At 46.1% G+C, this 88,793-nt stretch carries 71 protein-coding genes; 33 read left to right on the forward strand and 38 right to left on the reverse strand.

The window, feature by feature from the left end:
* On the forward strand, window positions 1–369 hold a 369-nt coding region (locus E5S67_RS32225; protein ID WP_339382954.1), incomplete at its 5' end, for a hypothetical protein.
* Between the two features lie 388 nt (window positions 370–757).
* Here E5S67_RS32225 and E5S67_RS03685 read toward each other — a convergent pair.
* The gene (locus tag E5S67_RS03685; protein WP_172185605.1) at window positions 758–1,243 is read right to left on the reverse strand and encodes an allophycocyanin subunit alpha-B; all 486 of its coding nucleotides are present in this window, start codon (window positions 1,241–1,243) and stop codon (window positions 758–760) included.
* Window positions 1,244–1,715: 472 nt separating this feature from the next.
* Here E5S67_RS03685 and rlmD point away from each other — a divergent pair, with 472 nt between their 5' ends.
* The 6 genes from rlmD to E5S67_RS03710 all read left to right on the forward strand — a co-directional run bounded on the left by rlmD (window position 1,716) and on the right by E5S67_RS03710 (window position 7,584).
* Window positions 1,716–3,128 carry a 23S rRNA (uracil(1939)-C(5))-methyltransferase RlmD gene (gene rlmD / locus E5S67_RS03690; RefSeq protein ID WP_339382955.1) on the forward strand — a complete coding sequence of 471 codons (1,413 nt, stop codon included), beginning with the start codon at window positions 1,716–1,718 and terminating at the stop codon, window positions 3,126–3,128.
* Window positions 3,129–3,268: 140 nt separating this feature from the next.
* Window positions 3,269–3,451, forward strand: a complete 183-nt coding sequence (locus E5S67_RS32230; RefSeq protein ID WP_339382959.1) for a GNAT family N-acetyltransferase — start codon at window positions 3,269–3,271, stop codon at window positions 3,449–3,451.
* A gap of 134 nt (window positions 3,452–3,585) precedes the next feature.
* Window positions 3,586–4,701 carry an SPFH domain-containing protein gene (locus E5S67_RS03695; RefSeq protein ID WP_172185734.1) on the forward strand — a complete coding sequence of 372 codons (1,116 nt, stop codon included), beginning with the start codon at window positions 3,586–3,588 and terminating at the stop codon, window positions 4,699–4,701.
* A gap of 414 nt (window positions 4,702–5,115) precedes the next feature.
* Complete coding sequence (locus tag E5S67_RS03700) at window positions 5,116–5,433, forward strand: YkvA family protein (protein WP_172185607.1); 318 nt, start codon at window positions 5,116–5,118, stop codon at window positions 5,431–5,433.
* Between the two features lie 143 nt (window positions 5,434–5,576).
* Window positions 5,577–6,617, forward strand: a complete 1,041-nt coding sequence (gene lpxD, locus E5S67_RS03705) for a UDP-3-O-(3-hydroxymyristoyl)glucosamine N-acyltransferase (protein ID WP_172185609.1) — start codon at window positions 5,577–5,579, stop codon at window positions 6,615–6,617.
* Window positions 6,618–6,726: 109 nt separating this feature from the next.
* Window positions 6,727–7,584 (forward strand): CPBP family glutamic-type intramembrane protease, encoded by an 858-nt coding sequence (locus E5S67_RS03710; RefSeq protein WP_172185611.1) that lies wholly within the window; start codon window positions 6,727–6,729, stop codon window positions 7,582–7,584.
* Between the two features lie 174 nt (window positions 7,585–7,758).
* Here the strand turns inward: E5S67_RS03710 and cbiE are convergent, their stop codons facing one another.
* The 3 genes from cbiE to E5S67_RS03725 all read right to left on the reverse strand — a co-directional run bounded on the left by cbiE (window position 7,759) and on the right by E5S67_RS03725 (window position 10,209).
* On the reverse strand, window positions 7,759–9,075 hold the full coding sequence (gene cbiE, locus E5S67_RS03715; protein WP_172185613.1) for a precorrin-6y C5,15-methyltransferase (decarboxylating) subunit CbiE: 1,317 nt from the start codon (window positions 9,073–9,075) through the stop codon (window positions 7,759–7,761).
* 254 nt (window positions 9,076–9,329) lie between these two features.
* Window positions 9,330–9,479, reverse strand: coding sequence for a hypothetical protein (locus E5S67_RS03720; protein ID WP_172185615.1), 150 nt, complete (start codon window positions 9,477–9,479; stop codon window positions 9,330–9,332).
* Window positions 9,469–10,209 carry a DUF1868 domain-containing protein gene (locus E5S67_RS03725; RefSeq protein ID WP_172185736.1) on the reverse strand — a complete coding sequence of 247 codons (741 nt, stop codon included), beginning with the start codon at window positions 10,207–10,209 and terminating at the stop codon, window positions 9,469–9,471. Before E5S67_RS03725 ends, E5S67_RS03720 begins: the two co-directional genes overlap by 11 nt.
* A 176-nt stretch (window positions 10,210–10,385) precedes the next feature.
* Between E5S67_RS03725 and holA the strand changes: the two genes are divergently transcribed.
* Together holA and E5S67_RS03735 are read left to right on the forward strand one after the other, a co-directional pair.
* The gene (holA, locus tag E5S67_RS03730) at window positions 10,386–11,363 is read left to right on the forward strand and encodes a DNA polymerase III subunit delta (RefSeq protein ID WP_172185617.1); all 978 of its coding nucleotides are present in this window, start codon (window positions 10,386–10,388) and stop codon (window positions 11,361–11,363) included.
* Window positions 11,364–11,591: 228 nt separating this feature from the next.
* Complete coding sequence (locus tag E5S67_RS03735) at window positions 11,592–12,629, forward strand: hypothetical protein (protein ID WP_172185619.1); 1,038 nt, start codon at window positions 11,592–11,594, stop codon at window positions 12,627–12,629.
* A gap of 359 nt (window positions 12,630–12,988) precedes the next feature.
* Here the strand turns inward: E5S67_RS03735 and E5S67_RS03740 are convergent, their stop codons facing one another.
* Window positions 12,989–14,023, reverse strand: a complete 1,035-nt coding sequence (locus tag E5S67_RS03740; RefSeq protein ID WP_172185621.1) for a histidine kinase — start codon at window positions 14,021–14,023, stop codon at window positions 12,989–12,991.
* A gap of 534 nt (window positions 14,024–14,557) precedes the next feature.
* Entirely contained in the window at window positions 14,558–15,964 is a 1,407-nt protein-coding gene (locus tag E5S67_RS03745; protein WP_172185623.1) for an S-layer homology domain-containing protein, read from the reverse strand.
* A gap of 65 nt (window positions 15,965–16,029) precedes the next feature.
* On the opposite strand from E5S67_RS03745, the gene E5S67_RS03750 reads away from it, so the two are divergent.
* The 4 genes from E5S67_RS03750 (at window position 16,030) to E5S67_RS03765 (ending at window position 21,692) form a co-directional block, all read left to right on the forward strand.
* Window positions 16,030–16,575, forward strand: a complete 546-nt coding sequence (locus E5S67_RS03750) for a hypothetical protein (RefSeq protein ID WP_172185625.1) — start codon at window positions 16,030–16,032, stop codon at window positions 16,573–16,575.
* A gap of 484 nt (window positions 16,576–17,059) precedes the next feature.
* On the forward strand, window positions 17,060–17,542 hold the full coding sequence (locus E5S67_RS03755; protein WP_172185627.1) for a BON domain-containing protein: 483 nt from the start codon (window positions 17,060–17,062) through the stop codon (window positions 17,540–17,542).
* 397 nt (window positions 17,543–17,939) lie between these two features.
* Complete coding sequence (locus E5S67_RS03760; protein ID WP_172185629.1) at window positions 17,940–19,148, forward strand: general stress protein; 1,209 nt, start codon at window positions 17,940–17,942, stop codon at window positions 19,146–19,148.
* Window positions 19,149–20,630: 1,482 nt separating this feature from the next.
* Window positions 20,631–21,692, forward strand: a complete 1,062-nt coding sequence (locus E5S67_RS03765) for a pentapeptide repeat-containing protein (RefSeq protein ID WP_172185631.1) — start codon at window positions 20,631–20,633, stop codon at window positions 21,690–21,692.
* A gap of 166 nt (window positions 21,693–21,858) precedes the next feature.
* Here E5S67_RS03765 and E5S67_RS03770 read toward each other — a convergent pair whose 3' ends face one another.
* Window positions 21,859–26,784 (reverse strand): ATP-binding protein, encoded by a 4,926-nt coding sequence (locus tag E5S67_RS03770; RefSeq protein WP_172185633.1) that lies wholly within the window; start codon window positions 26,782–26,784, stop codon window positions 21,859–21,861.
* Between the two features lie 534 nt (window positions 26,785–27,318).
* Between E5S67_RS03770 and speD the strand changes: the two genes are divergently transcribed.
* Complete coding sequence (speD, locus tag E5S67_RS03775; RefSeq protein WP_006633984.1) at window positions 27,319–27,741, forward strand: adenosylmethionine decarboxylase; 423 nt, start codon at window positions 27,319–27,321, stop codon at window positions 27,739–27,741.
* 84 nt (window positions 27,742–27,825) lie between these two features.
* Here speD and E5S67_RS03780 read toward each other — a convergent pair whose 3' ends face one another.
* Window positions 27,826–28,422 (reverse strand): hypothetical protein, encoded by a 597-nt coding sequence (locus E5S67_RS03780; RefSeq protein WP_172185637.1) that lies wholly within the window; start codon window positions 28,420–28,422, stop codon window positions 27,826–27,828.
* Window positions 28,423–28,567: 145 nt separating this feature from the next.
* Here E5S67_RS03780 and queF point away from each other — a divergent pair, with 145 nt between their 5' ends.
* The gene (queF, locus tag E5S67_RS03785) at window positions 28,568–28,987 is read left to right on the forward strand and encodes a preQ(1) synthase (protein WP_172185639.1); all 420 of its coding nucleotides are present in this window, start codon (window positions 28,568–28,570) and stop codon (window positions 28,985–28,987) included.
* 446 nt (window positions 28,988–29,433) lie between these two features.
* Here the strand turns inward: queF and E5S67_RS03790 are convergent, their stop codons facing one another.
* Window positions 29,434–30,846, reverse strand: coding sequence for a cytochrome c biogenesis protein (locus E5S67_RS03790; RefSeq protein ID WP_172185641.1), 1,413 nt, complete (start codon window positions 30,844–30,846; stop codon window positions 29,434–29,436).
* Here E5S67_RS03790 and E5S67_RS03795 point away from each other — a divergent pair.
* Window positions 30,840–31,043, forward strand: coding sequence for a hypothetical protein (locus tag E5S67_RS03795; RefSeq protein WP_172185643.1), 204 nt, complete (start codon window positions 30,840–30,842; stop codon window positions 31,041–31,043). The genes E5S67_RS03790 and E5S67_RS03795 overlap by 7 nt on opposite strands.
* 72 nt (window positions 31,044–31,115) lie before the next feature.
* On the opposite strand, the gene E5S67_RS03800 is transcribed toward E5S67_RS03795, so the two are convergent.
* Window positions 31,116–31,850, reverse strand: coding sequence for a cytochrome c biogenesis protein CcdA (locus E5S67_RS03800; protein WP_216670185.1), 735 nt, complete (start codon window positions 31,848–31,850; stop codon window positions 31,116–31,118).
* 488 nt (window positions 31,851–32,338) lie between these two features.
* On the reverse strand, window positions 32,339–33,055 hold the full coding sequence (locus tag E5S67_RS03805; RefSeq protein WP_172185647.1) for a pentapeptide repeat-containing protein: 717 nt from the start codon (window positions 33,053–33,055) through the stop codon (window positions 32,339–32,341).
* Window positions 33,056–33,645: 590 nt separating this feature from the next.
* Here E5S67_RS03805 and E5S67_RS03810 point away from each other — a divergent pair.
* Complete coding sequence (locus E5S67_RS03810) at window positions 33,646–34,359, forward strand: tetratricopeptide repeat protein (RefSeq protein WP_172185649.1); 714 nt, start codon at window positions 33,646–33,648, stop codon at window positions 34,357–34,359.
* Window positions 34,360–34,493: 134 nt separating this feature from the next.
* Here E5S67_RS03810 and E5S67_RS03815 read toward each other — a convergent pair whose 3' ends face one another.
* Window positions 34,494–35,831, reverse strand: a complete 1,338-nt coding sequence (locus E5S67_RS03815; RefSeq protein WP_172185651.1) for a peptidylprolyl isomerase — start codon at window positions 35,829–35,831, stop codon at window positions 34,494–34,496.
* Window positions 35,832–35,951: 120 nt separating this feature from the next.
* Here E5S67_RS03815 and E5S67_RS03820 point away from each other — a divergent pair, with 120 nt between their 5' ends.
* Window positions 35,952–36,503: a peroxiredoxin gene (locus tag E5S67_RS03820; RefSeq protein WP_172185653.1), complete on the forward strand. Its 552-nt coding sequence runs from the start codon at window positions 35,952–35,954 to the stop codon at window positions 36,501–36,503.
* 374 nt (window positions 36,504–36,877) lie between these two features.
* Here E5S67_RS03820 and E5S67_RS03825 read toward each other — a convergent pair whose 3' ends face one another.
* On the reverse strand, window positions 36,878–37,417 hold the full coding sequence (locus tag E5S67_RS03825) for a phosphate-starvation-inducible PsiE family protein (RefSeq protein ID WP_172185655.1): 540 nt from the start codon (window positions 37,415–37,417) through the stop codon (window positions 36,878–36,880).
* A gap of 489 nt (window positions 37,418–37,906) precedes the next feature.
* Here E5S67_RS03825 and E5S67_RS03830 point away from each other — a divergent pair, with 489 nt between their 5' ends.
* The 4 genes from E5S67_RS03830 (at window position 37,907) to E5S67_RS03845 (ending at window position 40,666) form a co-directional block, all read left to right on the forward strand.
* Window positions 37,907–38,509, forward strand: a complete 603-nt coding sequence (locus E5S67_RS03830) for a superoxide dismutase (RefSeq protein WP_172185657.1) — start codon at window positions 37,907–37,909, stop codon at window positions 38,507–38,509.
* 248 nt (window positions 38,510–38,757) lie between these two features.
* Window positions 38,758–39,051 (forward strand): ATP-dependent Clp protease adapter ClpS, encoded by a 294-nt coding sequence (gene clpS, locus E5S67_RS03835; RefSeq protein WP_172185659.1) that lies wholly within the window; start codon window positions 38,758–38,760, stop codon window positions 39,049–39,051.
* 136 nt (window positions 39,052–39,187) lie between these two features.
* Window positions 39,188–39,556 carry a hypothetical protein gene (locus E5S67_RS03840; protein WP_172185661.1) on the forward strand — a complete coding sequence of 123 codons (369 nt, stop codon included), beginning with the start codon at window positions 39,188–39,190 and terminating at the stop codon, window positions 39,554–39,556.
* A 204-nt stretch (window positions 39,557–39,760) separates the two neighbouring features.
* Window positions 39,761–40,666: an ATP-grasp domain-containing protein gene (locus E5S67_RS03845; RefSeq protein WP_172185663.1), complete on the forward strand. Its 906-nt coding sequence runs from the start codon at window positions 39,761–39,763 to the stop codon at window positions 40,664–40,666.
* 7 nt (window positions 40,667–40,673) lie between these two features.
* Here the strand turns inward: E5S67_RS03845 and E5S67_RS34355 are convergent, their stop codons facing one another.
* Both E5S67_RS34355 and E5S67_RS03855 read right to left on the reverse strand, forming a co-directional pair.
* A complete protein-coding gene (locus E5S67_RS34355; protein ID WP_339382958.1) occupies window positions 40,674–40,916 on the reverse strand; it encodes a cupredoxin domain-containing protein in 243 nt (80 codons plus the stop codon).
* A 298-nt stretch (window positions 40,917–41,214) separates the two neighbouring features.
* Complete coding sequence (locus E5S67_RS03855; protein ID WP_172185665.1) at window positions 41,215–42,333, reverse strand: tocopherol cyclase family protein; 1,119 nt, start codon at window positions 42,331–42,333, stop codon at window positions 41,215–41,217.
* A 206-nt stretch (window positions 42,334–42,539) separates the two neighbouring features.
* On the opposite strand from E5S67_RS03855, the gene E5S67_RS03860 reads away from it, so the two are divergent.
* On the forward strand, window positions 42,540–43,121 hold the full coding sequence (locus E5S67_RS03860) for an Npun_F5749 family FMN-dependent PPOX-type flavoprotein (RefSeq protein WP_172185667.1): 582 nt from the start codon (window positions 42,540–42,542) through the stop codon (window positions 43,119–43,121).
* A 98-nt stretch (window positions 43,122–43,219) separates the two neighbouring features.
* Here the strand turns inward: E5S67_RS03860 and cysE are convergent, their stop codons facing one another.
* Complete coding sequence (gene cysE / locus E5S67_RS03865; protein ID WP_172185669.1) at window positions 43,220–44,026, reverse strand: serine O-acetyltransferase; 807 nt, start codon at window positions 44,024–44,026, stop codon at window positions 43,220–43,222.
* Window positions 44,027–44,229: 203 nt separating this feature from the next.
* On the reverse strand, window positions 44,230–44,712 hold the full coding sequence (locus E5S67_RS03870) for a hypothetical protein (RefSeq protein WP_172185671.1): 483 nt from the start codon (window positions 44,710–44,712) through the stop codon (window positions 44,230–44,232).
* A 552-nt stretch (window positions 44,713–45,264) separates the two neighbouring features.
* Between E5S67_RS03870 and mrdA the strand changes: the two genes are divergently transcribed.
* Window positions 45,265–47,091, forward strand: a complete 1,827-nt coding sequence (gene mrdA / locus E5S67_RS03875) for a penicillin-binding protein 2 (RefSeq protein WP_172185673.1) — start codon at window positions 45,265–45,267, stop codon at window positions 47,089–47,091.
* Here the strand turns inward: mrdA and E5S67_RS33945 are convergent.
* Together E5S67_RS33945 and E5S67_RS03880 are read right to left on the reverse strand one after the other, a co-directional pair.
* Entirely contained in the window at window positions 47,081–47,209 is a 129-nt protein-coding gene (locus tag E5S67_RS33945) for a hypothetical protein (protein ID WP_281363518.1), read from the reverse strand. The two genes, mrdA and E5S67_RS33945, sit on opposite strands and share 11 nt — an antisense overlap.
* Window positions 47,210–47,271: 62 nt before the next feature.
* Window positions 47,272–49,026 (reverse strand): DUF3352 domain-containing protein, encoded by a 1,755-nt coding sequence (locus E5S67_RS03880; RefSeq protein ID WP_343045287.1) that lies wholly within the window; start codon window positions 49,024–49,026, stop codon window positions 47,272–47,274.
* A gap of 114 nt (window positions 49,027–49,140) precedes the next feature.
* Between E5S67_RS03880 and E5S67_RS03885 the strand changes: the two genes are divergently transcribed.
* Window positions 49,141–49,767, forward strand: coding sequence for a Uma2 family endonuclease (locus tag E5S67_RS03885; RefSeq protein ID WP_172185675.1), 627 nt, complete (start codon window positions 49,141–49,143; stop codon window positions 49,765–49,767).
* Window positions 49,768–49,934: 167 nt separating this feature from the next.
* Here the strand turns inward: E5S67_RS03885 and E5S67_RS03890 are convergent, their stop codons facing one another.
* Window positions 49,935–50,540 (reverse strand): pentapeptide repeat-containing protein, encoded by a 606-nt coding sequence (locus E5S67_RS03890; protein ID WP_172185677.1) that lies wholly within the window; start codon window positions 50,538–50,540, stop codon window positions 49,935–49,937.
* 142 nt (window positions 50,541–50,682) lie between these two features.
* Here E5S67_RS03890 and purL point away from each other — a divergent pair, with 142 nt between their 5' ends.
* The 4 genes from purL (at window position 50,683) to E5S67_RS03910 (ending at window position 59,224) form a co-directional block, all read left to right on the forward strand.
* Window positions 50,683–53,244 (forward strand): phosphoribosylformylglycinamidine synthase subunit PurL, encoded by a 2,562-nt coding sequence (gene purL, locus E5S67_RS03895; protein WP_172185679.1) that lies wholly within the window; start codon window positions 50,683–50,685, stop codon window positions 53,242–53,244.
* 211 nt (window positions 53,245–53,455) lie between these two features.
* Window positions 53,456–55,198 carry a bifunctional serine/threonine-protein kinase/formylglycine-generating enzyme family protein gene (locus E5S67_RS03900; protein ID WP_172185691.1) on the forward strand — a complete coding sequence of 581 codons (1,743 nt, stop codon included), beginning with the start codon at window positions 53,456–53,458 and terminating at the stop codon, window positions 55,196–55,198.
* A 739-nt stretch (window positions 55,199–55,937) separates the two neighbouring features.
* A complete protein-coding gene (gene purF, locus E5S67_RS03905) occupies window positions 55,938–57,404 on the forward strand; it encodes an amidophosphoribosyltransferase (protein WP_172185693.1) in 1,467 nt (488 codons plus the stop codon).
* A gap of 734 nt (window positions 57,405–58,138) precedes the next feature.
* Window positions 58,139–59,224 carry a DUF3474 domain-containing protein gene (locus tag E5S67_RS03910; RefSeq protein WP_172185695.1) on the forward strand — a complete coding sequence of 362 codons (1,086 nt, stop codon included), beginning with the start codon at window positions 58,139–58,141 and terminating at the stop codon, window positions 59,222–59,224.
* A gap of 123 nt (window positions 59,225–59,347) precedes the next feature.
* On the opposite strand, the gene E5S67_RS03915 is transcribed toward E5S67_RS03910, so the two are convergent.
* The 9 genes from E5S67_RS03915 to E5S67_RS03955 form a co-directional block, all read right to left on the reverse strand.
* Window positions 59,348–60,031 carry a cysteine hydrolase family protein gene (locus E5S67_RS03915; protein ID WP_172185697.1) on the reverse strand — a complete coding sequence of 228 codons (684 nt, stop codon included), beginning with the start codon at window positions 60,029–60,031 and terminating at the stop codon, window positions 59,348–59,350.
* Complete coding sequence (locus E5S67_RS03920; protein WP_172185699.1) at window positions 60,022–60,384, reverse strand: cupin domain-containing protein; 363 nt, start codon at window positions 60,382–60,384, stop codon at window positions 60,022–60,024. Before E5S67_RS03920 ends, E5S67_RS03915 begins: the two co-directional genes overlap by 10 nt.
* 112 nt (window positions 60,385–60,496) lie before the next feature.
* The gene (locus E5S67_RS03925) at window positions 60,497–62,104 is read right to left on the reverse strand and encodes an ABC transporter ATP-binding protein (RefSeq protein ID WP_172185701.1); all 1,608 of its coding nucleotides are present in this window, start codon (window positions 62,102–62,104) and stop codon (window positions 60,497–60,499) included.
* A 115-nt stretch (window positions 62,105–62,219) separates the two neighbouring features.
* Window positions 62,220–62,903, reverse strand: coding sequence for a biuret amidohydrolase (biuH, locus tag E5S67_RS03930; protein WP_172185703.1), 684 nt, complete (start codon window positions 62,901–62,903; stop codon window positions 62,220–62,222).
* Between the two features lie 29 nt (window positions 62,904–62,932).
* Window positions 62,933–63,859 carry an ABC transporter permease gene (locus E5S67_RS03935; protein WP_172185705.1) on the reverse strand — a complete coding sequence of 309 codons (927 nt, stop codon included), beginning with the start codon at window positions 63,857–63,859 and terminating at the stop codon, window positions 62,933–62,935.
* A 41-nt stretch (window positions 63,860–63,900) separates the two neighbouring features.
* Window positions 63,901–65,010 (reverse strand): ABC transporter permease, encoded by a 1,110-nt coding sequence (locus E5S67_RS03940; protein WP_246276617.1) that lies wholly within the window; start codon window positions 65,008–65,010, stop codon window positions 63,901–63,903.
* 192 nt (window positions 65,011–65,202) lie between these two features.
* On the reverse strand, window positions 65,203–66,384 hold the full coding sequence (locus E5S67_RS03945) for a BMP family ABC transporter substrate-binding protein (RefSeq protein ID WP_172185707.1): 1,182 nt from the start codon (window positions 66,382–66,384) through the stop codon (window positions 65,203–65,205).
* Between the two features lie 838 nt (window positions 66,385–67,222).
* The gene (locus E5S67_RS03950; RefSeq protein ID WP_172185709.1) at window positions 67,223–67,813 is read right to left on the reverse strand and encodes a hypothetical protein; all 591 of its coding nucleotides are present in this window, start codon (window positions 67,811–67,813) and stop codon (window positions 67,223–67,225) included.
* Window positions 67,814–68,050: 237 nt separating this feature from the next.
* Entirely contained in the window at window positions 68,051–68,440 is a 390-nt protein-coding gene (locus E5S67_RS03955; RefSeq protein ID WP_172185711.1) for a DUF1830 domain-containing protein, read from the reverse strand.
* A 376-nt stretch (window positions 68,441–68,816) separates the two neighbouring features.
* Between E5S67_RS03955 and E5S67_RS03960 the strand changes: the two genes are divergently transcribed.
* Both E5S67_RS03960 and E5S67_RS03965 read left to right on the forward strand, forming a co-directional pair.
* Window positions 68,817–70,397: a photosystem II high light acclimation radical SAM protein gene (locus E5S67_RS03960; RefSeq protein ID WP_172185714.1), complete on the forward strand. Its 1,581-nt coding sequence runs from the start codon at window positions 68,817–68,819 to the stop codon at window positions 70,395–70,397.
* 607 nt (window positions 70,398–71,004) lie between these two features.
* Window positions 71,005–71,475: a hypothetical protein gene (locus E5S67_RS03965; protein WP_172185716.1), complete on the forward strand. Its 471-nt coding sequence runs from the start codon at window positions 71,005–71,007 to the stop codon at window positions 71,473–71,475.
* 133 nt (window positions 71,476–71,608) lie between these two features.
* Here E5S67_RS03965 and E5S67_RS03970 read toward each other — a convergent pair whose 3' ends face one another.
* From E5S67_RS03970 to ntcA, 3 genes are all read right to left on the reverse strand, one after another.
* Window positions 71,609–72,004, reverse strand: coding sequence for a pre-16S rRNA-processing nuclease YqgF (locus E5S67_RS03970; protein ID WP_172185742.1), 396 nt, complete (start codon window positions 72,002–72,004; stop codon window positions 71,609–71,611).
* 295 nt (window positions 72,005–72,299) lie between these two features.
* Complete coding sequence (locus E5S67_RS03975) at window positions 72,300–73,991, reverse strand: DUF3084 domain-containing protein (protein WP_172185718.1); 1,692 nt, start codon at window positions 73,989–73,991, stop codon at window positions 72,300–72,302.
* A 77-nt stretch (window positions 73,992–74,068) separates the two neighbouring features.
* Window positions 74,069–74,734 carry a global nitrogen regulator NtcA gene (ntcA, locus tag E5S67_RS03980; protein ID WP_006634020.1) on the reverse strand — a complete coding sequence of 222 codons (666 nt, stop codon included), beginning with the start codon at window positions 74,732–74,734 and terminating at the stop codon, window positions 74,069–74,071.
* Between the two features lie 340 nt (window positions 74,735–75,074).
* On the opposite strand from ntcA, the gene fabI reads away from it, so the two are divergent.
* A complete protein-coding gene (fabI, locus tag E5S67_RS03985) occupies window positions 75,075–75,851 on the forward strand; it encodes an enoyl-ACP reductase FabI (RefSeq protein ID WP_172185720.1) in 777 nt (258 codons plus the stop codon).
* Window positions 75,852–76,058: 207 nt separating this feature from the next.
* Window positions 76,059–76,697 (forward strand): imidazoleglycerol-phosphate dehydratase HisB, encoded by a 639-nt coding sequence (hisB, locus tag E5S67_RS03990; RefSeq protein WP_172185744.1) that lies wholly within the window; start codon window positions 76,059–76,061, stop codon window positions 76,695–76,697.
* Window positions 76,698–76,777: 80 nt separating this feature from the next.
* Here the strand turns inward: hisB and E5S67_RS03995 are convergent, their stop codons facing one another.
* The 6 genes from E5S67_RS03995 to E5S67_RS04020 form a co-directional block, all read right to left on the reverse strand.
* Window positions 76,778–77,668 (reverse strand): flavodoxin, encoded by an 891-nt coding sequence (locus tag E5S67_RS03995; RefSeq protein ID WP_172185722.1) that lies wholly within the window; start codon window positions 77,666–77,668, stop codon window positions 76,778–76,780.
* Window positions 77,669–77,694: 26 nt separating this feature from the next.
* Window positions 77,695–78,870: a DNA (cytosine-5-)-methyltransferase gene (locus E5S67_RS04000; protein ID WP_172185724.1), complete on the reverse strand. Its 1,176-nt coding sequence runs from the start codon at window positions 78,868–78,870 to the stop codon at window positions 77,695–77,697.
* Between the two features lie 48 nt (window positions 78,871–78,918).
* On the reverse strand, window positions 78,919–79,209 hold the full coding sequence (locus E5S67_RS33115) for a TdeIII family type II restriction endonuclease (protein WP_246276618.1): 291 nt from the start codon (window positions 79,207–79,209) through the stop codon (window positions 78,919–78,921).
* Window positions 79,200–79,610, reverse strand: a complete 411-nt coding sequence (locus E5S67_RS33120; protein ID WP_172185726.1) for a TdeIII family type II restriction endonuclease — start codon at window positions 79,608–79,610, stop codon at window positions 79,200–79,202. The genes E5S67_RS33115 and E5S67_RS33120 overlap by 10 nt, the downstream gene beginning before the upstream one ends.
* 152 nt (window positions 79,611–79,762) lie before the next feature.
* On the reverse strand, window positions 79,763–81,262 hold the full coding sequence (locus E5S67_RS04015; protein WP_172185728.1) for a hybrid sensor histidine kinase/response regulator: 1,500 nt from the start codon (window positions 81,260–81,262) through the stop codon (window positions 79,763–79,765).
* A gap of 9 nt (window positions 81,263–81,271) precedes the next feature.
* Window positions 81,272–87,346: a hybrid sensor histidine kinase/response regulator gene (locus E5S67_RS04020; protein WP_172185730.1), complete on the reverse strand. Its 6,075-nt coding sequence runs from the start codon at window positions 87,344–87,346 to the stop codon at window positions 81,272–81,274.
* Window positions 87,347–88,793: the final 1,447 nt, after the last annotated feature.

Below are 88,793 nucleotides of genomic sequence, written 5' to 3' on the forward strand. Positions count from 1 at the left end.
ATTGACCACTGGTATCGTTTTTTAAAGCAACGCCTACATTGGACTGTACCAAAGCTGAGTACCCCTAAGCAATGTGAGCGCTGGAGTGATTTGATGCCTCTGATGACTTGGGAGTTGTGGTTAGCCCGTGATATTGTTGCGGATAACCCTTTACCTTGGCAAAAGTCATCAGACAAAATGACCCCTGGAAGGGTTGCCCAGGCGATGGGAAGCATTTTTGCAGTGATTGGTACTCCAGCCCAACCACCCAAACCTCGCGGAAAGTCTCCAGGCTGGAAGACCGATCAACCACGTAAACGTAGAATTCGCTACCCCATAGTTAAAAAAACTACAACCAAGCCCCGCAAAGAGCAATCAGAATCTCCTTAGTAGTGTAGATTTTCAGATCTGAAGTCTATTTATTTTCAACTCACCTTTGCTGAGTCTTTTCTTGCTGCCTAGTCTAAACTCCAGATCCAAACCTGCCCCACTCTTAGAGAACTCTCGCAGCTCAAAACATCCATTCACTACGACAGCCGGAAATTCCAAAAACAATGTCTCCCAAAAACCCTTGACTTTTTAAATCAAATGTGTATTGAAAGACAAGACGAACTCAACATTTGGGAAAGCTTAAACAGCATTGCTTCCTAGCAGAAATTAGGCAGATTTCCTTGCCCAAAACAGAAGCGAAACATTTGCGAGCAATTGCGAGATAAAATCACCCCAAAAATCACCCGCGAATGCTCCGCCACATCCGTGAAAGCAATCACGAAAGCAATTAAGACATTGCCTGAGCGATATAATCAAAATAAGGAGCTGCTTCCTTAGCATCATCCTGATTGAGCAAAGCCAAAGAAGCTTCCTTCAAACAGCGGATAGCTTCGACCATGCCCGGAACAGGAACGCCGAGAGAATTATACATTTCCCGAACGCCAATCAAACCGATGCTCTCGATCGGCTCCTTGTCACCCGCCAAGATACCGTAGGTAATCAGGCGCAAGTACCAGCCGTAGTCGCGCAAACACAAAGCCCGTTCGCGCTGGCCGTAAGCATTGCCCCCAGGAGAGATAAAATCAGGTCGTTTTTTCCAGAGTTTTTTACTAGCTTCTTCAACAATTTTCTTCTCACTGTCAGACAGCGCAGTAGCAATACGCACCCGCTGTTGTCCGGTTTTAAAGAAATCATTGATACTTTGGAGTTCGCCGGTACTGGGATAACGAAGTTCGTCGTCGGCTTGGAGAATTAATTGGCTAACTACGCTCATTGTTATTCAAATTTGAGGATAACATTAATAAACATTCCCATCAGTTGGCGACGGGATTCTTGGTTCGCAGACTTGCCTTGCTCCTAACATTTATCAATCCTAGAAGTAGAGGGTAAATCTCCCCAAGCGTTATGCTTGATGTTCAAGCCAGTTTCCTTGTGTTCCAGGGTACTGCGGGAAAAACTCAAAAATTGCGAGTGAGAGTTTGGATGTCGGCAGACACTTTGACTGTTTAACGAGTTTTTGCTACATCGCCCCAACAGCCTATCGCACCGACGGGATCGAGGCAACTCGCGACAAGCTCGACTCCCCGGTTGAAGCTTGGCTTTAGCAGCAAGACGTTCAGCAGCAGGAAGACAGCCTGCAATTGAGCTTGAGTGCGATGGCTTGCGCCCCGCTTCTTCGCTACGACTTATCTCAGGAAAGAGAGAGCGATATTGCATTACCATATTAAATCCTACCACGACTACTTGTGACCAAATCTAAATTCCCCACCCCAAACTCGACGAAATTGGCAAACCCTTGCCAGCAAGGTCAACTGATTGAGATAGAGATTACCGACTTGACAGACACCGGCGACGGAGTTGGTCGTTTTGGTGAGTTAGTAGTGTTTGTGCCCGATACCGTGACTGGCGATCGAGTCCTTGTTCGCCTCGTGCAAGTCAAATCCACCTATGCTACAGGCAAGCTGGACACACTTCTCGAAACCTCCGAACACCGCATCCGAGCTAACTGCATTGTCGCTGACAAGTGCGGTGGCTGTCAGTGGCAGCACGTAGACTATCAATATCAGCTTGCAGCCAAGCAAAATCAAATCATTCAAGCCTTAGAACGGATTGGCGGATTTAGCAATCCGCAAGTTGATGAAATTTTAACGGGAAAAATCGAGGGATTTCCCCAATTTTTGGGATACCGCAACAAAGCGACTTATCCCGTGGCAATATCTGCAACAGGTCAAGTCCAAGCAGGTTACTATCAAAAAAGCACTCACAAATTAGTCAATCTCAATCAGTGTCCGGTGCAAGACCCGCGCCTCAATCCTTTGTTAAAAGAAGTTAAAGAAGACATCCACTGGCGGGATTGGCCAGTCTACGACGAAAAGAAACATACAGGAGAATTGCGTCACTTGTCCTTGCGGATCGGACGGCGCACTGGCGAGATGCTGCTAACTTTAATAGTTCGCACTGGAGAGTTGCCGGGACTCGAAGAGCAAGCATCAGAGTGGCTGAAACAATATCCTCAACTGGTAGGTGTTTGTTTGAATATAAACCCCGCTCAAACTAATGTGATTTTTGGTGCGGAAACTCGCTGCATTGCGGGTCGTTCTTATCTGCGAGAAAGATTTGCTGGGATGAATTTTCAGCTAAGAGCCGATACTTTTTTCCAGGTAAATACAGAGGCTGCTGAAGCGTTGTTAGAGGTGATGGTAGGGGAATTGAATTTGCAGGGAGATGAGATTTTGGTTGACGCTTACTGTGGCATTGGTACTTTTACTTTACCCCTGGCAAAACAAGTAAAAATAGCCATAGGTTTAGAAGTGCAAGCGGCGGCGATAGAACAAGCCACATTAAATGGTGAGTTAAATGACGTGAGAAATGTCGAGTTTCAGGTGGGAACTGTAGAGAGTTTGCTGCCATCCTTGGGATTAACACCGGATATTGTGCTGCTAGATCCGCCGAGGAAAGGGTGCGATCGCGCGGTTTTGGAAGCTATCAAGGAAATCAAACCAAATCGCATTGTTTATGTTAGCTGCAAGCCTGCTACTTTGGCTCGCGACCTGAAGATTTTGTGCGAAAAGGGGGATTATAAGTTAGCGCGAGTGCAGCCGGCGGATTTCTTTCCTCAGACTTCTCATGTTGAGTGTGCGGCTTTTTTGGTCAGGTGAATGAAAGGGCGATCGAGCCACTAGACTTAGTGTATCAATTTTTGATTGATAGGGAAACCGCAGATGCAACGCAGATAATTTAAATATTTGTTGCGAATGTATGCAATTTAAGCCGAGTGAGTAAGTGAGTACAACTAGATATAAGCTGGAGGCGCGGGTTGGGCAACAGAAGCAGCGTTTGCTATCTTAAAATACCGTTTCAAACTATCGGGTTCGATCGCATTGTAGCGCTTTCTAAATCTGAAAATATTGCTTCGCCGCGCGTGATGGCAAAAGTGGGAATGCAGTACGAACAGAAGATCGATTGCTGGGGTGCAAACTAGATCCAGTCCGGCCTGAATCGCGGGGAGTCCAGAAGTATAGAATAGAGGTTGCGGAACCGGCACACCGCCCGATCGCTCGCCCCCAGCAATTTGTTACCCTAAAATTAGAATCTTCGCTCCCTCAACTCCCTCCCATGAACAACGCTTCTCCACTGATTCAAACCGTCACACCCGAACGCTGGGCCGGCTTTAGTATGGACTTTATAGGGGCGGGTTACACGGGTCTGTTGGTCAAAAACGGCCGCGTCGTGCGTACCCTAAAATCCGGCCGGCATTTCAGCTTCGCCCTTCCCCTGCTGGAACAATCTCAAATTGTCATAGTAGACACCAAACTCCGCAATTTGGAGGTGCAGTCGCACGGAGATTTTTTGTCTAAGGATCGATTTTTAATTGATGCTACTCTGACTGTTATTTATCAAGTTATAGATCCGAAACGAGTAGCTTTGGAATTGTCCGATCCTATAGCTGTTTTAGCAAGTGCAGTTAAGGATTGTATGGGATTAGCGATCGGGCAAATACCCCTACAACAGCTTATCAGTCAAGGACGGCTGTTGCTGCGCCAAAATTTGCTCGATCGCGTCCAAGATTTTTATACTCTAGGTTTTAACTTAGAAGACGTGCGAATTGGCGATGTCAGCTTTCCCGAAACCAACGGAGTTATTCGCCAAGTTGAGGGAATGAGTGCCCGACAGGAAGCAGAAAATGCCGCCGCCCTGCAAATGAGAATTGCCGAAGCCGGCCGACCCATTGTTCCTCAATCTCCCGTACAGCAGTTAAACTTAATTTCAGGTAATTCTCCTGCGAGTCTTCCAGCTTCAGACACAGCAGCAGGGTTCGATCGAGATTTACAACAACTGACAGAACAACTTGCTCAAAACAGTCTCCCTCCTGGGAGAAATCCTCCCCAACTTGCACCAACCGTACTCGCAAGCAGCGATCGCAAAACAACTGCATATTTAATCTACAAACTTTCTGGAGAAGCGATCGCCCTAACAGCCAATCCCTTTACAATTGGACGCGAACCAACCAACACATTAGTATTACAAGATCCGCAAAGTTCGCGCTACCACGCTCAAATCCGCCGCGCCACTGACGAACTTGGTAAACAGCGATACCAGCTTGTCGATAGCGGCAGTTCCAACGGCACTTTTGTGGGTGGGCAGAGGCTGGCTGCTAACGAGCCTTTTTGGCTGCCAAATGGCTGCGAAATTGCGATCGGCGACCAAAAATGGATTTTTCAAAATTCGTGAGTGAGAGATATGAAGATTTTTTTAAACAGCAGATAAATACAGATAAATCCCATCGGCGTTCATCTGTGTTTATCTGCTGACATCTGCGGTTAAAAAATCCCAATTTAAGTAACTTGCTTTAATCACGATCTACAAGTAATAGATGCCGAATCAACCGTCAACAATATGAATGTTTTTTTAAACCGCCGATCGACGCATATCAACACAGATTAATTCCATTGGCTTTCATCTGTCAGGTTTCTGTAGGGGCGTTGTCAAGAGTCCCCGCCCTTCCGACACAGCTTGACAAATCCCTCCGACCCAATTCCCTATACTCCCAGGTAGAAGTCTCTTCCCAATCTTAGGGGGGATATCTCCACAAGCATTTCGAGCGAGAATTTGTCAAGATTGAAAATATAAGTAGAGGACAACCCCATGAACTTTTCTATACAATCTGTTTACAACTGGTACCGCGACACCCTCCGCAACCCCAAATACCGCTGGTGGATTATTCTGGGAACCCTGGCATATCTGGTAAGCCCGATCGACATTGCCCCAGACTTTCTCCCCGTCGTCGGACAAATTGACGATGTGGCGATCGCAGTCTTGCTGATTTCCGAAGTGTCCCAAATGGCGATCGACTACTTTAAATCCCGCCAAACAGAGACAGCTTCAGCATCCGAAGCCACCGGTGCCAATTATTCTGAAGCCAAAGGCAGCACCGTTGACGTAGATGCAGTTTCTGTAAAATAATTGCCAAAAATAATCGAGCGCTACAACCCCGACTTCTTCAAGAAACCGGGGTTTTTGTTTTTTAAATGGCAACTGCTCAGATCGTGCTCTAAAGCTGGTAATTTTAACTATGGTCAATCTGTGTTAACAACAAATTTTTATAGATGAAGTTTAGTGAAATAGTACAAAAACTTAATTTAGCCACCAGTAGCAGCCTCACAGCGTCGGTTGCTACCGATCCAGAAATTACTGGCCCTGCCCCAGTTGATGAAGCTCGATCGGGCACAATCAGTTACATAGAAGGTGCTAAATTTGCCTCTCATACAGCCTCGACAAATGCTTCTGCTTTAATTTTGCCCTTAGATGAAAGCCTCCAAGCTCAATGTGACGATCGCAATATTGCTTGGATTGCCGCAGCAGATCCGCGATTGCTGTTTGCTGAAACGATCGCCATTTTTTATCAACCGTTTCGCCCAGCATCCGAAATTCATCCCTCAGCCGTCGTTCACCCCTCAGCAGAAATTGGTGAAAATGTCTATATCGGCCCCCACGCCGTTATTCAAGCAAAAGTCAAAATTGGCAGCAACGTTTGCATTCATCCAAATGTCGTAATTTACCCAGATGCGGAAATAGGCGCCGGCACAGTTTTGCACGCTAATTGTGTCATTCACGAACGTACTCGCATCGGGGCAGATTGCGTGATTCACAGCGGTGCGGCGATCGGCAGCGAAGGCTTTGGGTTCGTGCCGACAGGCACAGGATGGGTGAAAATGGAGCAGTCTGGCTGCACTGTATTAGAAGAGGGCGTTGAGGTTGGCTGCAACAGCACGATCGACAGGCCCGCTGTCGGAGAAACCCGCATCGGCCAGAATACAAAAATCGACAACTTAGTACACGTAGGTCATGGCTGTCAAGTAGGAAAAAATTGCGCGTTTGCCGCTCACGTTGGCATGGCTGGCGGAGTAAAAATTGGCAACAATGTAATTTTGGCAGGTCAAGTGGGAATTGCCAATCAAGCCAAAATCGGAGACGGGGCGATCGCCACTGCTAAAGCCGGAATTCACAGCGACGTGCCCGCAGGTGCGATCGTGACGGGCATTCCAGCAATTCCCCACAAACTATTTCTCAAAGCCACAGCAATCTACAACCGCTTGCCGGAAATGTACCAGTCTCTGAGGCAAATTCAGCGCAAGCTCGATCGATAATCAATTGGCAGTGGGCAGTAGTCAGTTGGCAGTTGGCGTCAGTAGTCCTTAGTTAACAGTTAACAGTTAACAGTCAACATTCAACAGTATTATAGTTGCAACCCATTAAATGTGGAATAGTATAACTAACCTGCGACTGCTGTCGCCGTCAATACCAGCTATTGTCAAAATAATCTTGTTTTTCTCAACTTGGATTGTTGTGTGGCTTCCCGCAGCGATTGTCCTCAAATGGCATCCGCCCCAACCCCTAGGAAACAAAAAACTACCTTTACTAGCTTCCCTCTACGTGATTGTCCCCTTCATTTTATGGGCGACAACTTGGATCGAAAACACGTCTTTTACTAACTGGGGTTGGGAATTGCAACCCGCAGTTTTGATGTCATTACTGCGGGGATTAGGATTAGGAATAATCAGCTTAGTAATTTTATTCGGTCTGCAATTAACCGCAGGCTGGATCGAGCTACGAAAAAGCGAAACTTCCACCGAAACAGTCGAAAAAAAAATTAATTTTTGGACTTTAATTTTTAACCCTGCTAGTCTGCTGACTCTGTTATTAGCACTGTGGATTAGCGCCACAGAAGAGTTAATCTTTCGCGGCTGCTTGCAAACAATCCTCCAGCAAGATTACTCAGTGCTAATCGCAGCAGCGATCGCCAGTTTCATTTTTGCGATCGCCCACCTAATTTGGGCCGCCAAAGAAACTCTACCGCAACTGCCCGGATTGTGGCTGATGGGGATGGTTTTAACATTAGCCCGCATCGCCGACAATGGCAGTTTAGGATTGGCGATCGGCATTCACGCAGCTTGGATTTGGGGTATAACTACCGTAGATACAGAAGGCGCAATTAAACCCACAGGCCGCGCACCGGAATGGATTACAGGAATAGCAGCAAAACCCCTAGCCGGTGTCGCCGGAATTTTGTTATTGCTAGCAACAGCAGCCGTACTGTTCTTAATTAAAAATTAAAACCTAATACACCAAACCCCTTTAAAATTACCTCTTCTCTTCCTCTCTTCCTCTCTTCCTCTGCGCCCTCTGCGGTAAAAAAAGATTAGATTCAATCAAGCGAGAACTAAAACCACAAAAAACACAGATAACACAGGCATTAATCTGCGTTAATCGGCGGTTAAAAATCAGACATTAATTCAAATGTCGATCGATCGTCACAATCGAAACCGGATTCAGCGCGTCAAAACGAGTTGAATTTCCCCCAGCCACAGAACGAGATAACTGCACTTGCAGAATTCGGTAACTCCAGTGCGGTTCCCGGCGCACCCGATCGCCCATCCAGCTCAAAACAGTAGCAATATCCTCAAAAGCATCCAAAGCCAGGACGATCGAGCCTCCAGGAAGCAGCCGCAGCGCGCAAACACCCAAAATTTTAGTCAACCCTCCGCCACTACCGCCAATAAAAATCCGGTGCGGAGGACGCAAGCGGTGCAAAATTTCCGGGGCAGTTCCATAAATCGAAAACACATTTTGGAGCCCAAAACGGCCGTAGTTGAACTCGATCGCAGAAGTACCAGAAACCGTTTGTTCGATCGCATACACCTCAGACTGCGGGAATAAACGAGCAATTTCGATCGACACAGAACCGTTACCAGCACCCACATCCCAGACAACTTGTCCCGGTTGCAAAGCCAATTGTGCCAAAACCAACACCCGCACTTCCCGTTCCACCGTCAAACCAGGCTTGTCGCCACAACCGATAAAAGCTGCATCCGGTATTCCCAACAAAGGCAACTTTTCCAAATCCAAAGGTTCCGTCCCCGCCGGGGACTCGCGCAGCATCACAACCACGCTCAGCGGTGCAAAAGACTCTCCCAGTAAAGCTGACAGAGAACGCAGGCCCACCCGCTCGTCAGCAGAACCCAAATTTTCGCAAACCCAAAACTCGTAGCGTGTAGGCAAATCTAGAGCTTTTACCCAATTTGCCAGGGCCGCCGGAGTATGAGTTTCGTCGGCGAGCACTGCAATTTTCTCGACACCGAGCTTGAGTTTGGCAGTCAGTTCCTCAAAATAACGTCCTTGAGAACCCACAAAATGAGCGTCTTGCCAAGGGATTTGCAAGCGATTAAAAGCCAACTGCACAGAACTGACGTGGGGGTGAAAAGTCAATTTTTCTGCCGGCAATTGGGCAATTAATAACTTTCCCCAGCCGTAGAACAGCGGGTCGCCGGCTACTAAAATTACAATGAGTTGAGACGAGGGGGTAGAGGGGGGCGAAAAAGTCCCTGGAGCTGGCTCTAAATTCGCATCAGTCGCCAACCAGCGCTTAATTTCTAGAATTGCCGCCGTCAAATCTTCCAACACCCAGATCTCGCAGGAATGGTGCGGGAAATAGCTCAAATGGCGATCGCTCCCTATTAGCAGAGCGGCCATTTCTACAACCTGCCGCGCCGATTCCCTCAGCCCAGCAGCTCCATCTAAACCTATACCAACAACGTGTACTGTCACTTTTTAAGCAAAAAGTAAAAAACCAGAATTACTGATTTTTCCTGGTTTTTCATAAATTTTTTCCTTGACTTTACTGTCAAACAAAAATAATTAAAGCATTTAATAGCAATACTTCGGACAGTTTGTGATTGCCAACCGTAGAATAAGGGTTTCAAGGCTCCCAGGCAAGTTCGCTACCAACGAAAAATCGAGGGTTTCAGCCTAAGAACTAAAAACAGTCCGGACTATTGTAATAGGCAATATCCTGACTATTGTCACAGGGGAGAGGGGGAGAGGGGGCGAGATAGTGGAAGATGGGGAGAGTGGGAGATGGGAAAAAATCTTCCTTCTTCCTTCTTCCTTCTTCCTTCTTCCCTCTTCCTTCTTCCTTCTTCCCTCTTCCTTCTTCCTTCGTTAAAACTCAAAAACAGGCCAGTCCGGTTGCCGGACATAGGTGGCCATGTCCTCAAACTTCCGCAGTTCCACTCGGTGTACGGACTGTTCTTGCGGCGTGTCCAGCCATTGCTCGTTTAACTCAGACAGCAAAGTGCACAAGCGAGCGCGGTCTAGGTTCGGCCCGGTGTCCCCAAAATAAGCCAGAGTAATGTGTGCCGTAAAATGATATTGCTGTTCGATTCCTAAAGCAATTAAATCGGGATTTTGATAGATCGATCGGCGCAACTCAAGAATTTGCTTGTAAGAGTTTTCGTCCGTCGGTGCCAAACAAACACCCACAGCTCTAGTCATCACCATCAACCCCAGCACTATCCAGCGAATGGGAGGGCCGCCCGCCAAGGGTTTGCAGGCGGCAAAACGATCGGCCATGCGCGAGCGCAGTTGCTCCTCAAATTCTGGATTTTGATCGGAGGCATCTCGAAAAGCGCTGCTCCAAATCAAATCGGCTACGGTTAAATGGAAGCTATCAGGAGGCAGTGCCACGAGCGCACCCTCCGCTATTTCCTGCAATAGCCGTTGTTGGATCGAGTGCAAATTACTATAAAGTGCAGCATTTTCTGCATCTTCCCCAGCAGGTGGCGTAATCACCGAATAACCCGGAAAAGGTACAGGATATCTGTGACCGGCTTCGTCGGGCTTAAACTTTGGAGATTCCTGAATGTGTTCCACCTGGGACTTGTAGGAGTCCAGCAGCGTCATTCGCGCCACCCGATTTACGTAAGCTTGATAAGTATCATCCAATCTTGATTTCCTCGCGGTGACAAACTCCCACACCAAATTTTATATTATGCTGCGGGCTTCCAACAGTCCAATTCAGGATATGTTTGACTTGCGGAACGTGCAACTCTGATTTTTTGGGCTACTGAGCGTTTTTCATGCAAATTTACCTGTTTTGGGGGGAAGACGACTTTGCGATCGCGCAAGCTGTGACAAGTTTGCGCCAAACTGTCCTCGACCCCAACTGGGCTAGTTTTAACTATGACAAAATTATTGCCGATCGAGCCGACGCTGTGGTCGAAGGGCTCGATCGAGCCTTGACGCCCGCCTTCGGTACCGGCAGCCGTTTTGTCTGGCTGGCAAATACGACTGTAACTCAGCAGTGCTCTCCAGAACTGTTAGCGCAATTTGAACGGACGCTGCCGGTGATTCCCCCTACCACCGTGTTGCTGCTGACATCCGTCAAAAAACCCGACAGCCGGCTCAAATCTACCAAGTTACTTGTCCAGTCCGCCCAAGTGCGGGAATTTTCGCCGATTCCGCCTTGGAATGACAAAGAATTAGCTCAGCGCGTGCGCCAAGTCGCCGGCGAAATGAACGTCAAATTGACCGCCACGGCGATCGAACTTTTGGCGCAATCCATTGGCAGCGATACCCGCCAGCTATACAGCGAACTGGAAAAATTGCTGCTGTTTGCGGGCAACCGCAGCCAACCTCTGAACCCGGAGGAAGTTGCCGCACTGGTGCACTGTCACGCCCAGAATACCTTCCAGCTAGCCGATGCGATTCGCGAGGGCAATACCTCCGCCGCTTTGGATTTATTGGCCGGCTTAACTGGCCGCAGCGAGCCTGGTTTGAGGATTGTGGCTGGCTTGACTGGTAAGTTTCGGATTTGGCTGTGGGTAAAGGCGATGATCCAAGCTGGCGATCGCGATGATAAAATTGCTCAAGCTCTAGACCTAGGCAATCCGAAACGAGTATACTATTTTCGTCAAGAAGTCAAGAACGCCAGCTTAGAAAAACTGCAAAAAAGTTTGCCTTTGCTGCTAGACTTAGAAGCTTCTTTAAAGCGGGGCCGGGAAGAAATCTCAACCCTGCAAACCAAAGTTATAGAACTTTCTAGCTTGTTTCGCTGATGCGCGACAGGGCACAGGATCGGCCCCTTACTGTAAATTTTTACAAAAATTTCGATAGCGGCTATGTGCTTGATACCGGCTCGCGGGCCCAAAGGTCAATAGATACTAGAAATACTCTCAGAATGCCAAAGTAGAAGTTAATGTGGTAAATAAATATTGTCCGCCGAATGCCGATCGGTTAATATTATTTGCCGGCTCTCCACCCCCCCCCAAAAAAGAGCGCTACCCATGACACAACAGAACCCGCGGGAACTGCTCAAGCAAGGCGATCCAAAAGCGATCGCATCTAGCATCAACCGTACACTCAAACCCAAAGGCATCAACGCCGATGTGACGCGGGACAACGGCTGCCTCCACATAATTCTGGAGGCAGACAAAGTACCGGATCAAATGGTATTGGTCGATTTCATCCGCACCGGCATGACGAAGCTGGGACTCGAATCAATTCACACTGTCAAGGTTTACGGGCGTCGAACAGGTGACGGATCGCCTGCCTGGGAAGATGAAATCGATCTGATGCCTGCGGAGCCAATGCCTTACGCCTTGGATAGTAGAATGCCTGACGACTCTGTAGGTTTAGATGATGTCGAGCCAGAAGGCGAAGACTATTATCAAGAAGGAGAATTCGATCGAGATGACGATGAGGAAGACGAAGACGTAGACGAAGATCAAGCCCCGCCTCCGAAAAAACAATTCCCCAAATGGGTAATACCTGTGGGTATCTTAGTACCTCTGGCGGTGATCGCAGGGCTTTTCTTTACTAAAACTTTCCCCTTCGGCGACTCGAACCCAGAACCGAACCCCCCCGAAGCTGCTTCCCCTTCCCCGAAACCCGCATCTCCGGCTTCTAAAGCCACCGCACCCTCTCCAGCCGCATCTGGGCGCGCCCCACAGGCAGCCACTCAGACCCCCGCAACCGCTCCCAATGCTGCTGCGCCCGCAAGCCCAGCTCCGACATCTCCACCACCCAAAGCTGCACCAGCATCTCCGGCGCCTAAGGCAGCCTCTCCGGCGCCAACAGCCGCCGCGCCTAAGCCTGACTCTTGGAGGGAAGCCGTTAACACAGCTCAGAAGGCAGCAATTTCGGCCCAGACGGCTCAGTCTCAAAATGAGTGGATCGCAGTAGCAAGCGAGTGGCAGCAAGCGGTTAAGCTCATGAGAGCCGTACCCTCAACCAGCCCGAACTATCAAAAGGCTCAGCAAAAAGCGGCAGAGTATCAGGCTAATCTGATTGTTGCCAACCGCAGGGCGGCAGCAGCGCCTTAAGAGTTTTGAGTTTTGAGTTTTGAGTTGAATACTGGATGTGCTAAAAGTCAAAAGTCAAAAGCCAAAAGTAAAAAATCTTGTTTTTACTGAAAGCTTTCTTACCTTTTGACTTTTTTCAATTTTCGTGACATATTCCTAAACCAACTGAGTACAGTATGGTTTAAGGTTCTCAGGAAGTCCTCAAGAGTCCATAGGATATTAGCTGTTAAATCAATTCTTTCTTGGTAGTTTACTTTGATACAATCATCCTTAAACTCTAAGATCGTTGCAGCATATTTTAGGGGAACTGGTATAACTCAAAAAACACAGCAACAACCCGGTTTATCAAAGCAACCGGGTTACTAAACACAGAGCTTGGGTTAAATCTGTTCTTCCTGTTGATTAAAACACTGAATTCCTTGATTTTCTTCGACGCGAGCAACAGCATCTTTGGGAATATTGAGGATGCCTGTAAATGGATCTTGACTTGATTTCAAAGCTTGTTCCTTGTTTTTGCGATCGGCAATTTCGCGCTGCAACTTGTCAATTGTCCGTTGAAAACGAGCGGCTTGTCTGAGCATTTCTTGTTCCGAAAAATCCAGCAAGTGAATCAAATTAGCAACTTGATATTCCAGTAATTGGTTTTCGGTAACATTGTTAATTGTAACAATGTTATTAGCATTATTTGAAGATTCAAAAATATTTTTTTCGTCAAAAACAGACAATGCTGTTTTGACACTAAGTGCCAAAGTTTTAAACATTTCAGCCGTGCTTTGGGGAATTTTAACTTTCAGGAACATCACTACCGCAAACAAACTTCCTGACGGCAGAAGTCCCCCAAATCCCAAGACAGACTTGACTTGGTAGGGGACAATTAAAGAATTTTGCTCAGGAATAAAGGGGCTGCCTTTTGCCTCTGATACGTGAAAAATATTTAATACTGCGGGTTCTAATTGCAGGAACCTTTCTCGCTCAATTCCGACGAATGTAGGAATGTCTAAACCAAACTGCCGGATTATTTCCGAAATCGCCGGCATTTGAGCCACTAATTTTGTGCTAACTAATGGAATAGCTGTATTTTCTGCTGCTGTGTGCCGAGAATTCCACTGCGGTTCTGTCCCTGCTGCTGCTAGCAGAGTCCAACATTTCATGTCAGCGGCGGGGGAATTGCCGTTCATTAAGCGGCGTGCGGATTGTTGCAATGAGTCTTCTAATTTCCCGTAGGGATGAGTTTTGAACAAACGCACTAAGGCACAGGTATTTTCTCCAGTTTGCGAATCGCAAAAATGTTGGTAAATATAGTTAACAATCTTCTGACTGCTGGCTTCCATACTAGCAGTATTTCTACCTAACTGGCGCAGGACTAAGCTGCATTTCGCCATGTCTTGCGGGGTAAATAGGGTAATATCGTACATTAAAAAACGCTCTCCCAGACCTCAAACACTCTTTTTCATTTATCGTTAAGTCCGCTACTGCATCCGGAATCCTACTGAGAGTTTTGAGCAAAGTGTTAGCGACAATATGGAGAAAATTTGTCCGCAAAATGCAGCGGTTTTGTGGAAAGATACAGAAATTAAGATTAAGGAAAAAAAATCTCTTCCTTAGGGTGGGTGACAAGAACGGAAAAGCCGATGTATAGTTTTTGAAAGGATTTTTTACCACAACTCGCCCATAGGAATTAAAGAAACGGGGTTTTTCACCGGATATGCCTCGCGTTTTACTGGGCATTTTCGTAGATAAAAGTCGGTTTCTAGGTAAGGCATATTCACAGAAACCCTAGAAACTCAAGCTGCAATTTTTGTGGCGGGCGATCGCCGATGTGTCAAAACTTGCTACAATTTCCTCAGTCTTGGACGTAAAAACCGGGTTTTGTTACATAGAAAAAACCCGGTTTATTGGTATTGGTAAGTAGATGCTTTGTTCAAAACTTTTAACCATTCCAAACAACTCTATTGAGCTGGTTGAGTTTTTGCTTCCAAAGCATCTTTAGCAGACAATCCCTGATCTTGAACCCCAAAATACCACAAACTAGCAGCAGCTTCGGCGCGAGTCACGGATTTCTTCGGCTGAAACAGAGTAGTAAAACCAAAAACGCGGCGAATATTCGCCAAATCTCCATTGTTAAAATCAGCTAAAACTGCCCGCGAAGCCTGGGAATCAATTTTAGAAGCATCTTGAAAACCCCACTTTTCTTTCACTCCCTCAATGTTAGCTGTGGGCAAAACTTGACGAGTATCTAAAGGTACTTTCCAGAGAATCATTGTTTCGCGAGTTAAAGGTGCATCCGGGCGAAATTTCACATCTTTAGTTTCTCCGGAAAGCGAACTCGGAATTACACCGGCTTCTGCTAAACCTTGAATTGCTGAAAAATCGGGGTCAGTTTTTGGTACGTCAGAAAATGCTGGTTCGCTAGAGTCTACTGCTAATCTAATTTGTTTTGCTTGACGGGTAGCATAAATCTGATTGTTAGCTGCTACTAACCAGCGGGCGTAGTCGCGGCGAGTGACAATTTTGTTGGGTTTGGGCAAAGTGCTGGCAGTTTCAAAATTAGCACTTTCTGTCGATCGCACTTTCAGCACTTCTAACTGAGTTAAATCTGCCACATACTGCCACAACTGTTGAGGAATTTGGTCGTCTTGTTGGCTAACTTTTGCTGATTTTGGCGAAGGGGATGGCGTTGGAGTAGTTCCCTCTGAATTAGATGGAGTTGGTGAAGGTGTTGGAGATGCACTAGACTCGGAATTATTAGGTTGAGGACTGGCAGCAATTTCTGATCCCTCTTTGCTGTAGTCGATCGCAAATTCTGTAGAACCCCCTACTTTCTCAGTCGGAAAAAGCGACACAGTTACCCGCAAATTATCTCGCGTTGCTACTAAAGAACCTTGTCCTTCGGCGGTTGGGCGGCTGACTATTTCCCAGTTGCCGCGCCCAAACTCAGTAGAGTAAAAGTTCTGAACGGAATTAACCGGATCTGTGCTTTCCCAGCGCAGCCGCACATTTTTTTGCGACGGATCGGTTTGCCCACCAACTTCGATTAACTCAGCATTAGGATAGAGTGGAATCTCTGTAGGGAAATCGGGAGGAAGTTTGGCGGTAGAGTTTGTCTCAACTGCTGTCGCTGGTGGCGGGGAAGAGAAAACCACTGGATTTTGTTGTAATTTGGGATCGGCGGCTAAAGATTCTTCGAGTGCCTTGCTGTTGGGGCTGTTTGCACAAGCTGTGACAGCAGCCAGCAGACACACGGCCAGCCAAGTATTTACAGCAGCGAGTATATTGGTTTTATTGGTTTTACTGGTTTTAGCTGGCGATCGCCCTTGAGAGTTGCCTCGCCGTTGAGTAAATATAATATTCAGCATAAATCCCCCCTTTGCGGATATATTTCTAGGCTAGCGCAGATCGGGCAAATATAATTTTTACCGAAATGAAATTGGTATATTTACTTCTAGTTACTGCTACATTACTTTTCTCCCCTGTCAAGTTTGCCCGTCCCGCTGCATCTCAACCAGCCCCGCTGCAGACAGCAATTCAGACGCCTGAGTGGCAGCCATTTTGTTCGGCGATGGGTCAGTTTGCGATCGATATGCCGGGAACTCCCAAAATTAATTCCGAAACTTTTTCAACTCAAGTTACCGCTCATACATACCGATCGATCTTAAAAAACAAAGAAACTTATTTACTTCAATACTTTGACCTAGATTTCCGGCAAAGCAACAATAATATTAAAATTACTTTAAATAACGCCGTTGATTTCTTTGTCGTGGGGGCGAATGCTAAATTGTTGCAAGTGCGAGATATTTCTCTAGGAGGCTATCCGGGAAAAGAGTTTGAGTTTCAGCCGCTTTCCCCCACTGAACCTGTAGGTGTAGGTCAAGTTTTTTTGGTGGAAACGCGCGTTTACGGGCTGGTAGCAACTACCCCAGAACCAGAAAATGCTCAAAAATTTCTCGACTCTTTTCGTTTGTTTTGAAGCAGGAAGTTCGGCAACGAGCAGTGTACGGGATTTAACGGATTTAACGGATTCAACGGATGGATATTGAAGGATGAAGTCAGAGGTTCGAGGTTCTGGGGAAAAATTAGTTGGCAGTAGCGATCGAATTTATTAATAAAGCTTACCCTTTGAAACTGGGTGTATAGGAAAATATTGGCTTTGGCAACGAAAAATGGAGCCATCTACCGGATTTCTGAGGAATAATGCCGTCAAAAGTAATTAAGTTAAATTTGACATAATACCTTATTTAGTTTTTTGTACTCTATCTAACGACATAGATAAATTTTACACCCGTGGAGCGATGTACATACTTCCTCAAGTTTATATATTTAATATAATGATTTTCAAATCGCAGCAAGCACAAACCAAGATGCTGTCTTGCTCGATCTGGCTCCCATCAGGCTCAACGAAGTCAGGGAAGTCAGGCTCATCGAAAGCTTACCCGGAGGGTATTAACATAATTATGAACAAACTAACACCAATTCTCCTCAGCGGCATCCTATTATTTGGAGCTGCTGCTTGCACCGAAGGGGCTAAAACTAGCGCTGATGCTCCTAATTCTCCCACAGAAAATACCACCACCCCGCCCCCAGCCGAGACAGTTCAAAAAACTCAGGGTGACGCCACTAGCGATATTCGCAAAAACCAAGCAAATTCTGATATCAGGGCCAGAGAACAGCGCAACAATGTGACTGGCGGCGATGCAACAAGAGCCGATGGCGACCTCCAAAGTGAAGTTCGCTCAAAGTTAGAAGTAAACATCACGAAAGGTACACTAACTGTTGATGCAAAAGACGGGGTTGTAACTGTAGGTGGCACAGTTCCCAATCAAACAGATTTAGCTAAAATTGAGCCACTAGCTAAAGAGATTAAGGGTGTCACACAGGTGAATGTGACGGCTGTTGTCGCCCCCGCTGCATCCGCATCGCCTAGCAGCAACCAATAGGTTAGAAGGAAAAAAAAACAGGGAAAGAAGGCAGAAAGAGGACGAAGAGGGAACAGGGAATAGAGAACAGGGAAAGTTGGGCATTTTAAGATTGCTTCCGCAGCGGAGCGCAACGCTTACGTGATTATCTAGGGGTAGCGGGCTTTTAAGTTAAAAAGTTTAAATTTTAAAAGTTACGCACTCAAAGCTCGCGCACTGCCTGCAATTTTCTATTCCCAATTTCAGCTTTCCCATTCCTGAGAATTAGTTAGAAACCAGCCAGAAGATAGAGAGCAAGGTTATTCCCAGCGACCGATGAAAAATGTTGGGAAAGTAGGACTAAATGTGATTGATGACAGCAAGCAGAGCATAAATTCTGTAGTTGTGAAAAAGTAGTATATTTTGCAGGAGAAAGAAAATGGCTTTAGGTCAACACAAGCGAGCTGTAGGAGCATTTTCTAATTACCGAGATACGGAACTAGCCCTGATGGAACTGCAAAGTAGCGGGTTTCCGATGAATAAAGTTTCGGTAGTTGGAAACAATCTTGATGGCAACGAAATAGCGGGCGCTAGCGCTGGTAAGGGTACTGACGAGAAAGTCGGTGGTGGCGCCAAAGCAGGGGCGACAGCGGGAGCCGTGACGGGCGGTTTGATTGGGTTACTCGGAAGCATTGGAGCCCTGGCGATTCCCGGAGTTGGCCCGGTGATGGCGGGTGGCGCGATCGCAACTCTGCTGGCAGATACTGTGGTCGGAGGTGCGATTGGCGCTGCTGCGGGCGGTTTGGTCGGCGGTTTGGTCGGTTTGGGAGTTCCTGAAGGAAAAGCTAAAGTTTATAGCGATCGCGTCTCGCGCGGAGAATACTTGGTATTCGTAGAAGGAACAGATGCCGAGCTTGCCACAGCCGAAGGAATTCTGAGCGTGCGGGGCATTCAGGATTGGGGCATTTACGATGTGCCGGCAGACACCGGTCACAGAGCTTCGGGCCGCCACAGGCGCGCGGTGGGCGTATTTTCAACCCGTCGCGAGACAGAACAAGCGCTGGCAGAACTTAGATCTGCGGGTTTTGACATGGATCGGGTTTCGGTCATCGCTAAAGATTCTGAGTCTAAAGGGGACATCGCAGGCATTGACGTGCAGGAAAGCGCGGACAACAAGGCGGATGAAGGGGCGACTAAGGGCGCACTCACAGGCGGCACTTTGGGCGGTTTGACAGGCTTGTTGGTAGGTCTGGGCCTAGTGGCAATTCCGGGAATCGGCCCGATTATGCTCGCAGGAGCCTCAGCTACGGCGATCGCCACTACACTCGCCGGTACGGCTTTGGGTGCGGCTGCAGGCAGCTTGATCGGAGCTTTAGTCGGTTTGGGAATTCCCGAAGAGGAAGCTAAAGTATACAACGATCGGGTAGCCAGGGGAGATTACTTGGTACTGCTTGACGGCAGCGAAGCAGAAGTCGCTAAAGCTGAAACCATTCTGAGTCGCGGAGGCATTCAGCAGTGGAACACCTACGACTATCCCAGCGTTGATAGTGCTCGGGCTGATTACGGCGCTGCTGGTACTCCGGGCGTTGATACTACGCCTAATATTTACGATCCCAATCAGGGCGTTACCCGCCACCCTCTGATTTAATACTTCAGACTTTGTTTGGGTATTGTTTCTACGAACTGCACGTTAATCGCACTCGCCCACTCGGATTGTCGAAAGTGATGCAACCAACACGGGCGAGCTAGGGGTTTTGTACTTCGTCAGTAAAATTCTCTCAAAAGTCGGCTTTTTCTCTGAAAGTCGGCTTTTGTTTTGGGAAAAAAAAAGCGACCTGTCACAATTTGAATTTTGATTAATGAGCCAGGCCGCAAACTGGGCTTTGTGCGGGCACAGCGATCGGCTCCCTTAACTTTTACACCTTAAATTCGCAGTGTTTTTTTAGTCTGTAACACTCACTACTGCTCGATTGCAAACCCCGCAGTATTATCAAATTTGATGACATAAATTACAGCAGATATTGCCCGGTTAGTCCAAGAGCGACTATCTTTAATTATGGGGCGGCTAATTTCCGCAACTTATACAGGTCAAGTAGCCAGTCCCGCGCGCCCAGAAAAGCCTGCGGTGGTCGGCAACTATTAGAATAATAATATTGTCGTCGCCTTCCCGCGAGACTTAGGCTGGTGATTGGTTGGCTGTAGCAGCCCAATTGCCGTTGGCAAGACCTGCTACAGGAATACAGTTTTTCTGGGAATCCCTCAGCGAAGCATTTGAGAAGCCCAGGAACAGCTTTTATGTCCGGGAGCGCGTCTGGTGTCGGGTGTTCTGTTAATTAGAACCGCAAGCGCTCATGGATCGAGTAAACATTAACAGCAAGCACAGCAGCACGGGATCGCAATGGCTCGCGGCGCATTTTTTCTCGAAATCTCAGGCTCAGCGCAGCGTGTTGCTTCCTTCGCCCATGAGCCGCTCAGAACTCAGAGGGAAACAGCCTTCCTGTTGGTTTTCACTGGCATCGAGCACAGTGGGGGGAGGTGAAACTAGCTGACCTGACCGGGATCTGCTTTCATGGGCGATCGAAGATAGAAGGCACTTATGTAGAAGGCTTTCGGGGTTGAAGCTCCGATATCTTGTTTCTTGATTGCACTAATAAATTCGATCGCCTCTAGCAGCAATTTTTTGGGTCAGAATGCCGCGCGGATGCCGCCAGCAATACCCCAAATATTCGATCGACTTTGACAAGCTCGATCGACAAATTCTCGGTATTTTGGTAAATGGTTAGCAGTTAATAGTTAGTGATTAGCAGTTAGTATAAATACAACTAACAATTAAAAACTAACACCAACCGCCAACTAATTACTAGCGAAATAAAACTTACAGGACTTACACGCGGCGATCGACTCGGTTTTTTCATCGCTTCCGCGCTGGCAAACCTCAGATTTTACCAGAACCCGGTTTCTTTTCGTAAGTTATAGCTAGGTTAGCAAGGTGATGCTAGGAATCAAGCAGTTGTGACAATTGTTACGCTCGGCAGTATTGGTTTAAAAAACTGACTGGCAAACACGATAGTACAAATTTTCAGACAACATAGAACATCGAGAAATTAAGGAAACTCACTCAACTTTTTTTATGAATTTCACTGAGATTTTAAGTGCCGATGAACTTTTAACTAGACATAGAAACGGGGAACGAGATTTTCGAGGGGCTAACCTCATTCAAGCTCATTTGAGTGAAGCTAATCTCAGTCGAACAAATTTGAGCAGCGTTAATTTGAAAGGTGCAAACTTAATTAGAAGCAAACTGATTGGAGCTAATTTAAACGGCGCCGACTTGAGCGGGGCTAATTTGTCTAAGGCGAAATTAATAGAAGCTAACCTCGGGAGTTCTAGTTTAACTGGAACTGTGGCGATCGGAGCCGATTTTAGCGGAGCAAATCTCAGCGGAGCAATATTGTCTCAGGCTGACTTGAGCAAAGCTGTGATGACGGGAGCGAGTTTAGTAGGAGCTTGTTTGCTAAGCGGCTCGAAACTAACTGAGGCTAATTTGAGCGGGGCGACGCTGAGCCGAGCAATTATGAGCGGGGTTGATTTAAGCAGAGCAAATCTGACTAGAGCGATTCTCAGCGAGGTAGATTTGAACGGGGCGAACATGAGCGGAGCAACTCTAATTCGGGCTTATCTCAATCGCGGAAATCTCAGCGGTGTCAATTTGGTTGGAGCTTCTTTGAGCGAAGCAAGTCTGCGGGAGGCTTCTATTTGCGCTGCTAATTTGAGCGGTGCTGACTTGAGCGGTGCTGACTTGCAATCCGCTAATTTAAATGGCTCAAATTTGAGCGGTGCCCACTTGCAGGGAGCTAATTTGAGTAAAGCTAATTTAAATGGTTTGATTCTGCACAATGCTGATTTGAGGGCTGCTAATTTAAACAAAGCTTCTTTGCGGGGAGCTAATTTGAGCGGTGCGAATTTGTCCGGTGCTAGCTTGCTGGAAGCGGATTTGCGGGGGGCGAATTTGAGTCACGCGAATTTGTCGGGAGCGGGTTTGCTGCTGAGTTCTCTGACAGGGGCAAATTTGACAGGAACTAATTTGTCGGAGGCTAATTTGATTGGGGCAAGCTTGAATGTTGATAATTTGAATGAAGCAGCTTTGGGCGGGGCGATTTTGCCGAATGGAGCTACTCACAGCCGGGATTGATAAGTTGATTAAGAGAAAATAGTTTTGAGTTTTAAGTTAAAGAATCTTTAATTCAAAACTCAAAACTTTTAACAATAAAGAATTCAGGATTCAAGAGCCATAATTCAGTTGTGGGGGACTGGTTTTAATAGATTGTCGGCGATCGACAATCTATTACAATTCGCAGTCAGCGATTCACTTTCCTTAGCAATGTCACGATTGCTTCGACTAACTCATTGGGTTCGACAGGTTTTGCAACATGACGTTGAAACCCAGCAGCAAGAGCTTGTTCCTGATTAAAGTCTCCAGCATAGGCAGTCAGGGCGATCGCCGGAATTTGCCCGCCCTGCTCTGGTGGTAGAGCTCTCACTTGGCGCACTAGCATATAGCCATCCATATCTGGCATTCCGATGTCGCACAGGAGGATATCGAAGGGTATGGTTGAGAGCAGTTGCAACGCCTCGCTCGCAGACCCAAGGGCAGTCACTTTGGCTCCCGCTTGTTCCGCTACAAACGCCACAAACTCCCGTGAATCGCGTTCATCATCCACAACCAACACTCGCAGATTTGCCAGGTCAAGATCGTCCGATCGAGCTTCAGCCCGGCCGGCAACTTCTTCAACCAGATTCGCGGTATGCAAGAGGGGAAGTTCAACGGTGAAGGTGGCTCCCTGTCCTTCACCGCTACTCTCAACCCAAATTTTGCCGCCGTGCAGTTCGACAATTTGACGCGCGATCGCCAGCCCCAATCCCAAACCCCCAAATTTACGAGTTATGGCTCCATCCTCTTGCCGAAAATGCTCAAATACATAAGGCAGAAACTCAGGATTGATGCCTTTTCCAGTATCGGTGACAAGAATCTGAGCATAACTTCCAGTTTGGGTTAACCTAACGCTAATTTGCCCGCCTTGAGGGGTGAATTTGACGGCATTGGATAAAAGATTCCAGACTACTTGCTGCAAACGCCCGGAATCGCCCATTACCATTCCGATGCCGGGTGAAAAGGTTGTTTGAATTTGCAGCGACTTGGCTTCGGCTGCTAGCCGAACGGTTTCCAACGCGGCCGAGATCACCATATTCAAATCAACGGACATCGCGTTCAACCTCAGTTTGCCGCTCAGAATGCGGGAGATGTCGAGCAGGTCATCAATCAGTTGTGACTGGAGTCGGGCGTTGCGTTCGATCGAGGCAAGGGCGCTAGCCGTTTTTGCAGCACCCAGTTTCCCCTGCTGTAACAGCTTCGACCAGCCGAGAATCGGATTGAGCGGCGATCGCAACTCGTGAGACAGCACCGCCAAAAACTCATCTTTGATGCGGTTGGCGGTTTCGGCGGCTTCTCGTGCGGTTTGCTCCTGTTGCAAAAGCTTCTCGCGTTCTGCTTCGGCTTGCTTGCGATCGGTGATGTCGCGCGTTACACCCGCTACCATTTCCACAGCACCCTCTGCATCGAAAATTGGCACAAAAATATACTCGTAAGCTCTTGTACCGAGGGCGCTGGTGTATGGCATTTCATCCTTAATCGGTTGGTGCGTCTGAATCACTTCTTGAATCTGATTTTGCAGTTTGAGAGCTAAATCCACTGGGTAATCTAATTCAAAAAAGTTTTTGCCAATGGCTTCAGCGAAGGATTTTTGCCACAGGTCGAGCAACGGCTTGTTGATATCAATGAACCGCCCGGACAAATCGAATGTATAAATAAAGTCCGGCACAGAAGACTTAAACGCGTTGAACTTTTGCAGTTGCCGTTCGAGTTCGGCGGACGTTTGGCGCAGGACTGCTTCGGCTTGAATTCGATCGGTGACATTCTTGAAATAAACGGTGATTCCATTTGCTGCAGGGTAGGTGCGGACTTCGTACCAACGATCGTGGTCGGGATAAAACGCCGTCAGTGACCCAGCCACCCGATCGCGCATGGCGCTCCAATAGATCGGCTCAAACTCGCTACCAATCAGTCCTGGGTATTCTTCCCATAAATTCTTGCCAATCAAATCACCCGGAATGCGATCGAGCAAGGTTCCGGCAAATTGATTGACGTAGGTGAACCGCCAGTTCTCATCCAGGGCAAAGAATGCTTCACCAATGCTCTCTAGAATATTCCGGCTCTGCTCCTCGGTTTCACGCAAGGCTTGTTGGGCCCGTTGGCGCTCGTTTTCGACGCGCACGCGATCGGTGATGTCAACGGCAGCGCCGTAAATCACTTGTTCTTCTGGGTAAGGCTGGGCATTCCAAATAAACCAGCGGTAGGAGCCATCTTTGTGCCGGTAACGGTTTTCAAACCTAAAGGTTTTGTTACCGGAGAACAGACTGTCGGCTTCTGCAATGGAGCTGCCCAGGTCGTCCGGGTGGACAAACTCAGTCCAGGGGCGGGATGTCATTTCGTCTGGTGTCCAGCCGAGGATTCGTTCAAAGGTCGGGCTGACCCAGTGGAAATAGCCGTTTATGCCCGCAATCACTTGCAAATCCGAACCGACGGCAAGAAACCGTTCCCGTTCCTGCTCAATTTTTTTGCGCTCGTTGATATCCCGAAAGAAAAGAGACAGCCCCGTCGGTGAAGGATAAACGCGAACATCAACCCACAAATCAAACGGAGCATAATATTCCTCAAAGTCCACCGCGATTTGCTGGCTGAGCGATCGGCGATACTGGAATTCAAACTGATTGCCGATCGTGCCTGGGAAGGCTACCCACATCGTTTTGCCCAGCATTGCTTCTAGGGGAGTTCGCGACACTCGTTGTGCTGCTTCGTTGGCATAAGTAATGCGAAAGTCGAGATCCAATGCCATAAACGCATCGGTTACGCGCCCCAGAATGGTTCGCTCTCGCACTGTTGCTTCCTGTCGCAGCCGTGCCAGCTTCAAACTTGCTTCTACCCTTGCCAGCAGTTCGCGCGCCGAGAACGGTTTAATCAGATAGTCGTCTGCTCCGGCTGCGAGTCCTTCAATACGCGCTTCTTCGCCCGCGCGGGCTGATAATAGAATGATGGGAATGTCTTGAGTTGCGGGATTAGAACGCAGCGATCGCAACAACTCAAACCCATCCATCCCCGGCATCATCACATCTGTCAATACCAAATCGGGTGGATTCTTCTCAATGGCAGTCAAAGCGGCAAGGCCATCGGCGACGGTTTGAACAATATAAGAACCGCTCAGGAGTCGCCGAATATAATCGCGCATATCAGCGTTATCATCGGCCAGGACAATTTTAGATTTTAGATTTTGGATTTTAGATTGAGCGGGTTGATTGACGAGTTCATAAGTGGATGGAGCGATGCTCCATTCTTCTAATCTCAAATCGCCTTCTGGCAACCACCGTTGAGCTTCTTCGACATAGGGTATTGCCCCTAACGCTGTTGATGCTAACGTGCAACTGACACCAATTTGCTCCGGCGGCAGATGAGCTGTTCCGGCGGGAATCGTCACCGTAAAGCAACTTCCCTGCCCAAAAGTGCTGCTGACATCGATCGCTCCCCCATGTAGTTTGACGAGTTCTTGCACTAGCGACAGCCCAATGCCGGAGCCTTCAAAACTCCTGCCTTGTGAGTTTTTGATTCGATTAAATCGCTCAAATAAATGTGGTAGTTCTTCGGAGGGAATACCGATTCCTGTATCTGCAACTAATAATTCAACGCCAGAGTTTATCCACCGCAATCGAACAGTGATGGTTCCCGCTAAGGTAAATTTAAAGGCATTTGATAATAGATTTAGAACGATTTTTTCCCACATTTCGCGATCGACATAAATCGCTTCGGGCAAGGTTGGACAGTCAACAATCAGCGACATTCGGGCCCGTTCAATCAGCGATCGAAAGGTACTGGCAAGTTCCGCCGTATAGGTTGCCAAATCTACAGGTTCATAAGATGCTTGGACTCGACCTGCTTCGATGCGTGAGAAATCGAGCAAGCTATTAACGAGTTTGAGCAGCCGCATTCCGTTACGCTGCACCAACTGTAATTGTTCGCGTTCTTGAGGTGGAATTGTTCCATCCAGGTTTGCGATCGTGTCTTCTAAGGGAGCCAGCATCAAGGTGAGCGGCGTGCGGAATTCGTGAGAGACATTGCTAAAAAACGCGGTTTTAGCACGGTCTAACTCAGCTAACGCTTCGGCACGTTTACGCTCTTGTTCGTAAGCTTGGGCGTTGGCGATCGCTGTTGTCACCTGCCCTGCCATCAAATCAAAAAAACCTTTGTAATCATCATCAAACGTTCTAAGCGGACTCACTCCAGCAATCAGGAACCCGAACGTTTCTCCCGATCGAGCTAGTGGTAGAACTACCGCTTGATGAGGAGATTGGGACCACGCGCCGCCCGGTAAAAGTCCAAATTGCGCTTCCAAATTTTCAATGATTCTGCTTTCGCCCGTCTCGATGACTTGCTTCAATTGCCACTCGCACTTTTGGGCGGATGTAAGCTCGATCGCCTCACCAGAGGCAAGCGTTCCGGCTGCTAACCTTGTTGTACCCGCGAGTCGTGCGATCTCGCTTTCGCCATCGAGTAGATAAAACAGCGCAAACGGGATGTCATAGGCGTTATTGGTCAATACGGTGGCGGAAATCTCGCAAGCTGCTTCTACCGTCTTGGCAGTGACTGTTTCTGCTGCTAATTCGCGCAGCGTTGCCAAGCGGCGATCGCTCAACACGCCCTGAGTGTCCTCGCTACAGGCGCAGAAAACGCCCCCCACTGGGCCGTCATCATTCGCCACCGGACTGTAGGAAAAGGTAAAGTAGGTTTCCTCTGTATACCCGTTGCGCTCCATCACCAGAAGCAATTCTTGATTCCACGTCGATTGTCCCTGGTTCAAAACCGCTTCTGCTTGCGGGCCTAGCGTGTCCCAGATTTCAGCCCATACCCGTGAGGCAGGCTGACCTAGTGCTTGCGGATGTCGCTTGCCGAGGATAGGAATGTAAGCATCGTTATAAAAGTTGATCATCTCCTGTCCCCACCAGACGAACATGGGGTAGCGGGAACCTAAGACGATCCGAATCGCGGTTTTCAAGCTTTGCGACCAGGTTTCAACGGCACCAAGGGCCGAAAGGGACCAATCGTGCGATCGCATCAGCATCGCCATCTCGCTATTTCCTGCAAAAATCTGTTCAACGAGTTGAGACTGCTGGATCATGCGCTTGTCTTTCCATTGGGTCCACACAAACGGGCAACGATACTATCTCGGCTGACCGGGCGGGTTTAGCTAGATGACGCCAGAAACCCAGCGGGGATGGCCTGTTGCTGGTCAACTTTTACAGCATAGGCTGCCAGAGCGAGCGCTGGAATCTGCCCGCCGGGCGATCGTCTAGGAGCTGGCGAATTTTACGCATGAGAGCATAGCCGTCCATCTTTGGCCTTTCGATATCATATCAATTCCGCCACAGCCAGAACGATCGAGCTTTGGTTTTTTCGCCACCAACGAAAACAAGAGATCGCTATTAATCAAAGAAGCTTGTTTGAGAAGAAGAAGGCAGGGCTAAAATAACATTTCTTCCATTAGTGGTATCGGCCTGTGAGACTGTTCGCTCCCACGATACCGCCAGCGGTTGATGATGGGTACTTCTGCTAATCTTCATCTTTCTTTGTGAAACATACTTGCAAAATTTTGGACATGGTGCTAGTGTAAGAAGGTTTGAGACATTATGAGTTAGAGGTAAAACCCCGCAGAATGAAACAATTGGGAACCCATCTGGTCGCTGATGCTTGGCAGTCTCCTGGAGACCTGCTCAACGATCCTGAACGTATCCGCCGCGCCATACTCGATGCGATCGAAGCCGGAGGAGCTACTCTCATCGATTTGTGCGTACACCAGTTTAGTCCTCACGGAGTGACAGCTACTGCTACTTTGGCAGAGTCTCATATAGCAATCCATACTTGGCCTGAACACGGTTATTTTGCTGCAGACTTATTTTTCTGCGGGGCCGGCGACCCTCACCGAGCCATGAAGGTGCTACAGACAGCTTTGGAAGCTAAACAGGTAAAACTCACTGAGTTCACGCGCGGTTTCGAGCCAGGAGTGGGCATCGTAGGTTCTGCTTGTGAAGAGCAGTATGCGCCTCGTTCAGTAGAAACGAGTGCCGCCAGAGGATGATGGCCAATTAGCGTAACTTTGAACATTTTATGCTAGGTTTTGTTTAAAATCCCACGGATCGAACCGTGGGATTCTTGTTGGAATTTACTTTTTCATTAATAAAGGGCGGACAACTAAATAACCTGCGCCGAAAGCTGCAATGACAATCAGAAAAATTGCGATGGCCAACCACAATCCGCTTAAGTCTGAGGCTTTTTTGGATTGAGAACGCACGCGGTAAGGAGTTTCCGGCACTTCTGCAAATAATTTTTCTGGAAGTGGCTGCGGCATCGAGGCGGCTGTTGGCTGCGCTTCCGGTAGGGGAAAAGGGAAGGCTACTGTCTGAGGTGGTTGAGGTATGGCAGAGTTAGTCTGCGAGGTGGCAGGTGCTAGGGGCGCAGGTTCAACGCTGAAATTGAATTTGACAGGGGGCATTTGAGGCATCCCTGTCTGGGTGAGGCTCTGAGCCGAGTTGACTACTTGCTGTAGCTGTTGGGATACTTGAACTACTGTTTCTACTTCTCGCCGCAGTTGTTGATTTTGTTGGACTAATTGCTGGTTGTGGGTTTTGAGGGAGTCGAGCATCGCTTGGGCGGCTTGCAGCTCTGCCGTGACTTCTCGATAAAGGGAAATTGGTACGGATGGAGAGTAACTATTTGAGTTTTCAGGGGAAGTATTGTCAGATAAGGTAGTATTTTGCATAATTGTAGATGGCGAGGGTGAACTTGTTTTAGTTTAGCCTGAGAGTATTTATAATTAGATCGATCGCAACACAATTCGTCAAGATATTTGTTACAGATATCGATCGTAAATTTAATTAAATGTTACAAGTTATTAGTCAATCGCTATGAACAACTACGCAGCCGAACAAAGTATGTCGCAAAAGTCAAGCACCGAGGAAATTAAATACGGCGAACGCCAGATTTTGGAAGGGGAGTTAATTACTTTCCCAAATCCGCGAGTCGGGCGGCGCTACTCGATCAACATTACTTTGCCGGAGTTTACTTGCAAATGTCCGTTTTCTGGGTATCCAGATTTTGCGACAATTCACGTTACTTACGTGCCCGACGAGCGGGTGGTAGAGTTGAAAGCGCTGAAACTGTACGTTAACAGTTATCGCGATCGCTACATTTCTCACGAAGAATCGATCAATCAAATTTTAGACGATTTTGTGGCAGCTTGCGCGCCGCTAGAAGCGACGATTAAGGGCGATTTTTCGCCGCGGGGGAACGTCCACACCGTGATTGAGGTGTCGCATCAGAAGTAGGGCGGGTATTAAGCTGGTGTGGCATTGAGATTTAATTGTGGGGCGGCGTCGAAGCCCACCCCACAAAAGCCGTAAGAAATAAAATTGTTAAATTTAGTAAGTAATTGTAGGGTGCGTCAGGGCAGCCCTCTCAAGGTAGTCAAAAATTCCCTCCAACGTTTAAAATCTCGTAGTTTGTAGGGTGTACACTGCGCAGCGGTTGAGTTTGTCGCCCACCGGAGAGTACCGATTGACCGGGATTTCAGCGTTTTGATTTTGAAACCAAACTCCGTATAGCAATTTTTATTTGTTGAAATTTGAAAACTCCGAACGTGAAATAGCGGTTTTCTGCTTGTTTTCCGGTTCACATTAACCACCTCGACAAATCGGGCAAGGGCACCCTACAAACTCAACTAATCTTTTTGATATTTATCGTTGGTGTAAGGTGCGCATTGCGCACCTTACCGTTAGGTTTGACTTGCAACAGAATTCGGGGCGATCGCACTTTTTTCCTCTGCTGTTTTCGATTCGGCCAACTTGTCCAAAATCTCCACAACTTCTCTTTCAAAAGTCACCTGAGCGCGATTAGTGCGCCCGCCGACGTATAGTTTGCCGTTTTTTTCCAAAGCCCAAATCTGCGAGTGAGACATATAGCTCATTAGCACGCTGAGCATCAGCAACCCGAAGCCGGTATAAACGATCGGAATGCCCGGATCGGCTTTAATTTGCAATCCCGTACTGCCTACAACTTCGTCAATTGTCAGCATGACTCCGTTAACTTCTACCGCTGTGCCGGCGCGAACTGTAGTTAACAATTTGCCATCCGTACCGTACACTAACATTGTGCCTTGCAAGTCTTTTGCTAGTAGAGAAACTCCTGCACTCAAATCGGGTTTTGTCGGAATCCAAGCTCCCCAGATTCGGCCTTTACCTTGAGTATCTAACTGAGCCATTGGTAATTGTAAAACCGGGCTTTTGTTGAGGCGAACTCGCACGGCGGCTATTGCCCAATCTGCTTGATAAAATGTGACTCCCCGGTATCTGAGCGGCTCGTTAACGTGAATGGTTTTGCGATCGACCTCTTGGCCTGTTTTGTCCAAAACTGACAGGTCAGAGTAAAATTGGTCGATCGCACCGCTGGGACTGTAATCGATCCAGAACCGATTAACTCGCATCGACCAATCCTTCGGTATTTGCGGCCCCGCCCAAGGCCCCGCATCCAGGATATTCTGCACCTGAAATGTTTCGCCGCTGGGAACCATTTCTTGACCGAGAAATCCCGTCATTGCGCCCCACATCGACCCAGCTAAAATAATTAGCATACTGGCGTGAACAATAATCGGGCCGACTTTGCCAATTATTCCCTTGCGAGCATAAACTTTTTCGCCTTCTCGAAATATGCGGTAGTTTTTTTGCTGTAAAAGTGGTTCTAACGAACTTAAAGCAACTGTTTCTAATTCCGCACTGAGAGCTAATTTTTCAAACTGCTTTGGTTCTTCATAAAATTTCCAGCGGCGGGCGGCTTTTAATGCGGGAAATTGTCGGGTAAATGTACAAGCTGTTAAGCTGCTGCCGAACAAAATTAGGATTGACAAAAACCACCAAGTGCGGTATACGTGGTCTAGTCCTGCAATTAGCACAACTTTCCAAGTAAGGAAGCCGAACAAAGCGGGGTGTTCTGGATAGTTAGATTGGTAAAACGGTACTGATTGCCCTTGTTCGATGACGGTGCCGGAAATGCTGAAAAATGCGATCGTCAGCAGCAAGATAATTGCCAACCGCAAATCTGCTAGCACCGGCAAGATTTCTCGCTTGAAAAACCTTTGAGGGGCAGTCGCCCAGTTTGAGAGTTTTGATAGAAATACTTCTTTTGATGTCATTGGTAATTATGGAGGAAGAAGGAAGAAGGAAGAGGGAAGAGGGAAGAAGGAAGAAGGAAGAAGGAAGAAAGAGGAGGGAAAAACAAAAAACAGAGAAAATATTATTATTTTTATCTAGCAATTCTCAATCAATTTTGAAGTCTTGCTCTTTTATTTCTTTCTTCCTTCGTGTTCTTCGCGTTTTGGCGGTTCGTTAAAAAAACTTAATTCACGCATTCCGTAGTGAGTGCTATATCTCTAAATAAGGACTTCAGTCCTTACTACGAAACTTACGCCGGAAGTATCCGGGAAAGCAGGGAGAAAACGCCAAATCCTACTAGCAAAACGCCACTAACAGGCGTAATCCAACTCGACCACCGACGTAATTCTAACAACTTTTTAATACTCGCAGTAAAAGTACCTGCTATTATTAGCGGAGCGACGTACCCAGCAGCGTAAAACAGCAGCAACACACCACCTAAAACTGTATCTCCCGTTTTGGAAACCCAAGCTAAGAGTGTAGCTAAAACCGGAGTGCTGCAGGGAGACGCTACTAAACCAAAAGTTAAGCCCAATAAGTACGATCGCACGCCCGCAGGCAAATCTTTCGGCACCCACCCCACAGCGTCGAAAGACGGCATTTGCAAGGGTAAAGCTTCGAGTAAATTCAGCCCCATTAGAATAGCGATAATGCTGACAAGAATCGGCAAACCCAAGCCAATTTTGCCGTAAACTTGTCCGGCAAATGATGCTACAATACCTAAACCCGCAAGGGTTGTCGCCAATCCCAGGGAAAACCACGCCGACTGGGCGGCAGCTTGCAGGCGGCTTTTTGCTTCGTATCCGCCGATGTAGCCGATCGTGATCGGCAACATTGAAAGCATACAGGGCGTTAAGCTCGTTAGCAACCCTGCCATAAAGATGACTCCGACGCTGACTAAACTGAGGTGTGTCAGTTGAGTATTTACTAAATTATTAGCAAATTGTGCGAGTTCGTAAAGTTGGGTTTGCAGGATTTCCATCAGTCGATTTTAGATTTTAGATTTTAGATTTTAGATTGACTCCACAGTAGATTTTAGATTGACTACACAGAGGAATCTGGGAGTTTAAACTAAATATCTAATTTTTTTATCTCCACAGCCAATTTTAGATTTTAGATTGACTCTACAGAGGAATCTGGGAGCTTCAACTAAATATCTAATTTTTTTGAGCTTCACGACTTAAGTCGGAGGCTTGTATCCCTCGGCAGGCGAGTTCAGGCTCGGTGCTGTTCAGGCTCTATTTCAAATTGTAACAGATGCGCGCAGGTTCGGTTTAAGATTTAAAATTTTAGCGAGATTGACTTGTTGGAAGTAGAAAAGTCGATCGCACCCCGGTTTCAAGTAATATCTTGACACTATTTTCAACAATCTGTTTGCAACGGGTCGAGCCTATTGCATTTAAGAATTCATTGATTGGGAAACAGGCCGTAAACCCTATTATTGAGATTATTCAGACAGACTTTAATTTAAACTTACTTTAAATTAAAGCCAACTTCTTCATTAATAGAGCCGTCTGGCATTATTGCCCCTGCCAGCACCGCACCTCTAAGATTTGCGCCAGTTAAAATAGCGCCTTCTAAATTAGCATTGCTCAAGTTTGTGACTTGTTTGGAACCTCGAAAAAAGAAACTGTGCAAGTCAGCACCTGTCAAATTACTGTCAGCCAAATTAGCATATTGCAAGTCAGCACCGTGCAGCGTCGCCTCGGTTAAATTAGCTTCCGTGAGATTGCTTCCCCAAAGTCGAGAATCTAACAAATTAGCCTCTTTTAAATTGGCGCGAGTCAGATTGGCCAAAGTCAGATTTGCGTCCCACAATTTCGTGCCGTTGAAATTAGCTTCGGTCAAATTTGAGCGGCTGAGATCCGTGCCTAAAATATCAGCATTGGCTAAATTAGCGCCGCTGAGGTCTGCACCAGAAAGGTCAGCATTTTTTAAATTGACACCGGACAAATTGGCGCCGGACAAATTAGCGCCACTCAAATTGGCTTCTTGGAGATTAGCTCCCCGCAAATCGACAGCGCTCAAATCGCACTGCTTCCACAGAAAGCTGACGCACCAGTTATCTTTTAATAGCTGACTCAAATCGTCCGCCTTCGCGGCCATTACAGGAGGAGTTAAGTAGAGAGTGAACAGGACGATCGCCAACACGGCAGCGAAGATTTTTTTCAACTTCAGGACTCTTTTCATTGACACTAATTTGCGCAATAGATTCTTGATGTATACTCAAAGCATAGCAAACAATCGGCAACTTTCCTCACCAATCTTACTCAAAAATATTAATTAAAAGTTAATCGGGCGTTGGCGCAGCCACAAACTTAACTCCGGTAGTCTTATACAGGCTTTGAGCTAAAAATCCGGTTGCTTCACAGATGCCTCGCTGCCAAACTAAGATTTTTCGTTAAAACCGGGTTTTAGATGGCCGCAAGTTCGATCGGCATTTGCCAGTGCAATATCTCTACAAAGTAATACTTGTGGCGCGCAGTTGCGATCGATGCCGCAGGGGCCTACCTCAAAACCATCTCGGTAGAAACTTCTCAATATGGCAAGGAAGAAACCGCCCAGCTAGCCTGAAAACCTGATATTGAGCCGATTATAGATGCAATTTTTCTTAATTGCGATCGCCATCACTAACTAAGCCCAACTTTCATCACACAAGGGAATGCCCCACCATCACCAAATCTCATCAAACTTATCACGTTTCTGAGAGTACGCATATCACTGTCACTAGCTGAAATATCGAGCAAAATGAAAGCATACAGTTGAACACCAATCCTGCCATGCCTACTATCCCCATTCTCCCCAGCCAATTAGTCGTTACAACTATTTTAAATTCGATTGAATCTTTGGGATTAGCTAATATTGCAGGTCAAGTATTTTCGGGTGAGCAAGCTGACTCCCGAAAAGAAGTAAATTTAAAAGTTACTGCCAGAAAGTTTTATACTCAGGGTTTAAAAAATCTCAAACAACAAGACTTGCACGGTGCAATTAAAAATTTTACTGTCACAATTAACATTAATCCGCAATTCGCGTCCGCTTACAGCTATCGCGGTCTGGTTCGCTATAAATTAGGCTACAAGCAATCTGCGATCGAAGATTTAACTACAGCCATCGAACTCAATCCTTACCGAGCCAATTATTACACCAATCGCGGATTTATGCTGACTCGTTTAAAAGATTATACTGAGGCGATCGCGGATTACAACTCAGCACTGCTGCTCAACCCCAATTTAACCCAAGCTTACTTTAACCGAGGTGCTATCCGCCTACAAATGGAAAATTCCCTGGCAGCACTAGCTGACTTTGAGTCAGCAATTCGCCTCGATCGCGATTTTGCTAAAGCTTACTTCAACCGAGGAGTGACTAGATATAAATTGAGAGAGGTTCAGGGAGCATTTGAGGATTTTCAGAAGGCGGCAGGGCTTTTTAAGCAGCAGGGCAGAATGGATTCTTATCGAGATGCGGTTTCTAAAATTAGAAAGCTATGGTATTAGTTAAATTTGGGAATTGGGAACTTGTACGATCGCGCAGTCGAAGTATTGGCAATTGGGAATGGGCTATTAATAATCAGGTAAGGTGCACCGAAGAGCACCCTACACCTATAATTATGGCGTCAGTCTTGTTAAAGTTAGCCAATTCTCAAGGCGGCGTCACCGACTGGCAAGTCATCGGGACGGGAAATAGTAGAAAAGTTAATTGCAAAGGCGGCGTTTTGAACTGCTGCAGGGGCGGCATTTTGAACGACAGCCAAAGTAACTCCTCCAAATTGAATGAGTGTGTTGCTGCCAGATGGGGTGAATGAGGTGTTGGATAAATTGCTGGTTAAGCCAATGCGATCGCCCTCTCCCGGTCTAAAATCAAGAATTATATCGCTCGCCGTATCTAAAGCCAGATTTTCACCCGCAATCAGAACAAACGTATCAGTACCGCCACCGCCGGTGAGAGTATCGCTGCCAATATCGCCCACTAAAATATCGTTACCATCGCCACCGATTAAAACATCGTTTCCTCTGCCGCCTCGCAAAAAGTCGTTACCAGCATCGCCATTGAGATTATCGTCGCCGAGATTTCCATTCATAATCTCGTTGCCAACACCGCCGCTAATGGAGTCGTTACCTTTGCCACCTCGCAAAAAGTCGTTACCCGCTTCGCCCGTGATGGTATCGTTGCCTTGGCTGCCGTTAATTGCATCATCCGTCGGTGAACCGATAATGCGATCGTTTGCGCTACCTCCCACTACACCGTTAGAATTTTGCTGAGAGTCTTGGGAAGTGACTTGATAGTTGTTCGGGGTGTTGGTCAATCGGAGGGCTCGCAAAGGCAGATTTACGAAATTGGTACTGTTAATGAAATCGTTGAGAACATTAACATCGGTAATGATGCTAGAAACGCGACTGGGGACGATTCCTTGAACGACTTTTGCGGTAGAAATGCGATCGCCCTGCTGCACCGCATCCACCGTTTCAAAACCTTGAATAACGTTGCCAAAAACAGCATAATTGCCATTTAAAAACGGCAAATCATCCAAAGCAAAATAAAACTGCGAAGAAGCCGAATTCAAAGCATTAGAACGAGCCATTGCCACCGCACCGCGAGTATGCTGCAACTGTGGCGTCTGGGTTACAACTTGGTTGTAAACAGGTTGCGCGGCCCCTTGCGGCTTGATTTCCAAAGGAATAAAACGCGCCTGATTGGTATCCGGGTCAATAAAACTACCCGTTCCCAATTGACTGGCTGGAATTGAAGTATCTCTGCTGCGCGGATCGCCTCCTTGCACCACAAAAGGATCTGGCTGACGCACAACTCGGTGAAACATCACCCCGTCGTAAATACCGCGTTCAACTAAGTCAACAAAATTTCCTCCAGTAAGCGGGGCATTAGTGCCGTCTACTTCGATCGTAACGGGTTGACCGTTAATTACCTGGACTACTATAACTTTGCCTGTTAACGGGAGTGCAGCGCTCATGGGTAAATTGCTATTTGAGTGAGTGATCTTTGGGTTTTAGAAGCAATCCGCGAATTGCTCCTACCCATTTAATCAGAAAACTGTAAACTTGTCTTAAGTACAGTTCTACTTCTAACATTTATGATGTCCCGTCGCAAGTTTTTTAGCACTTTCTTGGCAATTTGTCTAGTTGTTCTAAGTTTCAATTTTGCCGCACCTGCATTTGCCCTAGGTGGAAAGCTTCCGGCGGTGAATGAAGCCGCACCGGATTTTAGCTTGCCCACAAACAGCGGCGACGGACAAGTCTCCCTCTCCGATTTTCGCGGTAAGTGGCTGGTAGTGTATTTTTATCCCAAAGACTTTACCTCGGGATGTACGATCGAAGCGCGGAGATTTCAGCAAGATTTGCCGAAATACTTGGCAAAGAATACTCAAATTATCGGTATTAGCGCGGATGATGTCGATTCCCATGCGGAATTTTGCGATTCCGAAGGTTTGAAGTTTCCGCTGTTAGCTGATACGGATGGTAAAGTGAGTAAAGCTTACGGTTCTTGGATGAGTTTTATCTCGGCGCGACACAGTTTTATTATTGACCCTGAAGGCGTTTTGCGGGAAACTTTTGTGAAGATTAATCCGGCGATTCATTCTAAAGAAGTGTTAGCCCGTTTGGGAGAATTGCAGGCTAACGGGTAATACCATTTTAGATTTTAGATTTTAGATTTTAGATTTGAATAATTGGGAATTACTGATGAACCTTGTCTTGGTAGTGAAGACTACATTCCTCTGTATTTTCAGATTATTTTAGTTTTCACTGCAAACGTTATCAGGTTGATTTGAACTCACATCTTGCACCATTCTCAATAATCCTTTTTTGGGTGGATTATCCTGGCCAACCCCTACTCCCCACAAGAAAATCTACTCTTTGTGGAACAGGTCTCAGAGCCCGTTGTTGACAATGCTGCAACATCTCAGTTTTACGGGAAATGATAGCTGTTAACGGGACAAGCGATATAAAAGTAAATCTAAAATCTAAAATCTAAAATCTAAAATCGCCTGTCCCGCCATACTCAATGAGAATTAAACTGGCTATTGATTGCAACAGCATCGACCGCAGAGTCCGGCTCGTAAATTTTTCTATTTCTGCTAGTAAGGCGGCGTTCCGGGTCAATTCCCTCGAAGGTTGGTGGCAACCAAACTCGGACTACCAACAACACTCCCAAAACTATCAAAAAAGCGCCTGTTGATAATATTTGAACCCAGGGAGTTTCCAGCACTCCCCGCACGATGACTTCTCGCAAAACAGATACTATACAAACTTCCACAGCCACCCCGATCGAAACGCGCTGCTCTTGCAAGTAAATAATTAGCAGCCGAAATAATTCTACCAAAACTAATAAAAATAGAATGTCGGCAGTCACTTGCTTAAAATTCAAAGGAGGAAGCAGCGAGAAAAACATTTCTCGCTGTTCGAGTACCATGAAACAAAACAAACCGATACACAAAGAAATTACAATTAAATCTTGAACTGTTTCGAGAGCGCTGACTATTAGTTTCAGATTCAACCATTGCGGGGGGTGATTAATCTGGTTATTTGAACGGTTTTGCATAGACGGCTCCTGCAATCTGTTTGAGTTGTTTACAGCTTAAGTTAAAGTTAGCTTATCTTTGAAAAAAAATCGGTTTAATTTATTTATAACCATTATAAAAATTCCCTGTGTTGACAATTTCCCATAAACTTTTATTTACCGCGCAGGCGGGTTGACATTTTGCCAAAGTTTGTGATAATCGACATCTGCTATTAGTAGATTTGACTGGTGAAAAGCAGAAGTCAATCGATTTTAGATTTTAGATTTTAGATTTTAGATTGAAGAATGGGATAATTGAAGAAAGCGACCTCACGGATGAATCCGGCGGCTTGTACCCTGGCTGATGAAGGTCAAAATCCTAAAATGCTGCAACTGCTATAAAATATGAAAATTGTAAAGAATTATTGACCACAGGTTGATAAACTCAAGTTAGCGACTCTCGGCTTTAATCAAACAAAAGCCGGAAAGTCAACCGAAAAACCAAAAGTAATCCAGAGAGGATTGAACACAATGGCATTTGAACTTGCACCATTACCCTTCGCCGCTGACGCCCTAGAGTCAGATCATATGTCGGCTAACACGTTTTCGTTCCATCACGACAAGCACCACGCTGCTTACGTGACCAACCTCAACAAACTGATTGAAGGGACGGAAATGGCGAGCAAATCCCTTGAAGAAATTGTCAAGGAATCTGCTAAAGACCCATCCAAAGCCGGCATTTTCAACAATGCAGGTCAAGTTTGGAACCACAATTTCTTTTGGAATTCCCTTGCACCAGGTGGCGGCGGCACTCCGACAGGAGCTTTAGCTGACAAAATCAACGCCGACTTCGGCAGCTTCGACAAATTCAAAGAAGAATTTAAGAATGCTGCGACAACTCAGTTCGGTAGCGGCTGGGCTTGGCTGGTTTTAGATAACGGTACTTTGAAAGTTACCAAAACTGCCAACGCCGACACCCCGGTAGCACACGGCCAAACTCCGTTGCTGACTTTGGATGTGTGGGAACACGCTTATTATTTGGATTTCCAAAACCGCCGTCCCGACTACATTACTAATTTCTTGGATAATTTGGCTAACTGGGATTTCGCAGCAGCAAATTTGGCTGCGGCTTAGTAGCATCTGAGTTTGAGGACTAAAGTCCTCACTACAAACTTCATAGGTTCGTAGTGAGGACTTTAGTCTTTCTTGAGATGAGTATTAACTTGAGTTTGACGGGCGCGGTGCAACGCTGGGCGCAGCAGTGAAAATAAACGCCGAAGGCGATCGGACTACTTCGTAGTAGTTAAAAAATTCTGAAATTGTGTTATAGTGCTATCGGTAACTTTTTTACAAATTTTGTAGTTTTAGTGGCTGTTCGCGCGATGACCTCTTCACCAACCATAGCACCCGTTCGATCGAGTCAAGTTACCCGCAAACCTTATCCCAACTATCGGGTAATAGTCCTCAACGACGATTTCAACACTTTTCAGCACGTTGTGGAATGTTTGACGAAATACATTCCAGGGATGACGAGCGATCGAGCATGGAAACTCGCCAACCAAATCCACCACGAAGGCCAGGCCACTGTCTGGGTTGGGCCGCAAGAGCAAGCAGAACTTTATCATATGCAATTGAGCCGTGCTGGACTGACAATGGCTCCGCTAGAGTCTACATAAAAATTTGTAGGGTTGAAGGCTTGTTTAAGTTTCGTTAACTCAATTTGAAACCTGCCAAAAGGGTTAAATAACTCGGTTCTCCTGAGCTAGATTATATGTAAACCTGCATAATCTTTTACTCAATTAGGAGAATTTTATGGATCATCCTTTTGATTTAGATGCTGCTCAACTCGAAGCAATTAATTTTGGTTTTGAAGAGACCCAAAGTGATGCACTCATCGCCCCCATCGAAGGTGGAATCATTTTCACGACTCTGGCTCTAGGTGAAGAAGGTGGGTCTCATCCGATACAGTGTATCTCAGCTCCCTGTCCGGGAAGTGAAGGAGGAGGAGGAGTAGGATTTACTCCCCCGCCTATTTTCGACCCTCCGATGACCACTATGGCTCTGGGTGAAGAGGGTGGAGGCCCTCCGATGACCACTATGGCTCTGGGTGAAGAGGGTGGAGGTCCTCCGATGACCACTATGGCTATCGGTGAAGAGGGTGGAGGTCCTATTCCTTCGTAATCTCATTCGTGGCGACAATTGTAGAAGAGATTCTGCCTAATTCCTGAACTCTTGAAATTGTTTCTGTAATGAGACTTTCAAAGATTTAGCCTCATTCGACAGTTTTTTTTAATACATAAAAAGTTGCAACACTCTCAAAACAAGTGATGCGACTTTTAATTTATTTACTTGCATTTTAGCAGATTTTTAATTTTCAATTTTTCCATGAACATTTTAATTCTGGGTAATGATTCAGATGCTCATGCTGCTCATATAAAAGATGCTCTCACCCAAGCCGGTGCAGAAGTAGATTATTTAGATACCTATCTGTTTCCAAGACAGTTACGTCTGTCTTGGCAACCTGATACCCTGGTAGGGTTCTTGACGCTACCCGGAGGTCGCCAGTTGAATTTTCAAGATATTCACAGTGTATTTTGGCGCAATTTCTCGGGTGTTTACGTTCCACAGTTAAAAGATGCACATCAACAGCAAGTTGCATTTAATGATTCAATGAGTACAGTGCGATCGCTCGTGCAAGCTTGTCCGGCTCGCTGGATTAATTCTTGGCAGGCATACCAATTTCATAAAGAAAAACCCCTACAACTGAGCAAGGCAAAGCAAATAGGAGTGACAATTCCTGCAACTTTAATCAGTAACAATCCAGAGCAAGTTAGGGAATTTGTCGAAAATCATGAAAAAGCAATTTTTAAGCCTGTTTATGGTGGCGCTCATACGAAGTTAGTCACAGAGACGCATTTAGAACCTAATCGCCTGGACTTGGCTTTGAGTATTTCTCCTGTCACAATACAAGAGTATATTCCTGGGACAAACATTCGCAGTTATGTGATTGGTGAATCAGTCTATTCTGCCGAAATTCGCAGTCAAGCTTTGGATTTTCGGGAAGATTTAGAGGCAGAGCTAATTCCGATAGATTTGCCAGAATCAGTTAAAAAACAATGTTTGGCAATATTAAAGGCATTTATGCTAGAGTGGACTGCTATTGATTGGCGTGTCAAGCCAACGGGTGAGTATGTATTTTTAGAGGCAAATCCTAGCCCGATGTTTATACACTTTGAGCGTCAGACTGGTTTTCCGATTACACAAAAATTAGTCAATCTCTTAATGTATTAACTGGGACTTAAGAGGCGATCGTAATTTTCCCAATCATCCCCGCCTCTGTATGTCCGGCTACCCGCAGGTTGTAACTTCCCGATTTCATGGGAACAAACACCCATTCTGCCATAGCGCCCGGTTTAAGTTCCAATTCGTGAATACTTCCTTTAATTTCCACATTACCAGCTTCAACTTTTTGAGTCCAACTCGCATCAGCAAAGTTTTTGGCAGTGAAATAATGTTTCTGCGAACTGGGATTTTTCAGCACTAATTTATAGCGCTTGCCCGATTCAAACTCTAGCAGATTGGGGAAAAACTTAAGTTCCCCACTTCGTTACCTAAACTAACAGTAATTTCGGTGACAGGTTGGCGAGACAAATCACCTGCAGCACTAGCAATTGCCGCTGGCATCAAGATTGTGATCAAACATAAAATTAGTCCCAAAATCACCTTGAGAGCTCGTTGTAACCCCTGGCTGCGGTAGAATTTGCCTAATTGCCAACCGAGTAAATGGATCGTTGCTGTTCTGACTACTGTTAACGGACTAATGACTGCTGACTAATGACTTAATTTGATCGCCAAACTTCATCCCAAGGCCCGCCCCCAACTTCCAAACCCGATAAAGAGCTTTGAGCCTCTAAGATAATTTTAGAACGCTGCTTACCATTTTTTTCAACATTTCCCCCCAACAATTCTCGCAGTTGCAAGCGCAATTCCCCGTGCGTCGTATCCCGGCAGCAAAAAGCCATGCCTTTTTCGGTAGGAGTTCGCACATAAGTACCAGAAGTCTTTGTAGTTCCAATTAACTCAACTTCAAACTGACTGTTTCTAGCCTGCATTTTCCAGCTTCCCCAAGGTTCAATATTCCAACTAACTTGCGAATTCCAAGGCACAAATTCGTAAAATTTGCCTCGGTAATGCAGACAAATCATTGCCACCGATTCCATCCACCACAGCACGCCCCGCTTGCCGCCGCCAGCAGTTAAAGCTAAATCCTTTTCGCCTTGAAAACAATTGCAATTAATCCAAAACCACTTTTGCGGAAAAGCACCGCCCCAGTTTTTTTCGCTGTAAGCGGGAGCATCTTTAAATTCGTAGCGTTGGCCGTTCCAATCGATCCAGCCCGTGGCTAAACCGTGAGCCATTAAAATTTGCCATCCCGGTTCAAATACGGGGAGAAAAGATAGCATTCCTGCCGTGGATTTCTGGAGTTGCTCAGAGTTTCCCCAGCCGTAAATAGGTTGAATTTCGTACTGCCAAAAACAGCGGCTTCTGCTTCCCGGATCGTGCAGATAACCTTGATTTAAAGTAGCAGTAGCTTGATAGCCTTCTTCGACGAGGCTGTCGAATACTTGTGGCTCTAAATAGTCGGGTTTAATTTGTAAATCTGTTTTGCCCCAATGTCCGAAACCCAAGCTTTCTCGGTGCGCCCAAAACTTATTTACATCGGGTAAGGTGCGGCACAAATAGCTATCTTTGGGGCCGAGAATTTGAGCTGCACCACCACTGTAAGGTTGACCGCCTCTGGGGTCTTCTATTGAATACATGAATGCAAAAGATTGCCCGTGAATCGGTAATGTTATTCGATAGTACCAGCCTTCAAAAAAGCGCCGGGAACTGCCGTCCCAGTGGTAGCCGCTGTGAGGAGTTTCAATAGTTTTGAGTTGTGAGAGTGAATTTGACATAAAATTACCAATAGCAGAAAGAAGAGTCATTAGTCAGCAGCCATTAGTTATTAGTTATTAGCTAGCAGTCATTAGTCATTAGTAGCGTGCTGGTGTGCACACCTTATCCAATTCGCAATTCCCTTTTTCCCAATTACCTTTTTTCCAATGACTAATGACTACTGACTACTGACTAATCCCATTACCAATATGATAGGTTATTAATTATGTCTTTAGCACTTTGGCGATCGCCCTTAGCTCGCGCGCTCCACCGCAACCGCAGTCTTGCTTTTGCCCGCTACTTGCAACTAGCAACTGTTCGCGCCACCGGGCGTCCGGCCAACCGCACTGTGGTGTTTCGAGGCTTTTTAGCAGATACTAATCAGTTGAAATTTATTACAGATATTCGCAGTGAAAAGGCAGAGGAAATTAACCTCTATCCTTGGGGGGAAATTTGCTGGTATTTCCCCAAAACTCGCGAACAATTTCGGATTGCTGGAAAGCTAGTTTTAGTAGGAGCAGATTATCCAGAGGCAGAGTTGTGCTCATCGCGCCGCACAGCTTGGCAGGAGCTTTCTGAGGCGGCTCGATCGCAGTTTGCTTGGCCGCATCCGGGGGAAGACAAAGCCCCGGCTAGTGCTTTTGATTCTGCTTCCCCAGATGCGATCGAGCCGCTGCCTAATTTTTGCTTGCTGTTGTTGGAACCGGAAACGGTGGATTTGTTGGAGTTGCGGGGGGAACCGCAGAACCGATCGCTTTATCGGCGCGACGGGGAGGGAAATTGGTCTGTGCGATCGGTTAATCCTTGAAGTCAGTTGACTGTTAACTGTTGACTGTTGACTGTTGTCAGTAGGAAAGTTTTAAGTTGAAAAATTCCCAATGAAAAACTCAACACTCAAAACTATTTTTAGATGCCGGTGCCGTCGAAAAATTCTTGAATTGCTTTATCTTTTAACTTGCAGCTAGGGGTTGTAACTAGCTCTGTTTTTTCGGCTAAGGCTACATTGCTGGCTTGGTTTAAAGCTTCTGATACTGAGTGGAAATTGTGGGAATGGGGAACAGAAGTTAAGGAGACAGATGCTTGAGGAAGCAAACTTTTTACTTGCTGTTCGAGGGACTCGATGCGATCGAGCAAAGAGCGAATTACCACAGCTTCCGAATCCGGCAAACTGCCGTGTTCTAGGGGATTGACGCGCACTCCCGATCGATAGACGATGCGGCCGGGAATCCCTACCACCGTACAGTCAGATGGTACGTCCCGGAGCACGACGGAACCGGCGCCGATGCGAACGTTGTTGCCAATTAGCAGATTGCCTAGTACCTTGGCGCCGGCACCGACAACTACATTTTCGCCGACGGTAGGGTGACGTTTGCCGCTTTCTTTGCCTGTGCCCCCAAGGGTGACACCTTGGTAAATTAGGGCAAAATCGCCGATAATCGCTGTTTCGCCGATCACAACCCCCATACCGTGGTCGATGAATACGCTTTTGCCGATCGTTGCCCCTGGGTGAATTTCAATTCCGGTCAAAAAGCGAGCTATGTGGGAAATAAAGCGGGGGATGAAGGGAAGTCCCAGCACGTAAAGCCAATGTGCGAGGCGGTGCAGCACTAGGGCCTGAAGACCGGGGTAACAAAATAAAACTTCCAACCAGTTGCGAGCGGCAGGGTCGCGATCAAAAATTATACTGAAGTCAGCTCTAAGAGTCTTTAGCACTTTCGGATTTACCAATTTTGGTTAAACACGCCACTTTCAATTTTACATTTTACTGGATGGCGTAAGTGAGAGACCGATCGGGAGATTGGGGAGTGCGAGATTGGCAGATTGGCAGATTGGGGGAGTGGGAGATTGGCAGATTGGCAGATTGGGGGAGAATTTGATCGTATTTGATTGTCCCCATCCCACAGCGCCGCGGCGTTCTATTCCTGTACAGAGATTGTATAGTTAGACTTGACTCCGGGTTCGAGAGTACCGACCCAAATCCTGTAAGAGCCTGCTTGCCATTCAGAATCAACAATGCCAGCATCTTTATTCTGGCCTGCATCGTCTCCGCAGCGCACCGCATTACCGGGGCCTTGTACGAGTAAGGTTGTGTCCTTGCCTCCGCTGTTGACTTTGATTGCGAGTTTTGAAAAGTTTTGCTGCAAGACGATGATGTGGTCGGGAGTTGGGGTGGCAAAACCCAAACATTTGTTTTTGTGCCGATCGGCGTTGGCAATGGCAGATAGAGAGTACGATCCGCCTGTGGAACCTCTCAAAACTGCTGTTGGGGCTCCAAAACCTCGCGATAAAGTTAAAGTGCCGAAATTGGCTGTTTCTGCTAAAACTGGTAGGGCGGCGATCGCGGCGATCGCCGCCAAGACTGCACCGTTTTTGAAATTGGCTCGCTGATTAAACAACATGGCAATATTCCTCGCTCACAACTTAAAATTACAACTCAGAATTTACCCATCGCAGCCCCTACAGCAATAACTCTGGAGGAAAAATAACTTTTTTTAAATTTATTCAAAACCTCCTGGTTTCTCTTGTTTATGTCTATCAGAACAATCCGTGTGCGCTCGCGCTGCGAGTGCCACTCCAATTTCTGCCACAGGCGATCGACTCATATCCGAAATTGTACGGTGTCAAGATGATTATTTTGATACTCCTAGCCTTGGTGTTGACGATCTGTTCCCTATTGACACAGGTTTTGGTATTGTTACCTATGGGTCTATCTGGCTGGCTCCACTTCCCTAATTGGCTGAGCCTGACCTTGATTTTGCTGGCTATTTCTTGGTGCTTGGGGGATTAGTCAGCAGTTAGCATTCATGAGTTATTAGTTATTAGTCAAAAACTAATTATCAATGATTCCGCTTCCCCCAACATCGAGGCCCGAGCCTCCCCGGCCTGATGATGTATACTTCACAATTGACAATCAGGAATCTAAAATCTAGGACTTGACATCTACCTATAGAATGATGCAACGACAATTTTATTCGATCTCAGGATTTCATTCTTCTGACAAAACCCTGGGGGAAACTCCTAAAAAACAGGAGCGTCCGATACACCGGGCGATCGTGTTAATGCTGGTGGCAACCGGTTTGCTGGGCCTGCACGCTAGTCGGCTGGTGGAATTGCAACTGGTACAAGGGAAGCAAAACCGGGAACGAGCCGAAAACAATCGCGTTCGCCTAGTGCCAATGCCGGCGAATCGCGGACACATTGTCGATCGCAACGGCAAGCTGCTAGCGGCGAACAATTTAGCTCGATCGGTATATTTGTGGCCGAAAGAACAAACGCCGGAAGAGTGGAAAGCGACAGCAGAAAAGTTGAGTCCGCTGGTTAAAATTCCGGCCAAAGAAATTTTACAAAAATTAAAACAGGTAGATCCTCTATCCTACAGGCCGGTGCGGATCAAGCAAGCGATGCCGCCAGAGGTGTTTGTGCCGCTAGCAGAACAGGTGGGACAAATGCGGGGAGTGGAAGTTCGGCCAGAAGCGAACCGCTACTATCCCGAAGGCAGTTTGGCGGCTCACGTTCTCGGATATATTGGCGAAGCTACCGCAGCAGACTTGGAAGATCACCCGGAATATCCGATGGGGATGATTGTGGGTCAGATGGGCATAGAAGCGAGTTCTAACAAGCAGATTGCGGGAGTTTGGGGCGATCGGCTGATCGAGGTAAATGCCCAAAATCAAGAATTGCGGCTGATGGGAGAGACACCGCCCAAACCGGGCGAGGCGGTGCAGCTAACCATAGACTTGTCCATGCAAAAAGCAGCCGAAAAAGCCTTGGGGAACCGCCGGGGGGCAGTAGTTGCCCTGGACGTGAAAACCGGCGCGGTATTAGTTATGGCCAGCCACCCGACTTTTGACCCCAATCTGTTTACGCGAAAAATCACTAAGGATGACTGGGCAACTCTTCAAGACCAGGAAAATTCATTTTTGAATCGGGCCATGCAAGGCTATCCCCCCGGCAGCACTTTTAAAATTGTGACTTCCGTCGCGGGCATGGAGTCGGGCAAGTTTTCGCCGGACTCAATTCTCGGTACTTCGTCTTACATTACTGTGGGGGGAATTGATTTTAACGAACACAGCGGCGGTTACGGCTACATAGGCTTTCGGGATGCCTTGGCTTTCAGCAGCAATACGTTTTTTTATCAAGTGGGGATGAGTACGGGGCCGGAGCAAATTTCTAAGTGGGGACACCGCTTGGGAATTGGCAAGGATACGGATTTGAATCTTTTGGGGCTAAGCGGTGGCAATCACGGTCAAATCCCGACGCCGGAGGAGAAGGAGAAAATCTATGAAGAACCTTGGTATGCGGGTGATACAGTAACGATGTCGATCGGCCAGGGGTTGGTGTTGGTGACTCCTTTGGAGGCGGCGGTGATGGTGAGTTCGATCGCTAACGGCGGCTATCGGGTGAAGCCTCATCTTTTGACTTCTATGACCGGCACAGCGGAGACTAAACGGGTACAGACGGGGATGAAACCTTCAACAATTCAGGTGGTTAAGGAAGGGCTGATCGCGGTGGTTGCCCAGGGTACGGGACAGGGGATGAATGACGGTACGATTCCGCTGACGGCGGGCAAAACAGGGACTTCGGAGGTTATTGGACAGCAGGATCACTCTTTGTATGTGGCCTTCGGGCCCGCTGAGAAGCCGGAAATTGCGATCGCCGTGGTTGTGGAAAATGGCGGTTATGGTTCTGTTGCCGCTGCCCCGATCGCGAAAGAGGTGTTTCAAGCTTATTTTGGGCAACCGAAAAAGGTGAAGAAGCCAGTAGTTATTAGTCCTTAGTTATTGCGAATGGGGAATTGGGAATTGGGAATTGGGAGTAGTTTCTTGTTCTTCCTTCCTTCTTCCTTCTTCCTTCTTCTTTCTTCCTTCTTCCTTCTTCCTTTTTTCTTCCTGACATCCGTTACAGAATCCGTTGCCGAACTTCCTTCTTCCTTCTGATTAATGACTACTGACTACTGACTAATTCAGCCGCATAAATATTGTAGCTTTGCGAATTCCTGTTATTTCTCCCGTACTGGTGACAGTGAGCGATCGCAAGTGGTCGAACAACGGTCTTGCCGAAAGTTCAATTAACCTCAACAGCGGGATTTGTTTTTCCCAAATTGTCCTGCTGGATGGCCAGTCTAAATAAAAATAGCCGTCGTTAGATGGCGGTAGCGGTTCAATGCTGGTTTGAAAATCTTCATTTACAACTAAAGAGCCTGTTTCGGCTGCTTCTAGTGCTGCGTCCATTGCTTCTACTGAAGTGGTGAAAATTTCGTATTTGCCGACGGTGGCTCGGACTCCTTTTGCCTGGGTTTCGATCGCACTTTTTCTATTACTTTCTTTTCCATAATTCTGGCTCGTTGTCAACTGCGTCCAAGCGGTAATTTTCTGGTTTCTGAGAGTGAAGCTGCCAATGCTGTATTCTTTGCTGCGGGCAATTTCATCGAGTTTCTCGATCGCCTTTGGGGAATCAGCAGAGTTTTCTGCGGCAAAAATCCAGTCGGCACTATTTGACGAATTCGGAAGCACTGCTAAAGCGTATTCTCCTTGTACCCAGTCAAATATATCCTGCGGCAGGTTGACGCCCCAAACTTGCTGAATATCTGCCAGGGTGCGATCGACTAAATTTGAGACTTCAGCGTTAGCTGACACCGCCGATGACAAATCAGCCCAAAAATTCTTTAAATCGGTGCTTGCGACCGCGAGAGGACTGGCTGAGGGAATGTACTGCAAGGCTTGCACAGGTTCGGAGAGTGTTGGAGAAGCTGTGTTTTCTCGTGATGTCACTAAAGCAGTTTGAGCCAGCAATCCCCGTCGGTTAACTCCGACAGCAACTGCGAGAGAATTAAGAGAAACTTGGGTATTTTGCTCGGTTCCTGACTGCGGGAGATTGACAAATGCTAAAGCGATTCTGCCTTGAGTTAGCTGCTGCAAAGCTTTTTGATATTCTGGGGTATTATTGAGATTTATGTTGGCTGATTCAACGTTATTAATTGCATCTCGAATCACATTCTGGCTATTGGCAAATAAAACAAAATTTTGGTTATTACCCGAATTTAAGTTACCGCCGATGGCTGCTGTTGCGAAGCTGGATGGCAACTTTGAATTCGGCAGAGAAAACGGGTTAAAAGGCGAAAGCGAAGCAATTTTTTTCTTGGCTGTTGGTGCTTGTTTATAATTAATTTTTACGCCTTTATATAGTTCCGAATGAACTGTTTTATCTGCCCGAGATTGTTTGCGCCAGTAGGAGTCGAGAAATTGTTGGCTGCGATCGACCTTTTGGGAGGAAACGGCCAGCAAAAACCCGGCTTGTTGACCGTTGCTGCTGTCGCCATCGAAATCTGGCGTTGTGACGGCGAGGGTAATTTCGTCACCTATCCAAGGTTGGATATCTCTACTGTAATCGAGGCCTGTACTGGCGAGGAAACTTTTTTTGATTTGATCAAATTCCGCGTGCGATCGACTTCTTTCTTCGGGAGTGGCAAAAACTTGCCGCAATGCTTCGAGGCGATCGGGATTTACCAGCATTGATGCTAACAAAGGTGCTTGTTTCGAGACAAACACAGCCGCAGCCGGAGTAGTTGTCGGCCCGCCGGCGAGCAAATTCAGGGGAGTGTGAGTTGTCAGCCAGTAAAAACCGCCGGCACTCAAGCCTAAGAGTGCCAAGACGCCAGCAATGAGGAAAGAAAAGAACGATCGCAACTTCATACAACAAGGACTAATGACCACAGTCTATTATTAACTAGAGTAGCGCATGACCGTAGCTGTCGGCAGATACTTTTTGTGCTGTTCGCAAAAAAAAGAATCAATTAAAATATTCTCAAGCTTTAAAACCCAAGTAAAATGCTAACAATATCAACTGCCGCCGAACAGCGAGTTTTACTGCAAAATATCAGTTGGCAATTATATGAAAGCCTGCTAGGGGAACTGGGCAACAAACGTTCCACCAGAATTGCTTATTATCAAGGTCAATTAGAAATTATGGTGCCGCTACCGGAACATGAAAACCGCAACAGGCTGATCGATCGCTTAATTGTAACTCTCATCGAAGAACTCAATCTGGAGTACAATCCCTTTGGCTCGATGACTATTAAAAAACGCCAAAAAGCAGCGGGAAAAGAACCAGATTCATGCTATTATATCCAGAATGAAGCACTGGTCAGAGGGAGAACAGAATTAGACTTTGCTCAAGATCCGCCGCCCGATTTAGCACTAGAAATTGATATTACCAGCAGTTCCTTAAATCAATTCGATTTATATGCAGATTTAGGCGTACCAGAAATTTGGCGGTACGACGGAACAAGCATCAAGTTTTATCAATTACAAAATGGCGAATATGCGGAGTGCAATTATTCCCCGGCTTTCCCGATCCTACCGACTGCAAAAGTTGACGAATTTATCGATCGCTGTCAAACTACAGGCGCAACCGCAGCAGTGCGAGAATTCCGGGAATGGGTCAATCGATTTTAGATTTTAGATTTTAGATTTTAGATTTTAGATTTTAGATTTGAAGCATTCACCCCACGAATAAATTTGGGGGGCAAGTTTCATCGGATACAGGTTTTTTATTTCTCCACGGATGAATCCGGGGGCTTGTATCCTGGATGCTTTCGGTAAAAAATCAGTAATTGTGTAGTCTACCAGGGCACTCCTCGCGCATCGGAAAAATCGGCATCTATAACCGCCCCCGGATCGAATACAGCATCAGTTAAATCAGCTTTTCTAAACGAGGTTATCGACAATTTTTCTATTTCCTCAACAGCGATAAAAAAGCCGATCGCAGTTAACCCAAGAATTACCCCAGAAACCAAAAATAAGACAATTCCCCTGATAGTATCTCCGCCAAAAAATGTCACAATACCGCTAGCCCCGATCGCAGCAGCAGCCCCAGCCACAGCCCCCGCCACAATTCCAGCCTCGCCCCGAGTCGCAGCAATCGCCGTAGCAGCCGTTCCGGCCACAGCCACAGCCCCCGCATCCGCCCCGCCAATCAGTCCAGTCAAAGCCCCAGCCGTCGTCACTGTCACCGCAGTTACCCCAGCCCTAGCAATCAAATTTCTCACCCGCCTGCGGCTTTGTCCGGTTCTGACACCCTGAAAATTTGCCCCCCTCAAAATCGCCCCGGTGAAATTGCAGCCTCGAATGTCGCAACCGCTGAAATTCGCCCCTGACAAGTCAAGCCCTTTAAAAGAACGGTTCCGCAAGTTTTGGTTAGCAAAATTGAGATTTCGAGGTAAAGTCATTCGATTTTAGATTTTAGATTTTAGATTTTAGATTTTAGATTCACAACCCAAAGACCTAGGATTATAGATTTTAGATTATAGATTTTAGATTAACCAAGCACAGGGCATTTAGAATAAAGCCTGTGGTTTATAACGAGTTTCCATGTCTCCCATCTCCGAATCTCCATTTTCCCCCGAACAAATTGCCGGTGAAAGACTCACACCTGAAGAATATGAAGAAATCGTTCAGCGTCTCGGCCGCCATCCTAATAAAGCTGAATTGGGAATGTTCGGCGTTATGTGGAGCGAACACTGCTGTTACAAAAATTCGCGACCGCTATTAAAACAGTTTCCCACAGAGGGCGATCGAATTCTCGTCGGGCCCGGAGAAAATGCCGGCGTCGTAGACTTGGGAGAAGGCTTGCAACTCGCCTTCAAAATTGAATCCCACAACCACCCGTCAGCAGTCGAACCTTTCCAAGGTGCAGCAACCGGTGTCGGCGGGATTCTCCGCGATATCTTCACAATGGGTGCACGCCCGATCGCACTTTTAAATTCCCTGCGTTTCGGCAACTTAGACGATGCTAAAACTCAGAGATTGTTCAAAGGCGTAGTATCGGGAATTTCCCATTATGGAAATTGCATCGGAGTACCTACAGTTGGCGGCGAAGTTTACTTCGATCCTGCTTATTCCGGCAACCCATTAGTTAACGTCATGGCCTTGGGTTTAATGGAAACTCAAGAAATCGTAAAATCCGGGGCATCCGGCATCGGAAATCCCGTGCTTTACGTCGGTTCAACTACTGGCAGAGATGGCATGGGAGGAGCAAGTTTTGCGAGTGCCGAATTGACAGACAAATCAATGGACGATCGCCCCGCAGTCCAAGTAGGAGATCCATTTTTAGAAAAATCCTTAATTGAAGCTTGTTTAGAAGCATTCAAAACCGGTGCTGTTGTCGCCGCCCAAGATATGGGCGCCGCCGGAATCACCTGTTCGACATCAGAAATGGCAGCCAAAGGCGGCGTCGGCATTGAATTCGATTTAGACAAAGTTCCCGTTCGAGAAAGCGGCATGATTCCCTACGAATACCTGCTTTCAGAATCCCAAGAACGGATGTTGTTTGTGGCCCAAAAAGGACGCGAACAGGAATTAATCGATATTTTCCACCGCTGGGGATTGCACGCGGTAGTAGCGGGTACAGTGATTGAAGAGCCGATCGTCCGAATTCTATTTAAAGGCGAAATCGCTGCCGAAATTACCGCGACTGCTTTGGCAGATAACACACCAATTTATCACCGAGAATTGTTGACAGAGCCGCCCGAGTATGCTAAAAAAGCATGGGAATGGACGGCGGATTCGCTGCCACAATCCACAGTTACAGGTATCGAAATTAACGGCAATTTCCAAACTTGGAATCAGATTTTGCTGACGCTTTTAGATACTCCCACCATCGCTTCTAAACGCTGGGTTTATCGCCAATACGACCATCAAGTGCAAAACAATACTGTTGTTTTACCGGGAGGCGCTGATGCTGCGGTTGTCAGATTGCGTCCGCTAGAACCCTGCCAATCTTCCCTTGCTGAAGGGGTAGAAGTACACCCCCTTGCTAAGGGAGATCTGCAGAGAGAAAATGCTATTTCTCTAGCTTCCGAAAGCAAACAGGAAGAAGAGGTAATTCCTCTATTTAAGAAAGCACAAGGTAGGGAAACTCCAAAAATTTCTCCCCCCCTTAGCAAAAAGGAAGCGCCCCTGGGGATGATTCCTGGAGTTGCTGCAACGGTTGATTGCAATTCTCGTTATGTTTATCTCGATCCTTATGAAGGTGCAAAAGCAGTCGTAGCGGAAGCAGCGAGAAATTTAAGCTGTGTGGGTGCTGAACCTCTGGCAGTTACTGATAATTTGAATTTTGGCAGTCCTGAAAAGCCGATCGGGTATTGGCAGTTAGCGTCAGCTTGTCGCGGAATTGCTGATGCTTGTCGGGAGTTGGGAACGCCTGTTACTGGCGGCAATGTTTCTCTTTACAATGAAACGGTTGATGCTGAGGGAAATCCTCAACCAATTTATCCGACTCCGGTAATCGGAATGGTGGGGTTAATTCCCGATTTGAAGAAGATTTGCGGCCAAGCTTGGCTAAAGAAAGGTGATTTAATTTATGTGCTGGGAATGGGGGAATCATCCCAACACTCAGAACTTTCATCTGACAGGTCAAAAATCGAAACTTCTCCTACTTTGGGAGGTTCGGAATATTTAGCGGCAATTCACGGGATTGTCGCTGGGAAACCGCCAAGGATAGATTTTGAGTTAGAAAGAAAAGTGCAATCGGTTTGTCGCGATGGTATTCGGCAAGGTTGGGTAGGTTCTGCCCATGATTGTGCGGAAGGTGGAATTGCGATCGCCCTCGCGGAATGCTGTATCTCTGCTAAAATGGGTGCGGAAATTCATCTCAGCTTTAATTCGGCAAATGTCGGCCGCTGGGATGAAATTTTGTTTGGTGAAATGGGCAACTGCATTGTAGTTTCAGTCGCCCCGAAAAATCAAGGCATTTGGGAGTCTTACCTGCAAGAACATTTGACTAAAATGTGGCATAAAATCGGTTTAGTTGCCGGGGCTGAATCACCTTTGCGGGTTTTGAGTGCTGATAATCAAGTGTTACTTGAGGTTGGGATGAGTGAGATGGGCGATCGGTTCTATAATGCGATCGAGCGTCGGATTGCATCTGTCTAATCGCAGTCCATACAAAGGGCTGTTGAAACCGCGTCTACACAGACGAAACCCGCCGACGCGGGTTGCATTTCTTGAGTCCGCGAAGGCGGACTTTGTTTGTGTAGAAGCGATTTCAATCGCCGTTTCAATTTCCGTGTCAATCCCCCAATTAATCGCCGTGTCAATCACCCAATTCCTCTATATAATATGAACAATATTATTCATAAAATAAATGATTTGCTGTATCAATCCCGACTGTCAAAAACCTGAAAACCCGGATGGACAAACATATTGCATCAGTTGTGGCGTTAAACTCGTACCCATCCTGCGAAATCGTTTCCGCACGCTCAAATTCCTCGGTAAAGGTGGCTTCGGCAGAACCTATTTAGCAGAAGATATTGATAGACTAAATCAACGCTGTGTCGTTAAACAATTAGCACCAAATGTCCAGGGAACGTGGGCGATTAGCAAAGCGGTAGAGTTATTTCAGCAAGAAGCCAGACAACTGCAACAGCTAGGACAACATCCGCAAATTCCATCACTAGATGCCTATTTTGAAGAAGAAAACTATTTGTATCTGGTACAGCAGTTTGTCGATGGAGATAATTTGTTGACGCTTTTCCAAAATCAGGGAATTTGGCAAGAAAGCCAAGTTAAGCAACTATTACTCGAACTTCTACCTGTTCTCAGGTTTATTCACACACAAAAAATTATTCACCGAGATATCAAGCCTGAGAATATTATGCACCGTCGCAGCGACGGTTTGTTAATGCTGATAGATTTCGGAGTTTCCAAACAGTTGTCGGGAACAGTGATATCGCGACAGGGAACGCAAATTGGTTCGCATGGTTATGCACCCCTTGAACAAATGAAAGGGGGTGAAGCTTATCCAGCCAGCGATTTTTTTAGCTTGGGGGCGACGGCATTTCATCTACTGACGGGGGTACATCCTTATTATTTGTTCCTAGAAAAAGGTTATAGTTGGACTGCAAATTGGCAGCAACATTTGAAGAGTCCCATAGATAAGGGATTGGAATTGATTTTATCTAAGTTGTTGGCAAAAGATATCCAGCAGCGCTATCAATCAGCAGAGGAAGTTTTAATAGATTTTCAAAGTCAGTCAACGCCCAAAAATAGCATAAATTTACAAAAAATAGACTTTGAAGTGGTAACAGTTGATGTGCGGGGTAATATAACTAACCGCCAACAGCGTCAAGCACAATTTTTCAGGGAAAATTTAGGTAGCGGTGCAATCTTAGACATGATAGCAATTCCTGGCGGCCGTTTCGTGATGGGTTCCCCCCATACGGAAGTAGGGAGCTCTGACAGTGAAGGGCCACAGCGTACCGTTAATATCTCTCCTTTTTTTATGGGTAAATATCCAGTTACTCAAGCACAATATCAAGCCGTGATGGGGAATAACCCTTCTCATTTCAAAGGTTTTTTGAAAAGCAAACAACTCCCTGTAGAACAAGTTACCTGGAATGCTGCTGTGGAATTTTGCCGGAAACTTTCTCAAAAAACCGGCAAGATTTATCGCTTACCTTCGGAAGCCGAATGGGAATATGCTTGTCGCGCCGGAACAACAATGCCTTTCTATTTTGGCGAGACAATTACCCCGGATTTAGTTAATTATGATGGCAATAATCCCTACGGTTCTTCGCCCAAGGGACTTTACCGCAAACAAACAACGGATGTGGGGATTTTTCCGCCGAATCCGTTTGGTTTGTATGATATGCACGGGAATGTTTGGGAATGGTGCAGCGATCGCTGGCATGATAACTATAGCGGCGCACCGACTGACGGAAGTTCTTGGGAAACTGGAAGGGATAATAACCGAGTGCAGCGTGGTGGTTCCTGGGACAACGATGCGGTCCATTGCCGTAGTGCCAATCGTAACTACGCCTCGGCGGACCTCAGGTGGGGGTACAGGGTTTTTCGCGTTGCGGTAGCGTCGGTTTCTTCCTCGTCCTAGTTTTCCCGGCGAGGACTCTTCTCTGCTCTCTAGCCCTTTAGCGGGTTGAAGGCGTAGGGTGCGTAGTGCGTCGCCCGAAACAATCTGCAAGTTCGATCGACTATTTCACAGCGACGTACCACAAATTAGTAAGATGCGTCGCCCGAAACAATCTGCAAGTTCGATCGAGAATCTCGCAGCGATGCACCCTACAAATTAAACTGAAAAACTTATCTGCTCCGTGCTATTTCCATAACTTGCCACGCCAAAAATGACTTTACATGGCCGCACAGATTCCGATGATGATATAGTAGGTCAATTTTATGAAAAAGTCAAGATCGATCGCGCTTAAATTTTAATATTTGAAAAAGCCAGTGAAGCAATTTTGTAATTCATTTCCCGTTGCACGATCGCCTATCTCTTAGTCCCCCTCTGCTGAGACTAAAGTGTGTATAGAAGCGATTTCAATCGCCCGATCGCGCCCAATCAATCGCCCCATTGCCCGATCGCCCGATCGCGCCCAATCCATCGCCCCATCGCCCACCACTCATCAAGGTTAATATAGGATCGGGGGGCGATCGATACTACAATGCCATTAAACGCCGCATCGCTTCTGTCTGAAATGTTACACGAGTTGGAAATAATGACAGATCCGTGGCAAGATTAAGGGAATGTTAAGTTATGCGACGCTTTCGCAAACAAGATTTTCCGCTGAAACTGTCCCCCTAACCCACCTTCCCCATTAGGAACCCACCCATCTATGATTCCCAACCATTCCTTCGCGGCTGACGAGCATTCTAGTAAACCCGACAAGCCAGAGGAAGCTTGCGGCGTTTTTGGTATCTACGCACCGGGTGAAGATGTAGCCAAGTTGACGTACTTCGGTTTGTATGCCTTGCAGCACCGGGGTCAGGAATCCGCAGGGATTGCCACCTTTGACGGTGAAAAAGTCTACCTGCACAAAGATATGGGACTGGTTTCCCAAGTCTTCAACGAATCGAGTTTAGGTCACTTGCCCGGTAACTTAGCCGTAGGCCACACTCGCTACTCTACTACCGGCTCGTCGCGGGTTGTCAACGCTCAACCTGTTGTCGTCGAAACTCGTTTGGGAAGTCTGGCACTGGCACATAACGGGAATCTTGTCAATACTAAAGAATTGCGCGAAGAGTTGATGTCTCGCAATTGCGAGTTTGTGAGCACGACGGATTCAGAGGCGATCGCAGTGGCGATCGGTTCCGAGGTAGACAAGGGCAAAGACTGGCTGGAAGCAGCGATCAGTGCCTTTGGTATGTGCCAAGGAGCCTTTAGTTTGACGATCGCCACCCCCAAAGGCGTGATGGGAGTCCGCGACCCTCACGGCGTCCGCCCGCTGGTAATTGGCATCCTCCCCACAACTCCGGTACGGTACGTTTTAGCTTCGGAAACTTGCGGCTTGGATATTATCGGTGCTGAATTTTTGCGGGACGTAGAACCGGGAGAATTAGTTTGGATTACAGAGGAAGGTATGGCTTCCTTCCACTGGAGCCAGCAGCAGAAGCGCAAACTTTGCATCTTTGAAATGATCTATTTTGCTCGACCCGACAGCCAGATGGAAGGTGAAAGTTTATACAGCTACCGGCTGCGGATCGGGCGTTTGTTGGCAGCAGAATCTCCGGCTGAGGCTGATATAGTTATCGGCGTTCCCGATTCTGGAATTCCGGCGGCGATCGGCTTTTCTCAAGCTTCCGGCATTCCTTACGCCGAAGGATTGATTAAAAACCGCTACGTCGGGCGCACTTTTATTCAACCGACTCAGACAATGCGGGAGTCAGGAATCCGCATGAAACTCAACCCTCTCAAAGATGTGTTGGAAGGAAAGCGAGTAATTATTATCGACGATTCGATCGTGCGCGGCACTACCAGCCGCAAAATCGTCAAAGCCTTGCGGGATGCGGGCGCTACCGCAGTTCACATGAGAATTTCCTCGCCGCCGGTGACTCATCCGTGTTTCTACGGGATCGACACCGACAATCAAGATCAGTTGATTGCTGCTACTAAGTCAGTCGCAGAAATCGGCGCCCAAATTGGGGTAGATTCTTTGGCTTTCTTGAGTTGGGATGGAATGCTGAAGGCGACTAACGAAGACCCGATGAGTTTTTGTTCGGCGTGTTTCACTGGTGATTATCCGATCGACGTTCCAGAAATGGTAAAACGGTCTAAGCTCATATTAGAAAAAGCTGGTACCTAGAAAATCAAAAAGCGAGAAAGCGATCGCCCGTCACTTTCCGCGATTTATGGATTTTCAAGTTTTTCTGGTAAGTCATTGCCAGAATGTGTGTAGAAATGTTACATTAACTTAGCTGTAGCAATAATTGCAGAATTTGTGAACAGTAGTGAACAGTCGGGTGGGTAGAACTTGTGTGAAACCCAACACTCCGATTTTAGATTGGTGATTTGAGATTTGATATTTGTCCTTCAATCTAAAATCGCCAATCTAAAATTGATGGGTTTTTCCCTACACTCTCGTTCACAATTCCTGCTTGAAGCGCTGTATGCTACCTGCAGACTGGAGATAGTTCCTCCAGATGTCCACTCTCAGATTGAAGTCGCATTTCGCACCAACAACGGGCACATGAGATTTTTTCAGATAACAGGGTCGATCGCACTAAATTTTCCCACACAAGTATTCCGCAAGCCAACTTGCTTGAGAATCGCGGACGGGCTATTCATGCGAACTAAAGAACTTTAGAAACCCTTGCAGAGTAAAAACATGGCTCCTTGCAGTTTGAATGTTACCTCACCTGCATAGGGATACAACCCCCCGACATGAGTCGGGGAGAGCCAAAAAGTTTAGATCTTAGTTTAAGCCCCCAGATTCATCTGTGGAGTGAATCTAAAATCTAAAATCTAAAATCTAAAATCGATTGACTGTTAAAAGAAGGCGGAATGCGGTTTCTCAAGTCAGCTTAAATCGGAAACTTCGTGCAATCAAATACTGTTCTCAATCCCCCGAGCAATCAAGGCTCATCCTCTCGTACAACAGAGTTACCTTTTACTCTTGCTGATATCAAATCAGCCATTCCAGCCCACTGTTTTGAACCCTCGGCATGGAGATCTCTGGCTTACTTCTTTTTAGATCTGGGAATTATCGCAGGTTTGTATGCGATCGCCTACACCGTCGATTCCTGGCTCTTTTACCCAATCTTTTGGTTGATGCAGGGAACCATGTTTTGGGCATTGTTTGTAGTGGGCCACGACTGCGGACACGGTTCATTTTCTAAGAGCAAATGGCTCAACAACCTGATCGGACACCTCTCCCACGCTCCAATTCTCGTGCCCTTCCACGGTTGGCGGATCAGTCACAGAACCCACCACGCGAATACAGGCAGCTTAGATAACGATGAAAGCTGGTATCCCGTGTCGGAGAGCCATTACGAACAAATGCGCTGGTACGAAAAGCTGGGACGCTTCTATTTGATGTTATTTGCCTACCCAATTTATCTGTTTCGCGGATCGGGCGTTCGGGCAGGTTCTCACTTCATGCCCGGTAGCCAGCTTTTCCGTCCCTCCGAAAAATGGGATGTGTTGACGAGTTCCGCATCCTTGGTACTGATGGTAGGCTTTTTAGGTGCCCTAACCTATCAGTTTGGTTGGCTGTTTTTACTCAAGTTCTACTTGGTTCCCTATGTAGTGTTCGTGATGTGGCTGGATTTGGTAACATACCTGCACCACACAGAAGCCGATATTCCTTGGTATCGCGGTAAAGATTGGTATTTCTTGAAAGGTGCATTGTCTACGATCGATCGCGACTACGGAATCATCAATTCCATCCATCACGACATCGGGACTCACGTAGCCCACCACATTTTCTCGACGATGCCGCACTATCACTTGAAGGAAGCAACGGAAGCCATCAAGCCAGTGTTGGGCGATTATTATCGCAAGTCAACCGATCCAATTTGGAAGAGCTTTATTCGCTCTTACTGGGATTGTCATTTTGTCTCGGATACAGGTTCTGGAATTTGCTACGAATCGCCTAGCACTCGGCGATCGGCTGAAGTTAAGTAGCTTAAATAAACAATAGAATATGCAAAAACCCGGCTTCTTAAAGAAACCAGGTTTTTCTTTTTTGCGCGTGTTCGATCAGATGTTCCACATCTGGAGGGGTGACAAGCCGCCCTGGAGGGGTTGTCACCCCGCCAGCGATTTTTCCACCAAAGCTTGTATTACTGCTTCAGCCCTCGCAGTCCAACCAATAATACCGCCTTGGGCGCGAATCATATCGATCGCGCTCTGTTTAAACTGTGGAAAGTAGCTGGCTGTAGCATCCTCAACGAGTAAACCTTCAAACCCCCTATCGTTAGCCTCGCGCATAGTTGTTTGAACGCAAACCTCAGTCGTGACTCCAGTAAAAATTAGGTGAGTAATCGCTTTTTCACGAAGTATTAATTCCAAATTAGTGTGATAAAAAGCGCCCTTGCCTGGTTTATTAATTACTATTTCATCAGGCATAGGTGTCAATTCTGAGATAATTGAATTGCCAGGTTCACCCAAAATTAAAATTCGTCCCATTGGGCCTCGATCGCCAATTTTAAGTTTACTTTGACCCCGCTTTTGCTTAGATGGAGGACAATCAGAAAGGTCAGGTTGATGACCTTCAATAGTGTGAACAATAGGGAGATGGCGATCGCGAAATGCCTCTAACAACTGCTTTACCGTTGGCACGATTGCCTGTAGTTGGCTGACATCATTGCCTAAAGCTTCACCAAATCCCCCAAGCTCCAAAAAGTCTCGCTGCATATCGATGATAACCAAAGCCACACCGCCAGAGACTGGCAGTTCATAATCATAAGGTTGGGCAGATATTAAGACCATAGCGATATAGGTTTTTCCCAAATTACTAGGACTATGCAGCCAGCTTGGCTGACAACACTGTGGTTACTGTTAGGGGGGTTAATGACAAAGGTTCCGGCTTGGTGTTCGCCATTCTGGTCAGTTTGCGATCCAGTTAGTACATAAATATGTTCAAAACCAGTATGCGTGTGCCTTGGGACACTTGCTCCCGGCTCATACCGCAGTAGAGCAGCAGCCGATCCACTTTCGTTGTCACCATAAAGTCGGTAGATTTCAACCCCATCACGAAATGGTTGCCAAGGCAAGTTATTCTGCCACGTCGCGATATTAGGTAGATCCTTAAGGATCAAAGCTTGGTTCAGTAGTTCAGTCATAGGTATGGCTCGAATGAAATAATACATGGAGACAGAAGGACGCGGAGAATGGCAAGAAACTATGGAGCATCGCCGCGTCCTCTTCGTCAATTAATCCAAAATCCAAAATTGATTAGTGTCCTGCCATACTCTTACCTATCTGAACAAAATCTGCATCTGCGATCGCACTTTCATAAGTAAAATTCCCGCCACTGATTACCAAAACCCGATCGGACAATTTCAGCAGTTCATCTAAATCTTCGCTCACCAGCAACACAGCTACTCCTCGGTTGCGAGCCTCAATAATCTGACCGTGAATATACTCCACAGCAGCAAAATCTAGACCAAAGCAAGGATTCGCGGCAATTAGTAACTTAATATGTTCGGCGGAGAGTTCCCGCGCTAGCACTGTGCGCTGTACATTTCCCCCCGACAGATTGCCTACAGGGGTATCTGGCGAAGGCGTTTTAATTTTGAAAGTATTAATTAAGCTCTTAGCCGCCTGCCTAATTTCTTTCAGGATGAGTAAGATACTTGCTTTAGCTTGAGGAGGGCGGTCAAACGTCCGCAGGGCTAAATTTTCTGCCACACTCATGTGTGGCACACAAGCATTATGAAGGGGTTCTTCTGGTAGTGCGAAGACCTGATGTTTAAACATCTCGGCTCGTGTTGCTGTATAAACTTCGCCATTGACCAGCACATCTCCACCTGTAGCAGAACGCTGACCTGCCAACACCTCCACCAGTTCCCGCTGACCGTTGCCAGAGATACCTGCAATCCCAACTATTTCGCCGCTGTGAACTGTGAGATTTACTCCTGTCAATACCTCCAGACCGTTGTCTTTATTGGCATGAAGGTCTTTAACTTCAAGGACAGGAATAGTCGTTGGGAGGGCTGTCTTTTCAACTTGTTTTGGCTCGCGCCTTTCACCCATCATCATTTCAGACATATCCGAGACAGTCAGATCCTTTACCAAACCCTGACCTGCAAACTTTCCTTTACGCAGCACCGTGATGCTATCGCAAAACGCCATCACTTCCCGGAATTTGTGGCTGATAATTAACACGCTTAATCTTCCGGCAGTAACTTCTGCGCGCAGTAGACCTAAAACCTCATCGGCTTCCTGCGGAGTAAGCACCGAAGTGGGTTCGTCCAGAATCAAGATCCGACTCTGAAGATATATCTGTTTAAGAATTTCTAGCTTTTGTTTTTCCCCGGCAGCTAATTGAAAGATTGGGGTATCTAGAGGAACTCGGAAAGGAGCAGTTTTCATAAAAGCCTTTAACCGCTCGTACTCGGCTTTCCAGTTAATCAAATTGGGGCTATCAAAGCGGGACAAAACCAGATTTTCGGCTACAGTCATCGCAGGCACAGAGGTGAAGTGCTGGTAAACCATGCCAATGCCGTACTTATGAGCATCGCGAGGACTTGCGATCGCAGTTTCCTGCCCATCAATCAAGACTTTGCCTGAAGTAGGAGTATAGAAACCCATGACACATTTAACAAGGGTACTTTTGCCTGCTCCGTTCTCGCCCAGCAAAGCATGAAATGTCCCTGGTTTTAGCGTCATCGAGAAATTATCAAGTGCAGTCATCGTGCCAAACCGCTTAGTCATGTTAACCACCTCTAGTTCTGGTGGTTGCAGAAAGTTTTGAGTTGTGAAGTTTGAGTTTTGAGTGTCTAGATAATTTTGAGTATTTAGTGCTGAGTTTTTGGCTAGAGAGTCTTTCACTTCTGTCATGTTTTTATCTCCTGTAAAGTTTTAAGTTTATCGGCTATTTATGAGATTTGATTCTTTAGTTAGATGGCGGGATTCATTTCAATGCTTGAACTATTTACTTTTTATTTCCTCAAAATTAAATACTTAAAGCTTTGATAAATGCTTCTGAATCAGCGACGGTTCCAAACACTCCTCCCTGCATCTGGATCATCTTGAGTGCCGCCAAATGGTTGCCATAATCTGTTGCGCCTGTACAGTCAGATAAGAGCAAACATTCATAACCGCGATCGTTTGCATCTCGCATTGTGGTATGGACGCAGACATCGGTTGTAATGCCAGCCAAGACAATATTTTGAATGCCTTTGCGTTTCAGTAAAAGATCTAGATCCGTAGCATAAAATGAACCTTTTCCAGGCTTATCAATCACCGCTTCTCCAGGCAAAGGCGCGAGTTCTGGAATGATTTCCCACCCGGCTTCACCTCGAACAAGAATTCTGCCACAGGGGCCGGGGTCGCCAATTCCGGCGTTAATTTGGCGCGATCGCCACTGCTTGTTTTCTGGTAAATCTGCTAAGTCGGGGCGGTGTCCTTCGCGGGTGTGCATGATATGGAAGTGCTTCGCCCGTGCGACTTCTAAGACTTGCTTGATTGGCTCAATAGGAGCGCGAGTCAGTGACAAGTCGTAGCCCATCTTATCAACATATCCACCAATGCCGCAGAAATCAATTTGCATATCAATTATCAGCAGCACCGTATTTTCTGGGCGCAAATCGCCATTGTAAGGATAAGGATATGGTTCAGCTTCTACAAAACGTCCCATGTTTATCTTCCTTGCGATAAATTCCTGTTTTACGTGTTAGTTCCTAAAGATCCAGGCGCGCCTGTCAAAGTTCGTTTCGGCGAACAAGTAATAATCATGATCGCCAGCGTCAGGATGTAGGGCGAAGCATTAAATAAGTAGTAATAGGAATCCACCCCTACTGATTGCAAAGCGGGGCCGATCGCCTGCGCTCCCCCAAATAGCAACGAGGCGTATAAGCACTGAACTGGATTCCAACGGGCGAAAATTACCAGCGCTACTGCCATGAGTCCTTGACCGCTAGAGATGCGTTCTGTCCAACTACCGGGATAGTAAAGGGATAAATAAGCACCACCAATTCCAGCTAGAAAACTGCCCGCGATAATGCAGAGCATACGAACTTTATTAATGGAGATTCCCATTGCTTTTGCAGCATCGGGACTATCTCCAACTGCACGAATGAATAACCCCCAGCGAGTTGATTTAAAGAACCACTGCATTAGAGGGGCGATCGCTACACCTAACAAAAATAGGGGACAAATTTGTAGCGCTGATTGCACCGGAGGCAGATGACTCCAAGCACCCAGAGGGAAACTAGGCAACTGGGGGGCACTTGGTTGAATAAAAGGTTTGCCAAAAAAGAAAGCAATGCCGCTACCAAAAATAATCATGGCGATGCCTACGGCAATGTCATTTACTTTTGGTTGTACGCACAGCCAAGCGTGGATAAAACCTAGTACCATGCCAGCTAGACCAGCGGCTAAAACACCTAACCAAGGCGATCCAGTCTGATAAGAAATAGCATAGGCACTCATCGCGCCCGTTAACAGTGTCCCTTCTAACCCCAAATTAATCTTGCCGCTTTTTTCCGTCAGGCATTCGCCCAAACTGACGAACAGAAACGGAGCGCTACCCCGCAAAGTTCCTGCCAAGATACCTAAAGGTACTCCCCACCAACCTAATACTTCTGCTGCCATTGTGGATTCCTCCGATTTGAGATTTTGGCTTAACGTATTGCTTAGACAGCGGCTACTGATGGTTGCTCGCTAGAAGGTGGCTGCTGAGGGCTATCGGTTGACCGTTCTTTGAAAAATGGCAAACGTCCGTAGAGCGATTCGCTATACAGAACTACCAAAAATACCAACCCTTGGAACACTAAAACCGTTGCATCGGGCAGTCCATGTGCCCGTTGCAAGATGCCACCACTAGCAAGAATGCCACCAAGCAGAATTGCCACAATAGTTGCAGCAAGAGGGTTGTGTCGAGCAATGAATGCAACTAAGATACCGCTGTAGCCATAGTTAGCATTAAGTGATTCGTTAGCTCGACCATGCACGGCTGCGACTTCCACCATGCCTGCCAAACCTGCACAAGAGCCAGCTAAGAAACAGATTGCCATTGTCAACTTGCCGACAGGAAGTCCGGCAATTCGAGCAGCGCGGATGTTACCTCCTGCTGTTCTAGCTGCAAAGCCAAATGTAGTGCGCTGGATCAGGAAGTAGGCGATCGCACAAGCAACCAACCCATAAATTAGACCGTAGTGAACGCGGGTTCCTGGAATATTTCCTAACATATTCACATCAGGAATCGGGTAACTAGAAATTTTATTGACACTGCTGGGGTCACGCATTACGCCGCCGACTAAATGATTCAGCAGGGCGATCGCAATATAGTTCAACAACAAGCTGCTAATTGTCTCATTCACTGCCCGGTAATAGCGCAAAGCTCCCACTGCACCAATCCACACACCTCCACAGACAATTCCTGCCAGCGCCATTGCAATTTGGACTAACGTCGGCGGTGCAGAAGATAAAGCCAGTCCAGTAGCTACAGCCCCCAGACCCCCAACTACTAAAGCGCCCTCGTTGCCGATAATCACCAACCCCAAACGGGCAGGCAAAGCCGTACACAGGGAACTCAACATCAAGGGTGCAGCCCTAATCAGGGTGTTTTGGAATGAATGCCAACTGCCAAACGCTGCTTTGTAGATTGAGGCATAGACAGCAAAGGGATTAGATCCAGCCGCAGCACAAAAAATTCCAAACAATACCAATGAGAAGAGGATGGCGGCGATCGGGATACAAACCGCTTCCAAAGTTGTACGCCAGTTTTGACGGTTAATCATCATCAGAATAAAAGATGAATTACTAAGAAAATGATGAGTGTTGAATTAAAAACTTGCTTGTATAGCAGTTGCCGACGGGCGTGAAATACTTTCTTAGCGAAAGGAAGGGGTATGTAGGGGCAAAGCTGCTCGCCCCTACTAAGCTAATCAGCGTTTAAGTTGTCCGCTATACAATTTTGAATGCACATCAGCTAATTAACTCGTAACTTTGCCGATGACGCCGGATGCCAGCCAATTAATCTTTTCTAGTTCTGCGTCTTGCTGCTTGTAATCCTTACCTTCAGCAATCACAACTTTCCCGGTATTATCTTTTATTTCCCCCTTATAAATGACCATACTGCCATCAAGAAACTTACTCTTAGCAGCATCAGCATCCTTTTTCGCTTCGGCCGTTACGGCGCTACCGTAGGGCGACAGCTTCAAAAAACCATCCTTCAAACCACCGCGTACTAAATGGGGAATGCCTCCGTTCATTAGCGTCTTGCCAGCATTAAGCATTTCAGCATACTTAGAATAGACATTCGTCCAGTCCCACTCGGCACCTGTTAAATATCCTTTGGACGCAAGTTGGGCTTGACTCGCATGGTAGCCAGTACAGAAAATGCCTCGTTTCTCAGCCGTTTCCATCACTACTTTGGGGCTATCTACGTGACAGGTAATTACATCAACACCCTGGTCAGCCATACTATTAGCAGCATCAGCTTCTTTAACAGGCAAAGACCAATCTCCTGTAAAAATCACCTGAGTTGTAACTTCTGGCTTAATGCTACGTGCCCCTAAGGTAAAGCTATTGATATTGCGTAATACTTGCGGTATAGGTTTAGCAGCAATAAATCCTAATTTTCCGGTTTTGGAAGCGTGGGCAGCAACAATGCCTGCTACGTACTCACCCTCATCAATGTAGCCAAAATAGCTGCCAACGTTATTTGGATGCTTACCTTCCTGATAAAGTCCACCGCAGTGGAAGAATTGTACTTCCGGGTAATCCTTTGCCAGTTTCAGAATATGCGGGTCAAAGTACCCGAAGGACGTAGGGAACAGAACCGTTGCCCCATCCTGTTCAATCATGTTCCTCATGGTTTCTTGTACCGCCGTAGTTTCAGGAACATTTGCTTCCTCTACTGTTTTTACCCAGGCTAATTTTGAAACCCCAGCGTTCCCTTCTGCTTGGGCTTGATTGTAGCCATAGTCATCTTTGGGACCAACATAAATAAATCCCATCACAATTGGCTTATCTTTGCCAGCCGAGTTTGCTTGAACCTCTTTAGCAGGACTACATCCAGTCCAAAGGCGCGATGTGACTGCAAACGCTGTAGTAGATAAAATCCCACGAATTACTTGACGCCGAGGTATAAACAATGACTTTTTGGTACTCATTCTCTATGTTCTCACTAAAAGTCTTTAAGAGGAATTCATAGCTAAGCTTTAACGCTTATACTTGCTGGAAATTGCTAGATATTCACGCTAAATTTGTCAGCTTTTAGTCTATATATTCAACAATGAGATCGAATGCGTTAATAACTATTTACATTCAAATCACATCTTGAATTTAATGTAGAAGATTCATGGTGAACCAAAACTAATTCTAATAAAAAATTAGTTTTTGCTGGAAATGTTGTTTTAGGAAAGTCTAATTTCCCAAAAATTAATGATGTTTATCATATCCCAATTACTTTTAGTGGCAAGTTTTTTTATAAAAACTTAATAATATTAGCCAAATTGTCTCCCAAAAAGTTCGCTAAAAACAAAATTTAACAATAATGTTCACCACAAACAAAAAATAATTTTTGAGTTCGGACACGCAACTAGCTTTTTAGTCTTGGACGCAACTTAAAAATAAGTCGAGGCTGAATCAAAAACAATAGAAATCGATATTATAAAATCAGAAAAACTGTCCTTGATTTCTAATAACAGTCAATAAGAGGTATTTTACAGCGTATTCCAGCTTTATGAAGTACACCGCGCTCTCACGGGGTTACTTTACAGTTCTGGCATCCTTACTGATTCTGTTCCATAAACCCGGTTTCTCGCGATCTACATCTACATGGAATATGCTGTATTTCTATGGGAGTTCTTTTGGGGTGGCTTTCTAGCCCGCCCCAAAGGTAAAAACTAAATGCAGTACAGCTTAGTTAGGACTTCAGTCCGAGCAAGTTTTATGAGGACTGAAGTGCTCACTACCAACTTTATAACGGTTATTATACCGGAGATAAAATTACAGATTGCCTTTAAGCCCGATCGCCGTAACAATAGTCCACGCATCCACCAACAGCAGCAGCAGCGTACATAAAAGTAAAATAAGATACATCCAAGGCTGAGACAAAGGGCGGACATCTCTAGTATCAATACCTGTTTTTGCTTCCACCAAACCGACTAATTTACCAAACCCAGCCACTCGCATTGGCAACAAATAACCTTCACCCGAATGACTCAAAAAATAGTAAACTAAACCTCCTTGACCGGTCGATCGAGGTTTGAGAGCTTTTACCTCAGTCCAAGGTAGCGACCAACCCTTGCGAAAAAAACGCGGAAACCACTTGGGATATGTGACTTCAATCCCTTCTTCGCTGACAATTACCCTTTCACTGAGCGCGCCGTACAGGCCCACAGCGCCGACAACAATTGCCGCCCAAAGTGCTGCCGGCGGAACGGGTGCTTTCGTTACTTCCGACAAAAACGGCAATGGAATTGTCAGGGCAGTGTACAAGCTCAACAGCGTGATTCTAATCAGGGGAGAAAGCCGGAATATCGCCGGCTCAAATACTGGGGCAGAGGATGGGGAAGAGGCGATCGGTTGTGCTGACATGGCTGAAATTCGAGAAGCTGTTTAATGATATTTTTGCACAGCTTTCGGACCCGCCAACAAAACTCAGGGAAATACGAAAAACCGGATAATATTTGCAGTCGCGAGTTTCGATCTAAAATTCATTTCAGAAACTTTGATTCTTAAGTGTTGAGTTTTTACCACTTTGCTGAAGTTGGAATTTTGAGCGCGGAGTTATCAATTTACTGACAATTTATAACTCAAAACTCACAACTCCGATTAATCGACGGCGGTTAGCGCCGGTACAGTCAAAGGTTCTGAGATTTCTCGGGATTTGGGGCGACCGGCCATTGCTGTTCGATCGCCCTGAACTGCCTCTGGGGATCTGCTAGAATTGACGTTTGAATAGGGGCCTTCGTTAATCTGCAAGCGATCGCAAGGAATTTTATCCGACAAAATTGCACTGGCCATCATCCCGGTGTGAATTTCCAATGCTGCGGCCGGCATCGCTTCAAACACTAAGCGCTGTCCGGGAAACACCACTCGTTCAAAGTACCAGTTAGGAATGTTGGCGATGCGAGCAATCTGAATCTGACTGGTGGCGTTGACGTAGCAGCACAGAATCTTGCTGTCGGTGTCTGAGGGTAGGGGGTCAAGAATTTGAGCCATAACTGCTGAGGGAGCCTTGCCTAAAAGTTTTAGTTATCTTCTCAGGCTAACACTAGGCGATCCCAGCCAACTGTAAAGCCGACTACCAACTCCCTAACACATTAGAGACAGATCGAACTTTAATTTATAATTTACTTGTATAAATATTGTTTTTTTGACCCCCAGGTTGGATATTCGGTCAATATACGCTGTATTTGCTTAAAAATGAGCTTTTTTTTGCTGCTGTCGCCGATCGACACCAACACGCTGGGCCTTGAGCCGAATAGAAAAATTTAAGAATATTTAATATCAAATTGCGAAAATTAGACAGATTGTAAAGTTATATTAAAAGAATATTAACATAGTAGAAAAAGTTCCTGTTTAGGATATGGCAATTATGGAAAGCCGAGAAAACCGAGTCCTGTACGTTCGCCTCCCTTGCAATCCGATTTTTCCGATCGGAGTTGTGTATCTTTCGGATCACGTACACAAGCTGTTTCCCGATGTCGAACAGCGCATTTTTGATTTAGGTGCGGTGCCCCCCCTGGATTTCGCTAAAGCTTTGGATGCCAGCATAGACGAGTTTAAGCCGACGCTGCTAGTTTTCTCTTGGCGGGACATTCAAATTTATGCGCCCGTGGGCGGCAGGGGCGGCAATCCGCTGCAAAATGCCTTCGAGTTTTACTATGCCAAAAATCTGCTGATCAAGTTCCGGGGAGCACTCGGAGGACTGCGTTTAGCCGCGTCTTACTACACCGAACTCTGGCGCAATTTGGGACTGATTAAGCGCGGATTGAAGCGGGCCCGGAAATACCGCCCCGAAGCTCGTGCAGTGGTCGGGGGCGGTGCTGTGAGCGTGTTTTACGAACAGTTGGGACGCAGTTTGCCGGCGGGAACTGTGGTTTCGGTGGGGGAAGGCGAAGCTTTGCTGGAGAAGTTGATTAAGGGCGAAGATTTGGCCGAGGAAAGGTGTTATGTGGTGGGAGAAACCGTGCCGCGCGCGAAGCTAATTCACGAAAAGCCAGCCAACATCGAGAAAACAGCCTGCAATTATAACTACATCGAAACGATTTGGCCGGAATTTTCCTATTATCTACAGGATATGGACTTCTACGTGGGAGTCCAAACCAAGCGCGGCTGTCCTCACAATTGCTGTTACTGCATTTATACGGTGATTGAAGGCAAGCAAGTGCGGATCAATCCGGCGGATGAGGTGGTGGCGGAGATTCGGCAATTGTACGATCGAGGTATCCGCAATTTCTGGTTTACCGACGCTCAATTTATCCCAGCACGCAAATTCATCGACGATGCAGTTGAATTATTGCAAAAAATTATCGCTGCCGGCATGGATGACATACACTGGGCCGCTTATATCCGTGCGGACAATCTCACACCCGAATTGTGCGATTTGATGGTAAAAACGGGGATGAATTACTTTGAAATCGGCATCACCAGCGGTTCCCAGGAACTGGTTCGCAAAATGCGAATGGGCTACAACTTGCGAGTAGTTTTGGAAAATTGTCGCGATTTAAAAGCAGCAGGTTACAACGATGTGGTTTCCGTAAATTACTCATTTAACGTCATTGACGAAACCTTTGAAACTATCCGGCAAACTATTGCTTATCACCGAGAATTAGAGCGAATTTTTGGCGCCGATAAAGTAGAACCAGCGATTTTCTTTATCGGGTTGCAGCCGCACACAATTTTGGAAGAATACGCCTTTAAAAAGGATATTCTGCAACCGGGGTACGATCCCATGAGTTTGATGCCTTGGACAGCGCGCAAGTTGCTGTGGAATCCCGAGCCTTTGGGTTCGTTTTTCGGGCAAATTTGTTTAGAAGCTTGGCAGCGCAATTCCAATGATTTCGGCCGCGAAGTGATGGCTATTTTGGAGGAAAAACTCGGCTGTGCGGATTTGGAAGAGGCATTAACCGCGCCTGTGGAAATCAAAGACAAACAGTTGGCAGCAGTTAATTAATTACCAAGTTCGCAGTCAGGACGACGGTTATTTTAAAAATGGGAAATGGAGAAAAAATGTATCTTCTGTTTCCCTTTTTTTTATTCACTAAATAGCTAAGCGCAAATCAACATTACCGTGTAACTGAGTCAATCGATTTTAGATTTTAGATTTTAGATTTTAGATTAAAGAATTGAAGCATTGACCCCACGCATAAATTCGGGGGATCCTTTATCAGATACAGGTTTTTTATTTCTGGACGCATGAATCCCGGGGCTTGTATCCTAGATGCTTTCGGTCAGTTCGCGATCGCATGGGAGGCGAGAAACCGGGTTTCTAGGAAAATCAAAGGTTTAGTAACGAGAAATATATGAAGAAACCCGGTTTCTCAGATCGGCGTGAACAAGTCATAAAATCTTAAAAATCTCCTCAATGCAAGAGATTGCTTTCCTTCGATCGCATTGACATACTTGTGTATTTTCACTGGTGTAAGGTGCACAGTTCGCACCTTACTTAAACCGACGGTGTACCGTGTTCCTGCATCTTTCACCTCTGATATTAAATATTATTAATATCCAGCAAAGATCGCTTAAGATGTAATTATATAGTTAAAACCAGGAGTGACAAGATGTTTTATAAAGATAGAGTTAAGGGCATTAAAGGAGTAGTTCTAGTTATGGCAGGCATTAGTGCGATTCCCTTCGGGATAGCTTCGCTTCACGGCTTTTTGACCGCTTCAGCACAAGCAACTGCATTAAATGAACCGATTGGGAAAGTTCTGGCGATCGCACCGAAGAATTTGGGGAATGATCGACCGCTGCAAATTGCTCAAGTTGAGGGATGTCCGAGGGCAGAAATGGTGCAATCTTTCGCAACGCCCAACTTTTCTATATACATTTGCAAAACCCAAGAAGGCGATATTTTTTACCGCGGCCTCAGCAAAATAAATGGCAGCCAAATCAATGTCATGCAAGTAACTACAGGTGACGACGGAACTTATGAAGCGACTAACGGCAATATTATCTATTCGATTAACCCCCAACGGCTGCAAGTCCGGCAGAATGGTAAGGTAATTTTGACCGAAGGTGTTCTCAAGTAGCACTAATTGTGATTCAACGATCGATCCTCTAAATTTAGGGTGTATTTTATTTAAGTGAAAAATTCAATACCAGCAAAAATATATTGATTCCTTAATAATCAAAGAGAATCAGTGGTAACGGTTATAAAATTGACTAACTTTTATTCAAATACCTCTCAATCAGGACGATCGCCACAATATCATCCACTGGTCTAGGCGGCGTCCGCATTCCCTGGGGAATCAAGCGGTCGAGTCCCGTCGGAGGGTACATTTGCCAGTAGCGTTCCTTGGCTTCCAAACTGCTGTACCTCTCGTCCACTCGAACAATTTTGAGCGCAGGCGACAAACTCTGCGTCAATTTTTGTTTCCAACTCTTAGAAGTCGTTTGATCTCCGAGCACCAATAACTCAATTGAAAACTGTTCGCACAGAGATTGAATAGTCGAAATTGCACTCTCGGAGGGTACAACTTCATGGTAGGAAACATTGTTATCTGTACTCATGACGGCGATACCGCACTTGTCTTTACCTGGATCGAAACCTAAAATCATAGTCATATCAATTAAAAAAAATATTGCTACAATCCTCAATTTTATACCAATTATTAAAAGTCAAAGGGAACCGTAGGGACACGGCAATGCCGTGTCCTAATCCCCGCGCCGGACACGGCATTGCCGTGTCCCTACAGATGCTCGCATACAATCTATATTGCCGTGTCCTAATCCCCGCGCCGGACACGGCATTGCCGTGTCCCTACAAATGCTCGCATACAATCTATCTGTTTCACTAATTTTTAGAATTGGTATCAGTTACCACTTACCAGTTACCACTTACCAGTTACCAAATTTATTTTTTAATTTTCAAGTCTCCTTGGCCTTGATTCTGTTGTCCGGTGCGGAAAACAACGGCTCCGTTTTCACGAGCAACTAAATCTATTTTAAGCGGGCCGGCGATGTAAGTGACATCTGCGGCGATCGCCTGAACATCCACCTGTTTCTCGTACTGCTGCAACCGCTCGATAAAATTAGCTAAAGTTTCAACCCGATTGTCGGCCACTTGGACTCTACCGCCGACAACGCCGATCAGGCGAGCGCGAAATTGACAAGCTTCTATCAATTGCAGCAACTGCTGCCGCACCTGTTCGTCGGTCAAAGTCACCGGATCGACAGCAACCCCTGCAATTACATCTCCAGCCCGGAACACAACTCGATTGATTTCTGCTTCTGCAAATACCTTAATTACCTTTTCTTCCCGCAGGTAATTAGCGCCGGCGACAATCCGCACCACGTAGTCTTGCCCGTCTTTAATCTGACTAATTAGTTGATCGATTTCTGCTTTAGTAATTTGAATAACCTGGTCTCTAACCTTCCTATTTTCCGGCTGCATGAGTCCGACGGTGGTTTTATTTGCTTCTCGCAAAAGTCGATCGATCGCGCCACTTGCCATACCGGGTTCGATAATACGAACGACGCCAGCAGCTAAAATTTGACCGCGCCTGATGGCAACTGTACCCTCGCGAATTGCCTGAAAGTCCCGTTCCAAAACTTGCACTTGCTGCTGCAATAAAGTTTGTTGCTGTTCGAGTTGAGCTTGTTGCTGTGCCAAGGTTTCTAAGAGTGCTTCCCTCTCGGCAATTACTTTGTCGCGCTCGACAATTATTCGATCGCGCTCGGCGAGATTTTGCACCCGCTGGGCAATTTCCTTGTCTCGCTGGGCAATTAGTTCGTTGCGATCGACAATTTCTGCGTCTCGCTTGGCAATTTCTCGCTCTCGCTTGGCAATTTCTGCGTCTCGCTTGGCAATTTGAGCTTTTACCTGCTCTCGCTGCTCGATTAACTGTTGCCGTTCCTGTTGCAGTTGGGCAATTTCCGAGCCTAAAGTCGTTTTTTGAGCAGAAACAGTTTTTAATTGGTTCTCAGTGCGATCGAGCTGAGCTTTTGTACTCGATCGGGCCGTTTCAACCAGTTTCAATTGTTCTTCGGTGCGGGATTTAGCCGCTTCCACACTGCTGAGCTGTTCTTCTGTCTGAGATTTAGCCGCTTCTACCTGACTTAACTGCTGTTCAGTTTTAGACTTGGCTGCTTGCACGCTGTTAAGCTGGGCCCGCAGCGAGTTTAATTTTGTTTGCGTCCGAGCTTGCTCGGCATTAGCGGCTTGGAGGGATTGATTAATTTGCTCTAAATTGGCTCTAGCTTGCGCTTGAGCGGCTCTGGCTTGAGCTAATTCAGTTTCAACTCGATTTTTTTCTTGAGTGGCCTGGTTGATTTCTCTGCGCGCGTTGTTGAGCCTTTTTTGAATCTCGTCTATTCTAAAAACTCCCGTTCGCAGCGGCTTGCTAGTAGCAAACAAAATGCCCAGAGTCAGTGCTGACAAGATGCTGCCGGCCATCACTGTCACCACAACAGCAGTATCGCGGGGGCGAAGCTTGAACAAGCTCAACCTTGCCTTGCCGACTTTCGTCCCAAGGCGATCGCTGACAGTGGCGATCACACCCCCCAACACTAAAATTACAAATACCAGGATGTATCCAGCAGTCATTCCGATTTTAGATTTTGGATTTTGGATTTTGGATTGAATCTAAAATCCAAAATCCAAAATCCGATACTTTCTCGGCATCAAGTGAATTGCTGGCTTAAGGCCACCGGGTTGTGGACTGTGATCTTTTTCTTGTGGATCGAGATCATTGTTTCTTGCCTGAGATCCCCCAGCAAACGAGTCACCGTTACCCGTGTCGAGCCGATCGCTTCGGCGATGGCCTGGTGGGACAGCTTCAAATCAATCGTAATCCCCTCTGTACCGGGTACGCCAAAGTCCCGGCACAGAATCAGCAAAAAGCTGACGAGTCTCGAACCCATATCTCGGTGGGCCAGCGTTTCGATCATCATCTCGGTTTGCAAAATCCGAGACGACAGTCCCCGCAGCATCACCATCGACAGTTCCGGGTCTTCCTTGAGCGCTTTCTCGACTTGTTCGATCGGCAGCGAGATCAATTCCACCGGCGTAAAGGCTACCGCGTGGTAAAACCTGTCCGATCGGTGTCCCGTAATCAAAGACAGCACCCCAAATACGCTATTTTCGCGCAGGAGGGCGACTGTAATTTCTTCCCCTGCTTCGTACACCCTAGAGAGCTTCACAGCACCTCTAATGAGAACGTAGACGCGCTCAGCCGGGTCTCCAGGGAAAAAAATTGTCTTGCCCCGTTCAAAGGTTTCCACAATGGGTGGAAACGCCCCGCCGCTGATTTGGCGGAACACGGCTGCTAGCGGTCTATCATGCGTCACGACTAGATCCTTTGTACTAATCAATACTTTATAACTTGCCGATTAAGCTTATTGAGTAAATATACTTCCCAACCTCCAATATGCAAGGATTCTGTTACTTCCATCTAATGTTAAGGTAAACACACGCTGTATGATTAAATCTAGCCCTTCTCTTAACTTTTTCAATTCCGCCTCCATGTAGCTCCACAGCAAAATTAATATCAATTGTGTCTCAATTGTGTCTCACTTGTGCCTCAATTGTGTCTGAATCAGTTAAATCTGAATCAGTTGTGTCTCAACAGGCGGGGTTGTCGCATAGAGCCAATGAGAACGGTGCAAGTTGCTTCTAGAAGAAATACAGATGATAGATTTGACCGGAAAAAATGCTCTTGTTACGGGCATTGCCAACAATCGCTCGATCGCCTGGGGCATAGCTCAGCAGCTCCACAAAGCTGGGGCCAATCTCGGCATAACTTTTTTGAAGGACGAGAAAGGCAAGCACGAGCGCAAAGTCGCAGAACTGGTGGAACCGCTCAATCCAAGTCTGTATTTGCCCTGCAATGTCCAAGACGAGAGCGAAATTGAGTCCACTTTTCAAACCATCGCCGACAAGTGGGGCAAGTTAGATATCCTAATCCACTGTCTGGCTTTTGCCGGCAAGGACGAGTTGTCGGGAGATTTCACCAACACCTCGCGCCAAGGTTTCTCCAATGCTTTAGATATTAGCGCTTACTCGCTGGTGCGGCTTTGTGCTGCTGCTAAACCCCTGATGGCCGAGGGCGGCAGTATTGTGACCCTGACTTATTTGGGTGGCGTCCGGGTAGTTCCTAATTATAATGTGATGGGAATTGCTAAGGCGGCTTTGGAAATGAATGTTCGCTATCTAGCTGCTGAACTCGGCCCGTTAAATATTCGGGTAAATGCGATTTCTTCAGGCCCAATTCGGACTCTTGCTTCGTCAGCAGTTGGGGGTATTCTGGACATGATCCACCACGTTGAGGAAGTGGCGCCGCTGCGGCGGACGGTGACTCAGCAGGAAGTGGGAAATGCTGCGGCTTTTCTGTGCAGCAATCTCGCTAGCGGAATTACGGGTCAAGTTTTGTATGTCGATGCCGGTTACGAAATCATGGGAATGTAACGGTAGTCGAGAGTTTTGAGTTATGTAGGGGCGGGTTTAGACAATAAACTTTTACTTTAACAAGTAAGTTTTATTCAACAACCGCCCCTTTCGATAGTTTTGAGTTTTGCATAATTCTCTTAACTAAACACTTGAGAATCAGCGCCGATCAAGCTCTAATCTTCAATTACTAATTATCAATAACTAATGAATGACCAATTGCGAATTATGGAGATAATCGATCGCCCTTCTGTGCCTCCTGCAAGTTCAGTTCAACCAGGTAGGGCCGCCTTAGTGAAACGCACGACACTGGAAACGGATGTCACGGCCAGCCTCAATCTCGACGGTGTGGGAACTTGCAAGGCCTCTACGGGGATTCCGTTTTTAGACCATATGTTGCACCAGATTGCTTCTCACGGATTGATCGATTTGGACGTGCAGGCGATCGGGGATTTGGAGATTGACGACCACCACACGAACGAGGATGTGGGAATTACGTTAGGCCAAGCGCTAGCAAAAGCTGTCGGGGATCGATCGGGCATTTCTCGCTTCGGGCATTTCATCGCACCTTTGGATGAAGCTTTAATTGAAGTAGTGCTAGACTTTTCGGGACGGCCTCACTTAAGTTACAGCTTGGAAATTCCCAACCAGCGGATCGGCACTTACGATACTGAATTAGTGAAAGAGTTTTTTTCGGCGGTGGTGAACCACACTCAGATGACACTGCACATTCGACAGTTGCAGGGGGGAAATTCTCATCACATTGTAGAAGCGGCGTTTAAAGCATTTGCGCGAGCTCTGCGGATGGCGGTAGAAATCGATCCCCGGCGCGCCAGTCGGATTCCGAGTTCTAAAGGAGTTTTGTAGTATGTGGTTTGTAGTAGCGTTTGGGCGCTACTACGAACCTGTAAATCAAAATAGGGATATCACTCTCGGATTTTTGAGCATTACTCAGTTAATATATTTCGCATTGATGAGGTAAAGCTACAAATATTTCTGAAAGTAACGGCTCCTTTAACACCTATAAAAGGCTTCACAATGCTATGTCTAGAATTAGCTAAAGGTAGCATAAAATTCACAATAGCATACTTTTCATTGTCTGAGGTAATATCTGTTTCTAAAGTATATAATTGAAAAATGCTACTATTAAAAATTTGAAAAGGGCTTTCTAAAGCTGCCAACTCTTGGTCAGAAAGCTCAATGTATTGTTCAAAGGTTTTGATAAGAGCGCATAAATCTTCAACCTCAATTGGTTTGGGCACAGAACTGATGGAAAATTCAACAAGCTGAGTCGTGTCAATGCTTAAGACGATAAATAGATTAACAACATTTTGAGTAGACAGAAGTTTTCTTATATAAAAAGTAATCAGGTATCCGTCAGCCTCAAGACAACATTTATTCGCCTCCTTTAATTTCGGTAGATTTGAAGGAGAGGGCATATATGAAGCTCTTCTGGCTTCCTTAAGAGCTTCCATCTCTTTTGTCACATTACACACCCACTCTAAAATTTTTTTTTCTTCTTCTTTAGACTTCCCTAATTTTATTTCAAAATCATTGATGACTATCGCGTTACAAGCTTCATTCAATAAATTCTGCAATAGACACATTTCCTGAAACAAAAAGCTAATTGTCATCAAGCTTTCACCGGACTGTTTAATCTCTTGAAGAATACATTCAAAAAAACCTCTAGCCTGTCTGGGAGATACAGCCACTCTTGTTGTAAAACTATGTGGTATTACCTGTTGCACTTCCTGAACAAGTTTCAGGAAAAATTCCACTTCTTCGATCGATAACTGAATCGCAACGTTGTTATATGCTATTGTAGCAACCTTCATCATAATTAAAACCCTATTTTAAATATTATTTAAATGAAAAGAGAAAGCTGTTGAATTATTTCTCGTCCTCTAACTCTATCGCCCTTAATTACCTGACAAAGGTATTGACCGATCGCCTCTCCCAATAATACCGCAACTGCATTCCCAATTTGTCGGTATTTAGAAGCAGTCGATCCATAAAAAACCCAATCGTCTGGAAACGTTTGAATTCGGGCGCACTCCCTGACGCTCAAAGGGCGCAATTCATCGGGATGACACATATCTGTAGCCTTTTGATGGGGACTCGTTGTGACAGTAGGCGACGGTTTATCCCATGCCAAGCGCCGATAAAAACCCACTTTACCGCCTTCAGATTTATAAGCTCCTCCCATTGCTTCTTGTTGTAATTCGCTGGGTAAATCCCTCCAGTTTTGACCTGCTGTTAACAGGCGCAAATACTTGAGGCGACTTTCTGAGTAAGGGACAAATTCTGGCTGAGAATCTACTAAATCTTTTAATCCTTCTCTAAGCGTCAGCCATTTGGTTTTTTTACCAATACCTTTTTGACTGTAATTTGGGAGCGGCAAAGTAACTAAATCATTACCTTTATAACCAATAAAAATTACTCTTTCTCTAACTTGAGGAACGCCGTAATCAGCAGTATTGAGCAAATCATACACAACTTCATAACCAATGCGTTTCATTTCTGCCAAAATCACTTGTAAAGCTGCACCGGGCATCTCATCAGCTTCTAACTGGGGGCAACCTAAACCTCTGCGATCGTGAGGTCGGTGTCGAATCGGAGCTGACAGCAACCCCTTAACATTTTCCATGATAAAAAAGCGCGGTTGGATTTCGTCAACAATGCGTATGAAATCCATAAATAAGCTGCCGCGCGGATCGCCTACAGACCCGCGTTTTCCGGCTGTGCTGAAGGATTGGCACGGGGGACCACCAGTCACTAAATCTACTTCATCAGCGCGCAGAGGCCTATCTAAACCTAAGATTTGTCCGCCTTCTTGTAAGAGAGTTTGGGCGCTGACTTCGCAAATATCTCTCGGTACAGCAGATACGGATAAATGACGACGATTTAGAGAGATTGTTTTGGTAGCATCAGGTTCGATTTCTACTAAACTTACTGTCTGAAATCCTGCTTGTTCTAGACCTAAATCTAAACCGTATGCTCCAGCAAAGAGACTAATAGTTATCGGTTGGTTGTTAATCACAGGTTTTGCCTCAAGACTAGATATTGCTGGAAGGAAAATTGTACTTTACTAAAATCCAAAAGCAAGAGCATCAAGCATATGCTTACCCTTCTCCCGCCCAATTCCTTGATATATATCCAAAAGTTCTTCGTAAGCAGTCTCTCCCCCTATAATATTCCAAAACTCATGTCCCATAATGACAGCTTGTTCAAAGGGCGTGTACTTCCTTGCCACTGACCATTTATAATCTGAACGATTTGGTCCGTAAGAATTGTAAGCCATAGCATAATAAGATTGAGCATCGGGCCGAGACAGTCCGCACAGTAAATGATATCTCAGCAGGCGTTGAATTACCTCCAAGCATTGTCCTTTGTTGGGTTTCGATCGTTTAATTTCAATTCAAATAAAAATTTGCTCCCGTCATGGGATAGCACATACAAATCTGCTTTGACCGATCGCCTAACTAAATGGTTCGTTTTTTGAGCCTCAAGAACAGCTTCTATCATTTCTTCAAAAGCAGGTTTATTTCCATTTTTGCCTGCTGACTGTTCAAATAGCCCTATCTGACGCTCAATTTCATTGATAGCCTCTATGCTAACTTCGCCAGAAATTTCATAGTTTCTGCTTGCTTCTAGGTGATGTTCCAAAGCAATGAGTTTTGCACATTCTTCATAAGTTGTGCCCAAGCTGCTGCTGAAACCTCTTTCAAACTCGTTAATCCGTAGCAACTCTGACGGGACGATCGCACGCAGTCCCGGCAAGCCCTGGGTTTTTTAGTTTGTGACCCCTGGGATGACTGGCGTTGGTGAGGAAACTTGACAAGCACCGACCGCACAACTTCTGTTAATTTTGCTAGATTGGGGCGCAGTCTAAAAAATCAACCCGATGGATTCACTAACTTTTTTGCAGAGCATCAAGCTGACAGCGACAAGACAGGAGACTCTTGCCCAATCGGAATCTGAATAGTAAACTCTGTTCCCCTGCCTGGTGCAGAAATACACCCCAAGCTTCCCCGGTGTTTTTCCACTACAATTTGCCAGCTAATCGACAACCCAATCCCTGTGCCCTTACCGGGGGGTTTTGTCGTAAAAAACGGGTTAAATACGTGGCGACGAACCTCTTCCGAGATGCCTGGCCCATTGTCCACAATTCGGACAGCTACGCAATTGCTGCTTGTTACTTCTGTGCTAATCCGAATCACGCTAGGATTTGCTTTAATTTCTTCTAGCGATCTCTGCGTGTTCCACTCGTCAATAGCATCGATCGCATTTGCAAGTACATTCATAAATACCTGATTCATTTCTCCCCCATAACAGTCCACTTCGGGCAGGTTTGGGCAATAGTCCCGCACCACTTCAATCGAGGGGCGGTCTGACTTAAATTTTAGCCTGCTCTGTAAAATCATCAGCGTGCTGTCTATGCCTTCGTGAAGGTTGACCGATCTCATTTCATATCCTTCTTGCCGTGCGAAGAGGCGCAAAGATAAAACGATTTCGCGGATGCGATCGGCTCCTAAGTACATCGATTTGAACAATTTAGGCAAGTCGTCTTTGAGATAATCTAGCTCGCTTGTTGCGATTTCTGCTTGTATATCTGGAGCCGGATTAGGATAGTGCTTTTCGTAGAGGTCAAGGATAGTGACCAAAGCTTTTGAATATTCCAGAGCATAGGAAAGATTTCCATAAATAAAATTAATTGGATTATTGATTTCATGAGCTACGCCAGCTACGAGTTGGCCTAGCCCGGACATTTTTTCGCTCTGAATGAGCTGGCTTTGCACCTGCTTGAGTTCGTGGAGGGAATTTTCGAGCTGTAGGGCTTTGTGCCGCTCTCGCGCTTCCGATGCTTGCAAAGCTGCTTCTGCAAGCTTGCGTTCAGCAGCCTCCTGCTTGAGGCGTTGATTCGTTTGGGAAAGTTCAGCGGTGCGCTCTTCTACTCGCGTCTCTAGCTCTTGTGCCAAAACTTGTAAGTCGGCTTGCGCTCGCTCGCGCTCGACAATTTGCGCCTGAAGCTGTTTAGTTAGATTGCGCAGATTCAGGTGCGTGATAGCCCGAGCTAAAACTTCTTCGTGTTGAAGGGGCTTAGTGATATAATCAACTCCCCCCACATTAAAGCCTTTGACTTTGCTTTCTGTATCGTCCAGCGCGGTCATAAAAATGACTGGGATATCTTTAGTTAAGTCATTCGCTTTCAGATTTTGACAGGTTTTAAATCCGTCCATTTCTGGCATCAGAACATCCAACAAAATTAAATCCGGCTGGGAATATTGCACTTTTTTGAGAGCGCTAGACCCACTGCGAGCTACCCAAACAGTGAAGCCAGATGCGGTCAAAAAATCCAATACTGAACCCAGATTAGTGGGCGTATCATCCACAATTAAAATGGTTCCTCTGTCTAAAGATTCGCTAGTCATTTTTAGTCCTCATCTAAACTGTTGAACAAATTCTACTAATTTGTCTTCTTCAAAATTTTTGCTTAATTCAAGCAACTGATTGGCAAAAGGTGCATAACGCGTATCTATTGCCTTTAGCTTGCTGGCTCGCTGCTCAATACTGAGGATCTCACCTTTCATGGCTAAATCGAACAGGACTGCAACTTCTTCCGAAGGGGGAGGAATCAGTTTCTGGTCTTGGATTTGGGAAGGGGGATCGGCGAAGATACCTTCTGAACTGAAAGTTGCTCGCTCCTGATAAACCCATTCTAAACATAAATGGTTGCCCAAGCATTCTAATAACTTTTCTGCCCGAATTGGTTTGAGGAGAAAAGCGTTGCAACCAGCCTGGAAAATGCTTTGGGGATCGCCGGATAAAATGCTAGCAGAAGTTCCGATCGCAATTACATCCTTCAATGGAGGGATTTTTCTGATCCGCCTCACCGCTTCAAAGCCGTCCATGACTGGCATTACTAAGTCAATTATAATACAGTCAGGTTGAAATAACAGCGCTTTATTCACGCAGTCTTGACCGTCCGTTGCCTCCATTAATTCAAACCCAATAGGAGCTAAAAGATTAACTAAGACAGAGCGATTTTCCCAGCGATCGTCTACTACTAAAATTTTTTGCCGATCGCCTGAGAAACCCCTGATAATTTTTTCAGGTTCTTTTTGATACCCTTCCCAGCTTTCGGTAAGAGGCAACTCTAACTCAAACCAGAAAATACTGCCTTTACCTAAAGAGCTTTGTACTTTCAGTTCGCCGCCCATCATCTCCACCAATTGGCGACTAATTGCCAGCCCTAATCCTGTTCCCTCTATCTGGCGAAATGAACCGCTGGCTTGCTCGAAGGGCAAAAATATTTTTGATAGTTCGTCCGGCCCGATGCCAATGCCTGTATCTTCTACTTGGAAAATAAATTTCGCTGGTAGGGATTGGGAATTGGAAATTGGTGATGGCAAAGATTGCTGAGTCTCCAGTCTGTCTACTTTGAAAGTAACGCCTCCTTTTTCGGTGAATTTTACGGCATTGCCGAGTAAGTTGATGAGAATTTGCCGCAACCTTTTTTCATCGGCTTGGACGCAAGTGGGAAGTTGAGCTAGCGGTTCGTAAATCAAAGAGATTCCCTTCTGTTGGGCGCGAATCTGGCAGATTTCAACAATGCCTTGCAGAAAGTCTGACAGGTGAAACTCGGTGAGGTAGAGTTCCATTTTTCCGGCTTCGACTTTGGAGAGGTCTAGAACGTCATTGATCAGAGTTAGGAGGTGTTCGCCACACTGATGAATGATGTTAATACCAGAAATTTGCTGGCTGGTTAAATCTATGTCTCGTTTGAGGATTTGGGTATAACCTAAAATGCCGTTGAGCGGCGTGCGAAGTTCGTGGCTCATGTTGGCGAGAAATTGGCTCTTGGCGCGGTTTGCGGCTTCTGCTGCTTGCTCGGCTCGCTGTCTCTCTTGAACTTCTACTTCTAGGCGCGTATTTTTGGCTTTTAATTCCTCGGTTCGCTCTTCTACTTTGACTTCTAAAGTGTGATAGAGGTTGGCATTCTCTAAGGCGATCGCAGCTTGTCCCGATAGCATCCGCAACACTTCTACCCGCTTCGGCGTGAAAGCGCCAGCAATCACGTTGTTTTCTAGGTACAGGATGGCACTTAACTTACCTTGATATAGGATAGGCGCACACAAAATTGATTTTGGTTTGTGTTGGGCAATGTAGGGGTCGGCGTTAAAGATTTCCTCGCGGCTGGAATCATTTAAAACGACATCTTTCTGAGTTCTGGTGACGTAATTAAGTACCGAGATAGGCACTAGCCCCGAAGTTGATACTGGTAAAGATTCCAGCACTCGGACTCGATCTTTAGTCCCCGCCGCTTCTATAACAAGTTGACCCTCTTTTGAGAAAATAAGCGCTCCCGTTTCAGCGCCTGCATTTTCTATCAAAATTTTCATTAACTTGATGAGCAAGTTAGGTAGAACAATTTCGCTAGAAATGGCACTAGATGCTTTCATTACAGTTGCCAAGTCTAGCAACTCTGTTTGAGCCCCTGTAATGGTCAAAGGAGCAATTGTCATCGTAGGGTTGAAAGGGGTTTCGGTGACCACAGAGGATCGCGCTATTAATTGCGGGTATTTTTCTTCTAGATGTTTAACTTTAGCTAAAGCTCCCCAGCGCATATAGGCATAATAAGCATCGGTCATGTAGGTGCGGGCAATCTTTTCTTTACCCCATGACAAATAGAATTTAGCAGCGAGTTCGTGAGCCAATGCTTCTTCGTTGATGTACTCGTTTTCTTTGGCAAGAGCGATCGCTTTGTCGTACATCTCGATCGCTTCTACTTTTTCGCCTAAAACACGATACTTTTCTGCCTCTACTAAATAGAATTTATGCAAATGATTCATTGGGGCATGATGTGCCCATTTTTGCAATTTCTCTTGATTAGCTTGTACTCGGTTAAGAAGGTCCTGTTGGTCGGACTGCGAAGTTTCATCATACACAGCTAGCCGTACTAGAGAATCGTAGAAATAGAAGATAACAACAGTTAGCTGCCCTGTCGATGATCCGAAAGAACTTTCTACTTGAGGGATATTTTTTAAGGCTTCCTGGTAATTCTCAAACACATAACAAAGCGCAAGTTTGTGCAAGTATAAGTAATGAATTGCCAGTTGGTTGTTGGTTTGCTGATATAGCGGCAGCATTTTCTCTGCGTCGTATACTTCCCCCTTTAACTGGCATAAATTTTCGCTTTTTCCCATCATGTTTAAGACGGCTTGCCAACAGATTTTTGTATTATTAAGCGCTGTTTCTTGGCTAATTTTATGAATGGCATCGGTGTAAGTTGCTATCTCTCGTTCGAGTTGCATTAGTTGCTTACCAACAAAAAACGAGTAATGACTCCACACCATGACGGCATAGCCAGCATATTCTAAATCTCCAGTTTCTAGCCCGCTAGAGAAAGCTGACAGGAAAGGTTCTAAGGTATTCCGGACGTGTTCTTTCCAATGTTGAACGGCAGCATACACCAAGTGGCAAGTCTTGACTTCGATTTCTTTGGCATTTAACTTTGACACTAGACGTAAAGCTAATTGGCCGAACTCATAGCCCCGCTCAATATCTCCTACCGCCCCGCAAAGAAGAAGACTATATACCGCATATGCAAAGGGAGACACAGAAGCATTGCCATATTCAACGGATAAATTGACCTGTTTGCACACGGTTAAAGGCACCAGTACGGGCATCCCAGAATAGCAAGCAGAAAATATACTTGACAAAATCCTGATGGCTGCTAATTGATAAGGATCGGTCATTTCAGGGAGATCGATTAAGTCCTCAATTCGGGTTCCGCTCAAAATTGTCGCAGTTTCCCCCAGCGCCTGCCCAATATCAGATGGGTTTGGCGAGTCGGGAAACTCTACCTCCAACTGCTTTAAGACTTGCAGCCCCGTATTCAATGCTTCGATCAGCTTGTTCTGCCCCATATAAGCTTGAATCTGGACTTCGTACACTTTTACTATGTCCAATAGCGTTTTGGCACAGTTTTGTACTATCTCAACGAATCTCTGCATTCCGTCAAAATCACCACTCAAATATGCTGACTCTGCTGCTTCCTCATGCAGCCTTAATGCCAGTTCATACCGATTGTCCCAACTATCTACCGCTAGCAGAGATAAACCCACTTGCAAATATTTGACGGCGGAATCGTGGGCTGTAGCAGCTTTCGCTTTCTGACCTGCAATCAGATTCAATTGGGCTAGTTCATATTTTTGGGATTCAGTGGTAAGTAAGTCAGTACCATAATTGAGTTGGTTAACTAAAGCGAAAATATTTTCTTTTCGGCCTTCTGGCGTTGTACTTTGCAGCAGCAGTTGACCGATTTTTAAGTGGGTCTCTTTTTTCTGCTCATCTGGAATCAAAGAATAGGCAGCTTGCTGCACTCGGTCATGTAAAAACTTGTAGTCAACCTTCACATCAGTTAAGGTAAAACCGCCCGATTCTTCCTGACTAAATACGAGGGGAATTTTGTATTCATTGCTCAAAGGTAAAATCAACCCAGCTTGAAGTGCTGCCCACAATTGTGCCGCCGTGACTAAGGATGATTCCTGATTGACAATCGCCAAAACTTCTAAGTTAAAAGTGTTGCCAATACAAGCAGCAAGTTTTAATACTTTTTGTGTATCTTCGGGCAATTTGCGTATGTTTCTAGCAATCAGTTCGACAACATTGTAATCGGTGATACCGATCGCTTGAATTTGCTCGATATTCCATTGCCAACCCCCCTTTGTCCCCCCTTGGTAAGGGGGGATTAGGGGGGTGAAGTTATAAGTCAACAAATCTTCTTGATAGAGAGTTTTGAGGAGTTGACTTAAGAAGAAAGGATTGCCCTGCGTTTTATTAAAAAGTAGAGACGCGAAATTTCGCGTCTTTACAGACAGGGATTCCGAACCGCCCGATTCATTTAAGGTATCTGCAATTAATTCTTCGACATCAACCAGGTGTAATGGTTGAAGGACAATATTATTCACCGTCGCACCAGTTTGGCGAATCTTGTCAATTGTTTGCATCGTCGGATGAGTTGGAGAAACTTCGTTATCTCGATATGCCCCAATCAGCAATAAATACTTGCTATCAGAATCAGTTATTAGCAATTCAATTAATTTCAACGATGCCGAATCCGCCCACTGCAAGTCATCGAGGAAGATAACTAAGGGATGGTTAATAGTCGTAAATACGCCAATGAATTGTTTAAAGACGCGACTGAAACGGTTTTGAGCTTCAGTTGCCCCTAGCTCAGGTACGGGTGGCTGTTTGCCAATAATTAATTCGACTTCAGGGATAACATCAATGATGACTTGTCCGTTAGCGCCTAAAGCGGATAACAGTTTTTCTTTCCAAGTTTGGATTTCTGCTTCGCTTTCGGTTAGAAGTTGCTGAGTTAAGGATTGGAATGCTTGAATCAGGGAAGCATAAGGAATATTGCGCTTGAACTGGTCAAATTTCCCCGCAATAAAATAGCCTCGTTGCCGCACAATGGGTTTGTGAACTTCATTGACTAAAACTGTTTTGCCTATACCGGAATAACCGGAAACCAGCATTAATTCGGTGGTGCCACTGGCAACGCGATCGAAAGTTTCTAGAATTTTTTCAATTTCTTGGTCGCGACCGTAGAGCTTTTGCGGTATATTTAATTGCCCTGCTTTATCCGCACTTCCAACAACAAAGTTAGATATATATCCGCTAGCCTGTAGCTTTATCAAGCAAGTTTCTAAGTCAAATTTTAGTCCCTCAGTGCTTTGGTAGCGGTCTTCAGCATTTTTAGCTAATAACTTCATCGCAATCGCTGAAATTTGTGGTGGGATTTCAGGATTTAGCTGGTGGGGGGGAATGGGAGTTTTGGCAATATGGCTGTGTACCAATTCCAGCGGGTCTGTAGAATTAAAGGGCAACTCGCCTGTGAGCATTTTATAGAAGGTAACGCCTAGTGAATAAAAATCAGTGCGGTAGTCAATTGACCGATTCATCCGGCCAGTTTGTTCGGGCGACATATAGGCGAGTGTGCCTTCGAGCAAATCTGGATGGCTGAGCGTCGAATTTTCTCGCTCCAGGCGCGAAGCGATGCTGAAATCAATAATTTTAACTTTTTCAGTCGCTGGGTTGATAATAATATTTTGTGGCTTTACATCTTTATGAATAATGTTATGTTTATGGGTTTCTGCTAAGGCAGAGACAAGCTGGAGACCCAAAGAAAGAAATTGAATGATTGTGAGTTTTTTACCCTTCATCCAATCGTTGAGAGACTCGGAGCCGGAATCTTCTAATATCAGTGCTAAACCGTTTTTATAGCTTTCTAAACTAATGGCTTTGATGATCGCTTCTACGTTCAAGCTGTGCAGAATTTGATATTCGTGCCGCAAGCGGGTGATGTCAGAAAGAGTGGGATACTCAGCCTTTAGCGTTTTGACGATCACGCTGGAAAAGTCCGAATCCTTCCGAGCGCGATCGACTGAAGTTCTTATCCCGCTGTGGAGGGTTTCAACAAATTGATAGCCAGCTAAGTTGATAGTCATTGTTATTCTACCGATCGCAAGGGAATTGAGCGTGAGGTTAAGACCGATTTTAAAACTTAAATATTATTGGAGCTGATTGTAACATAGTAATTTACTCAACAAAAGTGAGCTCATGTTGGCTTCTGGCAATCGTGGCCTCATGAGATTGTGTTGTTAACTGTGCTGCCTCAATGCGCGTTTTGGGTGTTTGTTGGGGGATTAGTCGGCTGCACTTTCCAGTGGGGTGTCGATCGAGTGTTTTCCCGCTGCTGATAATTAATTATCGTTGTGAACCATCGCCTCAAACCGAATCATCGATCCATCCGCAAGCCGAACAATCCCAATGAACAGGCGGTGTTTCATACTGGGGGTAAGTCATTTCACATTGGGGACACCGGCCAGTAAACAGTGGGTGGGTATCCAAAAGTTCTAACTGTTTCTCTGGTATCCACCGTTGCCGGGCGTTGCAGAATCAATTCGCCGCCATAGTAGCTTGCCCCTTCGGGTTCGCACAGTTGATCGGGTTGGGCGTTGGGGTTTGCTCAAAAGTCGGCGCAAGTGTCGGTGTCTGAGCCTGTGGGATGAACTGCACAGATTAAGGGTAGGTTGCGGGCGTAGAGGAGACAGCGATGGCTCCGCCCCGGCTTACGCCTACGCACTCAGGGAGTTTGGGCATGGCGGAGGTGTTGAGGTTGTGGGTTTGGGTTTAGTTTCCCAAAAATTGGGGTGTTGGGAGCGATCGCGGAACCATGATTGCAGTCTTCGAGATTTCACAACAAATCCTCTCTGATTGTTTGCAGCTTAAATTCCCTAGCATTCCGCATCTGCTTTCGTGAAAAACATTCAAATGCTTCAAATTGGTAGACAATTTGATTGTGTTTTAGTAGGCAGTTCTAAGACTTTCCTCTCTCTACAGGACTAAGTTGAAGGATAGAATGCGAGCGCTTGTATCAGATTTCAAACTATAAATCTAGCGGTACACTTTACTTTCCAAGCATTGGTCGTACCTGCAACCTCTAGAAGTTCCAATTAAGCTGCACCACATCTAGTTTTTTGGCTAGAGTAAGGCTGCAACTGGAGTTTAGCATCCAAACTATGCAAGTTAAATCGGGAAAAGCTTAGAACATCCAATGATTAGCCTCATTGGATTACAACCTGTACTTATGTTGCATATATAGCGGTCTAACTACTCAAATCAGCGGCGGCAGAGAACTTGAAACGAAGCAGAAAGCGTTTCGGTCTATCCGCTGCATTTGAATCCACATTCTGCCCTTTGAACTGGTACAGTCGATAATTTTTGATTTTTGCTTCTACCTTCGACGACACGACTCAATACTAAAGTCTTCTTCTAGCAAATCTGACCTTGCTTAGCAGCAGTAGAGTGACCAATAGGGTTAGTGCCAACCCACCTTTCATCCACTGGTTCCGATGCCAATTGATAACGGCTGTCCGAGGAGAGTCGAATAGA

It is taken from the genome of Microcoleus asticus IPMA8, from assembly GCF_013179805.1.
GTDB lineage: Bacteria > Cyanobacteriota > Cyanobacteriia > Cyanobacteriales > Microcoleaceae > Microcoleus > Microcoleus asticus.

Bases quoted from the DNA above. Each gene is read 5' to 3' on its own strand.
- mrdA (WP_172185673.1), top strand. From the start codon at position 45,265: ATGATGCAACGACAATTTTATTCGATCTCAGGATTTCATTCTTCTGAC.
- queF (WP_172185639.1), top strand. From the start codon at position 28,568: ATGAACAACTACGCAGCCGAACAAAGTATGTCGCAAAAGTCAAGCACC.
- clpS (WP_172185659.1), top strand. From the start codon at position 38,758: ATGACCTCTTCACCAACCATAGCACCCGTTCGATCGAGTCAAGTTACC.
- E5S67_RS03740 (WP_172185621.1), bottom strand. From the start codon at position 14,023: ATGTACGATATTACCCTATTTACCCCGCAAGACATGGCGAAATGCAGC.
- E5S67_RS03825 (WP_172185655.1), bottom strand. From the start codon at position 37,417: ATGCAAAACCGTTCAAATAACCAGATTAATCACCCCCCGCAATGGTTG.
- E5S67_RS03820 (WP_172185653.1), top strand. From the start codon at position 35,952: ATGATGTCCCGTCGCAAGTTTTTTAGCACTTTCTTGGCAATTTGTCTA.
- E5S67_RS03960 (WP_172185714.1), top strand. From the start codon at position 68,817: ATGGAAAGCCGAGAAAACCGAGTCCTGTACGTTCGCCTCCCTTGCAAT.
- E5S67_RS33945 (WP_281363518.1), bottom strand. From the start codon at position 47,209: ATGTCAGGAAGAAAAAAGGAAGAAGGAAGAAGGAAGAAAGAAGAAGGA.
- E5S67_RS03840 (WP_172185661.1), top strand. From the start codon at position 39,188: ATGGATCATCCTTTTGATTTAGATGCTGCTCAACTCGAAGCAATTAAT.
- E5S67_RS03755 (WP_172185627.1), top strand. From the start codon at position 17,060: ATGAACAAACTAACACCAATTCTCCTCAGCGGCATCCTATTATTTGGA.
- E5S67_RS03965 (WP_172185716.1), top strand. From the start codon at position 71,005: ATGTTTTATAAAGATAGAGTTAAGGGCATTAAAGGAGTAGTTCTAGTT.
- E5S67_RS03815 (WP_172185651.1), bottom strand. From the start codon at position 35,831: ATGAGCGCTGCACTCCCGTTAACAGGCAAAGTTATAGTAGTCCAGGTA.
- E5S67_RS03780 (WP_172185637.1), bottom strand. From the start codon at position 28,422: ATGCAAAATACTACCTTATCTGACAATACTTCCCCTGAAAACTCAAAT.
- E5S67_RS03860 (WP_172185667.1), top strand. From the start codon at position 42,540: ATGTCTTTAGCACTTTGGCGATCGCCCTTAGCTCGCGCGCTCCACCGC.
- E5S67_RS03710 (WP_172185611.1), top strand. From the start codon at position 6,727: ATGTGGAATAGTATAACTAACCTGCGACTGCTGTCGCCGTCAATACCA.
- E5S67_RS03745 (WP_172185623.1), bottom strand. From the start codon at position 15,964: ATGCTGAATATTATATTTACTCAACGGCGAGGCAACTCTCAAGGGCGA.
- E5S67_RS03770 (WP_172185633.1), bottom strand. From the start codon at position 26,784: ATGATCCAGCAGTCTCAACTCGTTGAACAGATTTTTGCAGGAAATAGC.
- E5S67_RS03915 (WP_172185697.1), bottom strand. From the start codon at position 60,031: ATGGTCTTAATATCTGCCCAACCTTATGATTATGAACTGCCAGTCTCT.
- E5S67_RS03805 (WP_172185647.1), bottom strand. From the start codon at position 33,055: ATGAAAAGAGTCCTGAAGTTGAAAAAAATCTTCGCTGCCGTGTTGGCG.
- E5S67_RS03890 (WP_172185677.1), bottom strand. From the start codon at position 50,540: ATGACTTTACCTCGAAATCTCAATTTTGCTAACCAAAACTTGCGGAAC.
- E5S67_RS03795 (WP_172185643.1), top strand. From the start codon at position 30,840: ATGTCATTGGTAATTATGGAGGAAGAAGGAAGAAGGAAGAGGGAAGAG.
- E5S67_RS03870 (WP_172185671.1), bottom strand. From the start codon at position 44,712: ATGTTGTTTAATCAGCGAGCCAATTTCAAAAACGGTGCAGTCTTGGCG.
- speD (WP_006633984.1), top strand. From the start codon at position 27,319: ATGAAACAATTGGGAACCCATCTGGTCGCTGATGCTTGGCAGTCTCCT.
- E5S67_RS03975 (WP_172185718.1), bottom strand. From the start codon at position 73,991: ATGACTGCTGGATACATCCTGGTATTTGTAATTTTAGTGTTGGGGGGT.
- purF (WP_172185693.1), top strand. From the start codon at position 55,938: ATGATTCCCAACCATTCCTTCGCGGCTGACGAGCATTCTAGTAAACCC.
- purL (WP_172185679.1), top strand. From the start codon at position 50,683: ATGTCTCCCATCTCCGAATCTCCATTTTCCCCCGAACAAATTGCCGGT.
- E5S67_RS03810 (WP_172185649.1), top strand. From the start codon at position 33,646: ATGCCTACTATCCCCATTCTCCCCAGCCAATTAGTCGTTACAACTATT.
- fabI (WP_172185720.1), top strand. From the start codon at position 75,075: ATGATAGATTTGACCGGAAAAAATGCTCTTGTTACGGGCATTGCCAAC.
- biuH (WP_172185703.1), bottom strand. From the start codon at position 62,903: ATGGGACGTTTTGTAGAAGCTGAACCATATCCTTATCCTTACAATGGC.
- E5S67_RS03855 (WP_172185665.1), bottom strand. From the start codon at position 42,333: ATGTCAAATTCACTCTCACAACTCAAAACTATTGAAACTCCTCACAGC.
- E5S67_RS03885 (WP_172185675.1), top strand. From the start codon at position 49,141: ATGCTAACAATATCAACTGCCGCCGAACAGCGAGTTTTACTGCAAAAT.
- E5S67_RS03950 (WP_172185709.1), bottom strand. From the start codon at position 67,813: ATGTCAGCACAACCGATCGCCTCTTCCCCATCCTCTGCCCCAGTATTT.
- E5S67_RS03695 (WP_172185734.1), top strand. From the start codon at position 3,586: ATGAACAACGCTTCTCCACTGATTCAAACCGTCACACCCGAACGCTGG.
- lpxD (WP_172185609.1), top strand. From the start codon at position 5,577: ATGAAGTTTAGTGAAATAGTACAAAAACTTAATTTAGCCACCAGTAGC.
- E5S67_RS03845 (WP_172185663.1), top strand. From the start codon at position 39,761: ATGAACATTTTAATTCTGGGTAATGATTCAGATGCTCATGCTGCTCAT.
- E5S67_RS03685 (WP_172185605.1), bottom strand. From the start codon at position 1,243: ATGAGCGTAGTTAGCCAATTAATTCTCCAAGCCGACGACGAACTTCGT.
- E5S67_RS03790 (WP_172185641.1), bottom strand. From the start codon at position 30,846: ATGACATCAAAAGAAGTATTTCTATCAAAACTCTCAAACTGGGCGACT.
- E5S67_RS03900 (WP_172185691.1), top strand. From the start codon at position 53,456: ATGATTTGCTGTATCAATCCCGACTGTCAAAAACCTGAAAACCCGGAT.
- E5S67_RS03955 (WP_172185711.1), bottom strand. From the start codon at position 68,440: ATGGCTCAAATTCTTGACCCCCTACCCTCAGACACCGACAGCAAGATT.
- hisB (WP_172185744.1), top strand. From the start codon at position 76,059: ATGGAGATAATCGATCGCCCTTCTGTGCCTCCTGCAAGTTCAGTTCAA.
- E5S67_RS04020 (WP_172185730.1), bottom strand. From the start codon at position 87,346: ATGACTATCAACTTAGCTGGCTATCAATTTGTTGAAACCCTCCACAGC.
- E5S67_RS03765 (WP_172185631.1), top strand. From the start codon at position 20,631: ATGAATTTCACTGAGATTTTAAGTGCCGATGAACTTTTAACTAGACAT.
- E5S67_RS03940 (WP_246276617.1), bottom strand. From the start codon at position 65,010: ATGATGATTAACCGTCAAAACTGGCGTACAACTTTGGAAGCGGTTTGT.
- E5S67_RS03935 (WP_172185705.1), bottom strand. From the start codon at position 63,859: ATGGCAGCAGAAGTATTAGGTTGGTGGGGAGTACCTTTAGGTATCTTG.
- E5S67_RS03700 (WP_172185607.1), top strand. From the start codon at position 5,116: ATGAACTTTTCTATACAATCTGTTTACAACTGGTACCGCGACACCCTC.
- E5S67_RS03970 (WP_172185742.1), bottom strand. From the start codon at position 72,004: ATGATTTTAGGTTTCGATCCAGGTAAAGACAAGTGCGGTATCGCCGTC.
- E5S67_RS03925 (WP_172185701.1), bottom strand. From the start codon at position 62,104: ATGACAGAAGTGAAAGACTCTCTAGCCAAAAACTCAGCACTAAATACT.
- E5S67_RS03735 (WP_172185619.1), top strand. From the start codon at position 11,592: ATGACACAACAGAACCCGCGGGAACTGCTCAAGCAAGGCGATCCAAAA.
- E5S67_RS03750 (WP_172185625.1), top strand. From the start codon at position 16,030: ATGAAATTGGTATATTTACTTCTAGTTACTGCTACATTACTTTTCTCC.
- E5S67_RS03830 (WP_172185657.1), top strand. From the start codon at position 37,907: ATGGCATTTGAACTTGCACCATTACCCTTCGCCGCTGACGCCCTAGAG.
- E5S67_RS04015 (WP_172185728.1), bottom strand. From the start codon at position 81,262: ATGACTAGCGAATCTTTAGACAGAGGAACCATTTTAATTGTGGATGAT.
- E5S67_RS03995 (WP_172185722.1), bottom strand. From the start codon at position 77,668: ATGATGAAGGTTGCTACAATAGCATATAACAACGTTGCGATTCAGTTA.
- E5S67_RS03725 (WP_172185736.1), bottom strand. From the start codon at position 10,209: ATGACGCTGCTGGACTCCTACAAGTCCCAGGTGGAACACATTCAGGAA.
- holA (WP_172185617.1), top strand. From the start codon at position 10,386: ATGCAAATTTACCTGTTTTGGGGGGAAGACGACTTTGCGATCGCGCAA.
- E5S67_RS03945 (WP_172185707.1), bottom strand. From the start codon at position 66,384: ATGAGTACCAAAAAGTCATTGTTTATACCTCGGCGTCAAGTAATTCGT.
- E5S67_RS03760 (WP_172185629.1), top strand. From the start codon at position 17,940: ATGGCTTTAGGTCAACACAAGCGAGCTGTAGGAGCATTTTCTAATTAC.
- E5S67_RS03920 (WP_172185699.1), bottom strand. From the start codon at position 60,384: ATGACTGAACTACTGAACCAAGCTTTGATCCTTAAGGATCTACCTAAT.